The organism is Tenacibaculum amylolyticum (genome assembly GCF_964511145.1).
In the GTDB taxonomy this organism is placed as follows: Bacteria; Bacteroidota; Bacteroidia; order Flavobacteriales; family Flavobacteriaceae; genus Polaribacter; species Polaribacter amylolyticum.
Genome location: NZ_CAZEFZ010000004.1, coordinates 173,015 through 288,357 on the forward strand (window position 1 = coordinate 173,015; position 115,343 = coordinate 288,357).

Sequence of the window (115,343 nt, forward strand, 5' to 3'; positions counted from 1 at the left end):
TTTAATAAATACAATTATATTAAGAGTTATTTGTTTTCTCAGTGTTATACAAATATCAGCCCAAGAAATTATTTGGAAATCATCGAGCAATTTTACAGCTAGATCTAATAACTTAAGTACGGGTAGTGGTAGAGCTACTGGAGATGCTTATATGTTATCCCATAGTAGATTGGGGTTAAATGCTACAGGTTTGTTTAGTATAACAGGATTTCAACAGAATGGAGGGAGAATTCATTCTAGATCAGGAGTAGGAGTATTGGGTGTTTACCTAACTCCAGAATCTGAATATTCATTAACTGAAATAGAAAACAACAGTTATGCTATTGTATATGATCAAGGAAAAAGAACGGTTCAAATTACCAGTCCGAATAGGGAAATTGCAACTATTAATAGTGTTTCTTTAGTAAGCCGAGATGTATTTACTATTGAAAAGACGGATGCTAATAAAATTAAATTATCATTTAATGAACACTCTTATTTAATAACAGATAATTTTATAGAGAATTTAAATGTTGTCGTTCGTTCTCAAGCTTCAGATTTTGCATTTGAAGCTACTTCTAGAGGATTTTCTTTAGCTGCAGATCCAGATTATGTTGGAGTAACAGATACGGATAAAAATTGGGTATGGTCTCGTACGTTTGATAATACAGGAAAAGTTACAAGCACAGGAATAAACTATTTTGACAATTTAGGAAAGTCTACTCAAAGCCAAACAAGAGATTTTAAGACGAATAAAAACTGGGCTTCAGAAGTTCGCTATGATGCTCAAGGAAGACCGGCCTTACAAACGTTAAGCGCTCCTATCAACATGAATCAGAACTTTAGTTTTAAAGAAGATTTTATAAAAAAAACAAATGGAACCACTTATGCCAATTCCGATTTTGAAACCGATCCTGAATTTCCAGCAGAAGTAGGATCGCAGGAAGGAAGTTTAGGTTATTACTATAGCAATAGCAACACAAGTGAACCTTTACAGGATATTGCTGAAGGTCGCCCGTATTCCAAAACAGTATATGATGAATTAAATCCAGGAAATGTTCGTGCAGTAGTAGGAGGTAAAATCATGAATTTAAATGGACAGGGAAGTATTTTATTGAATCGATTTCCACAAGGATTTAGTTATACCATGCCAGCAGCACAAGAAATGCAATATATTTTCGGTAAGAATTATTTTCCTTCAGAACAGGATCCTTTAGGAGAAACCATAATTACAAGATTTCAAAAGACAGTTAATATAGATGTTAATGGCATAGAAACCGTAATATTTACAGATGGTCAAAAAGTATTAGCGACAGGAAGGTCTGGAGGGACAGATGAATACGAGATGGTTTCTGTTATAGGTGCTCAAGGTTATATAGATGTTCATATACCTAATGGAGTAACGCAATTCGAACTCTTTGGAAACACAAACTCTATTACAGTATATAATATTAGAACAGGTAAAGAAGTCTCACCAAATACAATAACTGGAGGAAATATATATCGTATAGAAGGAATTCCTTCCAGCGAAGTTCCAGGTTCAGATTATACTTACATAAGTGACTCTAATGAAATTGTAACAGTACCTGAAGCGACAGGAATACGTTATCAAGTAAATTATCATGAATTTGCAGTAAATTATTACGATGATGCAAATAGGCTGGTAAAAAGTACACAACCTATTGGATTTGATGATAGTGCTTTTACACTAAGTAATACTACACCAAACCATGGAATGGCTACAACCTATAATTATAATGCAGCTGGAGAATTGTTAAATACAGTTAGCCCAGATGAAGGTTTCGCAGCGTTCGCTTATAGAGAAGATGGACAAATACGTTTTTCTAAAAACGCTAAACAAACGAATCAAAATGAGTTCTCATATACGAATTATGATGATAAAGCAAGGCCAATAGAAAGTGGAGTAAGTGAAGGATCAGTTCCATATTTTCCTGTGAATTCTATTGTAGTTCCAATACTTGAAACAGATGCTAACGTAAGCGCTACTTCAGGTACCGTTGTAAAAAATAATCCAGGTTGGGCTGATGGAGGGTTTCACTCTTTAGAAAGAACAGGAAATGGAGATTTTAAAATTAGTTTTAAAAGTCCTTATGTTTTATTAGGGAATCTTATGGGACTCTCTCTGGAAGATCATGGAGATTTTTACAATACTGTAGAAAGAGGAATCTATTTTTATGGAGGTTATGTACGGGCTATGGCCTTGGGAGAGTTTACCCCGCCGTTAGTTCCACATAACCCAGAATCTGTATATAGTATAGAACGCAATAATGGTATTATTCGTTATAAAAAAGATGGAGAAACTTTTTATACGGTAAACAATAATATAGCGGCGAGTAACACAATAAATACAGATAGTTTTATCATAGATGGAGCTATGTTAGAAGAAGGACTTTCATTTACAGAAATACGCATAGAACAATTTGCAAACACTGCAGCTAGGCCAACATCAGTAGACAATTGGGAAGTAGACCCAAACCAATGCAAAGAACAAGTATTCACGTCATATGATGAAAACGATGACAAAGGCTTATGGTTAGCATTATATGGAGGAGCAACAAATCTTCCAGAAAATTATAGAAAACAAGAATTCTTAGCAGGAAATGTATCTAAAACATGGACCGAAAATCCAGTAACATCTACTACATGGTATAGTTATGATGTGTATGGTCGAGTTAGTTGGATGGTACAAAATATTGAAGGATTAGGGGTAAAAACTATCGATTATGTATACGATGATCGTACTGGACAAGTAAACCGAGTTGTATATCAAAGAGATGAAGCTAGTGAAATGTTTATCCATCGTTATGTGTACAATGAATTTGGACAATTGCTAACAGTAGAAACCTCAAGAGATGGGAATAATTATATAGAACATGCCCGTTATTCTTATTATGAAACAGGAGCATTGAAGCGTACAGAAATAGCAGAAGGATTACAAGGACTAGATTATATATATACTTTAAATGGACAGTTAAAAGCAATTAATCATCCTGGTTTATCGAATGTAGAAGATCCAGGAGAAGATCAAAACGATGCATTTGGATTGATTATAGACTACAATAGAAAAGATTATACAAGAGCCAACACAGGTATTACCAAAACATTTTCAGGAACAGACCAGTACAATGGAAATATAAAAGGCTATCGTTGGGCAACTTTAGGGTTGCAAAATGCAGCTAAAAAAGGCTATTTATTCGATTATAATGAAAAGAATTGGTTAACTCAAGCTTCTTTTAAATCGATCACACAATCAGCATTAAATACAGATGTTTACGTTGGAAATGATGCAGGAGACTACAATGTGTACAATATAAGTTACGATGCTAATGGTAATATTAGAAGATTAGACAGGAACAAAGATTCCCATAATAATACCAATGCAATGGATAAGCTAAAGTATCATTACTATAATGATGGGAATAAGTTAAGTTATGTAAACGATACTTCAGGAAATATAGATGAAGTAGGAGATATTAAAGCACAATTACCTAATAATTATATATATAACAGTATTGGTCAACTTATAGAAAATAAGCAAGACGAAATTCAGTATGAATACTATACCAATGGATTGGTAAAATCGGTGAGGACGACGCAATCAAATTCAGATAAAGGGGTTTATTTTACCTACAACGATCGTGGCCATAGAGTTTCTAAAAGATCATTGAACGGAACAGGTGGAGGAACACAAACGTATTATGTACGCGATGCTTCTGGGCAAGTAATGGGAATTTATAGTACAGAAATAGGCACGAATCCACGTTATGCTGTTCAGTATCCAGTATATGGTGCCTCTCGATTAGGAATGGCAACTCAAGCCAATACCTTTAAATACGAAATAACAGATCATTTAGGAAATGTACGAGCGGTAATTATGAAAGACGCTTCGGTACCACCAGTGGTAGATGAACAATTTACAACGAATAGTGTTCCGTCAAGTATTACTTCTAGTTCTAATGCTGTAACGAGTATTAGTTCAGTTCCTTTTGGAACCTCAGTTATTAATACCAATAAACAACTGAAAGTTGCGATAACAAATAACGCTACCAATCATGTAAAAATACCTTTTCAAACTGAAGCAGGACATACTTACGCAATTAAGTTTTATACAGGATTGCATGAAACAACGAATGCCTTACAATATTATATAGCTTCTACGCCTACAGAAACTGTACAAAAAAAGCGAACAGCAGAGCAATCAGGAATAAAAACATTTAATTATAAGGCTTCTACAACTGGACAACAATATTTAATTTTTGAACTAGCAATAAATGATTTTACAGATATTATAACCACAAATAATTACTATTTAGATACTATTAGAATAAATGATGTAACAACGGAGAATGCTCCAGTAATGTTAGCACATAAAGATTATTACCCGTTTGGAATGCCAATGCCTAATAGAAATATAGAAGGAGAATATCCATATGCATATCAAGGACAAGAAAAAGACACAGAAACAGGGATGGAAGCTTTTGAATTACGTTTATGGGATGCAAGAATAGGTAGATGGCTAAACCCTGATCCAAAAAAACAATTTAAAAACCCTTATTTGGGGATTGGAAATGATCCAGTAAACTCAATAGATCCTGATGGAGGTTTTAAAAAGAAATGGTGGGCTAATATTGTTAACATTTTAATAGGTGGTGATGGTGTTTCTTTTAATAAAAAAAGAGACGAGTTTTATGTACATAAAACTACTTATTTAGAAGGTGATTTGGATAAAAACGAACTAGGAGGGTTTATAACTCAACAATTTTACAGTAATCCAATAAAATTATATGGAAAGGTAAATCTAAAGTTAGATCATGGACTTCAAGCAGGTTTATCTTTGAAGTTTTTTGGTGTTCAAATTGACCTTACTCCTAAATATGATGTTACAAATATTTTTGATGCAAATTTAGAGTTGAACTCTAAAAATGGATTCAATGATTCGTATATATATGATTCATTAGGAGATTTATCAGGAGGGGGATATCTTAATTCTAAATATAGTAATACTTCAGGATTGGGAATAGGATTTGGAGTAGTCGGAGGAGCTTTTGAGTATGAGAATAGTAGTTTTAGATCTGAAAGAATCCTAGGAGGGGCATTAAGAGGAATTAGTCATTTAAATAGTGAAGAATTATCTTTTCCAGTTTATGGAACAATAAAGACTAATTATACTAAAGATTCTCCTGTAACTACGACAACTAGGAGTTGGTCACTTGGAGCATCTTTAATAGCTATTTTTGGTGTACATGCAAATTTAGAAGGAGGGTATGAATTATTATATCAAGTCGATAAATAAAAGAATGTTATTAAAAGAGAGAATAAAGTGAGAATAATTATACTTTTCTCCTCTAGATAACAAGAATTTGCAATCCGTGATTAATATAGAATTTAAAAATCAATACATACTTAAAGAAGATAGCTCGGAAATTATTTTCGAGCTTTTTTATGCCTATTGTTTTTATAAAAACGTAAGTGAATTAAGAACATATGTTTATGAATTAGGTATTGTTTTATTTAAGAATATAGTTAAAATTTATCCGATAGTGCGGATTTGCAATCCGTGAAATTAATATAGAACTTAAAAATCGATATATACTTAATATGATGATAGCTCGGAAAATATTTCCAAGCTATTTTTTTATATTTTCAATAGGTCTATCTATCATAGTTTTGTTTCATTTATTATAAAGGATGCATAATTTTATAATTTTTGCAGAACTTCTTCTTTATCTCATAATAATAAAGAAACGTTCACGAATTTAGAACATACGTTTATGAATTTAAGATTGCTTAACGTCTTAAAATGTATAATATTTACTTTAAACTAATATACTATAGCTAACAGACATACTTAGTAAGTGTCTTTAAATATGTTGCTAAAAGCTAATTTAAAAAATGTATAAAACGCTATAGTAAGATAGTTTATATGATATTATAGAAATAAAAGCTCGGAAATATTTTTCCGAGCTTTTTTACGTCAATTATTTTTTTACAAAGGCGTTCGTGAATTGACAAGCTACGTTCATGAATTACAGGTTGTTTCATTGAGTAGTATCACAGAGATTTGCTGTGACCTTCTTTAAAAAGAGGAATAAGCAGAATAAATGAAATAGACGTATGAAAATTAAAAATCAAATGATGAAAAATGTAAAAATTTTAGGAGTTTTATTGTTATTACAATTATGTTTTAGTGCTTGTAATAAGAATTCTGAAGAGAATGAAATACAAGATCAAGATTCTATAATTGGAGAATGGTATGTTTTTTCGGTAGATGGAATTGAGCTAACTTCTTGTGAACAAGAAGGAACAATAACGTATAAGGAAGATTTAAGTTATTCAGTTACTACATATCAACTTCTAGATCGATCGTGTGTTAGTGATGGGGAAATTAACTTTGGAAAATGGAAAAATGTGGGAAATGGAGTATATGAAATAAGAGCAGGAGTAAATGGTATGGAAAAGGTAAGGATAGAAAAATTAACTTTTAGTAATGACTATAATAGTTTTACATCAGAAAGAGAAAATGGATATACATATCTCGCTAAGAGAAGGTAAAAAAGCTCGCCATTGGCGAGCTTTTAATTTTTATAAAAATAGTTATTCTTATTTCTCTGGATTTAAAATTCCTAAAATATGTCCTTTAGAAAGGTACTTTTTCGCTAGTTTTTGAACATCTTTAGTTGTAATTGCATTTACTCTTTCTTCAAAAGTAAATACATCATCTGCATTATCTTTAGCATAATCAATTCCTTGGATTGTATTTAACCAAAACCTATTTTTCTTTACGTCTTCTTTATGATCGTTAATCATTGCTTTTTTAGCTTTCGCTAAATCTTCTTCTGAAGGCCCGTTTTTAATTAAATTATTTACTTCTTCAACAGAAATATTCTTTAACTTTTCAACATTTTCTGGTGCACAAGGAAAACTAATAGAAAAACTATAACTCCCATAAGGAATTTTACGCATGCCACTACGAGCTCCGGCAGAATAAACTCCACTTTCTTTTTCACGTAACTTTTCTGTTAATTTAATTCCTACTACTTCACCTATAAAGTCAAAAGCCAAAGCATCTTTATCATTATAGTCTGCTTCGCCTTGGTAAATTATTCTTACCATACTTTTAGGATCTTTTCCTTTTTCAACTACTTTTTTATGCATTCCAGATAAAGGACGGAAAGTACTTACTTTATAAGATTCATTCGAGTTTTTACCAGGTAAACTAGCAATATATGTTGTAGCAAATTCAGTTAGTTTAGCCTCGTCGATATTACCAACGAAATAAAAATTAAAATCTCCAGCATCTGCAAAACGTTCTTGGTATTTTTTATAAGCTAAGTTATAATCAGTTTTTTCATACTTTTCTGCAGAAGGAAAACCTGTATAACGAGGATTTCCTGCATTGGTAAAATCACTCATTTCTTTTTGGAAGAAGAAGTTTGGACTAGCCATTAAGTTTCCTAAAAAGCTTTTTTGCTTGTTAACAAACGAGTTAAAAGCTTTTTCATCTTTATTTAATGCTGTAAAATATAAGTACACCATTTGGAAAAGATCTTCTAGATATTTTGGAGCAGCAGATCCAGAAAATCCTTCACTTAGCCCTCTAATGTATGGATTTACACGTACAATTTTTCCAGACATTATTTTATTCATATCATTTAATCCAAAGCCATTTAAACCAGCTTCAGATAAACCTCTATTAGCAAAAGATGTTGCCTGTAATTCTGCATCACTATATAAAGAAGTACCACCATAACTAAATGCAGAAAATAAAACTTCATCGTTTTTAAAATCTGTCTTTTTATAAGTTACTTTAGCACCATTGCTTAATATCAGAGTTTTAGTTCCTAATTTATCGTTTTTAGTTACTTTAACTACTGTACCAGGTGTTGGCATTTTTTTCATTAAAGAAGAAGCAACTACCTTATCTTCATAAGGCTTTAAATCTTTCGTTTTTACGTCATTTAAAGCTTTTGTTACTTGTGCTTCAGTAACAACCTTTTTAGGTCCTGTAATTACAACAACTCTATTATTATCATGTAAGAAATTGTTGATTAACTTATTAACTTCCTCAAGGTTAATAGTTGGTAATAATTTTAGGTAGGCTTTGTATTGCCATTCTACACTAGGAACTGGACGATTACCTAAGTAGCCAGAAACCAATTGTCCTACAATTCGGCTCGATTCTCTTTTATCTTTATCCTTAAAAGTTTTTTCCATACGAGAAATCAAATTTTTCTTAGCTCTTTCTAGTTCGCCTTGTTGAAATCCGTATCTCTTTACACGCTCATTTTCTGTTAATAAAGCTTCCAATCCTTTTAATTGTCCATCAGCACTTGTACTAGCTACAGATTGAAATGCTTTTCTGTTTTTAGCATAGGTTCCGCCATAATAGCTATATCCATATACAAAAGGTGGTTTTTCACTATTAGCTAATTCTTCAAAACGATTATTAATCATTTGATCAAATAAAGAATTGATTAATGAATTTCTATAATCAGTAACTGTTGAATTCGGTTTTGAGTCTTCAGAGTCTTTATACATTAAACGAACATTAGAAAAAGGAGCTTCTTTATCTGCTTCAATAGCAATAAAAGTTTCGTCATGATTTTTTAATGTAAAATTCTCACGTTTTCTAGGGTTCTTTGCAGCAGGAATTTTACCGAAATGTTCTTTTACTTTTTGTTCTAAAGTAGCAACATCTACATCACCAACAGCTATTACAGCCATCAAATCTGGACGATACCAATCTTTATGGAATCTGCGAATACTTTCATGTTTAAAGTTTTCTAAATTCTCTTTTGTACCAATTGGAAGGCGCTTTGCATATTTAGAACCATAAGCAACTTTGTCAAGATATTTTTCCATCATACGAGAATTTGCATCTCTACGAGAACGATATTCTTCTAGAACAACACCACGTTCTTCGTCGATATCTTTTCCTTCTAATAAAGCACCATGTGCCCAATCTTCTAGTATTTGAAAACCTTTTTCTAATTTGGCTTCATCATCACTAGGAATAGGTAAAATATATACTGTTTGATCGAAACCAGTATATGCATTTAAATGTGCACCAAACTTAACACCGATAGATTGTAGATAATCTACCAATTCATTTTTCTTAAAGTTTTTTGTACCATTGAAATTCATGTGTTCCATAAAGTGAGCTAATCCTAATTGATCTTCATCCTCTAGAATTGAACCAGCATTAATAGCCAAACGTAATTCTACTTTATTTGCTGGCTTTGGGTTTTGCTTTACATAGTAGGTAAGACCATTGGATAATTTTCCAATTTTTACAGAGGGATCATTTGGTATATCCATAGCTTTTTGGGAATAAGCTACTTGGATAAACAAAAAGGTTAGTGTTAAGAGACTTAAAATTTTTTTCATAGTTATAGGTTTAAGTGAATAACGAATATACAGTGAAAGTGAGTCTGTAATTTCACTTTTACTGTTAATAAGTGTTAAAAAGTTAAAAAGATGCTATAGATTTTTTGTTATGAATGATAATAGATTATTCAAATAGTATAAATGTTTTTATAAAAGCGTTTACGAATTCACAAGCTGCGTTTATGAATTATAGATTGTTTCACCGAGTAGTATCACTGAAATTTGCTGTGGTCTTATTTAAAAGAAGAATAGTAAAATAAATAAAATAGATGTATGAAAATTAAAAATCATAAAAATCAAATGATGAAAAATGTAAAAATTGTTGGAATTATATTATTAATACAATTGTGTTTTAGCGCTTGTAGTAAGAATTCAGAAGAGAGTGAAATACAAGATAAAGATCCTATAATTGGAGCTTGGTATAATTTTTCAGCAGACGGAGTAGAGTTAGTTCCTTGCGAACAAAAAACAATATCAACGTATAATGAAGACTTAACATTTACGGTAGTTCCATATCAAGTTATAGATGGAAATTGTGTTAACGATGGAGGAACAATTACAGGAACATGGAGAAATAAAGGAAATGGAGTTTACGAAATACAGTATAAAGACGGTAACAACGAAACAAGAGTATGGGCTACAGAATATACTTTCAGTAATGACTTTAATAGCTTTACAGCCGGAGGAGAAGACGGTTACATATACGTTGCAAAGAGGAAATAGGTAGTATAGGCGTATGAAAATTAAAAATTAAAAATTAAATGATGAGAAATATAAAAGTTGTTGGAATTATATTATTAGTACAATTGTGTTTTAGCGCTTGTAGTAAGAATTTAGAAGAGAATGAAATACAAGATCAAGATCCTATTATTGGAACTTGGCACCTTTTTTCAGAAGAAGGAATTGAGTTAACTCTTTGTGAACAAAAAGGAACAGTAACTTATGGAGAAGATTCAATATATACATTAAATCTATATCAACTTGTAGATGGAGAATGTATTAGCGATGGAGAAATTGATCTAGGAACGTGGAGTAATAAAGGAAATGGGGAGTATGAAATAAAAACTAAAGTTCTAGATATAGAGTCAACAAGTATTCAAAAAATAATTTTTAGCGATGACTTTAATAGTTTTACAGCCGAAGAAGAAAATGGTTACACTTATGTTGTAAAGAGAAAGTAAAAAAATAAGCTCGCCATTGGCGAGCTTATTTTTTATTATATAATATCGTTAATACTTTCTGGAGGTCTACCAACGACAGCTTTTGTATTATTTACGACTATAGGTCGTTCAATTAATTTAGGGTTTTCAACCATAGCTTTTATAATTTCAGCATCTGTCAGTTCTTTACCCTTAAATTCATCTTTCCAAATCTTCTCATTTTTCCTCACCAATTCAATAGGTTTGATATTAAGTAGTTTGATAATAGCACCAAGTTCTTTTTCAGTTAAAGGAGTATCTAAATATTTCACAATTTCAAACTCTTTTCCACTTTCTTCTAAAATAGTAAGACCTTGTCTCGATTTAGAACATCTTGGGTTATGATAAATTGTAATCATTCTTTGTTATTTTTTATATTATTTATTTTGTTGATAACACGCTAAAAGCTTTCAACTTTCAATTTTTTAACTATTATCCACTTCTCACTTCTCACTTCTCACTTCTCACTTCTCACTTCTCACTTCTCACTTCTCACTCTCTTTCTGCCCCATAGTCATTAAATACGACTTTAAAAACGGGTTAATATTTCCATCCATAACAGCATCTACATTTCCAGTCTCATGCGCTGTTCTTACATCTTTCACAAGTTTATAAGGATGCATTACATAATTACGAATCTGACTTCCCCATTCATTCTTTAATTTATTAGCTTCAATATCTGCTCTGGCTGCCTGACGCTTTTGTAGTTCAATTTCATATAACTGTGATTTTAACATTTGTAAAGCTGTAGCTCTATTATCGTGTTGTGAACGAGAGTTGGAACATTGAATTTGAATCCCAGTTGGTTTATGATGTAATTGAACCTTTGTTTCAACCTTGTTTACATTTTGACCACCAGCTCCACTAGAACGAGCAGTAGTAATTTCAATATCTGCAGGATTGATTTCAATTTCAATAGAATCATCAGCTACAGGGTACACATACACAGAAGAGAAAGAAGTATGACGCTTAGCATTGCTATCAAAAGGAGAAATTCGTACCAATCTATGCACACCGTTTTCACCTTTTAACCAACCAAAAGCATAATCACCTTCTAATTCTAAAGTAATTGTTTTTATCCCAGCTACATCGCCTTCTTGCAAGTTTAAAGTTTTTACTTTAAAACCTTGTTTCTCTGCCCACATGGTATACATACGCGTTAACATTTCTGTCCAATCACAACTTTCTGTACCACCAGCACCAGCAGTAATTTGAATTACAGCACTTAAACTATCACCTTCTTCAGAAAGCATATTTTTAAACTCAATATCTTCTAAAAAACTACTAGTTTTTTCGAATTGCTCAGTAATTTCATCTTCTTCAACGTCGCCTTCTTTATAAAAATCATACAAAACATTTAAATCCTCACTTAAAGAAAGAATCTCGTTATAATCGTCTACCCATTTCTTCTTAAAACGCAACGATTTCATTAAAGCCTCAGCTTCTTTAGGATTGTTCCAAAAATCAGGATTAGCGGTCTTTTCTTCCTCATTAGAAATTTCAATTAATTTCTTGTCAATTTCTAAATAACCTTTTAACTTGGCAACGCGTTCAGCGATATTTTTTAGCTGTTCATGTGTAATCATATTTGCAAAAATACACTTTAAAAACATACTTAAAAATGGAAATAAATTTAATAAGTGATACTGTTACAAAACCTACGGAAGGAATGTTGAATGCTATGATGACGGCAAAAGTGGGAGATGATGTTTTTAAAGGAGATCCAACAGTAAATTTATTACAGGAAAAAGTAGCGGATATGTTTGGAATGGAAGACGCATTATTTTTTCCTTCTGGAACCATGGCAAATCAAGCAGCTATAAAATTACATACACAACCTGGAGACAAATTATTTTGCGATAAATGGGCGCACGTATATAATTATGAAGGTGGAGGGGCAGCCTTTAACGCAGGTGTTTCTTGTAAGTTAATTGATGGAGATAGAGGAATGTTTACTGCAGACCAATTACAATATGCTGCGGAAGGAAGATCAGATATTCATGTAGCGTATTCTAGATTGGTATGTATTGAAAATACGACAAATAAAGGAGGAGGAGCTTGTTGGGATTTTGAAGAATTACAAAAGATAGAAAGAGTAACTAGAGGATTTAATTTAGGATATCATTTAGATGGAGCAAGATTATTCAATGCATTGGTTGAAAAAAATGAAACAACAAAACAATACGGAGAATTATTCGATACTATTTCAATTTGTTTATCAAAAGGACTAGGAGCTCCAATTGGTTCTGTATTAATTGGAAGCAAGGAGCATATAGAAAAAGCTTTACGTATTCGAAAATTGTTTGGAGGAGCGATGCGACAAGCTGGATATTTAGCTGCTGCAGGAATTTATGCGCTAGATAATCATGTAGATCGCTTAGCTGAAGATCATAAGAGAGCTAAAGAAATAGGTAAGGTTTTAGAACAAGCTTCTTATGTGAAAAAAGTAGAACCTATAGATACAAATATTATAATTTTCTATGTAGAAGATCATTTAAATCCAGCGGATTTTATTGATACAATGAAAAGTAAAGGTATTTTGTTAACGCCAATGGGAGAGGGTAAAATACGTATTGTTACGCATTTGGATTATACACAAGCGATGCATGAAAAATTATTAGAAGCGTTTACTAATTTTTAAAAGAAAACTCGCACAATAGGAGAGAAGGCAGAAGCATAAATAGTTTGATTGCTATTGTATAAAACATCGTAACGAATTCCAACAGTAAAATACTCGTTTACACGATAAGCACTTCCAATATACAACGCGGGATAATTGTAACTATCTTTTATATCATTAAAAGTACTATTAACAAATAATTGTTCAAATTCAGCTGAGAGTTGAATTTCAGGGATTGGGTTGAATAAAGATAAAATTCCACCGCTATATACGTTTGAAGATATATCATTTCTTTTAGCGTACTGATAACCTAGATTGACACCTAAAGAAAATTGATCGTTAAAATCATAAATAGCAGAAGGCAAAACAGCAATATTTGTAGTGTTATTTCCAAAAGAAACACCTAAACCACCTCCGTATCTTACATTATCCCAAAATCCATTCTCGTCATTATCTTGAGAAAATGAAAAATAACTTAGAAATAATAAAGTAAGAACGAAGTATCTTTGCATTAGGCATCTAATTTAGCTAGTTCTTTGTAGTTTTTCTTTAATCTTCTTAATAAAATTCCATATAACAAATAATAGAAAACAAATAAAAAGGCAATCATAAATCCTACAACAAATGCTTGTGAAATTAAATAAATAGAGACCAGTTTAGAATGATCTGTAATCCCAATTTTTTTGGTAGAAAGTACTGTTTCAACACCATTAGGTGTATTAATAATTAAAATATTGAAGATAATCATTAATAAAATACCACCTATAATATTGTAGTACATATAATACTTAACTGTTTTTCGAGTCTTTAATATTTTTTCCATAAGACTCTTAGTATTGTCTGTGGTGCTTATAGAAGTATAGTTCTTATAAAACAGGTATAGGAAAATAACAACAACAGCTAAATTAATGTAGTAAGTATAATTTAGTAATGTTAGCATGTTCAAATCCTCATATACATCCATGTATTTGGTGTTTGAAACCATGATATTTAAAATCCCCCAAAAAGCAAACTCTAAAATTCCTATGATGAAAATCCACTTTATAATTGAAGAAGATTTTAATTTTGTCATTCTATAAATATCAACTTTAGATACTTTTTGTTCATCTTCTGGTTGATTTTCCCAAGCCTTTTTGTATTTGTCTAAAACGTCCATTCCTACTTATGGGTTAAGTATTTTCTTTAATTTATCTTTTGCTCTGTTCATCTTAACACGAGCATTTACTTCACTAATTCCTAAGGTGTCAGATATCTCTCTATACGATTTGTCTTCTAAATACAGAAAAACCAAAGCTTTGTCAATATCATTTAATCTTTGTACTGCTTTGTATAGTGCTTTTAATTGCAGTTCTTCTGTATCATCGTACTCAACAGATTTAATCTTGTATGCTACGTCTGAAATATCTTGAGTCCTTACAGCTTTTGTTGATTTTCTGTATAGAGAAATTGCTGTATTTAATGCTACACGGTACATCCATGTACTAAATTTTGCATCTCCTCTAAATTTGGAATAATTCTTCCAAACCTGTATCGTTATTTCCTGAAATAAATCATTATGATCATTTTTATTAGTAGTGTATATCCTACAAATTTTATGAACAATATTTTGATTAGATTCAAAGTCACTCAAAAACTTGTCTTCAAGACTTTCTTGCACAATTTCCTTAGGTTAGTTTTAATATAAGTAGGCCGAATATATAAAATGTTACAGCAATTATAACTAAAATTTAATTAAAGCCATTATTTTTGTATATTTGTTTAATAAAAAAGAATTAACGTTGAACAATATAAAAACAGTATTTACCATAAAAGACCTTGAAAATATTTCAGGCATTAAGGCACATACTATTCGTATTTGGGAGAAGCGTTATAACCTATTGCAACCCAATAGAACTGAAACGAACATACGCTATTATTCTGCAGAGAGCCTATTAAAGCTATTAAACGTAGCGCTTTTAAACAAACACAATTTTAAAATCTCTAAGATAGCTCAAATGTCGAGTGAGCAAATTTTAACCAATGCTAGAGAATTGGCTTTTAAATTTGCAGTTAACGATGAGGCAATCAATGCTTTTAAAATGTCAATGTTTCAGTTTGACAAAGTACTTTTCAACAATACCTACAATAAATTACTTCATAAAAAGACATTCAGACAAATATTTAAAGAAGTCTTTCTACCATTTTTAAATCATATAGGTTTATTGTGGCAAACAAATACATTAATGCCGGCACATGAGCATTTCATTTCTAATTTAATTATTCAAAAAATTCAATTGAATACAGAAAAGTTAGAATATGCTGCTACCAATACAGACTATACTTATGTATTGTTTTTACCAGATGGAGAAATTCATGAGATTGGTTTAATGTATTTAAATTACGAGTTAGTACTGAGAGGTTGTCAAACTATTTACTTAGGACAAAGTTTACCTTTAAATAATTTGAATTACTTTTTTGAAGGCGAATTAAAAGTCTGTTTTGTAACTTCTATGACGGTGCAGCCGTATGATGATAAAGTGCATGGATATTTTGATGAAATCGATTCAATATTAAAAGGTACAGATCATAAATTGATAGCGGTTGGTAAAAGAGCTATGGAAGCTTCGGAGTTAAATTACGATTCAAATATTGTTACATATCCTTCTGTAATTGAGATGCTTGATAATTTTTAAATTTTTTTGTTTAAAATTTTATTAAAATAGTTAAACAAACGATATTTTTTCCTACTTTTATAATGTAAAAAATAAAAGTTTGAAGAAACAAATTTCTATAATCGGTTCAGGTTTTTCATCATTAGCAGCAGCAGCATACATGGCTAAAGCTGGTTATGATGTAACTGTATTTGAAAAAAATGACACGCTTGGAGGAAGAGCGCGTCAATATAAAAATGAAGGATTTACTTTTGATATTGGACCAACTTGGTATTGGATGCCAGATGTTTTCGAGAAATTTTTTGCCGATTTTGGAAGAAAACCTTCAGATTATTATCAATTAGAAAAATTAACTCCTGCTTATCAAGTATATTTTGGAGAAGACGATAGTATTATAATTCCAGGAAGTTTCGAAGAGATTTGTGAAGTTTTTGAAGCTGAAGAACCAGGAAGTTCTAAGCACCTAAGAAAGTTTATTAAAGAAGCAGGAGATAACTATAAAATTGCTGTACAAGACATTGTATACAGGCCTGGTGTTTCGCCTTTAGAATTAGTTACACCACAAACAGCTGTTAGAGTAGGACAATTCTTTTCTACTATTAGAAAACAAGTAAGAAAACATATAAAAAGTAGCAAATTAATTCAAGTATTGGAGTTTCCGGTATTGTTTTTAGGAGCTAAACCAAGTAATACACCTGCATTTTACAACTTTATGAATTATGCAGATTTTGGGTTAGGAACATGGCATCCAAAAGGAGGCATGTATATGGTAATTGAAGCCATGGTAAATCTAGCAAAACAACTTGGTGTAAACTTTATTACAAATGCAGCTGTTGAACAAATTGTAACGGATGCGAATAATAAGGTTTCTGAAATAGTTGTAAATGGAGAACATATAAAAACAAGCTTAGTATTGAGTGGTGCAGATTATGCACATACAGAAACACTGTTAGCTCCAAATTTGAGGCAGTATTCAGAAAATTATTGGAATAAAAGAGTTTTTGCTCCGTCGTCGTTACTATTTTACGTTGGTTTCGATAAGAAATTAAAAAACGTAGAGCATCATACATTATTTTTCGATACAGATTTCGATGTTCATGCGAAATCGATATATGACACTATAGAATGGCCTGAAAAACCACTTTTCTATGCAAGTTTCCCAAGTATTACTGATGATAGCTTTGCTCCAGATGGAAAAGAAGCTGCAACATTTTTAATTCCGTTAGCACCTGGATTAGAAGATACTGAAACTTTAAGAGAAAAGTATTTCAACATTATAATAGAGCGATTAGAAAAATTAACAGGTCAAAATGTTAAAGAAAATATTATCTTTAAGAAGAGTTATTGTGTGAATGATTTTATAGAAGATTATAACTCTTTTAAAGGAAATGCGTACGGTTTAGCTAATATTCTAACACAAACAGCCTTTTTAAGGCCTAAAATAAAAAGCAAAAAAGTTAAAAATTTATATTTCACAGGACAATTAACGGTTCCAGGACCGGGTGTGCCTCCATCATTAATTTCGGGCAAAATAGCTTCAGACTTAATCCTTAAAACTAGCCTTTTATGAAAAATATCTTTGATAACGTATCTTTTAAATGTAGTAAACTAGTAACCAATAGTTACAGTACATCTTTTTCATTGGCAACACGAATGTTGTCTCCATCTATTCGAGAACACATTTATAATATTTATGGTTTTGTACGTTTCGCAGATGAGATTGTAGATACTTTTCATGAATATGATAAAGAAGGATTGTTGAATAAGTTTGAAAAAGATTATTACTTATCTAAACATCAAGGAATCAGTTTGAATCCAATTTTGAATTCATTTATACATACGGTAAATAAATACAATATTACAGATGATTTGGTACAAGCTTTTTTAAAAAGTATGCGAGCTGATTTATATAAAACAGAATACAAAACTCAAGAAGAGTACAACGAATATATTTATGGATCTGCAGATGTAGTTGGCTTAATGTGCTTAAAAGTATTTGTAAAAGGGGATGAAGAAAAGTATAATAAATTGAAAGCCCCAGCAATGCGTTTAGGATCGGCTTTTCAAAAAGTAAATTTCTTAAGAGATTTAAAAGATGATGTAGAATTACTAAATCGTTCATATTTTCCAAACGTTAACTTAAAACAATTAGATGCAAAGTCGAAAGAGACCATTATTAAGGAAATAGAAGCAGATTTCGAGTATGCTTTTAAAAATGGAATTTTACAACTTCCAGTTGAAGCAAAGTTTGGCGTATATATGGCGTATAGATATTATAGAAAACTATTGAAAAAATTGAGTGCTACACCTTCTTCTAAAATTATGGATACTAGAATTAGAATTTCAAATCCAATGAAAATCAACTTGTTGGCGAGGAGTTATGTTAAATATAAATTAAACTTAATTTAATGATATTTGTCATACCGAATTAGGTATTCAAGAAGTATTTTAATTGCTTTAATAACTTATTCGGATGAGTTTAAAAAATAAATTATGGTAATTTTCATTTTAGTTACTTTAGGTACTTTTATAACAATGGAAGGAGTTACTTGGTTAACTCATAAGTATGTAATGCATGGTTTTGGTTGGTATTTACACGAAGATCATCATCAGCCAGGATATCCACATGTATTTGAAAAAAATGACGCTTTTTTTGTTGTTTTTGCTATCCCTAGTATGTTGTTATTCTTCTTTGGAATTCGCCCTGAATTAAACTTCCTTTTCTTTATTGGTTTAGGAATCTTATTTTATGGATTAGCGTATTTCTTAGTACATGATGTATTAATTCACAGACGTTTTAAGTGGTTTGATAAAACGAATAATTGGTATTTTAAAGGGTTGCGTAAAGCACATAAAATTCATCATAAAAAAATGGGAAAGCAAGATGGAGAATGCTTTGGAATGTTGTTTGTTCCTTTTAAATACTTCAAAGAATACCTTACATAGTGATTTATTTATATCTACTTCTAAATTTAGGCTCAATTAGTATTCCATTATTGTATTCTTTTGAAAAGAATATGCGTTTTATAAAACATTGGAAAGCTGTTTTATTATCGCTTACAATTGTAGCTACTGTTTTTTTAATATGGGACGCCATTTTTACGAAGAATGGTGTTTGGGGATTTAATCCAGAATATCATTTACCATTTTTAGTATTGGGAATGCCTATTGAAGAATGGATGTTTTTCTTTTGTATACCCTATGCAAGTGTATTTATACATTATTCTTTAGAATATTTTAAGCCTAACTTACTATTATCAGAAAAGCTAACAATAGCAATTACAATAAGTGTAATTATAATATTAATTCCAGTTTTATTATTAAACACAGAAAAAGCATATACAACAGTGAATTACAGTTTCCTAATAGGAATTTTACTTGTTGGTTTTTTCTATGGAATACACTATTTAAGAAGGTTTTACATTGCTTTTTTAATCATTTTAATTCCCTTTTTTATAGTAAATGGAATATTAACTGGTACTGGACTTCCAGAACCTGTCGTTTGGTATAATAATAGTGAAAACTTAGGAATTCGTTTAGGAACAATTCCAGTTGAGGACATAGGTTATGCATTTACAATGTTATTTGCAAATGTGTTTTTAATTGAAAAGTTTAAGAATAGGTTTTAAACCTTCAGAAAGGTATCAATCAAATATTTACTAATTGGAGCTATATAATTCCAAAACGGATTCGATTTCATTCGAATCCGTTTCGCTTAAAGCTTCTAATTACGGTTGCATATTGTTAGACACAATATTTTATTTAAATAAGTTTTTCAAAATATGAAAATAAAGGGGTTTTGTGTGCAATTTTTATTCCTTTACCATTTTTTAAAACAATCACTGCACGTCCTGGTAAATTAGTTTCACGTTTTTTTGAGTCAAGTTTATTCAAGTCAATACTAGTTGATAAAAATCCAACATCCCATCTATCGTCTCTTTCTGAAATACAAAATGCTTTTTTATGTAGTGTGTTTTTTCGACGAGAAATAACTTTATTTTTATTTCTATCATCTAATAATTCATAACTCAGTTTAACTTTATTAGCAAATAAGTTAGTATATCCGTTATCGATTATAAACTGTTCGGCTAGTTCTATCGCTTGCTCTTTTGTCAATTCATTAGTTTGCTGAAAGGAAGAAGTAGATATCCAAATAATTCCCAAAACTATAAAAGTTAATAGATATAAACTTTTTATGTTATTGATTTGCATTTGATTGAGTTTTTATTGTGTCCAACCTAATTGTAACCTATTTAATTTCTTTTAAAGCAGATACATCTATAGTTGTTTTATAAATCTTGCTTAATCCATTAGCATAATTATTTACAAAGTCTTGAAATTCTGCTAAAGAGCTTACAGGTGTATAATTGTTATCAATTCGTTTACTAGTAAAATATAAAGTGTTTGTTTTTGTATTGTAAAAAGGACAATAGTCCATTTTGTCAGAATTGATTTGTGCTCCTAAATTTTTACGTTGTTCAAAAGCACCAGCATCGTTTTTAAAACTGATATATAAATCTCCACTTCCAAATCCATCTTTTGCTTTATAAATAGAATAGATTAAAAAACTTTCATCAGGAGAAATATATGCATTAAACTCATAACCTTTACTATTAACTGTAGTCGCCAATTGACTAGGAGCATCGTATTGTTTTCCATTCCATTTCGCAAAAAGAATATCATCTTTACGAGTTTTAGTAAATTGATCTGAGGTATAATACATATTATTATTCGCACTTACAGCAGGGTAAAATTCATTAAAAGAGGTATTTACTGGACTTCCAAGATTAATAGGTTCAGACCATTTATCCTTAGTCGTAGCACGTTCTACATACCAAATATCAAAATCGTTAGACTTCGTATTAGCTCTAGGTCTATTAGAGGAAAAATATAAGCGTAAATTATCTGGAGAAAGGAAAGGTTCTATATCTCTGTGTGTACCAGTAAAAGATACAATTTTAAAATCAGCCCATTTTCCGTTTTCTTTTTTGGTACGTACAATTACAGCACGATTTTCTATTAGATTTTGAACCGTAAAATAGGCTTCGTTTCCATCAGTAGAAACCGTAAAATCCCTACAGTTTAAAAATTGTTTAAAATCCAAATCTATAGGAGTTACAGATGAATTTTGACTAAAAATTGTTGTAAGAGTTAATAAAAAAAGGAGCGTAATTGTACGTTTCATATATAGTTTCATTTATTTACGACAAATTACATTTTTAAAGCATTAAGCACATTATTGTTAGCATAACTTTAACTAAAGTTTAGCAGCCTTAGCTTCAATTTCTTTTAAGCATAAATTATGAATACTTCCAATATGTGTGTGCTTTTTAGAAGTATCTGGGACATATGTTCCTTCTTCAATTTGTGTGCTAATTTGTTGATAGGCTTCTCTAAAAGGTTTTCCCCCTATTACTAAATTATTAATATTATCTACAGTAAATAGATACTTGTATTTTTCATCATTAATATCAATATCTTTTACAATGATTTGTTGTATACTATAATTGAAAATGTTAAGTACGGTTTTACTATTTTCAATAGTTTTAATAGTTGTTTCTTTTAATAATTGAAAGTCTCTGTGATATCCACTTGGTAAATTATTCGCAAGTAAAAGCATTTCTGTTTGTGCAGACTGAATTTGATTACACTTTCCCCTAATCAATTCAAAAACATCAGGATTCTTTTTATGTGGCATAATACTACTACCTGTAGTTAATTCATTTGGAAAAGAAATAAAACCAAAATTCTGACTCATGTACAAACAAATATCCATAGAGAATTTTGCTAAAGTATTAGCTAAATTTCCTAAAGAATTTGTAATTAAACGTTCGTTTTTACCTCTTGCCATTTGGGCTGCAATTACGTTGTATTTTAAAGTATTGAACTGAAGTTCCTTTGTAGTAAACTTTCTATCAATAGGGAAGGAGCTACCATAACCAGCAGCTGAACCTAAAGGGTTTTGATCTACTATTTTTAAAATAGCATGTAATAGCTCCATATCATCAATTAATGTTTCAGCATATCCAGAAAACCACAAACCAAAAGAAGAAGGCATGGCTACTTGTAAATGCGTATATCCTGGTAAGAGTTTTTCTTTGTATTGTCCTGCTAAAGAAATTAACGTATCGAATAAGTTTTTTACTAACTTGATAATAGATTGAATCTCATCTTTATAATATAATTGTAAAGCAACTAAAACTTGATCATTTCTAGATCGTGCCGTATGTATTTTCTTTCCAATTACTCCAAGTCTTTTAGTAAGTTCGAATTCTATTTTTGAATGTACGTCTTCAAAATCGGACTCAATAATAAAAGAGTTGTTTTCTATTTCTAGTAATAATTCGTCTAACACTACAAGTAATTTTTGAGCTTCTTCGGTAGAAATAATTCCCGTAGAAGCTAACATTTTAGCATGTGCTTTAGAAGCAATAACATCATATTTTGCAATGTAAAGATCTATTTCTCTATCGTTTCCTACGGTAAAATCTTCAATGATTTTATCAATGTCATATTGTTTTTTCCAGAGTTTCATAATTAATCTGTATTTGTATGTTGCATTTATAAAAAATACGTCATTGCGAAAAAAATAAAATGCAATGGAATTTTTTGTGGCAATCTTTTCAATAAAAGAAAGATTACTTCAGCTTCCCTTCAATTACCCTTCGACGTGATTCAGGATGCATTTAAGAAGTACTTCGTAATGACGTAATTATTCATACATGAATCTTCATGTTACTGTATAATATCTCTCACTTTAAAATTTGTGTCAATATTTTAATATAAAGATCTATTCCTTCTTTAATTTCATCTAGATAAATAAATTCATCTGCCGTATGAGATCGAGTGCTATCACCTGGACCCAGTTTAACTGATTGACAACTTAATACAGATTGATCTGAAAGAGTAGGAGAACCATAAGTAGTTCTTCCTAAAGAAATTCCAGCTTGTACTAATTCATGATTTTTATCAATAGAAGAAGAATTTAATCGTAAACTTCTTGGCATCATTTCACAAGGAGCTTCTTTAGTAAGTATCGTTGCAATTTCTTTGTTAGTGTATTGATCATTCACTCTGACATCTACCACTAAATCAACAGAAGACGGTACAGCATTGTGTTGTTTTCCTGCATTGATTTGTGTTACAGTCATTTTTACATCACCAAGAACGTCCGAAGTTTTTTCAAATTTGAAATTTTTAAACCATTCCAATACTTCAATCGTATTATAAATTGGGTTGTCATTATTAGGATGTGCTGCATGACTTGGAGTTCCGTTAACTTTTGCATCAAAAACAATCAAGCCTTTTTCAGCAATCGCCAATTGCATTTGTGTAGGTTCACCAACAATGGCTACATCAATTTTAGGAATGATACTTAACATGCTGTTCAAGCCATTTGGACCGCTACTTTCTTCTTCTGCAGAGCCTACAAATACTAAGTTATAATTTAAATTTTCTTGATGATAGAAATGCGTAAATGTTGCTAATAAAGAAACCAAGCAACCACCAGCGTCATTACTACCTAAACCGTAGAGTTTACCATCTTCTACAATAGCTTTAAATGGATCTTTAGTATAACCATTATTAGGATACACCGTATCGTGATGTGAATTCAGAAGAATAGTTGGTTTCTTTTCATCAAAATACTTATTTACAGCCCAAATATTATTCTGATTCCTATGATAATCAATAGAATGAATAGTACACCAATAGGCTAAAGCTTCTGCAGTTGTATCTTCTTCTGATGAAAATGAAGGTATTTCAATCAGTTTTTTGAGTAAATCGATAGCACTATAAGTCAATTCTTTTTGTGTCATTATTGTTGAAATGTTGTACATTTTATATTGTTGTTAAAAGGCATTTTATTATTCCCAATGTGAACCGTCGTTACTCCTTTTTCAACTGCCTGTAAGCAATTGTGTATTTTAGGGAGCATGCCTTCGTTTATAATTTTATTCTTTTTTAGCTGTTCAAATGCTGTAAAATCAATTTTTTTAATAACTGAATTATCGTCATGAACACTTTTTAAAACACCATTTTTTTCAAAACAGTAATAGAGTGAAACAGTGTATAATTTAGAAAAGGCAATTGCTAATTCGGCCGCAATCGTATCTGCATTTGTATTTAATAATTGTCCATTTTCGTTGTGTGTAATAGCGCAAAAAACAGGTGTAACATCATGTTGTAAAAGTATATTTACTACATCGGTATTTACATGTATGATATCTCCTGCAAAACCATAATCTATAGCTGTTACAGGTCTTTTCATTGCAACAATACTATTACCATCTGCTCCAGAAAAACCAATACTATTACAATTTCTAGCTTGTAATTGTGCAACAATATTTTTATTGATTTTACCACCATATACCATGGTAACAATATCTAGCGTTTCAGTATCTGTAATGCGTCTGCCTTGAATCATTTTAGGATTCAAACCCATTTTCTGAGTTAATTCAGAAGCAGCTTTCCCACCGCCATGGACTAAAATTTTAGGAGTGTCTAATGCAGCAAAATCATCTAAGAACTCTTGTAATAGTAGGTCATTATTGATAATGTTTCCTCCAATTTTTATAATTTTTAAACTTTTCATTTCGATTTCAATCTAAATTTTCAAGTATTTTTTTAAGAATAACTTGGGCTGCATAGGTTCTGTTATTGGCTTGCTCTATTACCAAAGAATTTTCTGAATCTAGTACAGCATCTTCTACAATTACATTCCTTCTAACTGGTAAACAATGCATAAACTTGGCCTTAGCTAATTTGTCTTGTGTAATCATCCAGTTAGTATCTTGAGACAGAATTTTACCATAATCGGTGTAAGCACTCCAATTTTTTACGTATACAAAATCTGCATTTTTTAAGGCTTCTACCTGATTATAATTGATTACTACATCTTTTGTAATATCTGTGTTGAGTTCATAACCTTTGGGATGCGTAATAGTAAAGTCTACCGGTAATTGCTGCATCACAGTTACAAACGAGTTTGCGACCGATTGTGGCAAAGCTTTTGGATGTGGTGCCCAAGACAACACAACTTTTGGTTTTGAGGCTTTTGAGAACTCATTAATGGTAATGGCGTCTGCTAATGCTTGTAAAGGATGTGCTGTTGAACTTTCTAAATTTACTACAGGTACATTGGCATATTTTGAAAAGCTATTGATAATAATTTCAGCATTATCCTGATTTTTATCAGTTAAGTTTGGAAAAGCTCTTACGGCTATGATATCTGCATATTGCGCAATGACTTTTGCAGCTTCTTTAATATGTTCTGAAGTCGTTAAATTCATCACTGTTCCATCTTCAAATTCTAAATTCCACGAATTGTTAATTTGCATACAAATAACATCCATTCCTAAGTTTTTAGCTGCTTTTTCAGTGCTTAATCGGGTTCTTAAACTCGCATTGAAAAAAAGCATTACTAAGGTTTTATTAGTACCTAAATGTTTGTTGTTAAAAGGAGCATTTTTAATAGTCAATGCTTCATTTATGATTTGGGAGAAATCGTGTATATCATGTATTGCTGTATATTTTTTCATAACTAAGACGTTTAGTATGATTCTAATTTTATTTAAATAACTTTTGAGTTAGAAGTAATGCCTTCTACTACTTTTACTAATGCATTTATAAATACATCTATATGTTGTTTTTGAACTGTTAAGGAAGGTAGAATTCGTAATAAATTTGGATTCTTGGAGCTTCCAGTAAAAATATGATGTTTGTAGATCAACTCTTTCCGTAGTTCAGCAATTGGAAAGTCAAATTCTAAGCCTAGCATTAACCCTCTACCTTTTACTTGTTTTACCTGAGGAATTTTAGCAATCGTATCAGTAAAATATTGAGAAATGATTTGAGCATTTTTTAAAAGCTGTTCCTTTTGAAGCACTTCTAATACAGAAAGTGATGCGACACAAGCTAAATGATTGCCTCCAAATGTAGTTCCTAATAAACCATAAGAAGCTTTTATTTTAGGATGAATTAAGATGCCACCAATTGGGAAACCATTCCCCATACCTTTAGCCATAGATATAATATCTGGTTCTATGTCATGCTTTTGAAAAGCAAAGAAATCTCCAGTTCTACCAAAACCAGATTGTACTTCATCTGCAATAAATAGTACTCCAAATTTCTGGCATAGAGCGGAAACTGTTTGATAAAACTCTGTAGTAGCTTCCTCTAAACCACCAACACCTTGAATGATTTCTGTAATTACAGCACAAACATCACCTTGGGCAAGTGTGGTAGTTAAGGTGTCAACATCTCCATATTCAATAAACACTACTTCTTGTTGTGCGTTTACGGGTGCAATAATTTTAGGATTGTCAGTTGCAGCTACTGCCGCAGAAGTTCGTCCATGAAAACCATTTTTAAAAGCAACAATTTTCTTTTTTTGAGTATGGAATGAAGCTAATTTAATAGCATTTTCATTGGCTTCTGCACCAGAATTACACAAAAAGAGTTCGTAATATTTACAATTAGAAAGTGCTGTTATTTTTTGAGCCAATTCTTCTTGTAAAGGATTTTGAATAGAATTGCTATAAAACCCAATGTTTTCTATTTGTGTTTGTAAATTTTGAACATAGGTTGGATGCGAATGCCCAATTGAAATTACAGCATGTCCTCCGTATAAATCTAGGTATTTAGTACCATTTGCATCGTACACATATACATCTTTTGCTTTTACTGGAGTAATATCGAATAGTGGATAAACATTAAATAAACTCATATCTGTTCTTTTTTAATGGTGTTAATTTTATGGAAAGAAGCAACCATTCCTTGAATTAATGAGGAACTCAAACCTTTGTGCTCCATTTCATTCAATCCTTCAATGGTACAGCCTTTAGGAGTGGTTACTTTATCAATTTCTTGTTCTGGATGATTTCCTGATTGAATTAATAAACTAGCTGCGCCTTCACTTGTAAACATAGCCAGTTCTTGTGCCTCTTTTGCATCAAATCCTAACTGAATAGCAGCTTGCGTAGAAGCTCTAATCAATCGCATCCAAAAGGCAATTCCACTTGCACAAACTACGGTAGCAGCTTGCATTAGGTTCTCTGGAATTACAAGTGTATTTCCTAATTGATTGAAAATACTCGTTGCAATGCCAATCTTTTTATCATCATCTGTATTAGCAGCAATACAAGTCATAGATTTTCCAACAGCGATAGCCGTATTTGGCATTGCTCTTATAATGGTAAGTGGTAGTTGCACTATTGCTGAAATTTTCTCAATAGAAAAGCCAGTTATTGTTGAAATGAGTGTATGATTAGGAGTTATAAACGCTTTACTTTCATGTAATATTTCTTCTAGCTGCTTTGGTTGTACAGCAAAAATGATAATGTCTGAATGTTTAACTGCTTCAACATTATTATTTGTAATATGTACATTGTCTTGAATAGGTAAATCATCTAATTCACTTACTTTACGTTTTGTTAGATATAATTGATCAAAATTTTGATTTTGAATCAATCCTTTTGCGATAGATTTTCCTAGGTTTCCTGTTCCTATAATGGCTATTTTCATGATGTGCTTTTTTAGAAAAAATTAGCTTTTAATTGTAATCCCTCCGTTTCCTCAAAACCGAATATTAGGTTCATGTTTTGTACTGCTTGTCCAGATGCTCCTTTTAACAAATTGTCTATACAACTTGTAATGAGTAATTGATTTTCATGTTTATGTACATGAATCAAACATTTATTAGTATTTACTACTTGTTTCAGATGTAAAGCCTGATCGCTTACAAACGTAAAAGTAGCATCTTTATAAAAGTCTTTAAATAGTTGAATAGCTTCCTCTTCAGTTCCTTCATAAGTAGTATATATTGTAGCAAAAATTCCACGAGAGAAATTTCCCCTGTTGGGTAAGAACAAAATGTTGTTATGAAAATCATTTTGCAATTGCTGTACTGTTTGATTAATTTCTCCTAAATGCTGATGTGTAAAAGGTTTGTAAAAAGAGAAATTATTGTCTCTCCAAGTAAAATGAGTCGTTTTAGATAGGTTTGTCCCTGCGCCAGTAGCACCCGTTACGGCATTTACATGAATATCTCCTTGAATTAATTGTTGATGTGCTAACGGAGCAATTGCTAATTGAATAGCTGTTGCAAAGCAACCTGGATTTGCAATATAATTAGCAGTTTTAATCTGTGTTATATTCACTTCAGGCAATCCATATACAAACTTTTTTCCTTGGAATATATCGTCTTCACTCAATCTGAATTCATTACTTAAATCGATAATTTTAGTAGTAACAGAAAACTGATGTTTAGAAAGAAATTTACCAGAATTTCCATGGCCTAGACATAGAAAAACAACATCCACATCTGGGTTTACTTTATTGGTAAATGATTGTGTTGTAGTTCCTACTAAATCTTGATGAATACTACTAATCTTATTTCCTGCATTGGATGTACTGAATACAAAATCGATAGTAACTTGTGTATGGTGTAATAAAATTCTTATTAATTCGCCTGCAGTGTATCCTGCGCCCCCTATAATTCCTACTTTAATCATAACCGTTTGTGTTTTGATAGATTTTTGTTTGATTTCCATAAATGTTAATGAAACCTTTTGCTTCTTCGGCAGACCAAGCATTGTTCATTTCACCATAACTTCCAAATTTAGATTGCAGTAAATCATTTTCAGATAGAATGCCATTGAGTATAAAATGATATGGTTTTAAAGTAATATAAACTTCTCCATTAACTTGTTTTTGACTACTTGCTAGCATTGCTTCTAAATCTCTCATTACAGGATCTAAATACAAACCTTCATGTAAATGTGTACCATACCAATTTGCGATATAGTCTTTGTGCTGTAGTTGCCATTTAGTGAGTGTATGCTTTTCAAGTAGATGATGTGCTTTTATTAAAATAATAGCCGCAGCAGCTTCAAAGCCAACTCTTCCTTTAATACCTAAAATAGTGTCACCTACATGAATATCTCTTCCAATAGCATATTTAGAAGCAATGGTATTGAGTTTTTCTATAAGTACTTCAGGAGTATCTTTATGATCATTTAAAGCTACAGGTTCACCATGTGTAAACGTAATTTTTATAGTTGTTTCTGAAGTTTCTTCTAATTGAGAAGGATACGCGGTTTCAGGTAGCGATAGGTGAGAGGTCAATGTTTCGTCTCCACCAACACTCGTTCCCCATAGTCCTTTATTGATAGAATATTTTGCTTTATTCCAAGTTAAATCAACACCATGAGATTGTAAATAGTCTATTTCTTCTTGTCTACTTAATTTTTGATCTCTAATAGGAGTAATAATTGCTATCTCTGGAGCAAGGGTGTTAAAAATTAAATCAAAACGAACTTGATCATTTCCAGCTCCAGTACTACCATGTGCAATGTATGATGCACCAATAGATTTCGCATAGTTGATAATTTCTATCGCTTGAATAATTCTTTCGGCACTTACTGAAAGCGGATAGGTATTATTCTTCAATACATTTCCAAAAATCAAGTATTTAATAACCTTTTCATAATAATTACCAATGGCGTTTATATTATGATAGGTTTTTACGCCTAATTGATACGCTTTCTGTTCAATTGTTGTAATTTCTTCTTTTGTAAATCCGCCTGTATTTACACTAACGGCATGCACTTCAAAGTTTTTATCTTTTGTTAAATGCACGGCACAATAGGAAGTATCTAATCCGCCGCTATATGCTAAAACTAATTTTTTCATTTTTTCTCTTTTTTTAAGAACAAATGTTGTTTTATACTTTTTAATCTTGTAAAAGTTTTCTCTTTTATAATTCTCCTTTTGGGTTGCTTTTTATCTTCTGTAACAGGATCGTATAGCATTCCTGTACACAAGCACATTTTCTGATTGGTTCTTTGTAAGACATCGTAGTTTACACAGGTTTTACAACCATTCCAAAACGTTTGATCTGTAGTGAGTTCTGAAAAAGTAACAGGTTTATAGCCTAGGTTACTGTTGAGTTTCATAACTGCTAACCCAGTTGTGATACTGAATATTTTTGCTTCTGGAAATTTTGTTCTAGAATGCTCAAAAATCTTTTGTTTAATCTTTTTAGATAATCCTAAGCCTCTAAAATCTGGATGTACTATTAATCCTGAATTAGCTACAAATTTTCCATGACTCCAAGATTCTATATAACAGAATCCAGCAAATTTTTGCTTGTTTAAAGCAATAACTGCATTGCCTTGTTCCATTTTCTTAATAATGTATTCAGGCTGTCTTTTTGCAATACCAGTGCCTCTTACTTTGGCGGCATTTTCAATAGTATTACAAATTTCTTCAGCGTAAATTATATGTGAAATATCAGCAATAATGATGTCCATTATTTTGATGTTTTAATTAAAAATGTGTGTAAAAAGTGTTGAGAGAAGAACCGGACTCACCTAAGTTCTATTGATTGGAGTAGCCCTTACGGGCGCGGGAAAAAGCGGCGTACGAAAATATTCTTATCAGTTGAGATAAGGATAATTAATGTTATAAAAAGTGAATTAAAAGTTTGCATTATGAGTTTAATAAGATGATTCCAAATTTCGAATACTCCTTAAGTAAGAATATACTAGCTACGTCGAACGGGGCGTCGGCGTCGCAAAGAAATTTGATTTGTCTTATTGTTTGTATGCATGCTGCTAAAGTATAAAAAAAATCAATACATAAAATTTATTTCTGAAAAAATACAAGGATTTGACAATTTAGATGCAAGATCATTCTACTTATAGAGGGAAGAATAAAGACAAATTGATGTTGAAAGTTTTTTGTTTGATATCTAAATAATGCAACGGTCTATTTTTCCAAAAGTATCGCAAACTTACGTAAAGAATACAATTCGTCATGAAAAAATTACAGTTCGGTAACAATTAGTTTCCAAAACTATAAAGCTAACGCATCTTTGCAGTGTAATTAACCATAAAAACAAAATATCATGAAAGTTTTAGCTGTATTATTAATTTCATTAACAACAATGCTAAGTGCATTAGCGCAGGAAACAACAACTATTACTGTTACAGTTCCGAATGCTTCTTCAGATGCAGGAACGATTAAATTTGGATTGCATAATAAAGAAACGTTTATGAAAAAGAATCCGATTCAAGTAGCAGAAAGTAAAATAGAGAAAGGAACTTGTACCATTACTTTTAAAAATGTACCAACTGGAGAATATGCAATTACTTGTTTCCATGATAAAAATAGTAATGGAATTATGGATTTTCAACCAAACGGAATGCCATTAGAAGATTATGGAGCATCTAATAATGTAATGAGCTTTGGACCACCTAGGTATAGTGATGCTAAATTCATGGTTGAAGATAAAGATGTATCTTTAGAAATCAGATTATAAATAACCATCTAAAAGTATCAAGATGAATAGTAAAAACTGGCGAGACGAGCTGAAAAACGATTTTATCGTTTGTACAAAAATAACTTTATTATTTGGTATAATCTTTATACTAATAAATCAAGCATTTAGCTTTAAAAGTGCCAGTTATGTATTCTTATTTTCAGGATTGTATTCGTTTACTCTTGGAATGGGAAATGGAATTGTAAATGAATTACTGAATAAAAAATGGGATTGGGTTACACAAACAAATACAAGAGTTTGGGCAGGTATAATAGCAACCGTAATCTATACAGTAATAGCTGTTTTAGTAATACATTACATAATGTATATTCTAATTTTTGGAAATAGTGTCACTATTTTCTTTTCCGAACAATTAATTTACAGACACTTTTTTGCAATTATATTATCCTTAGGAGTTGCTTCATTTTTTCATGCTCGCGGTTTCATGATTAACTGGAAAGCTTCCTTAAGCAGAGAAACGACTCAGCAACAAATTGTAGCGAAAACAGAAACAGCGAAGTTTGAAACATTAAAGAGTCAGATAGATCCACATTTCTTATTCAATAGTTTAAATGTATTAACCTCTTTAATAGGAGAGAATCCGTATCAAGCAGAGAAGTTCACCACAAAGCTATCTAAAGTATATAGATATGTATTAGAACAGCGTAATAAGGAACTAATTCCATTATCTGAAGAATTACAATTTGCTAAAACATACATGGAATTATTACAAATGCGTTTTGAGGATGCATTAGAATTTAATATTCCTACGACGGTAAGTAATAATGATTTAAAAATAGTGCCACTTTCTTTACAACTATTATTAGAAAATGCAGTGAAGCATAATGTGGTTTCATCTTCTAAGCCATTAAAAATTTCTATTTATGAGGAAGATGGGTATTTAAAAATTAGCAACAATATTAATCCAAAGGAAGCCATTGGAGGAAAAAGCACCAAAGTAGGATTACAAAATATAGCAGATAGATATGGATTGATCTCAGAGCAGAGCGTCCAAATAGAAAATAATCATAAAACATTTACAGTGAGTTTACCACTGTTATTAAAAACACAAAATATCATGAAGAAATTAGAAAATTACGAGAATAGTAGTTATTTAAAGGCTGTAGAGCGCGTAGAAAAAATGAAGGAGTTTTATCAAAACTTAGTTACATATATCATTTTTATTCCTGTTTTCATCTTTATAAACTTACGATTTTCACCACAGTTTCATTGGTTTTATTTTCCAATCATAGGTTGGGGAATTGGAGTACTATTCCATGGATTAGATGCATATAATTACAGTATCTTTTTAGGGAAAGATTGGGAAGAGAAGAAAATAAAAGAATTAATGGATAAAGATAGATTTTAGACAAATGGAATCAAAACCAACACTTATAGAACAAGATCGCTATATGAAAGCGATAAATAAAGTACAGAAAATAAAAGAGTTTTATAGACATTTAGCAGTGTATGTAATAGTAATGCCATTTATAATTTTACTTAATTTAAAATTAGTACCACAGTTTCACTGGTTCTGGTTTACGATGATTGGATGGGGAATAGGTTTAGGGTCACATGCATTACAAACATTCGATGGATATAAAATCTTCCTTGGGAAAAACTGGGAGGAGAAAAAAATACAAGAAATATTAAAAAAGGAACAAAGAAATGGAAGATAATTATAGAGAAGAAAAGCGTTATTTAGATGCTAAAAGAAAGGTGAAAGAATTAAAAGGTTTTTATATTCATTTTGCGCTTTATATTCTAAATACACCTTTGCTTATTGCAGTTAATTTAGTTACAGCACCATATTTTCAATGGTTTTGGTTTGTAGTATTAGGTTGGGGAGCAGCTATAGGAATACATGCATTTTTAGTATTTGGAGATAACTTTTTAGGGAAAGATTGGGAGAAGAGAAAGATTATAGAGTTAATGGAAAAATCAAATAAAGAATATAGAGATGGAAAATAAATATATAGAAGAACAACGTTATTTAAAAGCGAAGAAGAGAGTTGATAATATCAAAGGGTTTTATGTACATTTTATAGTGTATATAGTAGTAAATATTTTGATCAGCAGTATTATTATTGCAGGGATAATGAGCGATAATGGAAATAATTTTGCAAAAGCTATTGGTAATTTTGGAGTCTATTCAACTTGGATCTTTTGGGGAATAGGAGTGTTTTTCCACTGGTTAGGAGTTTTTGGGTTTGGTAATATTGTTTCAAAAGACTGGGAAGACCGAAAAATTAAAGAGTTAATGGAAAAAGAGAAACAGAAAGAACGCAAAATGTTGAATCGTTAAGAACAAATACTATAAATTAACCACCCAAATAAAATTACCAACTCAAAACAAGTTTGGATAAGTAAAGAAATAAAATAGTTAGAGAGAAATGAATGTACTTATTATAGAAGATGAGAAGCCTGCGGCAAGAAGATTAAATAGAATGCTAGCTCAATTAGGTGTAGAAGTGAACACGATGTTACACTCTGTAGAAGAAGCGTTGAATTGGTTTCAGGTAAATACACATCCAGATTTAATCTTCTTAGATATTCAATTATCAGATGGGCTTTCTTTTGAGATTTTTGAAGAAATTCCAGTAAAATCTGCTATCATCTTTACAACTGCATATGATGAATATGCATTAAAAGCATTTAAATTGAATTCTATTGATTATTTACTGAAACCAATAGATGAAGATGAATTGAAAGTTGCAGTAAATAAATATAAAGAGCAACGTCCAGAGGAAAGTGATTTACAAGTTAATATTAATGAAATAAGAAAATTGTTAATCAATCCAATAGATAGAAAGTACAAAAAACGATTTACGATAAAGATTGGTCAGCATATAAAAATTATTCATGCAGATAATATAGAATGCTTCTATTCAGAAAATAAAGCAACGTATATCCATACTAGCGAAAACAGAAATTATTTAATAGACCATTCATTGGAACATTGGAGCGACCAATTAGATCCAGAACAATTCTTTAGAGTAAACAGAACTTTTATTGTTCATATAAATGCGATACAAGATATCATATCATATACAAATTCCAGACTTAAACTTGTACTGAATTCATACAACGATCAAGAAATAATAGTTAGTAGAGATCGCGTAAAAGACTTTAAAAATTGGATAGAATAACCATTCAATAGTAAAAAGTAACGACTCAATATGATTGATTTTTATTTTAGTTAATTCTACTTCATTTTAGCTTAAAATTTAAAAGAAGTATGAATAAATTACTACAAGTATTTATAGAAGCTACAACTATTGTTATAGGAATCCATTTTCTAAGTTTTACAACATTATATTTAACAAATAATTTTACAAAACAAGATTTTCTGCACATTTTACCTGTAAGTGTAGTTATTCTTTTTGTTCCTATATTTTTAACATCATTTTATTTTAAAAGAGAGCAAAAATTAAAGACGATAACGATAGCTGCCTTATCAACTTTTCTGATTACATATCTACTTATTAAGGTTATAGATAACACTTGGCTTAAGGTCTTTGGAATCAAAAGTATTTTTAATGGCGCTATTGCTTTTTTTATTAGCGTATTATATTCTTTACTACAGCTAGTAATCAGTGAAAAAAGTTTTTTTAGCAAGGAAAAAAGTAAAGTTTCAGTTAAATATTCATTAAAGAGAATAGTACTCATTCCTTTATCTGGCGCTATTATTTACTCGGTTTATATTTATTTTGGTTCTTCATCAAGTTTTAATTTAATCCCTGTATGGTATAAGCTTTTTCCCTTAGGACTTATAATAGCGCTATTTACCATTCATTTTAATAATTATGTATATACTAAATATACAGCAACTTACAGAAATTTTCTGATTGTCACTTTATATTTGAGTGTTAATATTATAATGCCAGCTCTTATCTTTTTAACAAGAGATAGTTTCTATGTTTATGATGAAAATTATATAGATAAGTTTAAAAGTTTTATTAGACCTATTATAGCAACAATTATATTATTTGCACCTTTTTATACATATGTATTAATTTTAACTCACTTATATTTTTTGAGTTTATTACATAAGCAAGAGAAGAAAAAGTTAAAGGAACAATCATTAACTCTACAGTTGAATTATCAGCAATTAAAAAAACAATTAAGTCCACATTTTTTATTCAATAATATAAGCGTACTAACTGGGTTAATAGAGGAAAACCCTAAAAGAGCAATTAATTTTTCTCAAAAATTAGCTAATGTTTATAGATATTTTCTTGATAATGAAAAAAATGATGTAGTTAAATTAAAAGACGAACTGAGTTTTGCAAAGGATTATGTTGAACTTATTAAAATGCGCTTCGAAGAAGGAATATATTTTACAATAGATATTCCAGAAGAAAACCAAGAAAAGTATATTTTATCTAACTCATTGCAACAAATACTAGAAAATGTCATTAAACATAATGAAGTAAGTAGAGATAATCCTGTAAATATCAATATAAATGTAAATACTGATTATTTAACTATCCAAAATAACATAAACCAAAAACTAATAAATCAAAAAGAAAGTGGTAATGGAGTTAATAATATAAAAAGTAGGTATAGTTATTTTTCTGACCGAGAGGTTATAATACAAAAAACAGAAGGTATTTATACTATAGAGTTACCATTATTATCAATTTAGTATGAGAGCATTAATAATAGAGGATGAATTACCTTCTTTAAGAAGACTAGAAAGATTATTATTTGCTCATAATATTGAAATTATAGCTTCAATAAGGTCTATAAAAAAAGCAGTAACATGGCTAAGTAATAATAAACATCCAGACATAATCTTTTTAGATGTTCAACTTTCCGATGGAATCTGTTTTGAAATTTTTAAAGAAGTAGAAGTCAATTCAAAAATAATTTTTACGACAGCGTACAGTCAATATAGTATAAAAGCATTTGAGTATAACAGTATTTTTTATTTACTAAAGCCAATAAACGAATTAGACTTGAGTAATGCTATTAAAAAAGCTAGCGTTATACAAAAAGTAGAAGATGATTATAGGACTTTACAAACACTGTTTTTAGAAAGTGAGTATAGAAACTATAAAAAATCATTTACAATAAAAATCGGAGGTAAAATAAAAATAATTAAAGATACTGAAGTGCTATGCTTTTATAGTAAAGATAGTACAACTTATATACAATCTATTAACTCTAAAGGTATAATTCCGATCTCTTTAAAGAACTTAGGAGAAGAATTAGATCCTAACTTATTTTTTAGAGTTAGTAGATCTCATATTATAAGTAATTGCTTTATAGAAAGTATTAATAAACATAATAAAGCTCAGTTTTTATTACGATTAAAAAGACCATACAATCAAGAAATAATAGTTAGTAGAGATCGTGTAAAAGACTTTAAAAATTGGATAGAGTAAGTTTAGATAATCTTTTTCTTTCAGTCATTTCGATGAAGTGAAACGACTGAAAGAATCTTTATATCTAATAACAGATTACTTCGCTTCATTGCATTTCGCTCGCAATGACGTAAAAAAGAAAATGTTTATCCATTTCCATAGCATCGTTCACTATTTGTCATTCTGAACAAGGAGAAAGTGATATAAAATTACGTCATTCCGAAGAAGTGAAACAACTGAAGGAATCTTTATATCTAATAATAGATTACTTCGCTTCATTGTATTTCGCTCGTAATGACGTAAAAAGAAAATGTTTATCCATTTCCATAACATCGTTTACTATTTGTCATTCTGAACAAATGTGAAGAATCTTTCATCCTGAATCTTTGTTTTAATTCTCTAGTGAGTAGCTTTCTTATGATAGAGTGCCCATAATCCTAAAATTGGACCTACAGCAAGTATGACAAATAAATAGGTAAAATTGATATACGTATGAAGCAAGTGTAAGGTTTGTATGCTAACGATTGTTAAAGCAAAACCAATTGAATTTACAATAGTCAATGCAGTACCTTTAATTTTGGGATCAGCATTTTTAGCTACTAATGTTGAAAATAAAGGAGAATCCATAATAACAGTAAATCCCCATATAAGTAAGAAAACGATAAACAAACTTTTATTTAAAAGAAAAGAAATAGGCGATAGCAAACAGCAAATTCCAGAAATAGCTAATGCATAAGTAGCGACTTTTTTTGCTCCCCATTTTAAAGATAAATAGCCGCCAACAATACAAGCAATACTTCCTGTAGCGATAATAATAAATGCCCACAGTGAAATGGAGTAAGAAACATTTCGGTTAATTTTTTGATACGTAGTTAAGATAAGCGGAACAAAAGTCCAGAAGGTATAGAGTTCCCACATATGTCCAAAATAGCCAAAAGCAGCAGCTCTAAAATTCCAATTCTTAAAAACATGTATCGATGATGAGAGTTTAAAACCAAGACTCTTTTTTCTATAAGGTCCATCAGGTACAAATAAAAAGATCAATAAACCACCTATAATGGCAAGTATAGTTGTCACATAAATAACCAGTTTCCAAGGCAAACTTGTAGTAAACAATGCTAAGAAATGAGGAAAAGCTGTTCCTAGAACCAAAGCACCTACTAAATAGCCTAACGATTTTCCTAGTTCTTTATCAAAATGATCTGCTGCGATTTTCATTCCAACGGGGTAAATCCCAGCTAAGAAAAAACCTGTTGAAAAACGCAATAGCAGTAATGAAACTAACGAATTCCCTTGCCAGGAAATACCAAGGTTAAAAAATGCAGCTAAAATTGCACATACAAAGAAAACTTTAGAAGGAGAAAAACGATCTGCAATGCTCAGTAAAGCAAAACTTAATGTGCCAATTATAAAACCTAACTGTACAGCTGATGTTAGATTGGCTGAAGCATCATTTTTTAGTTGGAATACCAGAATAAGATCTTTCATAACTCCATTTCCAGCAAACCATAAAGATGTGCAAAAGAACTGAGCAATGACAATTAAAATTAAGATGTATCCCTTTTTTTTCAAACGCTGTAATAATCTTTAAACATGTTAGTATCAATAAAGGTGGTCATTGCGAGAAAACGAAATAAAATGGAGTTTTTGTGGCAATCTTTTACATTAAGTTAAGATTACTTCAGCCTTTCAGGCTTCGTAATGACGTAAAATAATGATTTATTGATTCTTTTATATCAAGTTATTTATTTAGAATTTTGTTTGTTATATGCTTTTATAAAATCAGTAATAAGATAACTGATAAACTTTCCTACCTGTTTTATAGCATTGGCATCGTTCATAACAGCAGGAGCACCTTCACAAATATGAATATAACTTACGTTCTTATTCTTAGCCAAAACATGAGTAAAACGTCTTACTTCCTCTGGAGTAAAACCACTCGGAGTCATAGCGCTACTAGGAAAGTACTGAATACAATCCAAATCTATTTCAATACCAAAAGGCTTTTTATCAATAAAATCTAGAGCTTTGTTTAGTTCATCGTCAAAAGAAGTGGTTTTATAAACAGCAATATCTTCAAATAAAACGTATTTTAAGTTAGCATGACTGTGCATCATATCAAAAATATACTGTGGCGTATAATTCTCATGCAAACCAAACATAAAATAACGATCTAAAAAGCCATGTTCTAAAGCATATGAAAAACCATTACCACTATGGCGTTCTTCTAATTTACGTAAATCTGTATGTGCATCTATATTCACTACATTTATAGCATCTTTTGTAGCTTCAGAAAGCCCTTTTAAATTTCCGTATGCGTTATTATGACCACCTCCAATAACAATAGGAGTTTTGCCAGCATTAATAATAGCAGTTATCCATTTTGAAAGTTCAGTGTCTATCCCTTTAACTAATTCATCACCGTTTGCTCTATCGGAAGCCTTAAAATTAGTTCGCTCTTTTAGATAATCCAAATAGCCTAGAACAAGAATATCACTTCCATTAATAAATTGATTTTCCTGTGTATTTAAAAGCGTTTTTAAAGCAGGAATAAAAGCAGTATGTGCTCCAGGATTCCCATAATTCATTTGAACACCAATATCTTCAGGAACGCCTAAAATAACAAACTTAGCGTTGTTGTTTTGTAGTGTTTCTAAGCTAGTCTCAATATTTGTGATAACAGATACACTTTCTCCAAGTTTACGTTCGCCATTTCTAAGACTAATGAACTCAGTAATGTTTTCTTCTGAAAAAACATGTAACATATTAAATCTGTTTTCCGTTAATAAATACTGAATCGATTACATTACTTCCAAAACTGTATGGTAAAAATCCATACGAAGGAATCTCTTTAGTAATAAAGAAATTAGCTTTTTTTCCTTTAGTAATAGAACCTACTTCGTTTGACAAATTCATGGCATATGCGCCGTTAATAGTTGCTGCATTGATAGCTTCTTCTGGAGTCATTTTCATTTTGATACAAGCTGTTGCTACTACAAAATTCATATTTCCAGATGGAGTAGACCCAGGATTAAAATCAGTAGCCAACGCTACAGGTAATCCAGCTTCTATAAGTTCTCTTGCTGGTGTATATGGAATACTTAAAAAATAAGAACAAGAAGGTAATGCTACAGGCATTGTTTCCGATCCTTTTAAAGCTTCAATATCTTCAGGTTTCATTATTTCTAAATGATCTACAGATAATGCACCATGTTGCACGCTAGCTTGTAAACCTCCAATACTTGTAAATTGATTGACATGAATTTTTGGTTGCAGTCCATATTGCTTAGCTGCTTCCATAATACGTTCTGTTTGTGCTACAGAAAAATAACCTGTCTCACAAAACACATCTACAAAATCAGCAAGACGCTCCTCAGCTACTTTTGGAAGCATTTCTTCAATTACAAGATTGATATATGCTTCTTGATTTTCTTTATAGGCTTTAGGAAATGCATGTGCACCTAAAAATGTTGCTTTAATAGGAATATGATAGTTTTCTTGTAAACGCTTAATTACACGAAGAATCTTCAACTCAGCTGCTACAGTTAAACCATAACCAGATTTAATCTCTACAGCTCCCGTACCTAATTGTTGTATTTCTTCTAAGCGTTTACGAGATTGCTGATATAGTTCATCTTCAGAAGTTTCTTGTAATTTTTTAGCAGAATTTAAAATTCCACCACCACGATTAGCAATTTCTTCATAGGTAAGACCATTAATTCGATCTACAAATTCCTGCTCACGGTTACCAGCATATACAATATGTGTATGACTGTCGCACCAAGTTGGAAATACCATCTTACCAGTACAATCGATTGTTTTTACAGAAGAAAAGGAAGGAATATTATCCATACTTCCGTAGCCCATAATTCGATCATTTTCAATAACTAAAAAGGCATTTTTAATAGTTGGTAATGTAGCCATGTCTTTTCCAGATACTTTTTGAATATGAGTATCTCTTACTTGAATCAATTCCTTGATATTTATCAATACGGTTGTCATATATCCTATTTAACTTTGAATAAAACAAACTTACATTAAAAAGACGAATTGATATGGTATTTTTTTTAGGTCTCGCAAGCAGCTTTATATTACTGATTATAGCATTGTTTCATTTTTATTGGGCATTTGGAGGAACGTATGGAGTCGATAAGGTAATTCCTACGAAAGACAACAAAACAAAAGCATTACATCCGCCTACTTTTATAACACTATTAGTAGCCTTAGTACTTTTATTAATGGGAATCACATACCTGCAAGGAGCAAAAGTGTATGAGCTTACTTTTTTGCCTCAGTTTCTAAAAAAGTACGGACTTATGTTTTTCTCAATAATTTTTATTGTTAGAGCAATTGGCGATTTTAAATACGTAGGTTTTTTCAAGAAAATAAAGGACACAATATTTGGAATAAACGATACACGATATTATGCACCTTTGTGTTTGTTTTTAGGAATTTCTGGAATCGTGATTTTAGTTTTAGGAAATTAACTAACTTCGTTTAGTACTTAAACTAACTAAACTAATGATTCCGTCTACAGAATACGTGCCTTATTTCAAACATTTTATAACAAAAATTAACGAAGAAAAATCTATTGTAGAGAACTTAGAAGCCACACAAAATTTTTTTAATTCTGTTCTGGAGAATATCCCTGTAGAAAAAGAAGAGTTTGCGTATGCAGCAGGAAAATGGACGATTAAAGAGATCATTCAACATTTAATAGATTCTGAACGGGTGTTTTGTTATAGAGCTTTGTGTTTTGCCAGAAACGATAAAACAGATTTACCAGGATTCGACCAAGATGCATTTGCTGTAGCTTCCCATGCAAATGAGAGAGATTACAAAACTTTACTAACAGAAATGGAATTCGTAAGACAAGGAACCATTCAATTATTTAAAAGTTTTAGGCAAGAAGATCTTTTAAAAATAGGGAAGGGGTCTGGTAATAAAATCTCTGTACGTGCTTTAGGAGCTGTTATTGCAGGACATCAAAAACATCACGTTGAGGTTATACAAGAACGATATTTATAGTAAATCGTCAACCTGAACTTGATTCAGGTTCTCATCATAACAAGTCACTATTTGATTATATAGTAGTTGTAAATACATTTTAATGAACCAACAGAAAATAAATAATATTTTGGCTCTTAGCTCAAAAGATAAATATGGTTTTATTGAGAAAAGTTACATGCCTAATACAACTTAAAAAAACTGAATTGCATATCCATTTGTATAAGTATCTCCAATTGCTAATTGTATAATACCGTCTTTCGTTACAAACTCTTGATTGGTATTTTCTAGATCAGCAGCTCCCATCCATGGTTCAAAACAAATAAAAGGAGCATCTTTTTTTGTCCAAAAAGCAAAAAACTGCCAAGCATCAAACTCAAAACTAATACCATGGGAATGTTTGTGTGATTTAAGTTTTATTTTTTTAGACTTTAAACCTTCATAGATCAAAGCATCATTAGTAAACAAATCATAATTCAATGGAATTGTTTTGCCTAATGCTTTAGTTTCGGTTTTTTTATATCGCAATCCCTTTTCAGTATTGAGTAAATGTTGTTGAGGAGTTTCTTCTGTTTCAAATTCAATAAAGTAATCAGAAAAAGTTGTATTTGGTGTAAGCGGACAAGTAAATCCAGGGTGCCCACCAATACAAAAGAAAATGTTTTTCGTGTCTTGATTAACTACGTTATAACTAACCTGTAAACGATCATTCTCTAGTTTATAACTAATACGAAGCGAAAATTTAAAAGGATAATTAACCAGCGTTTCTGGAGTATCTGTAAGTTCAAAAGTAATTGCTGTGTCACTCTGAGAAACAATTGAAAACTCGTTATTCCTAGCAAATCCATGTTGCGAAAATGTATAGGATGTATCTTCAAAAGTGTACGTATTGTCTTTAAGACGTCCTACAATAGGAAATAAAACAGGAGCATAACGATTCCAAAAACGTTCATCGATTCTCCATAAATAATCAATCTTAGTTCCTTTATGGTAGATACGTGTAAGTTCTGCACCTGAAGTTTTTAATGCAATTTGCATTTGATCATTTTCTAATACAATCATGGGAAATTAGTAGTTTATGTATAAAACAAAAACGCATAACTATTATGAAATCTCGTTATGCGCTTGTTAAAGAATTAATATTCTATTTTATCATCTTTTTCAGACCATTTTTGAAATGGCTCTAAAGCGATATCTCTTCCAACTTGCTCGAAAGGAATACTGCGTTTTTCGTATGGTAATGGAATTTCTTTGTAAATAAACTCATCATCAAAACCAATATTGGCAGCATCTACTTGATTACTTCCATAGTATACTTTATCTGGACGAGCCCAGTAAATAGCACCTAAACACATAGGGCAAGGTTCACAAGAGGTATACACAATACAACCATCTAATTGAAATGAACCTAAATTTTTACAAGCATCTCTAATAGCTGTAACTTCTGCATGCGCTGTAGGATCGTTTGTAGAGGTAACTTTATTATTACCACGACCAACAATTTCACCGTCTTTTACAATAATGCAACCAAAAGGTCCTCCTTCATTATTTGCCATTCCTTTTAAAGCTGCTTTTACAGCTTCACTCATATATTCTTCGTGTGCGTTCATAATTTTTATTTAAATATAAAAAAAGGGATGCAAATGTACTAGAATTTTAGAAGCACTTACTACGTAAAAATGCTTTTTCGTAACTAAAAAGCGTGTACTCATGACATTTTTTAGCTTTTGAGTTGTTAATTTTTTGATTTTTATGATATAAATAAAACTAAAATGTTCGAAGAAATTATATATACAATTCTGTTACTAGGCTTATTCGTAGTAGATTATTACCAGAATAATAGACCAAGTTATTAATAAGTGAATGACCTATCTATAAATATTTTGAAAATCAAGGAAGCAGCGATGGAGGGAAGATGAAAAGCTGTTTGAGCCTTAGCGAGTTCTTTTCATCAGTGGAAGGTTCCGTAGTATTTTCTTAAATATTTATTGTAAGTCTTGATTTTTGTTTCTTTTTATCAAGAAAAAGAAAGGAAGCTAATTAATATAAACAACCTATACTCTTCTTCTTTTCCAAAACGAATCCTCTTTCCATCGAGATTCAGCACCATAAAAAAGAGTTCTATGCTTTAAATAATGCGACCAAATAGTTTCAATTTGATTTGTATAGGTTTTTACAAATAAAGTTGTTTTTTCAGAAGATTCTTCCCTTATAAAGTTTACAGATTGTAAAAGTTCACTTGCTTGTATTGCAGTAGCCATCGCGTTAAACATTCCTTGAGAAGATAACGGATCAAAACTGATGGCAGCATCACCTATAGCAATCCATTGTTCACCAGCTACTTTTTCTAAACGTGTAGAATTGGCACTTACCGTTCCGTGAAAAGTAATATCGTTCATATCCGTATTTGATATAAGCTGTTGTATAATAGGACTCTTTTGTACTAATGCTAAAAAGTTTGATAAGCTTTTAAAATTACTACGCTCTAGAAGATCGGAATCTGTTTGAAATGAAAGTACTCTTTTTTGTTCAGGAATTACAGCACTATACCACCAACCAAATTGTTCAGCAACAATGGTACTCATAGTATTTACAGAAGTATTTGGAAAACTAATCCAACAAGACATTAACTTATCGAAATGTGTACGTTGAATTCCAATAGCACGAGCAAAATGACTATTTCTTCCCGTAGCATCTATTACAAATTTTGCTTTGATTGTGGTTTCCTTTCGCTCTTTTGAAGTATCAGAAACAAAAGAAACATGCCATGTTTTATCTAGAAAATTACTTTGGTATAGTTTATAGCCCCATAAACAAGAAACGCCTTTCTTTTTTGAAAACTCTCTAAGATATGATGCAAACTTTTTTCTATTGAGACTTAATGAACAGCCATCAGGGTTTCGCAAATGATCTACAAATTGTACTCGATCGCTTCCCCAATACGATTGCATTCCTGTATTCTCTTGAAAGAGTTCTTGTATATCGGTTTTAGATAATGCATCTAGAATACCTAACTTCTTCAAAATACGTTGGGCAGCAGGAGCAAGTGATTCTCCTACACGATCTACAGGAGTTACTAATTTATCTACCAGAGTTACAGAAAAATGTTCTGCTAAAGAAATGGCAGCAATGCAACCTGCAATGCCGCCACCTATAATTAATATATCTGTTTTTGTTGTATGCAACATAAATACTGCTTCAGAATTACTTAGGAGTGTATCCAGAGAAACGAGACATTTTTTCTGGAATTCCTACTTCGGCTTTTTTAGGAGCACTTTCCTGAAGTGATTTAGACTTGTTAATGTTATGAAGTTTAGAAGCTAACAAATTTCTAACTTGTACTACATTCGGAGTCGCATCAAAATCGTCCGTTACTTCATCTTTTATAAGTGTTACCAATTCACTTTGAGCACTTTCTAATAAGAATTCTTCATTCAGTAAGTTTTCATGTGATAGCTTCTCAACAGCTGTATGCAATATTTCTTTTGTGCCTTGACGTAACTTATTATTACTATTCAACTCAGAACGTAATTCCTGTAAAGTAGCAGTTAGTAAAGCTGCTTCTTGCGCTGGAGTAGGTGTCATTCCTACTTGCATTTCTGCTGGTAAATTAGGATCGTTAGGCACACCTGTTTGTGGTTGTACAATGGCAAGTTTATCAAAATAGTCTACCATACTATTAATTTGATTGGTATATGTGGCAGGTTTTCCATCTAATGGTAAATCGTCTAACCAATCTGCTCTATAATGAAAGGCTTGAATTCTAGTTTCTTCTGCTAAATTAGGATCAATAGCTTGTTCGTAACGTTCTTCATTTAACACATTATTAGGAACTCTAGCTGGCCAGAAGGTTGGTAAATACGGATCGTACGAACTTGTATAACCATCTCTACAACTTGCCGTATCTGTTTGCCAAGGAATTGCCATCCAACGTGTAATTCCACCAGCAACTTGTCCGCCAAGTAATGGACCTCTAGAGAGTTCTAACACACTCATATTCATAATTGGACCGTAATACACTGTATTTGCAGGTGGTGTTTTTGGTGCGTGTTTTATACGAAAAGCAGACATGTACATTCCAGAAGAACGCATTGGCCACGTCATTTCACATCCAGGATGAAACGCATCTGCCAAACAAAATTCCATAGCAGCTTTGGTCATCATATCTGGTTGTTCTTCAATAGGCAATTCATCTAAGGTTGGTATTTTAGGAATATGAGGACATCCTGTCATGTCTACATAATCTGCATCAAAATCTCCTTCTACCCATTGATCTAAAAACTCTAATTGTAAATCTGATAAAGTAGCATGCTGACGTTTTGAGTTTGGATTGGCTAAATCAATAGCATCTCCATACAACCAAGGCCATAATTGTGGCGCTTCTGCTCCAGGAACATCAATTCTACGGAAGTTATTAGATAAAGTTCTACGCATTTCCATATAGGCAGGAGAAGGATTTCCTAAACGTTTAATCCATTCATTTGTGGTATAATTAAACTGACCATTAAAACCAAAAGCACCAGCAAATCCAGCATTTACCCATTGTAAATCTGTCATACGTTGAAAAATAGGTAAAATATCTTTGGTAAATGACGGACGCGTAGGACGTACTAACATTCCTGCTTTTACAGCCACATCGCGCATTAAATCCCACATGGTACGTACCGATTTCTGCATTGGCGCGTAATCTGGCGGCGCACAGATTACCCAAGCAGGATCCACATCTAATTCTGTTCCTTCAAAAGTAACTTTAGCCGTTACAGGACCGTCAGAAATATCGTCGTACCAACCTTCGTTGTTAGCAAAAGTAATGGCAATATCGCCGTCAATATTTTTCGATTTTCCATGTCCACCTAACATTACCAAACGTCCTTTGTCATCTGTACGCATTTCTCCTAGGTATACCGATTCAGACATAAAAGTTCCTTCAAATACTTTTCCTTCGGTTACATTAGGTTCGTTTACAGAATGTTTTCCTCCGTCAATTAATAAATCATTTCGATTGGGAACGTTTATATTACGAAGCATTGATGGCGGATATTCTTTGGCTTCTGGAATGTCTAAAGCAATATTAAACTGATACCAAGAAGATTTTTGATTGGCTAAATGTGCGTGCCATGTAATGTCTGCATTTTCTAGAGTAAGCTCTTTTACAGCTCTTCCAGCAGCATTCAATCCATAAATTCTAAATTGTGCTGCTTGTCGTTTAATAGCTCCAGTTTCGTCTCTATAGGCATACGGATCTGATTGTGGAATAGGAGTATCAATTAACGGACCAATAAAATATTCGTCTTTGCTATTTCCTACACGCATTACACCAATAGGAGGGTAGATAGCTGCTTTTACAATACAGGTATCTTTTTCATCGGTATTGGGTTCAAATTGAGGATTCAATCCTTTAGGCTCTGTGTTAGGTTGCCCATTGGCTTGATGTCTAGTTTGAGCGCTTGCTTTGTATACTTCTCTTCGCACTTTGGCAATAGAACCTAAAGGTTCGTGTACTGGTAAGGTACGCCAGATATTAAAAGCCAAATTACTTCCAAATTCTGCTTGACCAATACTTGTTACGTCTTGCTTTGGTAAGTACAGTGTGGCAATAGGAATGTATGGACTTTCTTCTGTACTCCAAACCACTTGCGCATCGTCTAACGGCATAGTTTCCGGATTAGTTCGTAATTGAATTTCAAAACGGAAGCTTGAGGAGTTTTGTAACAAGCGTTGCTGTAAATCGAGCGCTAAATAATTATTATCGTCAAAAGGAGTACCTTCATAAGTGTCTTCTGGAACCAAACGGTATTTTACAATTTGAGATTCTCCTAATTTAAAAGGAAGAATTGCCCAGTAACTAGCACTTAGCACACTGGCTTCTTCTTTAGTCATAGCCTTAAGAATTTCTGCCAATTCTGGATGTTCTGCAATGTAGGGCGTATAATCTCCATCAATTACACCAGCCGTAGTAAAACTACACATTTGTTGTGCATCTCTGGCAAAAAAACGATCGATGTTTTGGAAAATAAAATCGGCATTGGTACCACTATTCTCTAAGAGTTTTGGTCCTTCTACGCCAAAGAGTTTTAATCCTACACCTAAAGTAGAATGTAAATCAGGACCAGTAGGAGTAGTGTCGCTAGAAAAACGAACAGCACAATCGTAGTTTGTACCCGCAAAGATTCCAATTTTAAACTTTTCGTCGATATTTTTATCGATGATAAATTTACCGTAAGCAATACCGTGTTGTTTTCTAAAAACAGCTCTTTCTGCAGGTTGTTGTCCGTTTTCAATTCGAGTTTTTTGTCCCATTTCTACAAACATCTCTTTTAGACGTTGTGTAACAATAGTAATGTCACCATCACAGCTCCAGCATGATGATGACTTTTCATTCAAAGGTTTCGTCATTGGTTGTTAGTTTTTATTTTTATGTATTGAGATTGGTATTAAAAATAAAATTTCAACAGTGATTTTCCTCAGGGTTTATCCCTAAACGTATTTTTTTTAGGAATAAATGTTGCTTTTTTGGAGCTAAGAGTTGATGACTTTGAATGAGAGATAAAAAACGTTTTGTTTTACGGAAAACCACAATTGTATTTATACCATATTTTGTATATTCAACCCTCGAAAAACTGAAAAAGAGTAGTCCCCCTAGCTGTTCCTTTTATTTTTCATAAAGCAGATATTAAAAAACTTAAAAGTGTATTTATACACTTGATTTTGTAATATAAGCACAACAAAAAAGAATATATAAATAAGTTAGCTGCAACCTGAGAAGAAGAGCAACATACAATAAAATGAAACAAATTTAAAGATGAGTATCAGTAATAAAACACGAAAAACATTATGGGCAAAATCTGGAAACCGATGTTGTTTATGCAGGATAGAGCTGATACAGGATTCTGATTCAATGCATGATGATTTGATTATTGGGGAAGAATGTCACATTATATCATCAAAAAAGGATGGACCAAGAGGAGAGTTAAAATGTGATAGTGATTTTGACCACTATGATAATTTATTATTGTTATGCGCAAATGACCATAAAAGGATTGACGAGTTAACGGATATTTATACACCTGAGAAACTTAAACAGATAAAGAACATACATGAAACTTGGGTAAAAACCACTCTTGAAAAAGACGTACTAGCTTTTACGAATGATAAATACAATATAAAAAGTTTATCACGTATTAAAACTGGGAAACAAGTTGTTGATTTAATTAATGGGGCTCATATGTTTCAATTTGACCATGATGAGCTTCATACTGCAGAAGAGGCAGAGCTAGTTGGTGGATTTTTAGGAGAGTTAAGAGATTATGGAGATATTTTATCTGATATGGAATTTATGCAAGTTTCAAAACTTGGTGTTGAGTTCAATGAAATCATAAATGAAATTGAACACAAGGGATTTTTACTATTTGGCTTACGTCGAAAACTTCGATTAAGAAATAGTAAAAAGGAAGATATGGGGCTATTTGATACAACAACATTAGTAGCAATTAGAAAAGATAATCCATCGATTATTGGTGACTTTTTAATTGCAAAACTGGAATCTACTGATTTAAACCTAAATATTTAGAGAGACTATTAACTATGCAACAATTTGACAGATACAATCCTTTGCACCATAGAGGTTATTTGCCCGTCCGAGTATTAAATCATAATTACATGGATTGGTTTTTAAATGTTACCCCAGACTTTAAAGATGAATTTGACTTTGAGGTAGATTCTAATGATTTGAGAGAAAGAATCCAGTTGCACCTTGAACAAAAACCTATTAGAGAAATAGCTCAAATAGATAAACGAACAGGCATAGAGATTTATGAGAACTTTAATCAGTTTTTATGGTGTTGTTCATATGCAATGTTTGTTGTGTTTGACGAAGGAATTCAAAAACCATCACTGAACGGTGTCTATAAGGGAGAGTTGGATATGAGTAATCCTTTTGTAAGACGTGCAATGGAATTATTTGGTCGAGCTATTTCATTATTTGAAACTTATGACAAAGCACCTTTTTACAACTTGCCAAATCCTGAGAAATACCATGAATTTGAACAATTCTACATTGAGAGAACAAGTGGTGTATACTGTGCAGCAATGACATTTATATTACTTCATGAGTTTGGACATCAGTATTTTGGACATTTAGATTACTACCCTTCAGATACTGAATCAAAACAGGATGAACTAACTGCTGACGAATTTGCTTTTGATAAAATGGCTACTCACTTTGAAACAGAGCGTTCAACAACCTATAAATTTGGAATTATTGTTGGATTAAGTTCATTAATATTTGTAGATAAGACCTTACAAGGTGGAGATAGGCACCCAGACCCTGACCAAAGATTGGTTAGTTTAATAGAAAAGATGAATCTTAACGAACTGGATAATTTGTGGGGTGTAGCAAGTTTAGCTTTTAAATTATGGGGGCTACACTTTAATAAATCAATCTTGAAACCTTCCATTACGGAACACTATAAACAAATGTTTTATGATACATTAAATGATATAAATGGCATTAAAGGCAGCAGCTAACAATGTGTCATACGTAATGGCGGGAAAAGTGCTAAATTTATAGGTTTGTGGCACGCATTAACGCCATCTCGGTTTGATAATGAGGAGCTACGAAATCCGCCACTACGCATACACTCACCGTTAGGCACAATTGAAAAAATGGATAAGAAACCGACATTCAAAGAATTTATTGAGCACATATGTAAGCGGCCCAGGATGTTTACGCTTGGAGGTACTTTCAATGAGATTGCTGCATTCATAATGGGATATTCATCGGGAAATACTACTCCAATAAGTGATAGAACTTTCGACCAATTTGTTTGCTTAAAAAACTCCTTTCCAACAAATTATGTTTGGACTTATGTTATCAAAGAATCTACGAAAGATGATGATGAGGCTATCTCTTTAATGGAAAAGACAATCATTGAATTCATTACTCTGAAAAAAACAATGACTGATGAAGAATTATTTCAACACGTAATGAAAAACTCCTTGGTTGAAGAAGGAGAAGCCGAAAGAATATTTAGAGCGTTTGACCAAGCATTGTTAACCGGAGACAAGGAGACTATCGAATCATTAATTACTGAATGTAATGGAGCTGAAATTCTCTGGTCAGATTCATATCCAAAAGATGTAGCAGCTAAGCTGAATGAGATTTCCTCAAATCAACCAATAAAACGGATTCCAATATCTGAAGATGGTGATAGAATAAAAATCATTGCGCAGGGCTGGCCTTTCGGGATTGAAATGAGGCTTGTAAATGGATGCTGGAAAGTAAATCCAGATAAAATAGTAGAATTGAGAAAAACCAATAAAAGTGCCTAACAACACCTAAACTGCATTAAAACGCAGCTTAGCCAAACCGTTACCAGCAATTAGACCAACCAACAATGATTCTAACTAAAATTAAAATACATCAATTCAAAGGAATTTTTGATGAAAAAGAAATAACAATAGATGATTTCAACCTTATCGTAGGACAGAATGATGCGGGAAAATCAACAATTCTTAAATCATTAGATTGTTTTCTAAATTCCAATAATCCTTCACCTGATGATTTAAACAATAAGTCGGGGAATAACTTAATAACTATTACACTTCACTTCAATCCCTCAAATCAAAGTATAATTATTGACCAAAATATTGAGACTACTTTTGAAGAAGAAGAGTTAGTTAATGACGATAATGAATTAGTAATTAAAAAAGTTTGGGATGTTTCTAAATCAAGAATAACAGCGAACACATTTATTGAGCGAAAACAATATGTTGAAAATGATTTCATTTCTTTGACAGAGGCTCAATTAATGACAGCTTGCGGGAATTTAGGTATTGACACACAAAAGGCAAATGGAGAGGATTTTAATAATAAAGAAAAGAGACAAAAAATAAGACAACATAACATTGACTCTGGAATTGACTTCACTTTTGTGGTTGAAAAACTTCCAACTTCTGGAAGTAATCGCTTCAAAATAATTCACGACAGAATAAAAGGGATTTTACCAAGATTTGAATATTTCAAAGCAGACACTTCTTTATCTGAAACAGATACAGCAATTCAAAAATTCTTTAAAACCTTAGCAATAAAAACCTTAGAAGAAGAAATAGACACTTCCGATGTTGAGGATACTATACAATCCAAACTTGGAGAAGTTTTAGAAAAAATTACAACCAAAATAAATGATGTTGTTCCAAGTGAGGAAAATGTCGAACCAGTAATAGATTTTGACTGGACAAAACTGGTATCTACAAAATTCAAAAGTACAGCTGATGGAACAGAAGTTCCTTTGAGTTCTAGAGGAGATGGATTCAGAAGAATTACAATAATGGCTTACTTTGAATATCTTGCTGAACAACAAAAATCTGAACATCAAAAAATAATTTTTGGCTTAGAAGAACCTGAAACTTTTCTTCATCCATCGGCACAAGAAAGTTTGTTCCATAAACTAATTGCTTTATGTGAAAATGACTACCAAGTTATTGTGTCAACTCATTCACCTATAATTGTATCAAATACCAAAAAGGATAAAATAACTCATATACACAAAACAGGAGGAACATATAACGTTGAACAGCAAATTGCAGATATAACATCAATAGCATTTGACTTAGGAATAAAGGTTGACAATCAGTTTATTTCTTTATTTGACAGTGCAAAAGTTTTATTATTGGTCGAAGGAATAGATGATGCAAATGCTCTAAATCATCTTTGTCAATTATATAAAGTTAATGGAGTTATAACTCAAGATTTTGCAGAACTTGAAATTGCTATAATACCTATTGGAGGCTGCGACAGTATTAAGCATTGGGTTTCATTAAATCTTTTATCTACTTTAAACAAACCCTTTTTAATATTCCAAGATAGCGACAAAACAAATGCAGCTGAACAATCACCAACAAAGACCGCATTAGAAAATTTAGGTTTTGTTGATGGAACAGACTTTATTATTTCTAAGAAAAGAAATTTAGAAAATTACATCTCACCTGCTGCCTTAAACAGATTAGTACCAAATTCAAATTTACATTACGATGATTGGAGTAACGTAAAACAATTGTGTGGCAAACACCAATTAGCTGGTAGACTTGGAGGTCGTGGTGTTGCTGACAGGCATTTTAAAAATTTAACTTTTGATGAATTGAGAAGTACGTTTTTTGATGGAAACGAAGATGAATTTTTAAATATATATACACTAGCAAACTCAAAATTATAAGAAATAACTGCTGGTAACAATGGCTATAAGTAATTGCTTGTTCTCGCTGATTTTTAGTTTATTGTGTACTAGTAAAGTTAAGTACATGCAACAAAATCATACACAAACAGACTGAAAACAATTTAAAAAATTAAATGGGACAATATTTTAAGATAGTAAACGTATCAAAAAAGCAATTTATTGATATTGGTGATTTAGGTGAAAATAATAAGTTAGGTTTTATAGGTAAAGGATTAAATGGAATTGTATTAGGACGTCTTCTTACATCTAGTGGAAAAGTTTGGGGAAATGACTTTTATAAAGTTTTTGGAGACCCAAATTCTGATAAAATTTACATAGGAGTTTGGGCAGGAGATAAAATTGTTATTGCAGGAGATTATGATGATGCTGACACAAACGGTGTTAAGACTTCTACTTTTGACGATAGTAATCGGAATTTATATGATATGGTAGAATCTGAATATGAAAATATTACAGATGATATAATCAAGTGGCTAGCGAATGACGAAGAAACAGCTGAAATGCTAGCCAAAAGAGCAGAAAGAAATTCTAAACTCTTACAAAAACTATCTAACCTTGTTTTTATTGATAAGAATAGTCAAATGAAAGAAAGTTTAGAGAAAATTCTTGGTTCTGATTGGACTAAACAACTGAAAAAATAAAAATAGACCTAACAATAGAGTAGGTATAATCCAAAAGTTAGTATCTTCCTCACATTATATTTTTATTTATAACTATTAAAAAATACACAATGAAGAAGTATATGGTTGTTGAAAAATTCAAGCCTAATTGTTTAGAAAAGAATAACGAGTTATGGAATAAGAAAGGAAGAATGCTTCCCGAAGGACTTTACTATTTAAACTCTTGGGTAAATAAAGAGAAAAATATTTGCTTCCAACTTATGGAAACGAATCAGCCAGAACTTTTTGAAGAATGGACAGATAAGTGGAAAGAGTATACAGATTTTGAAGTTTTCCCAATTGATTAAATACTATTTATCTAACTAGATTTACAGATAGTTAGCTTAATTTTATCTCAGAGGCTTCCTGCCATACGGTTGGCGGTTCTGTTTTACCTCAGAGGCTTCCTGCCATACGGCTGACGGTTCTGTTTTATCTCAGAGGCTTCCTGACGCACGGCTGATGGTTCTGTTTTATCTCAGAGGCTTCCTGACGCACGGCTGACGGTTCTGTTTTATCTCAGAGGCCTCCTGACGTACGGCTGATGATTCTGTTTTTATTTTGTAAGAATAAATCATTTAATATAAAATATATGATATTACTATAAATTCTAAATGCTTGTATAGTATTTTGTATATTTAGCATTCGAAAAAAAAATGAAAAAGGGTAGTCCTTCTAACTGTTCCTTTTATTTTTCATAAAACAAATTATTAAAAACTTTTAAAGTGTATATATACTACTGTTTCAGTTGTATAAACACAACAAAAGTCTATATATAAAGAAGTTGGCATTCATTGCGAGAAAAAATGAACGAAATAGAAAAACCAATAAATAGAAATCGAATAAGACAAATACTCGGAAAAGAGTATTTCATTATGAAGCGCAAATTTGACTGGTTATTCGGTGCAAAAAAATGGTCTAAAGTAAAACAGCTTGAATCTTTAAACAATTCAGTTTTTAAACACAAATCAATGATTTTAAGACCTCTTAAAGACGTTGATATGTATTTACAGGAAAATAAACGGACAAATTTAAAAATTGCCATATCTAAAATTGATAATATTTTAATTAAACCAGGAGAAACATTTTCTATTTGGAAACTTGTTGGTCGACCAACAAAAAGAAAAGGTTATTTAGATGGACTTGTTCTGAATCAAGGAAAAATTGGGAAAGATACTGGAGGTGGACTTTGTCAACTTGGAAATCTTCTATTTTGGATTTTTGCCCATTCACCTCTAAACATAACTGAAAGATATAGACACGGATTTGACGTTTTTCCTGATGTAAATAGAAAAGTTCCATTTGGAGCTGGTGCTACTCTTTCATACAACTATATCGATTTACAAGTTAAAAACGAAACAGAAAACACATTTCAACTAAAATTATGGCTAGACAAAACACATCTAAACGGAGAATTATTGAGTAAAAATATTATTCCAGAAGAATTCAAGATTGAGGAAAGAAACCATATGATTAAACAGCAATTTTGGGGTGGTTATTCGAGACATAATCAAATTTTTCAAATTGAACGAAATGATGAATCTGAATCTGAAAAAATTCTTGTGGAAAACCACGCAATTATGATGTATAATCCGTTTCTTGAAAATAAACAACGAAATGCCAACATTGTATAAGCGTAATGCGGGCTAAAGTTCTAAATTTAAACGAATTGAATATTAACAGACATATCGATAAACTGAAAGTATAGTACTTCTAATCCCGCACTACGCTTACACTAGACCGTTAGTACAAATTGAAAAAATGAAATTTGAGAAAGACAGTTTAACACTATTTATTAGAATAATTTTAATTTTTATTCTATTTGTTCTTATCAATTTACTATTCCTGACTTTTATCTCAACAAATAAAGAGAAAATTATAAATTGGATTTCCATTTTAATCTATTCAGGGTTGCTGACTATTTTCTTTTTACTCTTTTTAACTCAAAATGTACTGATTTCAAACGAGAAACTCATACTCAAGAATATCTTCGGAATGACTATCAATAAACTAGACCTAAAAAAGCAGTATTTAAGAAAAATCAAAAAAAGAAATGCTGCATTCGAAGGAGAAGTAATAATTGGACTATTTAGAAAAAAATATGGACCTATTACAACTATTTATTTTAAGTCAGAATATCAAAAGAAAAAAATCTGGATAAATGGACATATTTTGACCGATAAAGGAATAGATAATTTGATTAAATCAACCAAAAAAAGAAACTTGTGCTAACACCGTGTATAATTAATTGCGGCTGAATTTCCTCAACGGAAATTCAATCTTATTAATTATCTTTCCGCAACAATGGAAAACGACTTACTTCCTTTTCCCGCAACTAATCTTATACAAAACCGTTAGCTGTAATTAACGCGAAACCAAAAAATGAGAGAAGAAATTTCAGTAAATAAAGCTATAAACAGAGGACATTTAATTGTAAACATACCTGTTTTCTTATCAATGTTTGGAATTCCTTCTTTGGCATTTTATTTATCCCATAAAAGTCTAATACCAAATTGGGGAATTGGAATTAGTTTTATAATTGGATTTATCGTTGCTTGGTTAATTTGGAGTTTTATGATAACAAAATGGAGAATTTGGGCTTTTGAAAATGTTAGAAATGTTCACGAATTAAAAAAAAGAGCTATTGCTGAAAAACTTATTTGGAATGATGGAAAGATTTTTGAAAAAACAGAAATAAGAAGTTCAAAGCAAAAGAGAAAATTGAAACTCCTCGAAAAGAAATTTGAGAAAAAAGACGTTTTTAAAGAAGATTATTCAGTTCCAAAATCAAAAAAAATTTTTTACTCTAAAACATCGAACCTTATTCAGATGTTCATAATGCTAGCTTGTTCAGTTTTTGGAATTTTTCTAATATTAGATTCAGAAAGTTACATAATTGGTGGTTTATTCATAGTTGCCGGAATTTATTTCGCTTTTGAACATTTTAAAAAGTCTACTATTTCAGAACCTCAAATAAAAATAGATGACAAAGGAATTGAAACAGTCAACGTGAATTTTAAAAATTGGAATGAAATTAAAAATGAAGAGGTAATATTTATAAATAACGGAAAGACCTCGAATGCTTATTTAAATTTTGATTTTAAAGAAGGTTTTGAAAGTTTAGAAATTACCGACTTTAACATAACTCCTAAAGAAATGGAAAATTTATTGAGAACATATAGAATTAGAAACGACAAAAACTACAGCTAACACCGTATAACCGCAATTACGGCGGATTTGACTACGTCCGAATCCACTCGGAATTGCTAAAGTCAGTGTCAAACCGAAAATTAACACATATAAACCCGTAACTGACGGTTATACGAGACCGTTAGCAATAATTAAAAACAAACTAATTTAAAAAGTGAATTTACTTTCAAAACTACGAGCTTACTTTCAAAAAACATCTAAAAATTCAACTAATTCTGAAATTGATAAGACAGATTATTTATCTGATTTTAAAGAAAAAAGAAAAGAGATGAGAGATAAAGAATTAGGTAAAGATTATGTTTCCGAAAAAATAAATGAATTAGCTCAAAAATTGCTTGAAGATAAAAAAGAGGAAGTTGATTGCGAAGCAGAAATGATTGGTCAAAAACTCAAATTGGATGAAATGAAAAGAGCAGTAGATATTTATTTACATAATGCAGTAGATATGTACCCAGAGCCAATTAATTTCAAACGAAAAGGAGTTGTTATTAGGTATTGTGTTGCATTTGGTGAAGGTATTTGTGAATACATTGACAAAATTGCTTTTGGAGAATATGACTGGACCCAATATGAAGCAATTGATTTATTATGTAGAATGGCTTTAATTAAGGACATAAGAAAAAAAACGACATTAGAGTTAATTGATAAAAACATTGATAACTTTAGATATACGTCATTAATGAATTCACTACAGTCAATGCAATACTTTAAGGATGAACCAATAGTTCAAAAAATTTATGAAAGACAACTTGATGAGGCAAAAGATGATTACCAAGAATTTATTAATATTTTAGAAATGTATTATTATTCTAATCAAAATCGTTTTGAACAGTATTTGCCAAATCTAAAGAAGATTATTATTGAAAGTGGAAATAGTGATTATTCTGTATTAGCTATGTCCCATATAATGAAAAGTGAGAATGGTGGAGAGATGATTACTTATAACGAAGATGGCAGTATTTTTAACGAAGAAGAAGGAATTGAAGCTATAAAACTAAAAGCTGGAATAATGTATTATTTAACTAATAAAACAGATACTGAAGTAAATAATTATCTCAAATACATTAAATCACATTCGAAGTTTGAAAACCATAAAGAATACTTAATGAACTCTATTGAAATATAACTATTGCCAACATTATATAAAATAATAGCGATTTAAGTGCTAAATCCAAAGTTAGTAAAATAAAAAGGCCTGTGTTTAACCGAAAAGTTAGTCCCTAACAATCCGCTACTATTCTTATATAAGACTGCTGCCACACATTTGAAAAACATCATGACAGAAAAAGATAAAATGCTAAATGGAGAATACTATGATTCCAGAGATTCGGAATTATTAAAAATGTACCATAAAGCAAGGAAACTCTTAAAAGAATACAATAACCTTGATTCCGAACTAATTCAGGAACGAGAGCGGATTCTAAGTGAACTTTTTGAATTCAAAGCTTCGGGTGTTTGGATTGAGACCCCATTTTTCTGTGATTACGGAGAAAATATTTCAATTGGAGAAAATACATTCATCAATACGAATTGTATGTTTTTAGATAATAATAAAATTACCATTGGAAAAAATGGGCTGATTGCACCTTATGTTCAAATATATACTGCGACGCATCCATTAAAAGCATCGGAACGAATGATTGGAAACGGAAACGAATCTCGTTATCTGACTTCTACAAAACCAGTTTTAATTGGTGACAATGTTTGGATTGGTGGGAATTCGGTAATTTTCCCAGGCGTTATCATTGGTAACAATGTGACAATTGGAGCAGGAAGTGTTGTAACGAAAGATATTCCTGACAACGTTTTAGCCTTTGGAAATCCTTGTGAAGTAAAAAAAGAACTAAAATAAAAACGTTTGGCAACAACGTATATAAAAAATAGCGGTTAGTCGCTTAAACAAAATAAAATGAATAAATTAAAGGTCAGCTATAATCTGAAAAGTTAGTGTATAAAAATTAGCTACTATTCATATACAAGACTGTTAGTAACAAGCAAAATAAAATTATGAGCTTTTTAAAGAAACTATTTGGCAAGCATAAATTAGAAGAGAATGAATCTTCAGGGAATTTTATAGTGGCAACTTTGAATGATAAGGTAATGCCGATTGACCGAGGTGAGATTTATGAAGACCCTTTAAATGAGTTCCTTAAAAATAAGAACATTGGAGAAGTGACAGGAGGAGGAACCATGCAATTGAAATCAGGAGAATTAGAATATTGTGATGTTGAAATTAAACTTGATACAGATGAAATTGACGACAATAAGATTCGATTGGTAATTGAAAAACTGGAAGAACTTGGAGCCCCAAAAGGCTCTAAACTGATAATAGAGAAGACCGAGCAAAAAATTGAATTCGGAAAGAAAGAAGGATTAGGGATTTATCTTGACGGAGTGAATTTGGACGAAGAAGTTTATAAGAATAGTGATTCAAATTTTGTTGTTTCAGAAATTAAAAGGCTTACAGGAGACACAACTGAAACGGTAAGGTTCTGGGAAAACAACGAAGAAACAGCTCTATATTTTTATTCTGACTCTTTCGATAATATGAATGAATCGATTAAAGAATTTATAAATGAATATCCTTTATGCAAAGGGGCAAGAATTGAACAAATAGCGTAAAAGCTAGCGTACAACAAGATGTATACTACATACCCTTCAGGATACGCACCACACACAGAACGATGTAAACAATTTAAGAAATAGAGAAACTATGAGTTATGATTTAATGGTTTTTAACCCAAAAAAAGCACCAAAATCTGAACCTGAATTTTTGGAATGGTATAACCAACAAACCAAATGGGAAGAAAATCACTCTTATGACGACCCAAAAGTTTCTTCGATTGAATTGAGGAATTGGTTTATGGAAATGATAACAGAATTTCCTGCAATGAATGGACCTCACTCACCTGCTGACTTTGATGATCGAATTGACGATGAAGAAATAACTGATTATAGCGTTGGAAAAGATGTAATTTATTCTGCCTTTAGATGGTCGATGGCAGAAAGAGCTTATCTAAAAATGCTTGAATTGGCAAAAAAACATAAAGTTGGATTTTATAATGCAAGTGGAGATGGGAATATTATGTTTCCAAATGAAAATGGAATATTAGAATCAATTAATAAAAAAATGGAATCGAAACCTTGGTGGAAATTCTGGTAAAAAACTGTTTACAATAATTTGTTATCTTTCGGTTACGGAGTAATGGTTCTACGAACAATTCCGCAACAAAGCCATACACAAATACGTTATGTGTAAGCATAACAAACACTCGAAATTTTAAAAATCAATGAAAAAAGAAATATCAAAATCTGAACAAATAGCGATTATTTATCACAAGGCTATAACATCGGGAGACTTTGAGAAGGTTCGGGAAGTTTCATCCCCTGATTTAGTATTTGAAGACCCTACAGCACCTCAGGGATTGATACCTGCAAGGATAGAGGGACAAGACGCTGTAATAGCGTTTTATAAAGAAGCTCTTCCTAAAGTTGAAAAGGAAATACAAATCACCCATAGTTTTGAATCCAATAATTATGTAGTACTTCATCAAAATATAAAGGGAATAACAGACGTATCCGATTTTGGACAAGAAGGAGGGAAAATTGAATTTCAGCTTCCGGGTATTGCTGTATTATATATTGTTGACGGGTTGGTTACTCATTATATAGATTACTTAGACTATACAGATATAATGTCAAAAATGTAGATAAAAAAATGAAAGTTACACAAAACAATGGCTATAAACAATTAGGGCGAAAGTTATAAAACATCATATAAGTTAAATACAAAAGAGCTTATAATTCAAAACTTAAAAAGAATAAAGCCAGTGCTAGAGTATGGGTAAATACTATTGATTTGACTTTGTAATAGGCTTCATTTAGTTACTGTAAATTCTATGTATTTGTATAGTATTTCGTATATTCAGCATCCGAAAAAATGAAAAAGAGTAGTCCCCCTAACTGTTCCTTTTGTTTTTCATATAACAATTATTTTAGAAGTTAAAAATTGTGTTTACGCTATTTAAAATTTTAGCATAAATACAGTTAAGACTTATATAGTTTCTAAATAAGAATTTATAAGACTAAAAGAAAAAAATTAGATAAACTAACATAATTTTATGGGAGAAGATAAAATAAAACACTTAGAGTTTATTCAAAATATAATAGCAAGACATAATGCAAACTCTTTTCAAATTAAAGGATTAACCATTACTATTATGTCGGCAATACTAGCCGTTTATGCTTCCAATAATAATATCAACTTTTTTTGGATTGGAAACTTACCAATACTGATGCTTTGGTTTTTAGATGCTTATTACTTACAACAAGAAAGAAAGCTTAGAGGGCTTTATAATGATGTTGCTGGAATAACAGATGAGCCTAAGAGAATTAAAAATATGGAAATAAGACCTGATCTTTATATTGGAGGTACATATAATTATTTTAATGTGCTATTTTCATATACAATCTGGCCTCTATATGTTATTATATTATTAGGATTAACAACGACATATTTTTATTTGATTTATAACTAGTTATAAATACAACTTAAGTACAAGTAAAAAGTCTTATTAGAAAATAACAAAACAGTATAAAAATAGTATGAAATCAATTTTTGTCAGCCATGTTTATGAAGACCAAAGTTACGTGTCTAAAATGCAGAAATGGGAAAAGAAAGGTTTATTAGAAGGATATACTTTTACCTTTGAAACAGAAGATAAACGGCATGAAGGAAAACAAGCTATACGTAATTATTTAAAAAAGATAATAGAAGGCTGTGCAGTTATAGTAGTATTAATTGGGAATGATACTCATAATCATGATTGGATAAGAGCTGAAGTTGAACTAGCCAATAGTTTTCACAAAAGAATACTATGTATGAGAATACCAGAAACAACAGGAGGAAAGCCAGTGATATTGAAAAATTATAAAGAGATTATTTTTCATCCAAACCAAATCATAAAAGAATTGAGTACTTAACTTGCTAAGTCTTTTGAAAAACATATCGAGAACAAGATTCTGTAATAGAAGTACTAATTCTCGATAGTTTTGCTAAGTACAGTAGAAGTACAATTTTTATTAATTTCAATTGTAAAATTCACTTGAGTTCATAAAGTTCTTTAAGTAAGAATCATGTTAACTAGCGTTTTCATAAATACCAGTCATTCTACCTTGATTAAACTGAAATACTTGATCTTTTGCTTCTTTAATCTTACCAGTATGCGCATTTACTGTACCAATTAAATGTGTATTTGTATTTCCTGGATAGCAATAACAACCAAAAACGTATGATTCATCGCTACCGTCTTTTTTACCTAATAATTTATATACAAAAGGTGGATTTATGGGAACTAAATAATTGTCTGCAATTGCATGAAAAGATATATCTCCAAAAGTAGTTTGCTCGTACTTAAATTTAACATTTGGATCTGATCCTTTATATGGAGGAACTGATTGACCATTAACTTTTAAATCTTTCCATTCAAATTTATCTAAAGTAATTGTAACGAGTCCTTTATCGTTAACACTAACATTTATTGATGCCATGATACTGTAATTTTATATTTTTTCCTACTCTATTAAATAAGCTTTTCAGATTCCGCTCTTATAATTAAAAAATGATAGGTAGCTACTCAATCGAATTATTTTGTTGTTAATAACACTACTAAATTCATGAAATAATAAGCTGAATTCTAAAAAAATGGAACAAGAGCTTGATTCTTAGCTATAAAAAATGAGTTTTAGGTATTAAAAGAAAATGAAAGAATTAAGAAACAGTGTAATAGTGCCTTTTACTAAAGTGAATAGCACTATTTATTTTTAATTCATTAACTTCAAGATGAATTAATAATGTAATAATGACAAAAGAACTTGTACATCAATGGTTTTCTCTGTGGGAAAAAGGAGATTTTTCAAGTTTGCCCATTTCAGAAAACTTCTTACATGAAAGTCCGTTCGGAACTATTAAAGGAAAGGAAGCTTATATAGCAGTAGTAGCACAAAATAAAGACAAGTTTTTAGGCTACACATTTAAAATTCATGATGGTATTTATGAAGTAGACAAAGCCTGTGTACGATATACAGCTACTCAAGGAACGAATTTTAGTTTAGATGTAAGCGAATGGTATTACATAAAAGACAATCTAATAGAAAAGATTGTAGCCTATTATCATATAGGTGAAATTCGCGAAGAACGAAACATAGAAAATTACAATACCGATACTCACAAAAAATAAGTAATTATGAAAGTCAAAGGTTTTATAGAAATAAATAAGCCTAGAGCAGAAGTAGTAAACTATTTTGCGGATCCTGCTTACCTTGGAAAATATCAAGATGGATTTTTAAGAAAAGAACTTGTTAGTGGTGTACAAGGAAAAGAAGGAACCATTTCTAAAATGTATTACCAACAAGGAAAAGGAGAAATGGAACTCACAGAAACGATTACAAATAATCAATTACCAGATGTATTTGAAGCAAGCTACCATCATAAGCATATGGACAATACCATGAAATGTGAGTTTATTGAAGTAGATATGAATACAACCAAGTATGCATACGAATTTGAATACACACGTATAAACTGGGTATTACCAAAACTAATAGCCATATTATTCCCAAGTATGTATAGAAAACCTGCTGAAAAGTGGATGCGTCAGTTTAAAGAATTTGTAGAAAAACAATAGTATTTTTACAAACCAATCCACAAAAGAATATAATGACTCAAGAATTATATCAAGAAGCTATGAAGTTTGCTGGAGAAAAGCACAGCGAACAAAAAGTACCCGGAACTACTGCAAATTACTTATTGCATATTTCTAATGTTGCTATGGAAGTATTGACGGCTTATAATTACGAATCCTCTTTTGATGTAGATACAGCCATTCAAGTAGCTATATTACACGATACCATTGAAGATACAGCAACTAATTTTGAAGAAATAGCAGCAAAGTTTGGAACCTCTGTTGCTGAAGGTGTTCAAGCATTAACAAAAAATGAAACGTTGACATCTAAAAAAGAAATGATGTTAGATAGCTTAGAAAGGATTAATTCATTATCAAAAGAAATAGGATTGGTTAAAATTGCAGATAGAATTACCAACTTACAAAAACCACCAAAACATTGGAGCCGAGAAAAAGTAGCTAACTATTGTGAAGAAGCAAAACTAATAGCAAAACATCTTACCAATAAAAATGAGTATTTGAATAAGCGTCTTAATGATAAAATAATGACGTATGAAACCATGTACGTTAAGAGTTGAAAACTCTAAAAATTTTATTAAAAATTGAGAGTATTTTAACAAATTATGTTAATGCAACTTCGTGTTAATTTGTAGCTTCGCGTTTTCTGAAAACAAAACAGTAATTAGTTCTTATTAGAAATTTGTTAGTTTATAGTTACACAAACGTAATTATATGTTTAATAATAAAATAAGAGAAGTAATTACTGTTTTTTTTATGTAATAATCAATCAAAAAATTAATAATGAAACGAGTAGTATTCGTAGCCTTATCATTCTTACTATCGCTACAAATAGCCGCGCAAACTTTAAAAGGAACTGTAGTAAATACACAAGAACAACCTTTACAAGAAGTAAACATCTTAAACAAAAAAACAGATGCCCATACACACTCAGATGAATTTGGGAAATTTATGTTAGAAAATGTATCGAAAGGAGATACCTTACATTTTTCTCATATAGGATATGAAAGTAAAATCTTTATTGTAAAAAATAATGAACCATTAACCATAACATTACAATCTAAATCTATTGCCTTAGATGAAGTAATTTTAGCACCAACGGTAAATGCATTAAATGTTATTACTGCAATAGACATTCAAACAGATCCTGTAAACTCTTCACAAGATATTCTAAGAAAAGTTCCAGGGCTTTTTATAGGACAACACGCTGGAGGAGGAAAAGCTGAACAAATATTTTTACGAGGTTTCGATATCGATCATGGAACAGATATTAATATTACAGTAGATGATTTACCAGTAAACATGGTATCGCACGCACACGGACAAGGATATGCAGATTTACACTTTGTAATACCAGAAACTGTAGAGAAAATTGATTTTGGAAAAGGAGCCTATTATGCAGATCAAGGAAATTTTGCCACTGCAGGGTATGTAAATTTTGTAACTAAAGAAAGATTAGATCATAGTACTATTAAATTAGAAGGAGGACAGTTCGATACTTTCCGTTTATTAAGTATGTTTAATCTGTTAAACGAAGCAAAACATAATGCCTACGTAGCATCAGAGTTCTTAGCTACAGATGGACCTTTTGAAAGTCCACAAAACTTTAATAGAATTAATGTATTTGGGAAATATACAGGATATATAAACGCTACAGACAAAGTTGGAGTTACGGTATCGCATTTTACAAGTAAATGGGATGCTTCTGGTCAAGTTCCGCAACGCGCAATAGATAATGGACTAATTACTCGATTTGGAGCTATAGACGACACAGAAGGAGGAAATACTTCACGTACCAATATTTTATTGAATCACGATAAAATGATTAGTGACAGCGAGTCTTTAAAAAGTGCGGCTTACATGAGTAAGTATGATTTTGAATTATTTTCAAATTTCACCTTCTTTTTAGAAGATCCTGTAAATGGAGATCAAATTAAGCAGAAAGAAAACCGTACTATTTTTGGCTTTAATAGCGAGTATAAAAAAGTATTTTACGGAGATAAGATAAACGGACATTGGGTAGCAGGAATTAGTCTTAGAAACGATAGAAGTAGAGATAATGAATTATCGCGTACTTTAAATCGTAGTCAGGTTTTACAACGTATTCAGTTAGGAAATATTAATGAAACAAATGTAGGAGGATATGTAGGAACTACATTACAAATTGGGAAGTGGATGTTAAATCCATCTGTACGTTTAGATTATTTCAATTTTCAGTACAACGATGCTTTGGTTACACAATACCAAACGCAGAAAGAAACAAATGCAATCGTTAGTCCTAAGTTCAATGTATTTTACAATACCTCAGACAAATTACAATTATATGTAAAAACAGGAAAAGGATTTCACTCTAACGATACTAGAGTAGTAGTGGCAGAACAAGGAAGAGAAATATTACCAGCAACCTATGGTTTCGATACAGGTTTTATTTGGAAACCTACGCCTAAAATGTTTTTCAACTTAGCTTATTGGTATTTATATGTAGAGCAAGAATTTGTGTATGTAGGAGATGCAGGAATCGTAGAACCAAGTGGAGAAACAAGACGCCAAGGAATTGACTTAAGTTACCGTTATCAACCTTTATCTTGGTTATATTGGAGCGTAGACGCAAACTATACACATGCACGTTCTATTAACGATCCAGCAGGTCAAAACTTTATTCCATTAGCTCCAGATTTTACATTGGTAAGTGGATTAAACGTATTGTTTGATTCAGGATTTTACGGAGGAATTAATGTACGTCATTTAGATAATCGTCCTGCAAACGAAGATAATTCTATTGTTGCAGAAGGATATACAGTAGCCGATTTAAACATGGGATACAGATGGAAAGATGTAAGTTTAGGAATTCAAATTCAAAACTTATTTGATACAGATTGGAACGAAACACAATTTGCAACAGAATCAAGATTACAAAACGAATTAGCTCCTGTTGAGGAAATTCATTTTACACCAGGAACTCCTTTTTTCTTAAAAGCATCGCTTCAATATAACTTTTAATAAATGTTATCATTACGATTGAGATGTCTTAACTATAGGTAGAAACGAAGTAGTTTTTATATAATCATTACAAGCTGTTTTAAACAGCTTGTAATGATTATATAAAAACAAGAAACCACAACATTGATGTTGTGGTTTTTATATTATAGCTTACAACATACTACTATTTACTATAGCTATAAAAACGGAAAGTATTGTCTTAGAGTAATTAAGAAATAACTATAAAATAATGTCTTTTTTTTAGTAAATTTTGATAGCCGTTTTAATTAAATTAGCCTTAAAAATGCAATTAATTATACATAATTCCCTTTTGTAATTTATCTGTATGAAGTAATGGAAGACAGGAATTATACACTCTATAATTAAAGCTATAATAAACCATTAGAATTTAAAAATGAAATACCTAATTGAAACAAAACAAGATGGTGGAAACCATGTACAAGTATTAAAAAAACGAAAAGAAAATCATTACACATTAGCGTGGACATTCGCACTAAAAGGAGATAGTGAACCTATTGTATTGGCTGAAATGTATAATGATGATTGTTTTGTTATTGGGAATTGGAATGGTTGGATTCGTATGTACAGTATTTCTAAAAAAGAACTAATTTTTGAAAAGAATTATGAAAATAGAGTAAATGCTAGAGCGCAAATTTCTGAAGATAAAACAAAGTTATATGTCTCTTTAGGTCGAAAAAAGGCTGTGGAAATTATTTCTTTAATCGATTTTTCGATATTGAAAACTATTAAGTTATCAGAACGTGTTAAATCGAAATATGCTAGCTTAATAAATGAAGAAAAGATTATATACTATCACTGTAAACGATCTCATGATACTCATGGTTTTTATGTATTGAATCCTGTATCGGAGGAACTAAAATATTTTCCTATGAAATATCCTCAGTGGGATAGTATTGAAATTTTTAAACCTACAATTAACGTTAAGAAAAATGTAGGAGTAATGCCATTTACAGATGATATAGAAATAAAGAAAAACGAAGAAGGTGTTCCTGTATTTGTATTAAAAATTATGGTTTTTGATCTTGATACTTTTGAAATTACCAAAATTATTCCAATAAGAGAGCTTTCCGTTGAGCATTTAGGCTATGACGAAAGTGATAATGAAGAAAAAGCTGAACAATTAAAAACTAAAGACGATGAAGAAGCGTATAAAGATGCCGTAGCAAGCTTAATTAACGATCATATATACTCAATAGTGTTTGATGTTGATCATTCTATATGGGTGTCTTTTAGAGGAGGTATTGTACGAAATGTAACTTTAGAAGGAACTTTATCTCCATTATTAGCCACTGCAAGTTTAAATGATAATACCCCTGGAGTTTTTAAACTCCCATATTTTCATAGTAGAATTCATAAAGTTAAAGAAAATGCTATTATTTTAGAAGAACATCCAGATATATACGAAATGCCTTATAACAAGGAGGAATTAAAATCTACTCAAAAAGTAATTCCTAAAAAGGTAATGAGTACAAAACTGTATGAAGTTGATATTTCTACAGAGGAACAACAAGCAATAGAAGAGTTGAAAATGGTAGTTGTTGATGTATCTGGTATTGATTTAGAGTTTTCATATATAGTTGCATTAGATGAGATGGTAAAGTTAACAACAGCAATTGACGATATTAGGAGTGGACACTTGTTACAGTTTAGAGTAAAAAATAATAATGGGGTAGAAGATGATGAGGTATTTTTTAATAATGCAATTCAAGTTAAAGGAGGTGAAGATAGAATGGTTAAAATTATAAAAAACTTTGTAGCATATGAAGATGCAGGTAGTTTATATAATGATTGTGAAATAACGGCTCTGGGACATGCCATGTATATTTTAGCAGATAAAAGTGAAAAACATATAGATTTGACAATTCAGTATCTTGGAGCTATCGATTTTGATCATGATGTTTTTAACAGAGAATCATTATTACCATTGCTAAAAGAAAAATATCATAAAGAACATGGCGATCAAATTGTAGAAAAACTATCTCAATTAGAATTTGGTGAATATTGGGTAGAAGATTACACAGAGAATTGCTTGGTATAATCGAACTAGCGTTTCAATAATATAAAAAACCATAACACTATGTTGTGTTTTTTTATATTATAAGCTTAAACATACTACTATTTGCTGTGGCTATAAAAGTGGAAAGTATTGTCTAAGAGTCGCTAAGAAATAACTATAAAATGATAACTTTTTTTAGTAAACTTTGAAGCTTATTTTAATTAAATTAGCCTTAAAAATGCAACCAATTATACATAATTCCCTTCCGTAATTTATCTGCAAAAAATGCGTGTGAATAAGAATTATGTATCCTATAATTAAAACATAATAAACCATTAGATTTTAAAAATGAAATACCTAATTGAAACAAAACGTGATGGTGGAAACCATGTACAAGTACTAAAAAAACATAAAGAAAATCATTACACATTAGCATGGACATTTGCACTAAAAGGAGATAGCGCGCCTATTGTATTGGCTGAAATGTATAACGATGATTGTTTTGTTATCGGGAATTGGAATGGTTGGATTCGTATATACAGTATTTCTAAAAAAGAGCTGATTTTCGAAAAGAATTATGAAGGTAAAATCAATACTAGAGCACAAATTTCAGAAGATAAAACAAAGTTATATGTCTCAGTAGGTAGAACAATGACTATGGAAATTATTTCTTTAATTGATTTTTCGATATTGAAAACTATTGAGTTATCAGAATATGTTGAATCTCAATTTTTTACTTTAATTAATGAAGAGAAAATTATATACTATGAACCTGATTCTTATGATGATACTCATGGATTTTATGTATTGAACCCTGTATCAGAGGAGTTAAAATTTTTTCCTGTGAAATATCCTCAATGGGACGATTTAGAACCTTTTAATCCTGTAATTAATGTTCAACAGAATGTAGGAGTAATGCCACTTACAGATGATATAGAAATAAAGAAAAATGAAGAAGGAGTTTCTGTATTTGTATTAAAAATTATGGTTTTTGATCTTGATACTTTTGAAATTACTAATATTATTCCAATAAGAGAGCTTTCTGTTGAGCATTTAGGTTATAAGGAAAATGATAATGAAAAAATAGCCGAGGAATTAAAAACTAAAGAAGACGAAGAGGAGTATCAAGAAGCAGTAGCAAAGCTAATTAATGATCATATATACTCAATAGTGTTTGATGATAACGGATCTCTATGGATATCTTTTAGAGGAGGTATTGTACGAAATGTAACTTTAGAAGGAACCTTATCTCCATTATTAGCCACTGAGAGTTTAAATGATAATGACTCTGGAGTTTTTAAACATCCATATTTTCATAGTAGAATTTATAAGGTTAAAGAAGACACAATTATTTTAAGAGAACATTCAGAGACATATAAAATGCCTTATAGTAAAGAGGAACTAAAATCTACTCAAAAAGTAATTGCTAAAAAGGTAATGAGTACAAAACCTTATGAAATTATTATCTCTACTGAGGAAGAACAAGTAATAGAAGAGCATAAAATGGTAGTTGTTGATGTATCTGATGTTGATTTAGAGTTATCATATATAGCTGCATTAGACGAGATCATAAAGCTAACAACAGCAATTGATGATATTAGAAGTGGACATGTGTTACAGTTTAGAGTAAAAAATAGTAATGGGGTAGAAGATGATGAGGTGTTCTTTAATAAAGCAATTCAAGTTAAAGGAGGTGAGGAGAGAATAGTAAAAATTATAGAAAACTTTGTAGCATATAAAGATTCAGCTAGGTTATACAGTGATTATGAAGTAACGGCTTTAGCACATGCAATGTATGCTTTAGCAGATACAAGTGAAAAACATATTGATTTAGCAATTCAATATCTTGGAGCTATCGATTTTGATCATGATGTTTTTAACAGAGAATCATTGTTGCAACTACTAAAAGAAAAATATCATAAAGAATATGGCGATCAAATTGTAGAAAAACTATCTCAATTAGAATTTGGAGAATCTTGGGTAGAAGATTATACAGAGAATTGTTTGGTATAATAAAACAAGTGTTTTAATACTATAAAAAACCACAACATGGCGTTGTGGTTTTTTAAATATATTTAACTATGCAAGAAGCGTATTATTTTAAACTTCCTGTCATATCTTCAGGTTTTACCCATTCGTCATACTGTTCTGCAGTAACATATCCTAAATTAATAGCTTCTTCTTTTAATGTAGTTCCGTTTGCATGTGCAGTATTTGCAATCTCAGCAGCTTTATAATATCCTATTTTGGTATTTAATGCAGTTACTAACATTAAAGAATTGTTTACTAATTCAGTAATTCTTCCGTGATTAGGCTCTATACCAGCAGCACAATTTACATCAAAAGATACACAAGCATCTCCAATTAATTGTGCAGATTGTAAAACGTTTGCAGCCATCATAGGTTTAAATACGTTCAATTCATAATGTCCTTGAGTACCACCAACAGTAACAGCCACATCGTTACCCATTACCTGAGTACACACCATTGTCATAGCTTCTGCTTGTGTTGGGTTTACTTTTCCTGGCATAATAGAAGAACCAGGCTCGTTTGCAGGAATAATTAATTCTCCAATACCAGAACGAGGTCCAGAAGCCATTAAACGAATATCGTTTGCTATTTTATTTAAAGAAACAGCTAATTGCTTTAAAGCTCCGTGCGTTTCAACTAAAGCATCATGAGCAGCTAACGCTTCAAATTTATTTTCAGCAGTTACAAAAGGTAATCCTGTAAAATCTGCAATATATTTTGCAACTAACACATCATATCCTTTAGGAGTATTTAATCCTGTACCAACAGCAGTTCCTCCTAAAGCTAATTGTGCTAAGTGTGCTAATGTATTTTTTAAAGCTTTTAACCCGAAGTTTAATTGTGCTACATAACCAGAAAATTCTTGTCCTAAAGTTAAAGGAGTAGCGTCCATTAAGTGCGTACGACCAATTTTTACTACATCTTTAAAAGCTTCAGATTTTGCTTGTAAAGTATCACGTAATTGCTCTATACCTGGAATAGTTACTTCTACAATCTTTTTGTAAGCTGCAATATGCATCCCAGTGGGGAAAGTATCATTAGACGATTGTGATTTGTTTACATCGTCGTTTGGTTGAATAGTTTTTTCTCCTTCACCAATTTTCTTACCAGCTATTTCATGTGCTCTGTTAGCAACAACTTCATTTACATTCATGTTACTTTGAGTACCAGAACCTGTTTGCCAGATTACTAATGGAAATTGATCGTCGTGCTTACCATCTAAGATTTCGTCACATACCTGTGCTATTAAATCACGTTTTTCTTCTGCTAATACACCTAATTCACAGTTTGTATAAGCAGCAGCCTTTTTTAAATAAGCAAATCCATATACAACTTCTAACGGCATGGTAGCAGCAGGACCAATTTTAAAATTGTTTCTAGAGCGTTCTGTTTGTGCTCCCCAATATTTATCGGCAGGTACTTTTACCTCGCCCATAGTGTCTTTTTCAATTCTATATTCCATTATTATGTAGTATTAATTTTAAAGAGTTTTCAAAGTTAAGAAAACTGGTAGAATAGATTGTTTAAATAGCTATTGAAATATTTTAAGAAATGATAGAAAAAAAAGAAAATATATTTTATTTTTGTACCCAGTAATTTTTCAAAAGAAACAAATGTTAGATTTTTCAGAGTTTTCAGGATTAGTATTATTTATGTTCATCTTCACAACTGGATTTTGGTTGTTAATTTTCTTATTAACGTTTGTGGTTCCTTACTGGATTGGTGGAACTATCTGGGAGAATTTGAAATTAAAAAGAGAAGCAAAGAAGGCTGCAGAAGGAAAATAATCTTCTATAGTTATAAAATATTATATAAAGCTCGCAATACTGCGGGCTTTTATTTTTTACTCTTTTAATCTATAAATTACTTCATTATAAACGAAATGGAGTTTGATAAGCTATTCTTAATAAAAGAATATGTTCCATTATACATAGATCTTTCGTTTCACTCAAGATGACATTCTCGTTATTTTAGTCTTTACTCTTAATATCATACTCACAGGTATATCATTCTAAGCTTCTACCAGAGAAGGTAGTGAAGCATCTATTCTTAGAAGAAGGAATAGACTTTAATTAATAAATCTTTTGTTTCACTCAAGATGATATTTTCCTCTTAATTCCTGTGATAGGTTTCTATCGTATTTGTAATTGTTATTTACTTTATTGAATCCTAAACTATTAGTAACTACATATTGAATACTATATAGTTAAAACCGCTATTTTTCATACAAAAATCACTAACCTTTGATTTTTATACTTTTTTATTTGATTTTATAATTCTCTCAGAGATAAGTTGTTGCAACTTTGTAGTATCAAATTTTTATGCTAATTCATTGATAATTATTTGTATAAAATGATAAAATATAGCTAGTAAAATTTGTGATCATCAAAAACACTAATTAAAAACCACGAACAATGAGAAATATATTTTTAAGTCTATTAACAGTAGTAACAATAGTTAGCTGTTCAGGAAACAAAAAGAAATCAGAATCAGAAATCAAAACAACAAGTGCAATAACAAATAAAAAAGTAGATAAAAAAATGGAAAAAATAAATTTTGAAAGCAACGGCGTAAAATTAGTAGGGGACGTTTTTTATCCAGAAAATTATGAAGAAGGAAAAAAATATCCAGCACTTATCGTAACTGGAGCATGGACTACAGTAAAAGAGCAAATGCCAAAATTGTATGCGCAAAAATTAGCAAACAAAGGATTTTTAACGCTAGTATTTGATTTTAGAGGTTGGGGAGAATCTGAAGGAAAAGATCGTTATTTAGAAGACCCAAAGCGTAAAACTGCTGATATTGTAGCTGCAGCAGCGTATTTAAAAACACGTTCAGATGTAGCTACTACAGAAGTTGGTGGAGTAGGAGTATGTGCAAGTTCTGGATATATGGTAGAAGCGTATGCAGAAAATGCATTAAATGCAGTAGCATTAGTTGCTCCTTGGTTACATAATGAAGAAATTGCTACACAAGTTTATGGCGGAGAAGAGTCTGTGAAAAACTTATTAGCATTATCAGACAAAGCACAGAAAAACTTTGAAGAAAATGGAGAGTTACAGTTAATTACTGCAGCAAGTACTACAGATGAAAGTTCATTAATGTACCAAGCGCCTTATTATACAGAAGAAGATAGAGGTTTAATAACTGCATACGATAATAAATTTAACGTAGCTTCTTGGAGACCTTGGTTAACTTTTGATGCGATTCAATATGCTGATAAAATTCCTGGAAAGATCTTATTTGTAGAGTCTGAAGCAATGGCATTGCCGCAAGGAAGTAAAGCTTTTAAAGCAATTGCTGGAGACAAAGTAGAATCAGTAAACTTACCAAATGTAACTCAGTTCGATTTTTACGATAAAGAAGGACCAGTAGCAGAAGCAGTAAGTAGTGTAGCTTCATATATGAACAAAGAATTAAAGTAATTTCATAATCATAGTGTAGTCTAGTTTCGATAAATAGTTGGAGGTTTTAAAGGATTGGTGAGCTTCTAATGAATTTATCGGAACTATTTTTTATAAAATAGTTAAGCATAATTTAAAAAGATGAAAGTATTACAGTTATTATTAATCATATTATTTACCAGTAGTACATATGCTAATGTAAATAGTAAATACGTTACTAGTAAGCTAGATAAGAATATTGTAGGTTCTTGGACATTAGTACAGTTTAGTTTAAAAAACTCAAAAACAGGCAAAGTAATTTACCCTTATGGAGAAACTCCACAGGGACAATTGATTTATACAGAAGATGGTTTTATGAGTGTTAATTTGCATAATAAAGAGAGGGAAAATTTTGAAACGGATGATATTTTATCAGGAACGCCAACAGAGTTTACTAATGCAATGAAAACGTATGGAACGTATTCTGGTAGAGTTGAGACTAAAGAACCAGGAGTATTGTACCATCTTATAGAGAATTCTCTTTTTCCAAACTGGGTAGGACATTCTGAAAAGAGATTTTACACTGTAAATAAAGATACATTAACGCTTACAACACTTCCTTTTATTATTGCAGGAAGCGAACATGTAGGAACAGTTGTATTTAAAAAGCAAGGAAAGAAAACAATAAAAGAAGACTCGAAACAAATTATAGTAGCAGTAGCAGGAAAAGTAAAACCAGAATTTAGAAAGAAATTTCTAAAGCATATGGAAGAATTAGCACCTATAGTAAGAGCAGAAGAAGGTTGTATTAAATATGAGCAGAATATATCAGCAACAGATAAAAATATATTGTTTTTATATGAGATATGGGAAAGTAAAGAGTTATGGTTAAAACATCTTGCATCAAAACATATGAAAGAGCATTTAAAAGAAGCACGTCCTTGGTTTGATTGGGTAGATATGAAAAGTTACGAAGCTGCTGAGTTTAAGTTGTAACAGGTTAAAAATAAAATAAAAAAACTGTACCCATAAGAGTACAGTTTTGGATTATATAAACGTATATAGACTTTTAAAAAGCCTCTCCACCGCCATCAAAATTACCTTGAGGGCGTTCTCTTTTTTTCTTTTGATTAAATCTGTAAGTGAAGTTAAGTGTAATTTGACGTTCTCTCCACTGAAATTCTTGATATGCTATCGTAGTAGGATTCTCTATATTTGGATTATAAGTAGTTCCTTCGCGTCTTCTGTCATTGAATAAATCGCTTACATTTAAAACAATTGTTGCTTTTTCATTAAACAAATCTTTACTAAAAGCTAAATTGGTTACAAACATATCTTCTCTGTTTCCTTGAGCATTTTCTTGAGGACCTCGGTACATAATTCTCGTTTGCCATTGGATTTTTGCAGGCAAAGTGATTCTTGAATTAAAACGAGCAAACCAACTATCGTTATCTACTTCAGGTAAAAAGGTACTTGCTTGTGTTCCATCTGGTGCTGTAAATACATAAGTAAAAGCATCTGTTTTAAATCTGAAATAGTTAAAAGTAGCAGATAAACGGGCCCATTTAAAAGGATTGTAATTAGTAGTTAGCTCAAAACCATATCGACTTTCATCATTTAAATTAACAGGTTGACGCACAAATACATTTGTATCAACACCATTTACATCACGTTCTTCTATAATAGAAACACGTCTAATTAAGTCAGTTGAAAATTGGTAATAGATAGAAGAGTTCAATGTTAATTTACCTATTCGAGTAGTATATCCGAAATCGTATGAATTAGTATACGTAGGATTTAAATCTGGATTTCCTTTAAATACAGTAGTAGCTGAACTTCTAGTTTCAAATGGATTCAAAAACCAAAAACGAGGTCTACGTAATCTTCTACTATATCCTAATGTTAAATTATCAGTATCGTTTAATTCATATCCTAAGTTAATTGTAGGGAATAACTGCGTAAAGTTTTTCTTAGATTCTTCACCTGTATTCAATAGTAATAAATCTATATCTGTAATTTCTAAACGTAGTCCTAATAAATAAGAAAACTTATCGAATTTACTTCCAAATTGAGCGTAATGTGCATAAATATTTTGTTTAAAATCTATGGCATTTGAAGGATCTGGACTTAAAGGTAATCCATTAGCATCTCTTACTCTAAAATCTGAATTTAAATTCTGAAACTCCGATTTATGTCCTAATTCTAATTGATGATTTTTACCGAAAGGAAGCACATAATCTATTTGAAATAATGTATTTGTAGAAGTTGTTAACTGACTGTTTAATTCTGAAAGTGTATTGTTGTCTGTAATATTAGCTAACTCTTCTTCATTATTATCGCTAAATTGAAAATCTACAGTTAATTTCTGACCATCGTTTTTAAAGTTGTTGGTATAGTTTAATGAAAACTGCTTGTCATTTCCGTCTTCAGTTTCATTTTCTACTCTGTTTATTACATCTGTAAGTACTCTATTACTATCAAAAAGATTCGTCAAGTTTGTTGCTAAATCATCTCCAGTATTATCACGATAGAAAAATGTACCTGTAATAGAACTTTGTTTGTTTAGATAATATTCTAAACCTAAAGAACCGTTGTAGTTGTTATTCTTTCTTTCATAATTCCTTGTTTCAGTTCTAAACCCTGTAATGGTTCCATTGTTAAGATTGGTAAAATCACTAAATGCATTTCCAGGACCTTTTCTATAAGAATACCCTAAGTTTGAAAATAAATTGAATTTTTTTGTTCTGTAGTTAATATTTCCATTCAGTCTAAACAAATCTGGATTACCTAAAGACAAATTTGTAGAACCGTTAAAACCAGTAATTTTTCCCTTTCGCAGAACAATATTCAAAATACCTGCGGTTCCTTCTGCATCATATCTTGCAGAAGGTGAAGTAATCACTTCTACTTTTTCAATGGCATCTGCAGGTAAATTTCTTAAGGCATCTGTACCACTTAATCCAACTAAAGCAGAAGGTTTACCATCTATTAAAATTCGTACATTCTCATTACCACGTAAACTAACGGCGCCTTCAGCATCTACGTTTACAGAGGGAACGTTATCTAAAACGTCAGAAGCAGTTCCTCCTTTTATGGTCATGTCTTTTCCTACATTATATATTTTTTTGTCTAAACGTATTTCTACGGTAGATTTTTCTGCAATAATTTCTACTTCATCTAAAGCTTCAGCATCTTCAGAAAGAGTTATAGTACCTAAATTAGTGCTTTCTGTAAGTTTCTTTTGTGGAAGTTGTTTGGTTTTAAAACCAATAAATTCAACTTTCATATTGTAAAGTCCTTTAGGTATTTCTATAGAAAAGTTTCCTTTTCCATCTGTAACACCACCAGTAACTCTTTTGGTTTTTACACTTGTTAAAATAAGTGTAGCATATTCTAATGGTTGATTTGTAGTAGCTTCAATTATTTTACCGCTTACAGTAACTTTTGGGCGCTTTTGAGCAAAAAGTGAAATACTTAGCAGTAAAAAAATAGTTGTAATTTTCTTCATTGTGAATGATTAATAAATAGATAATTCTATTTAGACAGCGAAGTTCTATAATGGTTTAATGACTTGTTGTTAAAAGTCTGTTAAAGAAAAAAACCACATCGTTAAAGATAACAGATGTGGTTTTTTTGTTTGAAATTTTAATGTATTTCTACTATTTCTTTTTTTTCTGAGCGGCTCTTTTTTGAGCTTCTTGTTGTTCTTGAGCTTGTTTCATTGCAGCATCTAAACGCTCTCTAAACTTACTCTTTTTAACAGGTTTCTTTTTGTTTTCCTCTATTTGTGCATGAATCTTAGCTTCATCTATTACATAGTTTTTAATAACAAACATAATAGCAATTGTAAGTAAGTTAGATATGAAATAGTATAAACTTAATCCACTCGCATAATTGTTAAAGAAGAATAACATCATAATAGGAGAGAAGTAGATCATGTATTTCATAATCTTACTCATATCTGGCATTCCTTCTTGAGTTGGTGCTTGCATATTTGCTTGCTGACTCTGATTCATTTTCATGTAGAAGAAAATAGCAATAGAGGCTAAGATTGGGAATAAACTAATATGATCTCCATAGAAAGGAATATCTAACCATGAAGGAAGTTTATAAATCACATCATATGAAGATAAATCGTATGCCCATAAGAATGACTTTTGACGGAATCCTATATTTGTTGGGAAAAACTTAAATAAGGCAAAGAATACAGGCATTTGCAATAATGCAGGAATACAACCGGACATCATACTTACTCCAGCTTTTCGCTGTACAGCCATAATTTCTTGCTGACGCTTCATTGCGTTTTCTTGACCTGGATATTTTTTATTGATTTCTTCCATTTCTGGACGAATCACTTTCATTTTTGCGCTAGACAAGTATGATTTGTATAATACAGGTGACAAGATAATTCTGGTAACTAATGTCATTAAAATAATGATCAATCCATAGTTTCCAATAAATCCTTTTAAAAAGTTGAAAACAGGATAGAAAATTGTTCGGTTTAAGAATCCGAAAATTCCCCAACCTAAATCTGAAATTTCTGCTAAATCTGTTCCTTTATATGTTTTTAATAAATTATAATCGGTAGGTCCGTAATACCATTCCATATTATAATTTAACTCTCCACTTTTTAAAGCTAAAGGAGTTTTTAATTTAAAAGATTTAATAAAAGTGCTATCCTTTTCTTCTCCTACGTAATCTATAGATTCTAAGTTAGCATTATTAAAAGGAGTTTCAGTTAATAAAACAGCAGAGAAGAAATGTTGTTTGTAAGCAACCCAATCAACATTATTTACAGTTTCAGTATCTGACATTTGTAAATATTCTACATCACCATCTTCTTTATAGTAGTAATATGAGTACATGTTTTCTGTACGCATACTTCTTTCTCTACGAAAAGCTTTTAAATCCCAATTTAAATCGATTTGTTGCGAACTGTTTAAAACAGTACCTAATCCTTGAGAACGAACAGCAAAACCAACTCTATAATCGTTTGGCTTTATTTCGTAACGGTATTCTAAAAATTGAGCATCCGATACTTTCAATTTCATAGAAAGTACTGTGTTTTCTCCATTTTTAGTTAACTCAGGAATAAATAGTAAGTCTTGCGTGTTTAAGATTCTATTATCTGTAGTACCAAAATTAATATTGAAAGATGCATTTTTATCTTTTACAATATAAAGCGGTAAAGAATCGTATGTTTTATAATTCTTAACAAGTGCTTTTGTAATTTGACCACCTTTATTATCAATAGTCAATTTTACTAAATCATTTTCTAAAACAGTTTCTCCTTCTTTTCCATGAATAGCGCTATATGCGAATGCACCTAGTTTATTTTTTAGAGCTACTTGCTTTAAAGAATCATTTGTAACAACAGGCGTTGTGGTAGCTGGAGCATTTGTGTTAACTGTTTGCTCGGTTTGAGTTGTTTTTGTTTGTTCTTGCTCAACTTCTGGCTTATTAGTGCTCATGTACCACAATAGGATACCACCTAATAATAACATTCCAATAAACGAGTTGAAATCAAATTTTTTTTCTTCCATTGATATACTTTAAATGTCAATTTGTCATTACCTCAGTAAAACTGATTTATAAAAACGCGACAAATGTAGCAAAACTACACTTGATTTTGGTTGTTTCGTTGTAATTAATTTCTATTATATATGTAGCGCAAATGGTATTCCGTTTTATATTTTTGTTGAAGATAATTTTTATAGCAATGAAAAAATATACCATTCAGAAATCTCCATTTGTTGTTCCAACTACAGATGGTAAACTAATTGAAGAGCATTTTGGCAATGCTACAGATAAGAATTCTCAAATAAGTATAGCTCATATGGTCGCTCCAGCAGGTTGGAGTGAACCATTTCAAACTCCAGAATTTGATGAGTATACTTATATAATTAAAGGAAAAAAACAGTTTGTTATAGATGGAGAAACAGTTGTTTTAGAGGCTGGACAATCTATTAAAATTGAAAAGAATGTAAGAATACAATATTCCAATCCTTTTGAAGAAGCTTGTGAATATATAGCTATTTGTTTGCCAGCTTTTTCTATAGATTTAGTGAATAGGGAAAAGGAATAAAAAATTAAGATATAAAAATGAGACTCTCTAAAAAGTTGTCATTCCTAGTGAAATGTAGTAATCTTCTCAATTCGAGTTATGAATTATGAGGTTACTTCAAAATTAAATTTTTTCGTAATTACATTAGAAAATTACTTTTTAGAAAGTCTCTCTTATTTTAAAACTTATTCATCTTTACAGCAAATACAATGTCCTTGCGGGTGCATATGGTAGCCGTCTGCACAAGTTTGTCCAAAGTCAATTAAGTAAGGAGCTAAACATATTACTGGTCGTAATGTTTTGCCTCCCCCTTTAATTTGTTGTTGTGCTCTTTTATTTAAAGCTTTTCCTATAATTTTTAATTGTTTCATAATAAATAAGATTTAAGTTATTTTTCTTATTCAATGTATCTAGTTTAAACAATTATTTCAATAGACTTTACAAATCTGTATTTAGTAAATTGATAATTGTAGGTAAAACTTTCATTTTTGTTATAAAGCTATTATTGCTCTAGAAAATCAGTAAAATCAATGCCTGGATATTCTTTATATGAACAAGGATCTGTAATAGGTAATATCATATTAGGTCTATAAGGTCTAGCAACTACAACAATATCATTTAAGAACTTATTAAATACATATGCTGGTGTAACAGTTACATACATAGTATTAATAGTACCATTAGAATCTAGAGAATGTTTAATTCCTTCATTATAATTAGCAGTAGTTAACGGATGTGATGTAGATGTCATACTCGTAAATTTAGTAACTAAACCTTCAGGAAAATACAATTCAATACAATTGTCATTTACAATTAAATCTATAAACATGTCATAAATTTCTCGTCCAGTACAAGAAGTACAGCTAGTTATTGGTCTTGGTGGCGTTTGCATTCCATGAATAGGACCTTCAGGCTTTAGTTGAATACTATTTAATAATTGGTTTGTAAATGCTTGCTTGAACGAATCATTATCTGGAATACCATCGCTAATTAAATCTTTTATAAGAATTGTATTATTACCATTTAGTTTAGATATCAGCGTTGCTTGAGCATTAGTATTTGACATAACTGTTTTTACTACTAAAAAAGACAACCATTGCAATGATTTTTCAAAACGATCATGGGTTACAGGAGTTGTAATAATTAATCCTTTTTTACTAGATATAGTTATTATATCTGAAGCTTTTTCTTGTGTTATAATTTCATCGCTATCTTGAGTGCAAGACATTGTAAATACGAAAAAAATTAGTAGCGTACTTTTTAAAAATTTCATATGATTTCAATTTTAATATTTGTTGTCATATAAGATAGCTTGTATTTATAAAGAAAAAACCTTTAATGTAAATTTGATAGCTAATTCATGAAATTTGATAAGAACTATTTCAAATTCGTATTCTTTAGAATATTTTATTTAGTGTATAATCTTTACGCCTGCTAGAAACTGGTACCTTAATTTCAGAGATTAAAGTTAGTGTACCTTGTTTGTTATATTTGGAAACATATTTTTTATTTACAATATAGGATTGATGACATCTGATAAAGGTTCCTTCAGAGAGAATTTCTTCCACTTTTTTTATTGATTTTGAAACGACTATTCTTTCTGGAAGTTTGGTATAAAAAGTAGTATAATTACCATCTGATTTACAATAAATAATATCATCTTCATAAACAGCATATACATTTTCTGTAGTTTTAAGTATCACTCGTTTATTTTGAATGCCATTAAAATATTCTGTAGAAATTTCTATGAGTTTATCTAAATGATTTTCTTGACCTTTATTTTTGTTAGCTATTGCTTTGTTTACAGCAGTAATAAATTCATCTTCTGCAATGGGTTTCAAGATATAATCTAAGGCGCCTACTTTTATAGCCTTTATAGCGTGTGTATCAAAGCCTGTGATAAAAATGGTTTCAAATTCCTTGATTTTCAAAGTATTTAAAATGTCAAAACTAGTACCACTGCCTAAATGAACATCTAAAAATAATAAATCGGGTTGTAGTTCTTCAATAATAGTTATTCCTTTAGAAACAGTATCAGCTTCTCCAATTACTTGAATTTCTGAAGAAAAGTTGGTAGCTATTTTATTTGCAATGTCCAATCGTACATGTGCCTCATCATCAATTATTATCGCTTTAATCATTATCGGTTAATTTATAAGGGATTTCTAGTGTTACTTTTACTCCTGTTTGTGCAGAATTAATAGTGGATTTATTTATAATGGTAATTCCTTTTTTTGTTGTTTTTTTGAGATAATCGTTTATTAATTTTATAGAGGTAGATTTTTTGTGTTCATTTTTAACTCTCATTCCTTTTCCATTATCTTCAATTATACATGTTAAAAAGTGTTCTTTTCGAATAAGTGTTATCTGTATTTCTCCTAGATAATTAATACCAGCAAAACCATGTTCAATACTATTTTCTATCATGGGTTGAAGTAGCATTGGAGGAATGAATATAAAATCGTCTCTGTCTAGATTTTCTAGTTTAATATCAACAGTAAATTTATTTGGAAACCTGAGTAATTGCAAATCGATGTATTTTTCTAAAATTTCTAATTCATCATTTAACAATACATAGTTCTGCGTTGAATTTTCTAAAATAATACGCAATAGCCTTGAAAATTTAAGTAGATAATTAGAAGCATTTTTTGGATGGGCTGTTATTTGATTTTGAATCGCGTATAATGTATTAAATGTAAAATGAGGATTCATTTGAGATCGTAACAAGCGTTGTTGCATCTGAATACTCAATTTTTCGAAACGATACTGACGTTGTTTATATAGAAGTATTCCTACTACCAGTACTATTAAAGCTATGATTGAGAGTGTAAAAAGTCTTTTTAAACTTGTAACTTCTAATTCGTTTTTTTCTGCAATGACTTTTTTCTCATTATCGAGAGATTTTTTAAGCGCTAGCAAGTCACTATTATATTTATTAGAAAACTCTGTTCTCTGATAGTTATACAATGAATCTAAATGAACTGAAATTTTTGAGATATCTTTATTAGTTAAGGAAGCTAAACGAAGTTCATATTGTAAGGTAATTCTTTGCAGATTTGTACTAATATTACGAAATCCTAAACTAGCTACTGAGTCTAAATATAACTCAGCATCTTTATGGTTTTTCAAATCCATATATACTTCAGAAATATTCAAGTAACTAATAGCCAATTGATCATTTTTAAAGTCATTATTAGGAATTTTATGAAGGTTTTCTAAAGCAAATAAATAATTTTTTAAAGCATTTTTGTAATTATTATCATAATATTGATAGGCGCCATATTCATTGTATAATGTATACTTAGTACTAGGAGTTAATATTTTCTTTAATCTAATTAAACTATCTAAGATTTTAAAAGCTCTTTTTTTTTGCCCTAAATTATATCGATAATAGATTTGTTGGATTAAAGATTCTCTAATAAGGTATTTTGTACTATCAGCTTTTTTATAGTTTTCAATTTGAAGTTTATTGTATTCTAGAGCTTTTTTAAAATTTCTATCAGCCTTATATACATTTTCATATTGATAATTAAGATAAATAAGATTTGCAAAATCATTTGAAGCCAATAGCTTTTGTAATTTATTACTTAAAGAAATACAATCGCCATATTTTCCTTTATTAAAATAAACATTCCAAGCCTTAACAAAATAATCCACGGATCTATCTTTTGTTATACGTTTTGTAACATAATCAGTCGCATTATGAAAAAAAATAGCAGCACTATCTAATTTTCCTTTAGACTCAAAATATTTACCTAGTAAGTAGTTATTTTCACTTTTTAAAGAATCAGGAATGCTACTGTTTTTTTCTATTAAGTCAGAACTTTTTAATAAAAGGTTATATGAAGAGTTAATATTTTTAACAGCTTTTTGCTGAAGTTTATATACCTGATCTATTACATTTTTATTAGTGTTTTCTTGCTGACAGGAAAGGAGTAAAGCACAAAAAAAAGTATAAAAGAAAAGTTTTTGCATTTGCAATTTATTTAAGGATTACTAATTTAATAATTAATCTCCTTATTTTTTGCGATACTTTTATTAAAAAAGTTAAGTATTTACTCCAAAAAACGGTATTTCTTTTCAATAGCATATTTAACTAATTCGTTACCACTATTTAAATCTAATTTTCGAATCATGTTTTTTCTATGGGTATCTACTGTAGTTTTAGCAATAAATAATTCCTCCGCAATTTCTTTAGAAGTTTTTCCATTAGCAATTAGGTGTAGTATTTCTTTTTCTCTATTAGATAATACTACTTTTTCAGATTTTCCAATTTTAGCTTTGCTATCTATATAATTGTTCATAAAGTTGAAAGCAACGTTTGGATCAAAAAAAGTATCTCCATTAGCAATAGTCATTATTGCTTTTGAAAGCATTTTAATACCAGAATTTTTTAATATATAACCAGAAGCACCAGCATCTATCATTTGTTTAAATAGCATCAGGTTGATCGAACATAGTGAGTGCTAATACACGAATATGAGGAAATTCAGATTTAATGATTTTAGTTGCTTCTATACCATCCATTTTTGGCATTCGAATATCAGTAACAACAAGTTTAGGCTGTTTTAACTTCACTAATTTTACGAGCTCTTCACCATTATTTACAGTACCAATAATGTGAATATCTTCGTCGTATTCGAAGAAAGATCGTACGCCATCTATCAGCATTTGATGATCTTCTGCAATGATTATAGTTATCATGGGTGGTAGTCTTTATTTCCAAATATACAAATATGGTCTGCGTTTTTTTTACTTATGAATAGGTATTATATAGGTAAATTAATAATGATAGAAGTACCTCTGTGTAATGTAGAATCAACTAAAAAGGATCCTTCTAAATGCTCAATTCGTTTTTGAATAGAATTTAACCCCATGCCATTAATTAATTTTACTTTTTCAATATCAAAGCCTTTACCATTGTCTTCAATAATTAAGTTTAATGTATTATCAAACAAAGAAATATTTATAGTTGCTTTGGTTGCTTCTGCATGTTTAATTATGTTGGTAATAAGCTCCTGAACTATTCTAAAAACGGTTATTTCTGTATTCGAGTCTAATCGATGTTCTAAACCAAAACTAACTACTTCTATTGCGAGTTTATTTGAAGCGGATATTTTTTCTGTCATTAATTTAATAGCAACTAATAATCCTTGATTGGCAATAACACCAGCGTTTTTTGCGTGTGCTAAACTACGCACCTTTAAATATGTTTCATATATTAATTTCTCAGTTTTTTCATACAACTCTTCTTGATTAAAGTGTTTTTTCTCCCGATTCAATTTTAAATTTTCAAAATGCAGTTTTAATGTAGCTAAAACACTTCCTATATTATCATGTAAATCTTCTGCAATTCGTATTCGTTCTTTTTCTTGTCCGGCTACCATCGCATTAATTGTATTGATTTCTTGTTCTTTTAGAAGTGTAAGGTTTTTTTGTTTTTCTAACTCTTTTTGTTGCTCAGCAAGCATACGTTTTCGCCTAGAGTTTTTAAGAGTTAAGGAAGTTACTAGTAGTCCAAGTACTAAAAAAAGAGTACTAACTAATAATATGGTTTTTAATTGTAAGTTTTCTTTTTCTTTCTTTTCTGTTTCGTATTTAGCTTCAATATCTCTAATAGCTCTAAGATGGTTTTCCTGATTAAAAGAGAACTGACTTCTTCTACTAGTTTTAAGATGTTGATAGGCTTTTTTGTAATTTTTTAATCTCTCATAAGTTAATGATAACCAATAGTCGTAATATATTTTTTTTCTATCTATTAATTTTCCTTCTAGGTTGTTAATAGTAGAAAAATATTCTATAGCCTTTTCAAAGTTTTCATCGTAATAATGAAAAACTCCTAAATTCATTTTACAATGAATATTCATAAGAATATTAGAGCCCGTGGAATCTTTATTTGTTTGATTTAGTGCACTGTAATAATATTTTAAAGCTTCAGTATTTTGTCCATTTTCTTCTAAGTAATTTCCTGAGATTACTTTTAGTTTGGTATTGTAAGAATTGATTTTAAGTTTTTCTGAGAGCTTTTTCGCTATTAAGAAATCGTCAAATTTTAAATCAGATTCCGTATTCTTAATTCCAATACTTAGTTTGTAAAAATCGGTTATGGCAATATCTATATCGTCTACAGCCGAGTTAAGATATAGATCTATATACTTATTAAAAGAGTGATCTTCTAATACAAAAATATTATTATGGTATTCTAATATTCTTCTAAGAATTAAGCCTTTTAAAGTGTCATAATTTGTATCTGAAATTTCATTAAGTGCTTTTGTATAAACTGAATGAACAGATATATCTGAATTTATAACAAAATAATAATTATAGAGTGCAAGGTTTATGTTAGAAATTACATTTACAATCTTATTTTTAGAGCAGTTTAAAGGTATGTATGTTCTTTTCAATGGGTTATTATTATAACTCACTCCTTTATGCTCTAAAAGTTCAATTAAGAAATAGAATTCTTGGGCTTCATCGCATTCACTAGTATTTAAATTTAATTTAGGAACGATAGATTTTGCAAGATTGAAATTTTCGTTTCTTAAACTAATAAAGAATTCATCTAGTACTTTCTTTTGAGCAAAGAGCATACTAGATGAACTAATACATAATATGGTTATAATAATCCTATAAATCATTAGGTTAGAAAAAACGAACGTATGTATCTCTACATGGTCTACTTACTATTGACGAAATTATTTCTTTACTACCAGTGGAACTAACCTCACTTGTTACTACTGGCGTATGAGGATCAAAAAGCTCAATATCAAAAAGACTTTCATTATCTTTATTTAACTGTGAATTATACGGTTTATCTAAATACCTTCTGGTTCTAATGCGGTCACCGTCTCTTACATAGTAATTTTCATCAATAAACTGCAATACATTTGCGTCATTTGCTTCAGGATCAATTCCTCCGTGGAAATCTTCATACTCTAAATTTACAAAAAGTAAATGATCATTTGAAAACCCATTGGGAAGTTTATTTATTTTTTTTAATTGATCGTTATTATAATGTTTAATTGTAAGTGGAGAAGAAGTTTTTTCTACACAAACATGAAGAGGCTTTAATTTTATAGTAAGTAAAAAAACATAGTCTTTTATTCCTTCTGTTTTGTCAAAAATGAATTTTAATTCAGGATCAATTTCACTAATTCCATAGGTAACACTTCCTCTGTAGTTTTGAATTTTAACTTCACAAGAAGTAGGAGTGAAGCCATCGTTATCATATGTAAACTTTGCATAGACACTAAAAAAAGTATTATTTGCAATATCTGAAGTAATTCGTTGCCATTCTGCGTTTTGCTTCTGTAATTTAAAAGAAGATCGTAATGTTTCGTGCATTGTTAATGTTTTAAAGTTAGTAAAAATATTAGTGTAAAAATATGCTTATGAAAGTTGGTGTAATAATGAATTTAAAAAATCGGATTCTACAGCCCAGTTATATTTTCTATAGGTACCAGCAAAATGTAAACCTATTACTTTTCCAGTTTTAAGATTAATTACTGGAGAGCCTGAGTTTCCGCCTAAAGTAGAGCAGTTATGCTGGAAAAGGTGAGGCTGAGTAATATTATTAGCTGTACCTGGCGCTAATCTTTTAACATTGTACACACCTTTAAAAATACGTTCCATTAAAGAAGAATCTACAATACGAGAATCTTTTGCCGGATAGCCAATAGTATATACAAAATCATCGTTAATAATAGGAGTGTCTGAAATTTCTAAACCAACAGGAAGCACATCATTATCATAATTATTAGAGTTTACTTCTAAAATAGCCACATCAGGTTCATTTTCTTTACTTATATATACTACTTTCTCTAATCTAAAAGTAGCTTCATCTGGTTCTCTATATTCTTCTTTAAAATCGATAAAAGGTTGAACTTTCTTTCCATCCAAATTATATCTGAACCTAAAATGATTGCTTGTTCCTAATTGAGAAAAAACTCTCGCAACATGTCTATTAGTAACGATAAAATTTGTGTCTTTAATTAGCCATCCAGTTCCACACCAATCGTAATGCGAATGATTTATAAGCTCTATTCTTCCTACATTAGGAATATTTTGTTCAATACTAAATATGTGCGTGTTTAAACGTTTTTTCCAAACTTCACTTTCAGGAATTTCAACTTTATCTTTTTTTATGAGTAAGGAAGGTCTTCCAAATTTTAATACAATTGTTTCAGCTGCAATTGTATAAATTTCTTCATCATCTAAATTTTCGACTATAGTTCTATTAAAAATAGATGATTTATCAATGTTACTTACATAGTTTTCCTTGAAACTTTCTATAAAACTATTGTTGTTAGAAAAGTTATAAATAGACTTTATTTCATCTAAAACTTCGGGATCGTTTACTTTATTAAAAACTTCATTATAAATTTTTTCAGGATCTATTCTTTGTTCTTGCCTAAAAAAATTATTGTCTGTTCTTAATTTGTTGTTTTTGAAGTTAAATGTTTGATTTTCTGTAGTGGGAAATTGAGGTTTAATATCAATTTTCTCCCTCTTAGAATCCCCTTTTTTTAATTGCATGATATATATATTTGAGTTTACACTTTCAAAATTATATAACAAACACAGCTAGTACATTACCCATAACTAGGTAATTTAAACTACTCAAATATAAGGATGTAAAAAGTTAATGTAAAGTAACTATACTTAAGATAATACCTAATAGAATAGCAGTAAACTTTTGAATGTTGAATTTGTGATTTTCTGAACTTTCAAATAAAATAACAGTTGAGATGTGTAGAAAAACACCAATAATAAAGGCAGTAATTTCTTTATGATGCTCCATAAAAAAAGGCAGCGTTTCACCTAAAAAATAACCTAACGGACTCATTAAACTAAAAATAAAAAGCAATGAAAACGTCTGGAATTTAGTAAACTTAGCCTGTAAAAAGAAGGAAGTTAATACTATTGCTATCGGAATTTTATGTACTATAATAGCCCATAGTAAATTATCGTTAGCATTGTGTATAGGTAATCCTTCTGAAAATGCATGCAAGCACAAACTAATAAAAAGGAGCCAAGGAAATTCATTTGAATTACTATGTAAGTGTACATGACCGTGTTCTGCTCCTTTAGAAAAAGATTCTAAAATAGATTGCACCAGAATTCCAGCTAAGATTAAAATACCTAACATATGAAATTGCTCATGGTCATGCGAATGCGCATATACTTCAGGCAATAAATGTAAAACAGTAACCGCTAATAAATAAGAACCACTAAAAGCTAATAACAAACGATTGTAGCGTTTGTTAGGTTTTGTATATAAAACGATAGCACCTCCTAGTAAAACAGCACCTATTAAGAGTAAGTAACTCATTTAGCAATTAAAATTAGTCTATTAGAATTTTGTTCGTTAAAATCGTTTAGATTATAATCTCCAAAAGTATTTATAATTGTTAAACCAGCTTTGTTAAAATAGGAACTCATTTTGTTAAAGTCTAGAAACTTTACCTTTTCTGTATAAGAATGATCATTACCATCTGCATGAAAAGAGATATGCTTTAATATGAATCCATCTTTAATTTCTCTACGAATATTAAAAACAATACCATCAATCTCTTTTGTTTCATTTGCTACTAGATTTTCTTTTGTTTTTATAACATTTAAAAAATCTAATACTAAAACAGCTGAGTCTTTTAAACCGCTTTTCATACCTTTCAGTACCTGTAGGTCTTCATTATCATCTTCAAAGTAGCCAAAACTAGTAAACAAGTTAAAAACAGCATCGTACTTATTTTGCAACGATTTTCTCATATCCCAAACTTCAAAATGCAATTGATCATTTTCAAATTGTTTGGCATAATCAATACTATTTTTACTTAAATCACCTCCGGTAACTTTATAACCTAACGAATTTAAATAAATAGAATGCCTTCCTTTTCCACAAGGTAAATCTGCTATATGAGCAGTTTTAGGCAACTGTAAAAAAGAAGTAATGTTTTGCATAAATAACTGAGCATCTGCATCATTTCTATGCTTGTATAAAATATGATAGTAAGGTGTATCGAACCAAGAACTAAACCAATCTTTTGTCTTCATAGGATTCTATTGGACGCAAAAGTAATGAAAACTTACATTTTAAAAATTAAAAGTTATGAAAGCTTATATTTTATGATGAATCCCCATGATTTATTTTGCTTGAAAAGTAATTTACTACCTCAATTTTCTAACATCTCTAATCTAACTTCTCTCTTCCAACATTAAAATGTATTTTTGCAGTCTTAAATAGAGTAGATGGACAAAGATTTTAAAATGGTAGCAACTACCATTTCTGGTTTAGAAGGTGTTTTAGCTGAAGAGTTAAAAAAACTTGGAGCTAGAGATGTTAAAGAAGGAATACGAAGTGTATATTTTAGAGGAGATAAGGGCTTTTTGTATAAAGCTAATATTGCATTAAGAACCGCTATTCGTATTTTAAAACCTATTAAAAGAAGTAAAATTTTTGATGAAGAAGATTTATATGAAGCGATTCAACGAGTAAAGTGGGAGCGAATGTTAGACGTTGATGGAACTTTTGCGATAGATGCTGTAGTTCATTCAAGAAACTTTACCTCAAATTCACATTATATAGCTTTAAAATCTAAAGACGCTATTGCCGATTATTTTGTGCATAAATATAAAAAGCGTCCAAATGTAGATTTAAAAAATCCTGATATAAAAATCCACGTACATATTCATAAAGAATGGTTAACTATTTCTTTAGATAGCTCTGGAGATTCATTACATAAAAGAGGATATAGAAGTGCTACGAATATTGCACCGATTAATGAAGTTTTAGCAGCTGGTTTGGTATTGCTTTCAGGATATAGAGGAGAAGAGAATTTTATTGATCCTATGTGTGGTTCTGGAACTATTTTAATTGAAGCAGCAATGATTGCAAATAATATTCCTGCTAATATTAATAGAAAACATTTTGCTTTTGAGAATTGGAACGATTATGATGAAGATTTATACTTCATTATCCAAGATTCATTACTAAAGAAAATTCGTAATTCTCATTTTAAAATTATGGGATTCGATAAGGCTCCTTCTGCAGTAAGAAAGGCAAAACAAAATATAATTAATGCAAATTTAGAAGAGTTTATAGGAGTACACCATGTAAATTTCTTTAACTCTAAAAAAGAAGTATTTGGAAAAACAACTATTCTATTTAATCCTCCATATGGAGAACGATTAAATATAGACGTAGCTGAGTTCTATAGAAAGATAGGAGATACCTTAAAACATGGTTATCCGAATTCTACAGCATGGTTAATTACATCAGATTTTAATGCATTAAAGTTTGTGGGCTTAAGAACTTCTAAACGCTTACCAATAAAGAATGGTGATTTAGACTGTAGATTTGTACGGTACGAGTTATATGAAGGAAGTAAAAAACTAAAAAAAGAGGAAGTGTAAACTTCCTCTTTTTTTTATAATACATGAAGTTATTTCTACCTATTGAGTAAATACTTATTAAAGCTTTTTCCATTGATATCAGTATACTTAGAGTCAATATCATAAGCTACTTTCATATTTTTAATATCAAATTCACCATCTACTTCTGTATACTTTATGTTTAAATCTTCTTCAAATTGCGTACTGTTAAAAGACACTCCATCTTTAAATTTAGTATATTTAAAAGTAGCAGTTTCCTTAAAAACAGCATTCGCAAAGCTTATAAAACGATTAAATTCAGAATATTTAAAGGTTGCAGGTTCATTAAATTGAGTGTTTTTAAAAGAAATATCTCTGTAAAACTTAGCATATTTAAACGTACTATCGTCTAAAAATTTTGAACCACTAAAATCAGCATTTCTGTCAAAATCAGAATATTTAAACATTGCTTTTCTTTCAAATGTACAATCTTTAAAGATAGCATCATCTTCAAAATCTGCAGTAAAGGTATATCCACTGTCTTCGTCTGGAATATAAGCCAATACATCGTCTTTAAAAGTACAGTTTACAAAAGAAATTTTGCTAACAATTTCTTTTTCAATTGTATTAGATCCACCATTGTTCCACCATCTATTACGTCTTTTAGGTAATTTAGGTAAAGCTTCATCCATATAAGTTAAATCTAAAACTCCTTCAATAGTAGCATTACTAATATTAATTGTTTTTCCTTTTTTAATGTCTTGTAAGATATCTTCTGCATTTACTCTTTGTTGCGCAAAGAAACTAGCAGAGATTAAAAGTGCTAATGATGTAATAATATATTTCATGGTCTTAGGTTGTTTTTTATAATATTTACCTTAAAGACAAACGGAATTTTCTTTTGTTACAAAAAAAACGCTCGATATAACATCGAGCGTTTTATTATTATTTGTTTTAAACGAATTTCTTAGTTTACTGAATCGCTTAAACCAGCTCCTGCTTTAAACTTAACAACGTTCTTAGCAGCAATCTGAATTTCCTTACCAGTTTGAGGATTTCTTCCGCTTCTTGCAGCTCTTTTAGATACTGACCAAGTTCCCCATCCAACTAAAGCAACCTTATCACCTTTTTTTAAAGCGCTAGTTACGTTGTTAGTTAAAGAATCTAAAGCAGCTTTAGCAGCAGCTTTTGAAATTCCTGCGTCAGCAGCCATTGCGTCGATTAAATCAGACTTGTTCATAATTTATTAGATTTTAAAATTAATTAATGTTTTTTTGCATTAATGCTCAACAAATATAGATTTAATGCGGTATTGCGCAAGTTTGACCCCCAAAAATCAAAGAATTTGTTAATAAGTTGTAGGGATTTGTTAATAACCCTAGCCAAAAAATAACAAAAAAGCTTAATCCCACGTCCTTAAAGGGCTACACGACCATAGCTCCTTCTTCGAAGGTAAAACCATTAAGCAAGCTAACTGCATCGAGCATTTTCTTACCAGAAAGCTTAATTTCTTTAATTATAAGGTAACCACCTTTAACAGCGATTTTTATCTCTTTTTTTGAAGTAATTATTGTTCCAGTTTGAAGATCATGAAGGATTTCTTCTTTAGCGACACCATAAATTTTAGCAGTAATTTCCTCTTCACCATTTTGTATGGTTGTCCAAGCTGCTGGATATGGATTTAAACCTCTAATATGATTATAAATGTCAGAAAGTGGTTTAGACCAATCTATTTTACAATTATGAGGAAACAATTTAGGAGCTGGTTTTTGCTCCAATTCAGGTTGCTTAGTAGTGTTTACTTTGCCAGCAGCAATTAAATCTACAGTTTCTACAACTAAATCGGCGCCTACGTGCATTAATCTGTCATGTAACTCCCCAACAATCTCGTCTGGGTCTATAGCTACTTCTTTACGAAGTATCATAGCTCCTGTGTCTATTTTATCATCTATAAAGAAAGTAGTTACTCCAGTAGTTGTTTCTCCATTTATAATGGCCCAATTAATTGGAGCTGCACCTCTATATTCTGGTAGGAGAGAAGCGTGTAAGTTAAAAGTCCCATAAGCAGGCATTTTCCATACGACTGTAGGCAACATTCTAAATGCGACAACAATTTGCAAATTGGCATTTAATGCTTGTAACTCTTCTAAAAAGTCTTCACTTTTTAAATTCTTAGGCTGTAAAACAGGTAAGTTTTGTGTTAAAGCATATTTTTTAACAGCCGATTGATTTAACTTTCGCCCTCTACCAGCAGGTTTGTCTGGAGCAGTAATTACTCCAACAATATTATATTTATGTTCGATTAGTTTTTTTAAAATGGTAACCGCAAAATCTGGAGTTCCCATAAAAACAATTCGTAAGTCTCTCATATTTATTTAATAAAGTATTTATTAACGTTTGTTAGTTCAATAACTTCTTCAGCAAGTAATTTTCGCAAATGTATTAAAATGTCAGATTCTTGATAAGGAAGTAAAGCATATATTTCTTTTGCAGATAGAGGTGTTTTTTTTAACATTCCTAAAATCTCATCAGCAATATTTTTATAAACTGTTTTCTTTTTCAAACAAACATCGCAAATTCCACATTCTGTCGCATTATCCTCTCCAAAATAGGTTAATAATTGTACACTTCTACATATACTATCATTAGAAATATAACGAATTATATCGTCTATTTTTTTATTCTTATGCTGTAAAAGCTTGCTAATATCTTTTCCAATTCTATTAATTGTTTTATCGTCTTCTCTAGGTTGTAAAAAGCGTATAGCACTATCGGCTACAGCTTTATTGTAAGTAATAATACCATCTGAATGTAGCTTTTCTAGAATTTCAATAGCTTTTACAGAGGTTACACCAGCATTTTTAGCAATAACAAACTCATCTATTTTAATGGCTCTTTCAAAAATTCCGCCATACATTCTTAAGATAACATCTAAAAATTTTTGTCGTGCTTTATGAATGCTTTTGTATTGTAAAATATGAGAAGTACTTACAAGGAACTGGATATTAGACTTTTTATGTTGATGATCGTTTAGAGAAATGATACCATAATTGTGTAAAATTTGTAAAGCATTAAATGTTTTACTAGGAATAAATTGATATTTCTGACAGAATTTTAAAATATTAAAATCATAATATTCATCAGAAAGTTCTCCCATTGGAATTTGAAAGTGTTGATATAACTTTTTATGAATTTGCTTTATGTCTACTAGGGTAGGACTCGATTTTTCATGTAATTCCTTTGTAAGTGCTATATCACTATTATTAGTAAGCGTTACTGCAAAAGCTTTTTCTTGGTTTCTTCCTGCTCTTCCAGATTCTTGAACATAATTTTCTACGGAAGAAGGTATGTTAAAATGAATTACAATTTTGACGTTGGATTTGTCAATTCCCATACCAAAAGCGTTGGTAGCCACCATAATTGGCGTTTTTTCATCCATCCAATTTTCAAAAGCAATTTTTTTTTCTACACTTGATAATCCACCATGATAATAGCTGCTCTTAAAACCTTTTGAATTTAGATAATTTGAAATTTCACGAGTTCTACTTCTAGAGTTGACATATATAATAGAAGGAACAAAATTCTTAGTAAAGATTCGGTCTAATTTTGATAATTTATCTTCAGTATAAAATACTTGATAGGCTAAATTATCTTTATAGAATGAATTTTTAAATACTGTAGGCTCTTCTAAATTAAGTATACTAACAATATCATGAATTACTCTTTTTGTAGCAGTGGCCGTTAAAGCAATAATTGAAGTTTCTGGTTGTATATTCTTTAAAATGTCTAGTTGTAGATAAGAAGGACGAAAGTCATGTCCCCATTCAGAAATACAATGTGCTTCATCTATAACAAAAAAAGAAACTTTTAATTGAGCAATCTTATCTTGAATGAATTTAGACTGCATTCTTTCTGGAGAAATATATAGAAATTTATAATTACCAAATTTTAAATTGTCAAAAAGCGTAATTATTTCATCTTGTGTACTTCCAGAAGGGATTTGTAAGGCTTTTATACCTTTATCTTTTAAATTCTGAACTTGATCTTCAATAAGAGCTATTAAAGGAGAAATAACCACACAAACACCTTCTTCAATTAGTGCGGGAACTTGAAAACAAATTGATTTTCCTCCACCAGTAGGAAGTAAAGCAACAGTATCTTTTTTAGCTAAAACAGCTGTAATAATATCTAGCTGTTTTGGCCTAAAAGAAGTATATCCCCAATATGTTTGTAATATTTCTCTTGGATTTGACATGCTACAAATGACTCAATACGAAATTACAACGATTTCTTACCGAATCAAAAGGTACGTTTATAATTTCATAACCAAGCTCTGCGTAGGCATTATATAGAAAATCACTAATAACTTCAGATTGTTCAAAAGTTTCATATCTCTCGTTATCAGATTTATAAATTTCTTTCCAAGGCAAAAACTGAAAAACTTTTGTATATCTATATTCCTTGCTTTTTTCCATGAAAATAGATGGAAACTCTGTTTTGAAATAGCGCATATAAGCATGAACACTAGGAATTCCTCTATCAAAAAAAATAACTCTATCATTTGAGTTTTGAGCATCTATAAATTGTTGCTCTCTACCTTCTAATAGTTTTGTACTGAATAAAATAGGGTCTGTTAAAAACAATTGATCAATTCCCTCTTTTTGTGCAGCTCTAGTTACTTCTCTTGAAATCTCAGGCATACATTTAAATCCTTGACGATCTAAATATCTTAGAACAGAAGACTTTCCTGTACCTGGCCCACCAATAAATACAATTTTTTGTTGCATGACGCAAAAATAAAAGTTTCAATAATTATATGTAATAAATAGTGTAATTTTGTTTTCCGTTTATTTTTTTAGATTGAAAAAGAGAATAACGAAACAATTTTACCCATAAAAAAGAACCATATGTCAGATTCAGATAAGGAAGCCTTTTACGAAAAATTAAAAACCCAATTAGAAGAAACAACAACCTTTCCCACAAAATACTTATATAAATTTATCGTTCCTACTACAGGAAATCAAGTAAATGAAGTACAAGATTTGTTCGATCAAGGAGGTGCGGTTATTAATACACGCAAATCCAGGTCTGGTAAATACGTTAGTGTTTCAATTCACTTAGATGTGGAAAATGCTGAAGAAGTAATATCATATTACCAAAAAGCAGAAAAAATAGAAGGAATCATTTCATTGTAATTTTTATGAAAAAAAGTATTTTAATTAGTGTCTTTTTATTAGGAGCAATTTCATGTTTTGCTCAGAAAGATGAAGTATTGTTAACGATAGATGAAGCACCAGTATACGCTTCGGAGTTTAAAAGAATTTATGAGAAAAATCTAGATCAGATTAGTGAAGATGAGAAGAATGTTGAGAAGAATTTAGATTTATTCATTAATTACAAATTAAAGCTATTAGAGGCCTATAAGCTAAAGTTAGATACTTCTAAAAATTATAAAAGCGAATTAAATACTTATAAAAATCAATTAATTGTACCGTATTTACAGGACGAAGAGTTCAAACAAAAGCTGATAAAAGAAGCTTATGACAGAACGGTTGAAGAAGTTAGAGCAAGTCATATTTTAATTGGAACTCCTCAAAAATTAGTTAAAGTAGATACAACACAGTTAGTTCAAAGATTAGATTCTATAAAAAAGAGAATAGAAAATGGAGAGTCTTTTGAAAGTCTAGCTATAAAATTTTCAGAAGACCCATCTGCTAAAATAAACGGAGGAGATTTAGGGTATTTTTCTGCATTTAGAATGGTATACCCATTCGAAGAAGCGGCATATAATACACCTGTAGGAAAAGTATCAAAACCTTTCAAAACGAGATTTGGATATCATATTTTAAAAGTTACAGATAAAAGAAAGTCTAGAGGAACGTTCAAAGTAGCGCACATTTTAGCAAAAGATAGAAGTATAGCTGGAAAAGTTAAAATAGATTCATTATATCAGAAAATACAAAAAGGAACAGCTTTTGGTGAAGTAGCTAAACAATATTCAGAGGATAAACCTTCTGCAGTAAATGGAGGTGTATTACCAAAATTTACGACAGGTAGAATGGTTCCTCCTTTTGAAAAAGCTGTATTAGCACTACAAAAAAATGGAGATGTTAGTAAGCCTTTTAAAACTAGATTTGGATGGCATATAGTGCAATTGATAGAAAACGATCCTGTAAAACCTTTTGAAGAGTTAAAAGGAGAATTAGAGGGCAGAGTAAGAGGTAGCAATAGAGGGAATTTATCTATACAAAAACTAATAAAAGACCTTAAAAAGAAATATAAGCCTGTTACAAATAATGTTGTTTTAGAGTTAATAAAAGGAAAAGACGATTTCAACAAAGAGTTTACAGAAAAACAAGAAAACGAAACAGTTATTACAATTGGTAAGAAAAAGCTATTATTCAAAGATTTTTTAACCTTTGCAAAAGGCAAAAACTATATACCAGTAAATGATTTATGGAAGAAATTTATAAATCAGGAGGTTTTAAATTATTATAAAGAAGATTTAGTAAACATTTATCCAGAATATAAATATACTTTACAGGAGTATAAAGATGGTTTATTATTGTTCGATTTAATGAAGTTAAAGATATGGGACTCATCGCAAAAAGATGCTGACGCATTAACTTCATTTTTTGAAAAAAACAAAAGTAAATATGGATCTGATGATCTTTCAAAAGTTAGAGGAGAAGTAATAAACGATTATCAAAAGTTTTTAGAAGAATCTTGGGTAGCTTCATTACGAAAAGAACATAAGATAAAAGTTAAGAAGAAAGTACTTAAAAATATTAAAAAAATATACAACCAATAATATAAAAGTGAAAAAAATAGTTGTACTACTTTTGGGGGTAATAGTAGTGAGCTCATGTGATAAAATTAAACTACCTTTTTTTAAAGGAGATGATAAAGAGCAACGCAACGAACCCGTTATTGCTTCAGTGGGAGAAGCTAAATTATATCTTTCAGATGTAAAGGATGTAGTTCCTAAGGGGATTTCAGAGAAAGATAGCATTGTATTGGTAAAAAGTTATATCAATACGTGGGCAAAACAACAATTATTATTAAAAAGAGCATTAGAGAATATCTCTGAAGTAAATAATAATAAAATAGATGAATTAGTAAGAATTTATGAGGAAAGCTTATATATAAATGGATATAAAGAAAGTTTAATAAAACAGCAATTAGATACCATTATAAGTGAAGAATCTATAAAAAAATACTACGAAAATAATAAGGAGAACTTCAAATTGAATGAAGAATTACTACAGATTAAATACATCTATTTTGGTAAAGATTTTTTAGATAAAAAAGAAGCAATTGAAAAGTTTAAATCTACGAAAGAAGAAGATTTAGAAGACCTTGAAAATTTAACAATTAATTTTAAAGATTACTTATTAAGAGATTCTACATGGATTACATACGATAAAGTAATTCAGAAAATTCCACCTTTTCGATACGAATCGAAAGAAAAATTGTTAAAAAAATCAAAATTCATAAAAAGAGAAGATAGTTTAGGAGTATATTTGGTCGCTGTGAACGATGTTCTAATACGAAACAGCATCGCTCCGTTGAGTTATATCAAAAACAATATAAAACAATTAATCTTACACAAACGTAAGATAGAATTAGTAAGAGAGATAGAAAAAACGTTGATTAATGATGCAATTAAAAACAATGAATTTAAAGAATATTAGTTTATCTGTAGTGTTAATGTTAAGCGTAATGAGCGTAACAGCACAAAAAGTTAAAATCGATGGAGTTGCAGTAGTAGTAGGGAAAAATATTGTATTAGATTCTGATATTGATAAATTTAAACAAGAAGTTGAAATACGTAGTGAGGGAAAAGTTAAAATCTCTAATTGCGAAATGTTAGAAGAGTTAATGCAACAGAAATTATTATCGCATCATGCAGTTATAGACAGTGTAACTGTTTCTCAAGCAGAAATAGATTCTAGAGTAGACAGAAGTATCAGTTTCTTTACACAAGAGTATGGAAGCATAGATAAAGTTGTAGCTGCCTATGGTTTTAACGACTTAGAAGATTTAAAGAAAGAATTAGCTCGTGTACAAAAAGAGAATGTACTTATAGAAAAAGAGCAGAAAAAAGTTACAGACGATGTAGATGTAACACCAGAAGAAGTAAGATTATACTTTAATGGTTTAAAAGAGAAAAATGAATTACCAGAATTTCCTGCAGAAGTAGAATTGGCACAAATTGTTATGAATGCAGAGTCTACAGAAGCTGAAAATAAAAGAGTTGTAGAAAAACTTAGCAAAATTAAAAAGGAAATAGAGGAAGATGGTGCTAGCTTCAGATTAAAAGCAATTATTAACTCAGACGATCCAAGTGTAGGAGGAAATGGAGGTAATTTAGGAGCAATTACTAAAGATACACCTTTTATTAAAGAGTTTAAAGAAGTTGCTTTCTCTTTAGATGAAGGTCAAATATCTGAACCTTTTAAAACAGATTTCGGTTATCACATTATATTATTACACAAAATTAAAGGTAAATCTAGAGAAGTATCTCATATTTTAATGAAACCTGAAATTGATGATGCAAAATTAAAAGAGACAAAAGAGGCGCTAGAGAAGTTAAAGAAAGACTTAAAAGAAGGTAAAATTACATTTGAAGAAGCTGTAAAAAAATATTCTGAAGATAAGGATACTAAGAATAATGGAGGAATCATTGTTAACCCTTATACAAGTGAAGCTACTTTCGAATTAACTAGAATGGACCCTGCATTATATGGTCGTATAAATGAATTACAAAAAGGAGAATATTCTGATGTATTTTATGACGAAACTCCTGGAGGAGAGAAGATGTACAAGTTAATTTTAATGAAAGAAAGAACGAATACACATACAGCAGATTTAGTTGGTGATTATGTAAAAGTTCAGCAATTAGCATTAGCAAAAAAGAAAGAAGAAACCATTGAAAAATGGTCAAAAGATAAAATTTTAGAAACCTACGTTAAACTTGGAGACGATTATAAAAAATGTAACTTTAAGTCTAATTGGAAAAAAGAAAACTAAAAAATGTCAGAAGTTACAGCTGTAGATAATCTGGTTCAAAAATACGCCCAGTTACAACAAGAAATAGGTAAAGTTATTATTGGACAAAAAGAAGCAATTGATTTTACATTACTATCTGTTTTTTGTGGTGGACATTCATTGTTGATTGGTGTTCCAGGGTTAGCAAAAACCTTATTAGTAAATACTATTTCAAGTGCTTTAGGGCTAAAGTTTAATAGAATTCAGTTTACTCCAGATTTAATGCCTTCTGATATATTAGGAAGTGAGATTTTAGATGAAACAAGGAAGTTTAAGTTTTTAAAAGGGCCTATTTTTTCAAATATAATTCTTGCAGATGAGATTAATAGAACGCCGCCAAAAACACAGGCAGCATTATTAGAAGCTATGCAAGAGCGTTCTGTAACAATAGCAGGACATCATTATAAATTAGATTTACCATTTTTTGTATTAGCAACCCAAAATCCAATTGAGCAAGAAGGTACGTATCCATTACCAGAAGCACAATTAGACCGTTTTATGTTTTCTATTAATTTAGATTATCCAACTTTTGAAGAAGAAGTGCAGGTTGTTAAAAATACAACTTCTTTAAATGAAGAAACTGTAAATCCGCTTTTTAATGCAAATGAAATTGTTGAAATTCAGAAGCTAATTCGTAAAATACCAGTTGCAGACAATGTAGTAGAGTATGCAGTTTCTTTGGTAGGCAAAACTAGGCCAAATTCTGAAAAAGCTACAGATTTAGTTAAGAAATATATAGATTGGGGAGCTGGACCACGTGCATCTCAAAATTTAATTTTGGCTGCAAAAGCACATGCTGCAGTTAATGGAAAATATTCTCCGGATATAGAAAATGTACAAGCCATTGCTGTTCCAATATTATCACATAGAGTTGTGAAAAACTATAAAGCAGAGGCAGAAGGAATTACTATTAATGAAATTATTACTTCTTTATTTTAAAGTGTAACTTAATAGATTATAAAATAAAAAAACTCGGAATCTAAATTCCGAGTTTTTTCTTTATAAGAATATTTTGTTTTATTTCTTAACTAGTTTTTTGGAAATTCTACGTTGACCATCATTTACTTCAACGATATAAACACCAGCTTCTAATTCGCTAATATCAACATTTCTATCAGCAGTTCCTGTAATTAAAGTTTGTCCTAAATAATTTGCAATTGTAAAAGAAGCATCTCTACCATCTTTCATTGCTAAATTAACAAAGTTAATTGCAGGGTTAGGATACATGATTAAATCAAAAATTGGTTCTTCATTACCTAATTCAGCATCAGCAATAATATCTGAAGCATTTGTAGTTCTAGCTGCAGAACCAATATTAACAGTATAGTCTTCAACTTCACCATAAGAAATAGTTTCACATGGAGTTGGTGCAGCATCCCATTTCATTGATACACGCATTCTAGTAGCACCAGTTTTAGCAGTTGTTGGCACTGTAAAAGTATAAGACAAGTTAGAAGAACTTGAAGATGAACCAGTAACTACTTTTTCATTAGATTCAAAAGTACCATTTTGGTTGTAATCAATCCAAACAGCCCAATGTTCTGTATATGAAGTCCCAGCAAATCCTGCACTTAGAATAATATTATTAGTACCAAAACTAATATTTCCTGTTAAGTTAGTAAAATCACCGTAACCTCCATTAGCACTTGTAGCATTAGAAATACCTCCAATAGCCACATTATCAATATACTCATAAGCTACATTAGTACCTCTTGATGAACAATAGGTAACAGTATTTGGTAATGTTGTGATAGAAACACTTCTTGAAGCTGAAACATTACCAGCAGCATCTTTTGCTCTAACAGAGAAACTATATGTTGTATTTGCATTTAAATTACCTGCATTATAATTTGTATTAGTAACTGTTGCTAATTTAGTGTTACCTTGATATACATCGTATCCAGTTACAGCTACATTATCAGTAGAGGCACTCCAAGTTAAGTTAACACTAGTTTGAGTAATATTTGAAGTTACTAAGTTAGATGGAGTGGTAGGAGCTTGTGTATCAACAACTGGTGTACTTCCACCATCTATTGTATGAGATCCTAAACCTGAAGATGTATTATTAGCTAAAGTATTCCACTCAGCAGTAGTATAAGAAGTGTTAGGAGAAGTAACAGCAGACTTACGTTGTAATGTTACATCTTTTCCAAAATTAGCACTGCTACTTGGATTTCCAACTACATCTATAATAGTATTATTTTTAAATAAACTTACAGCATCATTACCATTAAAGGTCATAATACTATTATTTGTAGTTACATCAGCTTCATTTTTAATAGCTGTACTAGCGCTACTGTGTGCAATAACATATACTGCACCATTAGCTAATTGTCCAGATAAATTGTAAGTTCCGCTCCAAGAATTACTACCATTAGTAGCTTTTCTTAATGAATAAGAAGATAAGTTTACAGTAGCACCTGTAAAATTAGCAATCTCAATAGCTTTATTATAGGAAGAACCTTCAATATATTCAGAAATAATTAATTCAGTAGTACTTCCTCCAGAATTTCCATCTGGAGTAGTTGTAACATTTGCAGCATTACTATTTCCAGATGTATTACCAGCAGCATCAAAAGCTTTTACATAAAAAGTATATGAAGTTCCAGCTGTTAAACCAGTTACTGAATAATTAGTTGTAGTAGTTGTCGCAATTTGCGTAGTACCGTTAAATACAGCATAACCAGTTACTGCCACATTATCTGATGAAGCTGACCAACCTAAATTAACTGAGTTTTGAGTTGTTCCTGAAGCTACTAAACCACTTGGATTTGAAGGAGCTTGTGTGTCATTTGAATTACCGTTTCCAAATAAATCTTCAGCTTGAGGTCCACCCCAAATCTGGGTAGCAAAAGCAGGATTATCTATAAAAGGATTTCTATTTCCTTGTAATTGTTCTAATATTGGATTTCGTTGCTTTTCTAGATCAGATACAGGATCTTCTGCATTCCATTGTAATAAAAGTTCTACCATATTAACATCTGTAGCTACAGTAGAACCAACTGTAACTCCTGTAGGTAATGTTTGATTTCCATAACGTAAATACATATACATCATCATACGAGCAACATCTCCTTTCCACTCATCTCCAGGATACCAATGTCCTTGAGCTGTAATATAAGAAGCTGTACCACTACCAGCAGCAAATTTTCGGTTACTTCTAGAAGAGTTTCTTTGCGCATCAGCGGGTCTTAAATTATGTGCATCTGCTCCAGCTCCGCTAGTTCCTAAATTAGGACTTGCTAAAGATTTAGAGTACACATGTTCGCGATTCCATACTCCAGAACCACCACCATGATTATCTTTACCTCTTGTACGATCATTAGTAATATCTGAATCTGTATCATTCCAACCATAAATTAATAATACCTTAGAAGTATCAGTTGGATCTAGGTCTGTTTGTTTTAAAGCATCCCATACACCAGGTGTATAACTTAAAAAAGTATGATGCGAGCTAATTATTTTAGTAGCCAATGCATCTTTTAATGCAGTACCACTTAAATTGACATTAAGGTCATTGTAATAATTAGGAATTTGAGCACTTACTGATAAAGAAAGTATCAGTAAGTAGAAGGGTAATAGTTTTCTCATTATGTAGTTTTGTTTTTTAAACCGAGCAAAAATGCCATTACAATATTAACAAATTATTAAGAAAACGTTATGAATTAAGAAGTTATGAACAATTAAGGGATTTGATTGCTCATATAAAACTAGTATAAGACATAAAATATGTACATATTTTAGTTATAAAAGTGTAAATTTGCACCCCAAATAAAGACGCAGAATGAAGATATCATATAACTGGTTACAACAATTTTTACAATTCGATTGGGCTCCAGAAAATATAGGAGAGCTCTTAACAGATCTTGGATTAGAAGTAGAGGGAATTGAATTGAAAGAAAGTATTAAAGGTAGTTTAAAAGGTGTAGTAGTAGGAGAAGTTTTAACGTGTGTTCAACATCCTAATGCAGATAAGTTAAAAGTTACCACAGTTAATTTAGGAAATGATGAGCCTGTACAAATAGTATGTGGTGCACCAAATGTAGCTGCAGGTCAGAAAGTACCAGTAGCAACAATTGGTACTATTTTATATGATGATAAAGGAGAAGGCTTTAAAATAAAGAAAGGAAAAATAAGAGGAGAAGAAAGTTATGGAATGATTTGCGCTGAAGATGAATTAGGTCTTGGTAGTGGACATGATGGAATTATGGTCTTAGATGAATCATTAGTTCCTGGTACTCCTTGTGCAGAAGTTTTTAAAATTGAAACTGATCATGTTTTCGAAATTGGTTTAACACCCAATAGAGCTGATGCTATGAGTCATTATGGTGTTGCTAGAGATTTAAGAGCTGGATTATTACAAAAAGATGTAAATCTTGAATTAATTTCACCTTCAGTTTCAGATTTTCACGTAGATGAAAGAAGATTAAAAATTGATGTTGAAGTTGAAAATAAAGAATTAGTACCAAGATATTGTGGTATTACAATTACCGATGTTGAAGTTAAAGATTCACCAGAATGGATTAAGAATAGGTTAAAAGCAATAGGTATTGTTCCAAAAAATAATATTGTAGATATTACAAATTATGTTTTACATGAGTTAGGACAGCCATTACATGCTTTTGATGCTTCAAAAATTAGAGGAAATAAAGTCGTTGTTAAAACATTAGAAGAAGGAACTAAGTTTACAACATTAGATGAAGTAGAAAGAGAGTTGTCTTCTGAAGATATCATGATTTGCGACGCAGAAGGAAATCCTTTGTGTATTGGTGGAGTGTTTGGTGGAATTAAATCTGGAGTAACAGAAAATACAACAACAATCTTCTTAGAAAGTGCTTATTTCAATCCTGTTTCTGTACGTAAAACAGCAAAAAGACATGGATTAAATACAGATGCTTCTTTCCGTTTTGAAAGAGGTATAGATATCAACCAAACTAAATATGCTTTAAAAAGAGCAGCATTATTAATTGAAGAGTATGCAGGAGGAAAAATGTCTTCGGACATTATGGATTTTTATCCTGAAAAAGTAAAAGATTTTGAAGTATTCTTATCGTTTGATAGTGTATATAAGCTAATTGGACAAGAAATTCCAAAAGAAACGATTAAGAATATTCTAGCTTCATTAGAAATTAAGATTAATAGTGTTACAGAAGCTGGTTTAGGATTGGTAATCCCTTCATATAGAGTAGATGTTCAAAGAGAAGCAGATATTATTGAAGAAATCTTACGTGTATACGGTTATAATAATATTGAGTTCTCACACAAATTAAATACGTCAATATCTTTTGATAATGACACTCAAGTAAAAGTAGAGAATATCGTAGCGAACCAATTAGTTTCTTTAGGTTTTAATGAAACAATGGCTAATTCGCTTACAAAAGCAGACTACATTGCTTTATCGGAGAATTTGAAAGAGGACTTTAATGTTGAGATGCTAAACCCATTAAGTAATGATTTAAAAGTAATGCGTCAATCATTATTGTTTAGTGGATTAGAGAGTGTAAGTTATAATATCAACCGTAAAAACAATTCCTTAAAGTTTTTCGAATTTGGAAAGACATACCACAAATACGAAAGTGGGTATGAAGAAAACAAACACTTAACATTATTTGTAACCGGTAATAGAGCAAAAGATAGTTGGAAAATAGCTGCACAATCTTCAGATTTCTTCTACATGAAAGGAATTGTTAGCAATTTACTAGCTAGATTAGGAATTACTAAATTAAAAGTAACACCAGTTAAATCTGATATCTATTCAGAAGGACTGACGTTAAGCTTAGGAAAAACGAAATTAGTAGATTTTGGTGTTGTAAAGCGTTCTATTTTAAAAGAGTTTTCTATTAAACAAGAAGTATTATTTGCTGATTTTAATTGGGATACAATACTAACATTAGTTGGAAATAAAAAAGTTAAAGTATCAGATTTACCTAAATTCCCAGCAGTAAAACGCGATTTAGCATTATTACTAGATGAGAAGATTGAATTTAAGGAGATTTATAATTTAGCTTTTCAATCGGAACGTAAATTATTAAAAGAAGTAGATTTGTTTGATGTATATGAGGGCGATAATTTACCAGAAGGAAAGAAATCGTATGCAGTAAGTTTTGTATTGCAAGATGCAAACAAAACATTAAACGATAAGCAGATCGATAAAATAATGCAAAAACTGCAACAAACATTCGAAAAGAATGTTGGTGCAACATTAAGATAAACAAATATATAGGCTCCTTTATTGGGAGCCTTTTTTATAACTTTGTGATACTTTTAGCGGAGTAAAAAGTCATAAAGAAACTATAAATCAAAAAGGTATCGACTCCGCTCGACCTAACGAGTAACTTATGTATAAATTACTAATTCGACCTATATTTTTTCTTTTCGATCCAGAGAAAATTCATCATTTTACGTTTTCGCTGATTAAGTTTATGACTAAAATTCCATTCGTTTCTTCAATCTTTAGAAGTATGTATCAAGTAAACGATAAACGCTTAGAAAGAAATTTATTTGGATTGACGTTTAAAAATCCTGTTGGTTTGGCTGCTGGTTTTGACAAAAATGCAGTTTTATATAATGAATTAGCTGATTTTGGTTTTGGATTCATAGAAATTGGTACAGTTACTCCTAAAGGTCAGGTAGGAAATCCTAAAAAAAGATTATTCCGTTTACAAGACGATAAAGGAATAATTAACAGAATGGGGTTCAATAATGATGGATTAGAAGCTGCTATTACACAATTAAAGAAAAATAAAGAAAAAGTAATTATAGGAGGAAACATCGGAAAAAACACTGCAACAAAGCCAGAAGATTATACAGCGGATTATACAGTTTGTTTTAAGGAGTTACATCCTTATGTAGATTATTTTGTCTTAAATGTAAGTTGTCCAAATGTTTCTAGTCATGCAAAACTTGAGGATGCAGATTATTTAAAAGAGCTAATTATTGAAGTTCAGAAAATTAATAATACTCATGAGCAACAGAAACCAATTTTGTTAAAAATTGCTCCAGATTTAAATACAACACAATTAGATGAAATTATAGCTCTTGTTGCAGCAACTAAAATTGATGGTGTAATTGCATCTAACACTTCTGTTAATAGAGAAGGACTAAAAGCTTCAGAAGCGCGTTTAGCAGAAATAGGAAATGGAGGTTTAAGCGGTCAACCTATAAAAGAAAGGAGCACAAAAGTAATTCAGTACCTATCTAAAAACTCAAATAAAGCTTTTCCAATTATTGGAGTAGGAGGTATTCATTCAGAAGAAGACGCGTTGGAAAAACTAGCAGCAGGAGCTGATTTAGTTCAAATTTATACTGGGTTTATTTATGAAGGACCTTCTTTGATAAAGAGAATAAACAAAGCTGTTTTAGCAAGTACCAAATAAAAACTTATTTATTATAGGAAGTTTTAATTTTATCTTAAATAAGCTAATGATTAAATCATTTTTGTGAAGTTTATAAGCCTGTAAAACATCTATTTACAGGTTTTTTTCATTCCTTTCTTAAATTTATTTATTTTAATTTAGATTAAATATAAATAGTTTGTTATTTTCGTAGAAATAATATAAAGCTATAAATTTTATGAAAAAAATTGTAATCTTAGTACTAAGTCTAATTGTATTTAACTCATGTAATTCTAATGAATCTCAAGAAGTAATTCAAGAAAACATGATAGTAACTAAAAAGTTAGAAATACAAAATTTTAAAAAATTAACGCCTAATGAAAAACTTTTTGTAATCAATAAAGTTGCGAATGCTCCATTAGAGTACGGTTTTCAAAAATATGATGCATCTTCAAAATCAAATAATAATTTTACAGATATTCCAAATGCTGCAGATAAGAATATTTATTATAAAGGAGATTGGGTTTTTATAGAAAAGAAAAACTTAACTAAAAAAAGTAGTAGTAACTGGGAGTATGATTGGTTTTTCGATGGAGATGTAAATATATCTTCAGGCTTAGTTGAAGATTCACAAGTTTGTGGAGTTGTAACAGATTTATGTGAAGATTCAATGTTTTATGGAGTAGATCTTGACTACGTAAACAGATCTGCAATATACAAAGGACAAGGCTATGGACATTGTGGAAAGTATACTACAGCCAATTATATTTTTGCAGATAATGATTCTTGTGAAGATATTCAAAGAGCTGCTGATGCAGACCCAGTTACAGGAATTTATTATTGTCCAGGTACTTGCGATACTCCTTAATTTTAATGAATAGTTTTTAGAATATACTATAAAGAAAATTCATCGTTAATAAAGCGATGAATTTTGTTTTTTCTTATAATGTATTAGTAAATTTAAAGCTTATTAAATGAAGTCTAGTCTTTATCTCTAGATGAAAGAATATATATTTGATAAATGAAATTATTTTAAATGATGATTGAAACTTTACTCTCTTTTATATTATCTACTGCTGCATTAGCGGTATCTCCAGGGCCAGATAATATTTTTGTATTAACACAAAGTATTGTAAATGGTAAAAAATATGGATTAGCAACTGTGTTAGGATTAATGACAGGTTGTATTATTCATACAACTTTGGTGGCATTTGGCGTATCAGAAATAATAAAAGCAAATGATCATTTATTTTTTATAATTAAACTAGCTGGAGCAGTATATCTATTATATCTTGCTTATCAAGTATATAAAAGTGATGCTAAAATTGCTTTTTCTACAGAAAATGTTGAGAAAAAATCAACGAAACAATTATTTAAAACAGGGTTTTGGATGAATGTTTTAAATCCGAAAGTGACTATCTTTTTCTTGGCATTCTTTCCTCAGTTTTTATTCTCAAAAACAATAAGTACTGTATATCAGTTTTATGTATTAGGAGGTTTATTTATTCTAGTTTCGTTTGTTATTTTTTCTACAATAGCAATATTAGCAGGCGCTATTTCTGATGCAATAAAGAAAAATGAAAAAATTGGTATTTACTTAAAATGGCTACAAATAATTGTTTTTACAGCTATTGCAGGGTTAATTTTAATTTAAATCCAATTTTTATGTAGTAATAAATGCTCAATATGTGCATAATGATGATTACAATGCCAAGCATAAATTCCAATATTTTCTTTTAGCGAAACTTTTTCATTTCCATCGGGGTGTATAAAAATAGTATCTAAATCAGTTTCATTTAAGCCTTTTAAAAAGTATGTCCATTTGGCATGTAATGCATATAAAGAGCTTAAAGAAAGATGAATAGGTCCAGTTGTAGAGTCATGTAATTCTGCCCAACGGTCTTCATAATAAGCTTTAATAACAGGTTTATCTTCTGTTAAAGCCCATTTAAAGCGGGTATAAGAGTTATGATGACTATCTGCACAATGATGAATTACTTGTCTAATAGTCCAACCTCCAGACCTGTAAGGAGTATCCAATTGCTCATCAGACAAATGTTTAACTAAATTCTCTAATTTTTTAGGAAATAACTCTAAAGTAGAAATCCAATCCGTAAGATGAGTAGCTAATATTTTTGAAGGAATTTGTGGTTGTCCAATAGGGTATCTTAAATCCTTATTCATTTGTTTTTGCTTTCGTTAAACGCTCTAAATTTCTTTTAGAACTTCTATTTTCAGGATTAATGCCTAAAGCTTTTTTATAATTTTCAATGGCTTTGATAGTATCTTTTGCTTTGCGATAAGCATCTCCAAGACTATCATAAGTATTAGAGCTTTTAGGATATAATTGAGTATTTATTTTAAAAACAAGAATCGCTTTTTCAGTTTCATCATTGGCTAACAATCTATAACCTGTTCTATTCAAACTCCTTTGTCTTATTACAGGACTTAAGCTATCTCTTTTTTTAATGGCTAAATACCCTTTTAAAGCCATTTCATAATTGTTTTCAGCTAAATATTCGCTAGGTGTTTTTTCCCTTTCTTTTAACTTTAAAAAAGTAAATTTTTCTCCCTCATGTTCGCGTTTTTCAGCCAATTTAATTTTCTTTTCAGATGGAATAAAAATTAGTTTCTCATTTAATTCCTTGGCATAAAAGGTACTATCGTTAACTTTCAAAGGTTTTAAATCAGAATTACGCCATCGTAAAAATAATTCAGCATTTTTAAAATGAACTTCAATTACTTCATCTGCATTAAAAAAATACCGACCAGAGGTTTCATTTATAAATTCTTTACTATTTTTATTTGAAGTGCAACTGCTTAGTAGTAATAGAGTGCTAAAGAAAAGAAGAAGTTTAGTTTTCATAGTTGTTGTTTAATATCAATATTAAAATTAAGACGATTTTTTTTAAAATATGTTACAGTATTTAAGTATTTAAGAAAATTACTTGGCATAACTATTGACTATTATTAGTATAGTAACAATGTGATTTTAAATTATTTTACTGAAAAACAGTGTTTTAACTTTGGTTTGTTGTTGCTTCCCTAAAAAGAAATTAAGATATTAATGTCATATTGACAGCTATTTAAAATATGAGTAAATCTAAAATAATACATTTAGACAATTTGTCTTTACAGGATATGATAAATGAAGATTCAGAATTAATTCCTTTATTAACACCTGAAGATGAAGAAATAATAAATAAAGAGGAGATTCCTGAAGAATTACCAATTTTGCCGTTGCGTAATACTGTATTATTTCCTGGAGTAGTAATTCCAATAACAGCTGGAAGAGATAAATCAATTCAATTGATTAAAGATGCGAACAAAGGAAATAAAACAATTGGTGTTGTAGCGCAGAGAGATAGTGAAGTTGAAGATCCTGGAGCAGACGATATTTTCCATACAGGAGTAGTAGCACAGATTTTACGTGTGTTAAAAATGCCAGATGGGAATACAACAGTTATTATTCAAGGAAAAAAGCGTTTTGAGATTGATGAGATTATTCAAGAAACTCCTTATATCAGAGCTAAAGTTTCTGAAGCTGTAGAAGAAAGAACAATTGATGATAAAAAGGAATTCGATGCAATTATAGAATCAATAAAAGAATTAGCATTAGAGGTTATTAAAGAAAACCCAATGTTACCTTCTGAAGCTTCTTTTGCGATTAAAAACATACAATCGAATTCATTTTTAGTGAATTTCATTTCTTCTAATATGGATTTAAGTGTTTCTCAAAAGCAAGTATTATTAGAGAAAGACAATGTAAAAGAACGCGCATTGTTAACACTTAAAAATTTAGATAGAGAACTTCAGAAATTACAATTACGTAATGATATTCAATCTAAAACAAGATCTGATTTAGACAAGCAACAACGCGAATATTATTTACATCAGCAATTAAAAACAATTCAAGAAGAATTAGGTGGTGTTTCTCATGACCAAGAGTTAGAAGAAATGAAAGCTAAGGCCAAAGATAAAAAATGGTCTAAAGAAGTTGCTGAAGTATTTGATAAGGAAGTAAACAGACTGCGAAGAATGAATCCGCAAATGGCTGAATATGGTGTGCAACGTAATTATTTAGAGTTGTTACTAGAGCTACCATGGGGAGAATATTCAAAGGATAAATTTGACTTAAAAAAGGCGCAAAAAATACTTGATAGAGATCATTTTGGACTTGAAAAAGTAAAAGAACGTATTATAGAACATTTGGCTGTTTTAAAGTTAAGAGGAGATATGAAATCGCCTATTATCTGTTTATATGGACCTCCGGGTGTTGGTAAAACATCTCTTGGTAAATCTGTAGCTGAAGCTTTAGGAAGAAAATATGTTCGTATGTCTTTAGGTGGTTTAAGAGATGAAGCAGAGATTAGAGGACATAGAAAGACATATATTGGAGCAATGCCAGGTCGTTTAATTCAGAATATTAAAAAGGCAGGAACTTCAAATCCTGTATTTGTATTAGATGAAATAGATAAATTAGGTCAAAGTCATCAAGGAGATCCTTCTTCTGCAATGTTAGAAGTGCTAGATCCTGAGCAAAATACTGAGTTTTACGATAATTATTTAGAAGTAGGTTACGATTTATCTAAAGTATTATTCATAGCTACGGCAAATAATATCAATCAGATTCCATGGGCGTTACGTGATCGTATGGAGATTATTAATGTAACTGGATATACGATTGAAGAGAAGGTAGAAATCGCTAAGAAATATTTATTACCTAAACAATTAAAAGAGCACGGCTTAAAAGAAGAGCACTTAAAATTAGGTAAAGAACAGATAGAAAAAATTGTAGAAGGATATACAAGAGAATCTGGAGTTCGTGGACTAGAAAAACAAGTGGCTAAAGTTGTTCGTTTTGCTGCAAAATCAATAGCGATGGAGGAGGAGTACAATATTGCATTAACAAATGAAGATATTGAAAAAATACTAGGACCTGCTCGTTTAGAACGTGATAAATATGAGAACAATGACACTGCTGGAGTAGTAACAGGTTTAGCTTGGACAAGTGTTGGTGGAGATATCTTATTTATAGAATCTATTTTATCTAAAGGAAAAGGAAACTTGTCTATTACAGGTAATTTAGGAACTGTAATGAAAGAATCTTCTACAATTGCAATGAAATACATAAAGTCTAATGCAGAAGATTTTGGAATTAAACCAGAGGTTTTAGACAATTATGATGTACATATTCACGTGCCAGAAGGAGCAACTCCAAAAGATGGACCTAGTGCAGGTATTACAATGCTTACATCGTTAGTTTCTGTATTTACACAACGAAAAGTAAAAAATAAACTAGCAATGACAGGCGAAATTACTTTACGAGGAAAAGTATTGCCAGTTGGTGGAATTAAAGAAAAGATTTTAGCTGCGAAGCGTGCTAATATCAAAGAAATTATTTTATGTGCAGATAATAAAAAAGATATAGAGGAAATTAAAACCAGCTATTTAAAAGGTTTAAAATTTCATTATGTAACAGAAATGCATGAGGTAATAGACATTGCACTTACAAAGCAGAAAGTAAAAAACGCTAAAAAATTAGCGTAAGGATAAAATAAAAAAAGCTCCCTGATTAAGGGAGCTTTTTTATGCTATAATATTTTGATTATTGTGTTTTAGATGAATAAAATTGTTCGTTATTCATTTTATGAAAAGTATCAGCAATAATGTCTAGTTCAGGTGTAGTTAATTTTGAAGTGTTACGTATAACAGTTACAAAACTTTCTACTTTTTCTTTTGTAGAAGGATAACTCATATTCTCTTTAGTATCTCTATAGGAATCACTAATACAATACCCAGAATCATCTAATACATACCAGAAAGGAAATACTATTTTTTCACAATTACTTTCGCTAAATGATTTGAAAGGATTTGAGCAATTTACATATTCATCTGCTTCTTCTTTTGAAACCACAATAGTTACGACAACATAATTTGAATTGTATAAAGGCTTACAAGCTTCATTGTTCATTTGCTGTTGCATTTTTTTACTTAATTCGCCATTATCAGCTATGTAATTTACAAATACATGTTTATTTTCAGATTTAGCCTTTATTAAAGCATCATTAATAAGTTGATCTGTATTGCTCTGAGCATTGATAAAATAAGACGACATGAATAGTGCGAGTAAATAGAAATATTTACGCATGATGTTTGGGGATTAGGGATTAATGTCTCTAAATATAATTAAAAATCTGGTTGAAAGAAAGTTACTGTTAAAGGAAGTTATTAACAATTTACTCTAATATTAGAAAAGCCCTCTAATTACTTAGAGAGCCTATATAAAAAGTGTTTTGATTTTTTATTAGAATAAAACTCTTAACTATTCTATATGAAGAAAAGAGTTAGCAATTGTATTAAGATTTACTTCGGTAAGTGCAGATGTATTTCGTAATGTATCTATAAAACTATCTACATCTTCTTTTGTAGAAGGATAACCAATATTTTTATCCTCATCTTTAAATGAAGTACCTACAAAATTTCCTGAATCATCTATAATATACCAAAAAGGAAATTCAATTTTATTACAATTATCATTGTCAAAAGATTTAAAAGGATTTGAGCAATTAACATATTGGTTTGTTTCTTCTTCCGATACTTCAATAGTAACAACTATATAACTTGAATTGAGTATAGGCTTTAAAGCCTCATCCTTTATTTGCTCTTTCATTTTTTTACTGGTATCACCAGTTGATAAATAATTTACGAAAACATGTTTGTTTTCCTTTTTTGCTTTTATTAAAGCACGATCTATTTGAGCTGTAATATTATCTTGAGCGTACGAGAAGTTCAAAAAAACAGCGAAAAACATGATACTAAAAAAATTGCGCATGATATTTAAATTGGGGATTGAATAGTGAAGCTAATTTAAATAAGAGGTTTAATTTTAGCAAGTTAACTCATCTATAGATATGTGCATTTGAACGTAACTTTTCTTCATAAAGATGAAAAAGTACGGCTAATGAATGCTATGAAATGTAAAAAATGTAGGTGTTATTTATAAATAATGTTAAAAAACAGCTATTTATATAGTATAAAAAATGTTATTTCCATTTAATATTACAACCAATACTAGGTTTTTGAATTTCAAGGATAGTGTTATTCTCTAATAAAGTATCTAAGGCATTTCTAAAATCTTTTCCCGTTACAGGAATTTCATTCCCTGGCCTAGAATCATCTAATTGACCATGATATACAGCCTTCAAATCTTTATCAAAAAGATACAAGTCTGGTGTACAAGCAGCATTATACGCTTTTGCTACTTCTTGAGTTTCATCGTATAAATATGGGAAAGGATATCCTATCTTTTGAGCCTGTTGTTGCATTAATTCTGGACGATCTTGTGGATAATTTTCTACATCGTTACTACTAATGGCAATAAAATTTATTCCTTTATCCTTATAATCATTAGCAAGTTTTATTAATTCGTCATTTACATGAATAACAAAAGGGCAGTGGTTACAGATAAAAAAGATTGCAGTTCCGTTTTTACCTTTTTTTTCAATAAGAGAAACTTTTTTCTGATCAATGGTATTTATCAATTCAAAATCAGGAGCAATTTTACCTATTGGAAATGTATTAGAAGGAGTTAAAGCCATATTATTTTATTTAAACTTCTCTTAAATCTATTGTGGTACCGTTTTGCAGCTTTTCATTTGTATCTAAATAGAAAATACGTTCAGCAACAAACTTAGGAGTATAAAGCTCGTTATTATTTTTTAAATCAATAAA

At 30.6% G+C, this 115,343-nt stretch carries 108 protein-coding genes (2 of these 108 running past the window's edge); 57 read left to right on the forward strand and 51 right to left on the reverse strand.

The features are described from left to right. Together ACKTTC_RS02245 and ACKTTC_RS02250 are read left to right on the forward strand one after the other, a co-directional pair. A protein-coding gene (locus ACKTTC_RS02245; protein ID WP_408037883.1) for an RHS repeat-associated core domain-containing protein crosses the window boundary here: on the forward strand, positions 1–5,293 show its 3' portion. 8 nt of this gene lie to the left of the window's left edge; 5,293 of the gene's 5,301 nt are visible here — the last part of the coding sequence; its start codon lies off the left edge, out of view; it ends in the stop codon at positions 5,291–5,293. Between the two features lie 821 nt (positions 5,294–6,114). After that, a complete protein-coding gene (locus ACKTTC_RS02250) occupies positions 6,115–6,552 on the forward strand; it encodes a hypothetical protein (protein WP_408037885.1) in 438 nt (145 codons plus the stop codon). A 48-nt stretch (positions 6,553–6,600) separates the two neighbouring features. Here the strand turns inward: ACKTTC_RS02250 and ACKTTC_RS02255 are convergent, their stop codons facing one another. Next, positions 6,601–9,387, reverse strand: a complete 2,787-nt coding sequence (locus ACKTTC_RS02255) for a M16 family metallopeptidase (protein WP_408037887.1) — start codon at positions 9,385–9,387, stop codon at positions 6,601–6,603. Between the two features lie 273 nt (positions 9,388–9,660). Between ACKTTC_RS02255 and ACKTTC_RS02260 the strand changes: the two genes are divergently transcribed. Together ACKTTC_RS02260 and ACKTTC_RS02265 are read left to right on the forward strand one after the other, a co-directional pair. Next, entirely contained in the window at positions 9,661–10,110 is a 450-nt protein-coding gene (locus ACKTTC_RS02260) for a hypothetical protein (RefSeq protein ID WP_408037889.1), read from the forward strand. Between the two features lie 38 nt (positions 10,111–10,148). Continuing rightward, complete coding sequence (locus ACKTTC_RS02265; protein WP_408037891.1) at positions 10,149–10,568, forward strand: lipocalin family protein; 420 nt, start codon at positions 10,149–10,151, stop codon at positions 10,566–10,568. Between the two features lie 35 nt (positions 10,569–10,603). On the opposite strand, the gene arsC is transcribed toward ACKTTC_RS02265, so the two are convergent. Then, on the reverse strand, positions 10,604–10,945 hold the full coding sequence (gene arsC / locus ACKTTC_RS02270) for an arsenate reductase (glutaredoxin) (RefSeq protein WP_408037893.1): 342 nt from the start codon (positions 10,943–10,945) through the stop codon (positions 10,604–10,606). A 126-nt stretch (positions 10,946–11,071) separates the two neighbouring features. After that, positions 11,072–12,172 carry a peptide chain release factor 2 gene (prfB, locus tag ACKTTC_RS02275; RefSeq protein ID WP_408037895.1) on the reverse strand — a complete coding sequence of 367 codons (1,101 nt, stop codon included), beginning with the start codon at positions 12,170–12,172 and terminating at the stop codon, positions 11,072–11,074. A 35-nt stretch (positions 12,173–12,207) separates the two neighbouring features. On the opposite strand from prfB, the gene ACKTTC_RS02280 reads away from it, so the two are divergent. Beyond that, positions 12,208–13,227 carry a threonine aldolase family protein gene (locus ACKTTC_RS02280; protein ID WP_408037897.1) on the forward strand — a complete coding sequence of 340 codons (1,020 nt, stop codon included), beginning with the start codon at positions 12,208–12,210 and terminating at the stop codon, positions 13,225–13,227. Here the strand turns inward: ACKTTC_RS02280 and ACKTTC_RS02285 are convergent. The 3 genes from ACKTTC_RS02285 to ACKTTC_RS02295 are packed head-to-tail and all read right to left on the reverse strand — an operon-like array spanning position 13,224 to position 14,863. Further along, on the reverse strand, positions 13,224–13,718 hold the full coding sequence (locus ACKTTC_RS02285) for a hypothetical protein (RefSeq protein ID WP_408037899.1): 495 nt from the start codon (positions 13,716–13,718) through the stop codon (positions 13,224–13,226). The genes ACKTTC_RS02280 and ACKTTC_RS02285 overlap by 4 nt on opposite strands. Then, a complete protein-coding gene (locus ACKTTC_RS02290) occupies positions 13,718–14,362 on the reverse strand; it encodes a hypothetical protein (RefSeq protein ID WP_408037901.1) in 645 nt (214 codons plus the stop codon). The genes ACKTTC_RS02285 and ACKTTC_RS02290 overlap by 1 nt, the downstream gene beginning before the upstream one ends. 6 nt (positions 14,363–14,368) lie before the next feature. Then, positions 14,369–14,863 carry an RNA polymerase sigma factor gene (locus tag ACKTTC_RS02295; RefSeq protein ID WP_408037903.1) on the reverse strand — a complete coding sequence of 165 codons (495 nt, stop codon included), beginning with the start codon at positions 14,861–14,863 and terminating at the stop codon, positions 14,369–14,371. A gap of 121 nt (positions 14,864–14,984) precedes the next feature. Here ACKTTC_RS02295 and ACKTTC_RS02300 point away from each other — a divergent pair, with 121 nt between their 5' ends. The 5 genes from ACKTTC_RS02300 (at position 14,985) to ACKTTC_RS02320 (ending at position 19,486) form a co-directional block, all read left to right on the forward strand. After that, complete coding sequence (locus tag ACKTTC_RS02300) at positions 14,985–15,878, forward strand: MerR family transcriptional regulator (protein WP_408037905.1); 894 nt, start codon at positions 14,985–14,987, stop codon at positions 15,876–15,878. Positions 15,879–15,957: 79 nt separating this feature from the next. Continuing rightward, the gene (locus tag ACKTTC_RS02305; RefSeq protein WP_408037906.1) at positions 15,958–17,427 is read left to right on the forward strand and encodes a phytoene desaturase family protein; all 1,470 of its coding nucleotides are present in this window, start codon (positions 15,958–15,960) and stop codon (positions 17,425–17,427) included. After that, positions 17,424–18,266, forward strand: a complete 843-nt coding sequence (locus ACKTTC_RS02310; RefSeq protein ID WP_408037908.1) for a phytoene/squalene synthase family protein — start codon at positions 17,424–17,426, stop codon at positions 18,264–18,266. Before ACKTTC_RS02305 ends, ACKTTC_RS02310 begins: the two co-directional genes overlap by 4 nt. An 84-nt stretch (positions 18,267–18,350) precedes the next feature. Continuing rightward, the gene (locus ACKTTC_RS02315; RefSeq protein ID WP_408037910.1) at positions 18,351–18,803 is read left to right on the forward strand and encodes a sterol desaturase family protein; all 453 of its coding nucleotides are present in this window, start codon (positions 18,351–18,353) and stop codon (positions 18,801–18,803) included. Continuing rightward, positions 18,803–19,486: a lycopene cyclase domain-containing protein gene (locus tag ACKTTC_RS02320; protein ID WP_408037912.1), complete on the forward strand. Its 684-nt coding sequence runs from the start codon at positions 18,803–18,805 to the stop codon at positions 19,484–19,486. The genes ACKTTC_RS02315 and ACKTTC_RS02320 overlap by 1 nt, the downstream gene beginning before the upstream one ends. 133 nt (positions 19,487–19,619) lie before the next feature. On the opposite strand, the gene ACKTTC_RS02325 is transcribed toward ACKTTC_RS02320, so the two are convergent. From ACKTTC_RS02325 to ACKTTC_RS02375, 11 genes are all read right to left on the reverse strand, one after another. Further along, positions 19,620–20,069 (reverse strand): hypothetical protein, encoded by a 450-nt coding sequence (locus tag ACKTTC_RS02325; RefSeq protein WP_408037914.1) that lies wholly within the window; start codon positions 20,067–20,069, stop codon positions 19,620–19,622. A gap of 37 nt (positions 20,070–20,106) precedes the next feature. Beyond that, positions 20,107–21,042: a TolB-like translocation protein gene (locus ACKTTC_RS02330; protein WP_408037916.1), complete on the reverse strand. Its 936-nt coding sequence runs from the start codon at positions 21,040–21,042 to the stop codon at positions 20,107–20,109. A gap of 72 nt (positions 21,043–21,114) precedes the next feature. Next, positions 21,115–22,392 (reverse strand): argininosuccinate lyase, encoded by a 1,278-nt coding sequence (argH, locus tag ACKTTC_RS02335; protein ID WP_408037918.1) that lies wholly within the window; start codon positions 22,390–22,392, stop codon positions 21,115–21,117. Positions 22,393–22,609: 217 nt separating this feature from the next. Next, entirely contained in the window at positions 22,610–23,695 is a 1,086-nt protein-coding gene (locus tag ACKTTC_RS02340; RefSeq protein WP_408037920.1) for a M20 family metallo-hydrolase, read from the reverse strand. After that, complete coding sequence (gene argB / locus ACKTTC_RS02345) at positions 23,674–24,450, reverse strand: acetylglutamate kinase (RefSeq protein ID WP_408037922.1); 777 nt, start codon at positions 24,448–24,450, stop codon at positions 23,674–23,676. Before argB ends, ACKTTC_RS02340 begins: the two co-directional genes overlap by 22 nt. A 7-nt stretch (positions 24,451–24,457) precedes the next feature. Then, complete coding sequence (locus ACKTTC_RS02350; RefSeq protein ID WP_408037924.1) at positions 24,458–25,396, reverse strand: Rossmann-fold NAD(P)-binding domain-containing protein; 939 nt, start codon at positions 25,394–25,396, stop codon at positions 24,458–24,460. A 32-nt stretch (positions 25,397–25,428) separates the two neighbouring features. Continuing rightward, positions 25,429–26,583, reverse strand: a complete 1,155-nt coding sequence (locus ACKTTC_RS02355; protein ID WP_408037926.1) for an aspartate aminotransferase family protein — start codon at positions 26,581–26,583, stop codon at positions 25,429–25,431. Then, positions 26,580–27,380, reverse strand: coding sequence for a pyrroline-5-carboxylate reductase (gene proC, locus ACKTTC_RS02360; protein ID WP_408037927.1), 801 nt, complete (start codon positions 27,378–27,380; stop codon positions 26,580–26,582). The genes ACKTTC_RS02355 and proC overlap by 4 nt, the downstream gene beginning before the upstream one ends. Before the next feature lie 11 nt (positions 27,381–27,391). Next, positions 27,392–28,369, reverse strand: coding sequence for an N-acetyl-gamma-glutamyl-phosphate reductase (gene argC, locus ACKTTC_RS02365; protein WP_408037929.1), 978 nt, complete (start codon positions 28,367–28,369; stop codon positions 27,392–27,394). Next, a complete protein-coding gene (argG, locus tag ACKTTC_RS02370) occupies positions 28,362–29,549 on the reverse strand; it encodes an argininosuccinate synthase (protein ID WP_408037931.1) in 1,188 nt (395 codons plus the stop codon). The genes argC and argG overlap by 8 nt, the downstream gene beginning before the upstream one ends. Continuing rightward, positions 29,546–30,169, reverse strand: coding sequence for a GNAT family N-acetyltransferase (locus tag ACKTTC_RS02375; protein ID WP_408037933.1), 624 nt, complete (start codon positions 30,167–30,169; stop codon positions 29,546–29,548). The genes argG and ACKTTC_RS02375 overlap by 4 nt, the downstream gene beginning before the upstream one ends. Before the next feature lie 596 nt (positions 30,170–30,765). Between ACKTTC_RS02375 and ACKTTC_RS02380 the strand changes: the two genes are divergently transcribed. The 8 genes from ACKTTC_RS02380 (at position 30,766) to ACKTTC_RS02415 (ending at position 36,569) form a co-directional block, all read left to right on the forward strand. Continuing rightward, positions 30,766–31,179 (forward strand): DUF2141 domain-containing protein, encoded by a 414-nt coding sequence (locus ACKTTC_RS02380; RefSeq protein ID WP_408037935.1) that lies wholly within the window; start codon positions 30,766–30,768, stop codon positions 31,177–31,179. A 22-nt stretch (positions 31,180–31,201) separates the two neighbouring features. Further along, positions 31,202–32,548 (forward strand): 2TM domain-containing protein, encoded by a 1,347-nt coding sequence (locus ACKTTC_RS02385; RefSeq protein ID WP_408037937.1) that lies wholly within the window; start codon positions 31,202–31,204, stop codon positions 32,546–32,548. Positions 32,549–32,552: 4 nt separating this feature from the next. Then, positions 32,553–32,858 (forward strand): 2TM domain-containing protein, encoded by a 306-nt coding sequence (locus tag ACKTTC_RS02390; RefSeq protein ID WP_408037938.1) that lies wholly within the window; start codon positions 32,553–32,555, stop codon positions 32,856–32,858. Beyond that, positions 32,848–33,150: a 2TM domain-containing protein gene (locus ACKTTC_RS02395; RefSeq protein ID WP_408037940.1), complete on the forward strand. Its 303-nt coding sequence runs from the start codon at positions 32,848–32,850 to the stop codon at positions 33,148–33,150. The genes ACKTTC_RS02390 and ACKTTC_RS02395 overlap by 11 nt, the downstream gene beginning before the upstream one ends. Next, positions 33,140–33,484 (forward strand): 2TM domain-containing protein, encoded by a 345-nt coding sequence (locus tag ACKTTC_RS02400; protein ID WP_408037942.1) that lies wholly within the window; start codon positions 33,140–33,142, stop codon positions 33,482–33,484. Before ACKTTC_RS02395 ends, ACKTTC_RS02400 begins: the two co-directional genes overlap by 11 nt. 88 nt (positions 33,485–33,572) lie before the next feature. Beyond that, a complete protein-coding gene (locus ACKTTC_RS02405) occupies positions 33,573–34,328 on the forward strand; it encodes a LytR/AlgR family response regulator transcription factor (RefSeq protein ID WP_408037944.1) in 756 nt (251 codons plus the stop codon). A gap of 89 nt (positions 34,329–34,417) precedes the next feature. Beyond that, positions 34,418–35,827 carry a sensor histidine kinase gene (locus ACKTTC_RS02410; RefSeq protein WP_408037946.1) on the forward strand — a complete coding sequence of 470 codons (1,410 nt, stop codon included), beginning with the start codon at positions 34,418–34,420 and terminating at the stop codon, positions 35,825–35,827. 1 nt (position 35,828) lies between these two features. Next, on the forward strand, positions 35,829–36,569 hold the full coding sequence (locus tag ACKTTC_RS02415; RefSeq protein WP_408037948.1) for a LytR/AlgR family response regulator transcription factor: 741 nt from the start codon (positions 35,829–35,831) through the stop codon (positions 36,567–36,569). Between the two features lie 378 nt (positions 36,570–36,947). Here the strand turns inward: ACKTTC_RS02415 and ACKTTC_RS02420 are convergent, their stop codons facing one another. The 3 genes from ACKTTC_RS02420 to hutI all read right to left on the reverse strand — a co-directional run bounded on the left by ACKTTC_RS02420 (position 36,948) and on the right by hutI (position 40,550). Beyond that, entirely contained in the window at positions 36,948–38,120 is a 1,173-nt protein-coding gene (locus ACKTTC_RS02420) for an MFS transporter (protein WP_408037950.1), read from the reverse strand. Between the two features lie 173 nt (positions 38,121–38,293). Further along, positions 38,294–39,313, reverse strand: a complete 1,020-nt coding sequence (locus ACKTTC_RS02425) for a formimidoylglutamase (protein ID WP_408037952.1) — start codon at positions 39,311–39,313, stop codon at positions 38,294–38,296. Between the two features lies 1 nt (position 39,314). Further along, on the reverse strand, positions 39,315–40,550 hold the full coding sequence (gene hutI / locus ACKTTC_RS02430; RefSeq protein ID WP_408037954.1) for an imidazolonepropionase: 1,236 nt from the start codon (positions 40,548–40,550) through the stop codon (positions 39,315–39,317). A gap of 53 nt (positions 40,551–40,603) precedes the next feature. On the opposite strand from hutI, the gene ACKTTC_RS02435 reads away from it, so the two are divergent. Continuing rightward, a complete protein-coding gene (locus ACKTTC_RS02435) occupies positions 40,604–41,035 on the forward strand; it encodes a DUF3995 domain-containing protein (RefSeq protein ID WP_408037956.1) in 432 nt (143 codons plus the stop codon). A 34-nt stretch (positions 41,036–41,069) separates the two neighbouring features. Continuing rightward, complete coding sequence (locus tag ACKTTC_RS02440; RefSeq protein ID WP_408037958.1) at positions 41,070–41,576, forward strand: DinB family protein; 507 nt, start codon at positions 41,070–41,072, stop codon at positions 41,574–41,576. A gap of 171 nt (positions 41,577–41,747) precedes the next feature. Here ACKTTC_RS02440 and ACKTTC_RS02445 read toward each other — a convergent pair whose 3' ends face one another. The 4 genes from ACKTTC_RS02445 to ACKTTC_RS02460 all read right to left on the reverse strand — a co-directional run bounded on the left by ACKTTC_RS02445 (position 41,748) and on the right by ACKTTC_RS02460 (position 47,951). Further along, on the reverse strand, positions 41,748–42,617 hold the full coding sequence (locus ACKTTC_RS02445; RefSeq protein WP_408037960.1) for an aldose 1-epimerase family protein: 870 nt from the start codon (positions 42,615–42,617) through the stop codon (positions 41,748–41,750). Between the two features lie 74 nt (positions 42,618–42,691). Further along, entirely contained in the window at positions 42,692–43,165 is a 474-nt protein-coding gene (locus tag ACKTTC_RS02450; protein ID WP_408037962.1) for a nucleoside deaminase, read from the reverse strand. A 444-nt stretch (positions 43,166–43,609) separates the two neighbouring features. Further along, positions 43,610–44,743: a tryptophan 7-halogenase gene (locus ACKTTC_RS02455; protein ID WP_408037964.1), complete on the reverse strand. Its 1,134-nt coding sequence runs from the start codon at positions 44,741–44,743 to the stop codon at positions 43,610–43,612. Between the two features lie 16 nt (positions 44,744–44,759). Next, positions 44,760–47,951: a LodA/GoxA family CTQ-dependent oxidase gene (locus ACKTTC_RS02460; protein ID WP_408037966.1), complete on the reverse strand. Its 3,192-nt coding sequence runs from the start codon at positions 47,949–47,951 to the stop codon at positions 44,760–44,762. 406 nt (positions 47,952–48,357) lie between these two features. Here ACKTTC_RS02460 and ACKTTC_RS02465 point away from each other — a divergent pair, with 406 nt between their 5' ends. The 16 genes from ACKTTC_RS02465 to ACKTTC_RS02540 all read left to right on the forward strand — a co-directional run bounded on the left by ACKTTC_RS02465 (position 48,358) and on the right by ACKTTC_RS02540 (position 61,641). After that, positions 48,358–49,125 (forward strand): HNH endonuclease, encoded by a 768-nt coding sequence (locus ACKTTC_RS02465; protein WP_408037968.1) that lies wholly within the window; start codon positions 48,358–48,360, stop codon positions 49,123–49,125. 89 nt (positions 49,126–49,214) lie between these two features. Further along, positions 49,215–50,081, forward strand: coding sequence for a phage exclusion protein Lit family protein (locus ACKTTC_RS02470; protein WP_408037970.1), 867 nt, complete (start codon positions 49,215–49,217; stop codon positions 50,079–50,081). A 138-nt stretch (positions 50,082–50,219) separates the two neighbouring features. Next, positions 50,220–50,885, forward strand: a complete 666-nt coding sequence (locus tag ACKTTC_RS02475; protein WP_408037971.1) for a hypothetical protein — start codon at positions 50,220–50,222, stop codon at positions 50,883–50,885. A 65-nt stretch (positions 50,886–50,950) separates the two neighbouring features. Further along, positions 50,951–52,768, forward strand: a complete 1,818-nt coding sequence (locus tag ACKTTC_RS02480; protein WP_408037973.1) for an ATP-dependent nuclease — start codon at positions 50,951–50,953, stop codon at positions 52,766–52,768. A gap of 134 nt (positions 52,769–52,902) precedes the next feature. Continuing rightward, positions 52,903–53,430: a hypothetical protein gene (locus tag ACKTTC_RS02485; protein ID WP_408037974.1), complete on the forward strand. Its 528-nt coding sequence runs from the start codon at positions 52,903–52,905 to the stop codon at positions 53,428–53,430. Between the two features lie 89 nt (positions 53,431–53,519). Next, complete coding sequence (locus ACKTTC_RS02490; protein ID WP_408037975.1) at positions 53,520–53,756, forward strand: DUF3303 domain-containing protein; 237 nt, start codon at positions 53,520–53,522, stop codon at positions 53,754–53,756. A gap of 498 nt (positions 53,757–54,254) precedes the next feature. Further along, on the forward strand, positions 54,255–55,082 hold the full coding sequence (locus ACKTTC_RS02495) for a VanW family protein (RefSeq protein ID WP_408037976.1): 828 nt from the start codon (positions 54,255–54,257) through the stop codon (positions 55,080–55,082). 127 nt (positions 55,083–55,209) lie between these two features. Next, a complete protein-coding gene (locus tag ACKTTC_RS02500; RefSeq protein WP_408037977.1) occupies positions 55,210–55,680 on the forward strand; it encodes a hypothetical protein in 471 nt (156 codons plus the stop codon). 150 nt (positions 55,681–55,830) lie between these two features. Further along, positions 55,831–56,658, forward strand: coding sequence for a hypothetical protein (locus ACKTTC_RS02505; protein WP_408037978.1), 828 nt, complete (start codon positions 55,831–55,833; stop codon positions 56,656–56,658). Positions 56,659–56,812: 154 nt separating this feature from the next. Further along, entirely contained in the window at positions 56,813–57,784 is a 972-nt protein-coding gene (locus ACKTTC_RS02510; RefSeq protein WP_408037979.1) for a hypothetical protein, read from the forward strand. A gap of 150 nt (positions 57,785–57,934) precedes the next feature. Next, positions 57,935–58,510 carry a sugar O-acetyltransferase gene (locus tag ACKTTC_RS02515; RefSeq protein ID WP_408037981.1) on the forward strand — a complete coding sequence of 192 codons (576 nt, stop codon included), beginning with the start codon at positions 57,935–57,937 and terminating at the stop codon, positions 58,508–58,510. A gap of 155 nt (positions 58,511–58,665) precedes the next feature. Then, positions 58,666–59,280: a hypothetical protein gene (locus ACKTTC_RS02520; RefSeq protein ID WP_408037982.1), complete on the forward strand. Its 615-nt coding sequence runs from the start codon at positions 58,666–58,668 to the stop codon at positions 59,278–59,280. Between the two features lie 91 nt (positions 59,281–59,371). After that, positions 59,372–59,821, forward strand: a complete 450-nt coding sequence (locus tag ACKTTC_RS02525; RefSeq protein WP_408037983.1) for a hypothetical protein — start codon at positions 59,372–59,374, stop codon at positions 59,819–59,821. 127 nt (positions 59,822–59,948) lie between these two features. Continuing rightward, positions 59,949–60,368, forward strand: a complete 420-nt coding sequence (locus tag ACKTTC_RS02530) for a nuclear transport factor 2 family protein (RefSeq protein ID WP_408037984.1) — start codon at positions 59,949–59,951, stop codon at positions 60,366–60,368. A gap of 411 nt (positions 60,369–60,779) precedes the next feature. After that, a complete protein-coding gene (locus ACKTTC_RS02535) occupies positions 60,780–61,196 on the forward strand; it encodes a hypothetical protein (RefSeq protein WP_408037985.1) in 417 nt (138 codons plus the stop codon). Between the two features lie 67 nt (positions 61,197–61,263). Further along, complete coding sequence (locus tag ACKTTC_RS02540; RefSeq protein ID WP_408037987.1) at positions 61,264–61,641, forward strand: TIR domain-containing protein; 378 nt, start codon at positions 61,264–61,266, stop codon at positions 61,639–61,641. A 156-nt stretch (positions 61,642–61,797) separates the two neighbouring features. Here ACKTTC_RS02540 and ACKTTC_RS02545 read toward each other — a convergent pair whose 3' ends face one another. Further along, positions 61,798–62,208 (reverse strand): hypothetical protein, encoded by a 411-nt coding sequence (locus ACKTTC_RS02545; protein WP_408037989.1) that lies wholly within the window; start codon positions 62,206–62,208, stop codon positions 61,798–61,800. A gap of 311 nt (positions 62,209–62,519) precedes the next feature. Between ACKTTC_RS02545 and ACKTTC_RS02550 the strand changes: the two genes are divergently transcribed. From ACKTTC_RS02550 to ACKTTC_RS02575, 6 genes are all read left to right on the forward strand, one after another. Further along, a complete protein-coding gene (locus ACKTTC_RS02550; protein ID WP_408037991.1) occupies positions 62,520–62,897 on the forward strand; it encodes a nuclear transport factor 2 family protein in 378 nt (125 codons plus the stop codon). Between the two features lie 6 nt (positions 62,898–62,903). Then, positions 62,904–63,344, forward strand: coding sequence for an SRPBCC family protein (locus ACKTTC_RS02555; protein WP_408037992.1), 441 nt, complete (start codon positions 62,904–62,906; stop codon positions 63,342–63,344). Positions 63,345–63,376: 32 nt separating this feature from the next. Continuing rightward, positions 63,377–63,919, forward strand: a complete 543-nt coding sequence (locus ACKTTC_RS02560) for an HD domain-containing protein (RefSeq protein WP_408037994.1) — start codon at positions 63,377–63,379, stop codon at positions 63,917–63,919. Positions 63,920–64,142: 223 nt separating this feature from the next. Continuing rightward, on the forward strand, positions 64,143–66,359 hold the full coding sequence (locus ACKTTC_RS02565; RefSeq protein ID WP_408037995.1) for a TonB-dependent receptor: 2,217 nt from the start codon (positions 64,143–64,145) through the stop codon (positions 66,357–66,359). A 394-nt stretch (positions 66,360–66,753) separates the two neighbouring features. Next, positions 66,754–68,418, forward strand: a complete 1,665-nt coding sequence (locus ACKTTC_RS02570) for a hypothetical protein (protein ID WP_408037997.1) — start codon at positions 66,754–66,756, stop codon at positions 68,416–68,418. A 306-nt stretch (positions 68,419–68,724) separates the two neighbouring features. Further along, positions 68,725–70,389, forward strand: a complete 1,665-nt coding sequence (locus ACKTTC_RS02575; protein ID WP_408037999.1) for a hypothetical protein — start codon at positions 68,725–68,727, stop codon at positions 70,387–70,389. A gap of 82 nt (positions 70,390–70,471) precedes the next feature. On the opposite strand, the gene fumC is transcribed toward ACKTTC_RS02575, so the two are convergent. After that, positions 70,472–71,869: a class II fumarate hydratase gene (gene fumC / locus ACKTTC_RS02580; RefSeq protein WP_408038000.1), complete on the reverse strand. Its 1,398-nt coding sequence runs from the start codon at positions 71,867–71,869 to the stop codon at positions 70,472–70,474. A 151-nt stretch (positions 71,870–72,020) separates the two neighbouring features. On the opposite strand from fumC, the gene ACKTTC_RS02585 reads away from it, so the two are divergent. The 3 genes from ACKTTC_RS02585 to ACKTTC_RS02595 all read left to right on the forward strand — a co-directional run bounded on the left by ACKTTC_RS02585 (position 72,021) and on the right by ACKTTC_RS02595 (position 74,786). Further along, complete coding sequence (locus ACKTTC_RS02585; protein WP_167850394.1) at positions 72,021–72,194, forward strand: hypothetical protein; 174 nt, start codon at positions 72,021–72,023, stop codon at positions 72,192–72,194. 627 nt (positions 72,195–72,821) lie between these two features. Then, complete coding sequence (locus ACKTTC_RS02590) at positions 72,822–73,832, forward strand: alpha/beta hydrolase (RefSeq protein WP_408038001.1); 1,011 nt, start codon at positions 72,822–72,824, stop codon at positions 73,830–73,832. Positions 73,833–73,952: 120 nt separating this feature from the next. Further along, a complete protein-coding gene (locus ACKTTC_RS02595) occupies positions 73,953–74,786 on the forward strand; it encodes a lipocalin-like domain-containing protein (RefSeq protein WP_408038003.1) in 834 nt (277 codons plus the stop codon). Between the two features lie 73 nt (positions 74,787–74,859). Here the strand turns inward: ACKTTC_RS02595 and ACKTTC_RS02600 are convergent, their stop codons facing one another. Both ACKTTC_RS02600 and yidC read right to left on the reverse strand, forming a co-directional pair. After that, positions 74,860–77,298, reverse strand: a complete 2,439-nt coding sequence (locus tag ACKTTC_RS02600) for a TonB-dependent receptor domain-containing protein (protein WP_408038005.1) — start codon at positions 77,296–77,298, stop codon at positions 74,860–74,862. A 151-nt stretch (positions 77,299–77,449) separates the two neighbouring features. Continuing rightward, on the reverse strand, positions 77,450–79,333 hold the full coding sequence (gene yidC / locus ACKTTC_RS02605) for a membrane protein insertase YidC (RefSeq protein WP_408038006.1): 1,884 nt from the start codon (positions 79,331–79,333) through the stop codon (positions 77,450–77,452). 176 nt (positions 79,334–79,509) lie between these two features. Here yidC and ACKTTC_RS02610 point away from each other — a divergent pair, with 176 nt between their 5' ends. After that, the gene (locus tag ACKTTC_RS02610) at positions 79,510–79,875 is read left to right on the forward strand and encodes a cupin domain-containing protein (protein ID WP_408038008.1); all 366 of its coding nucleotides are present in this window, start codon (positions 79,510–79,512) and stop codon (positions 79,873–79,875) included. Positions 79,876–80,039: 164 nt separating this feature from the next. Here the strand turns inward: ACKTTC_RS02610 and ACKTTC_RS02615 are convergent, their stop codons facing one another. The 11 genes from ACKTTC_RS02615 to ACKTTC_RS02665 all read right to left on the reverse strand — a co-directional run bounded on the left by ACKTTC_RS02615 (position 80,040) and on the right by ACKTTC_RS02665 (position 89,907). After that, positions 80,040–80,225 carry a hypothetical protein gene (locus ACKTTC_RS02615; RefSeq protein ID WP_408038010.1) on the reverse strand — a complete coding sequence of 62 codons (186 nt, stop codon included), beginning with the start codon at positions 80,223–80,225 and terminating at the stop codon, positions 80,040–80,042. Between the two features lie 131 nt (positions 80,226–80,356). Beyond that, positions 80,357–81,127 carry a hypothetical protein gene (locus tag ACKTTC_RS02620; protein WP_408038011.1) on the reverse strand — a complete coding sequence of 257 codons (771 nt, stop codon included), beginning with the start codon at positions 81,125–81,127 and terminating at the stop codon, positions 80,357–80,359. 124 nt (positions 81,128–81,251) lie between these two features. Next, entirely contained in the window at positions 81,252–81,995 is a 744-nt protein-coding gene (locus ACKTTC_RS02625) for a LytR/AlgR family response regulator transcription factor (RefSeq protein ID WP_408038013.1), read from the reverse strand. Continuing rightward, a complete protein-coding gene (locus tag ACKTTC_RS02630; protein ID WP_408038015.1) occupies positions 81,988–83,829 on the reverse strand; it encodes a tetratricopeptide repeat-containing sensor histidine kinase in 1,842 nt (613 codons plus the stop codon). Before ACKTTC_RS02630 ends, ACKTTC_RS02625 begins: the two co-directional genes overlap by 8 nt. A gap of 80 nt (positions 83,830–83,909) precedes the next feature. After that, positions 83,910–84,296 carry a LuxR C-terminal-related transcriptional regulator gene (locus ACKTTC_RS02635; RefSeq protein ID WP_408038017.1) on the reverse strand — a complete coding sequence of 129 codons (387 nt, stop codon included), beginning with the start codon at positions 84,294–84,296 and terminating at the stop codon, positions 83,910–83,912. Beyond that, on the reverse strand, positions 84,286–84,558 hold the full coding sequence (locus ACKTTC_RS02640; protein WP_408038019.1) for a response regulator: 273 nt from the start codon (positions 84,556–84,558) through the stop codon (positions 84,286–84,288). The genes ACKTTC_RS02635 and ACKTTC_RS02640 overlap by 11 nt, the downstream gene beginning before the upstream one ends. 65 nt (positions 84,559–84,623) lie before the next feature. Then, positions 84,624–86,492 (reverse strand): sensor histidine kinase, encoded by a 1,869-nt coding sequence (locus ACKTTC_RS02645; protein ID WP_408038021.1) that lies wholly within the window; start codon positions 86,490–86,492, stop codon positions 84,624–84,626. Positions 86,493–86,496: 4 nt separating this feature from the next. Further along, positions 86,497–87,198, reverse strand: a complete 702-nt coding sequence (locus ACKTTC_RS02650; protein ID WP_408038023.1) for a hypothetical protein — start codon at positions 87,196–87,198, stop codon at positions 86,497–86,499. Between the two features lie 45 nt (positions 87,199–87,243). Further along, positions 87,244–88,389, reverse strand: coding sequence for a trypsin-like serine peptidase (locus ACKTTC_RS02655; protein ID WP_408038025.1), 1,146 nt, complete (start codon positions 88,387–88,389; stop codon positions 87,244–87,246). Positions 88,390–88,495: 106 nt separating this feature from the next. Then, positions 88,496–89,185, reverse strand: coding sequence for a ZIP family metal transporter (locus tag ACKTTC_RS02660; protein ID WP_408038026.1), 690 nt, complete (start codon positions 89,183–89,185; stop codon positions 88,496–88,498). Then, entirely contained in the window at positions 89,182–89,907 is a 726-nt protein-coding gene (locus ACKTTC_RS02665) for an SAM-dependent methyltransferase (protein ID WP_408038028.1), read from the reverse strand. Before ACKTTC_RS02665 ends, ACKTTC_RS02660 begins: the two co-directional genes overlap by 4 nt. Before the next feature lie 195 nt (positions 89,908–90,102). On the opposite strand from ACKTTC_RS02665, the gene ACKTTC_RS02670 reads away from it, so the two are divergent. Then, positions 90,103–91,266: a THUMP domain-containing class I SAM-dependent RNA methyltransferase gene (locus tag ACKTTC_RS02670; RefSeq protein WP_408038029.1), complete on the forward strand. Its 1,164-nt coding sequence runs from the start codon at positions 90,103–90,105 to the stop codon at positions 91,264–91,266. Positions 91,267–91,301: 35 nt separating this feature from the next. On the opposite strand, the gene ACKTTC_RS02675 is transcribed toward ACKTTC_RS02670, so the two are convergent. The 5 genes from ACKTTC_RS02675 to ACKTTC_RS02695 form a co-directional block, all read right to left on the reverse strand. Beyond that, positions 91,302–92,072, reverse strand: coding sequence for a pentapeptide repeat-containing protein (locus ACKTTC_RS02675; RefSeq protein ID WP_408038031.1), 771 nt, complete (start codon positions 92,070–92,072; stop codon positions 91,302–91,304). Positions 92,073–92,191: 119 nt separating this feature from the next. Beyond that, on the reverse strand, positions 92,192–92,464 hold the full coding sequence (locus tag ACKTTC_RS02680) for an HU family DNA-binding protein (RefSeq protein ID WP_408038032.1): 273 nt from the start codon (positions 92,462–92,464) through the stop codon (positions 92,192–92,194). A gap of 184 nt (positions 92,465–92,648) precedes the next feature. Continuing rightward, positions 92,649–93,593 carry a methionyl-tRNA formyltransferase gene (gene fmt / locus ACKTTC_RS02685; RefSeq protein WP_408038033.1) on the reverse strand — a complete coding sequence of 315 codons (945 nt, stop codon included), beginning with the start codon at positions 93,591–93,593 and terminating at the stop codon, positions 92,649–92,651. 2 nt (positions 93,594–93,595) lie between these two features. Continuing rightward, positions 93,596–95,479, reverse strand: coding sequence for a RecQ family ATP-dependent DNA helicase (locus tag ACKTTC_RS02690; RefSeq protein WP_408038034.1), 1,884 nt, complete (start codon positions 95,477–95,479; stop codon positions 93,596–93,598). A 1-nt stretch (position 95,480) separates the two neighbouring features. Next, positions 95,481–96,011: an AAA family ATPase gene (locus tag ACKTTC_RS02695; RefSeq protein ID WP_408038036.1), complete on the reverse strand. Its 531-nt coding sequence runs from the start codon at positions 96,009–96,011 to the stop codon at positions 95,481–95,483. A gap of 120 nt (positions 96,012–96,131) precedes the next feature. Between ACKTTC_RS02695 and ACKTTC_RS02700 the strand changes: the two genes are divergently transcribed. The 5 genes from ACKTTC_RS02700 to ACKTTC_RS02720 are packed head-to-tail and all read left to right on the forward strand — an operon-like array spanning position 96,132 to position 101,214. Beyond that, positions 96,132–96,419 (forward strand): DUF493 family protein, encoded by a 288-nt coding sequence (locus ACKTTC_RS02700; protein WP_408038038.1) that lies wholly within the window; start codon positions 96,132–96,134, stop codon positions 96,417–96,419. Between the two features lie 5 nt (positions 96,420–96,424). Next, positions 96,425–98,035 (forward strand): peptidylprolyl isomerase, encoded by a 1,611-nt coding sequence (locus ACKTTC_RS02705; RefSeq protein ID WP_408038040.1) that lies wholly within the window; start codon positions 96,425–96,427, stop codon positions 98,033–98,035. 7 nt (positions 98,036–98,042) lie between these two features. Beyond that, positions 98,043–98,918, forward strand: coding sequence for a hypothetical protein (locus ACKTTC_RS02710; RefSeq protein WP_408038042.1), 876 nt, complete (start codon positions 98,043–98,045; stop codon positions 98,916–98,918). Beyond that, positions 98,881–100,257 carry a peptidylprolyl isomerase gene (locus ACKTTC_RS02715; RefSeq protein ID WP_408038044.1) on the forward strand — a complete coding sequence of 459 codons (1,377 nt, stop codon included), beginning with the start codon at positions 98,881–98,883 and terminating at the stop codon, positions 100,255–100,257. Before ACKTTC_RS02710 ends, ACKTTC_RS02715 begins: the two co-directional genes overlap by 38 nt. Positions 100,258–100,260: 3 nt before the next feature. Beyond that, on the forward strand, positions 100,261–101,214 hold the full coding sequence (locus ACKTTC_RS02720; RefSeq protein WP_408038046.1) for an AAA family ATPase: 954 nt from the start codon (positions 100,261–100,263) through the stop codon (positions 101,212–101,214). A 78-nt stretch (positions 101,215–101,292) separates the two neighbouring features. Here ACKTTC_RS02720 and ACKTTC_RS02725 read toward each other — a convergent pair whose 3' ends face one another. Beyond that, positions 101,293–103,866 (reverse strand): endonuclease, encoded by a 2,574-nt coding sequence (locus ACKTTC_RS02725; protein WP_408038048.1) that lies wholly within the window; start codon positions 103,864–103,866, stop codon positions 101,293–101,295. Between the two features lie 193 nt (positions 103,867–104,059). Between ACKTTC_RS02725 and pheT the strand changes: the two genes are divergently transcribed. The 4 genes from pheT (at position 104,060) to ACKTTC_RS02745 (ending at position 109,263) form a co-directional block, all read left to right on the forward strand. Further along, complete coding sequence (pheT, locus tag ACKTTC_RS02730; protein WP_408038050.1) at positions 104,060–106,486, forward strand: phenylalanine--tRNA ligase subunit beta; 2,427 nt, start codon at positions 104,060–104,062, stop codon at positions 106,484–106,486. A gap of 127 nt (positions 106,487–106,613) precedes the next feature. Next, on the forward strand, positions 106,614–107,651 hold the full coding sequence (locus tag ACKTTC_RS02735; RefSeq protein WP_408038052.1) for a quinone-dependent dihydroorotate dehydrogenase: 1,038 nt from the start codon (positions 106,614–106,616) through the stop codon (positions 107,649–107,651). 196 nt (positions 107,652–107,847) lie between these two features. Further along, positions 107,848–108,477, forward strand: a complete 630-nt coding sequence (locus ACKTTC_RS02740) for a hypothetical protein (RefSeq protein ID WP_408038054.1) — start codon at positions 107,848–107,850, stop codon at positions 108,475–108,477. A 168-nt stretch (positions 108,478–108,645) separates the two neighbouring features. Next, a complete protein-coding gene (locus ACKTTC_RS02745; RefSeq protein ID WP_408038056.1) occupies positions 108,646–109,263 on the forward strand; it encodes a LysE family translocator in 618 nt (205 codons plus the stop codon). On the opposite strand, the gene ACKTTC_RS02750 is transcribed toward ACKTTC_RS02745, so the two are convergent. Together ACKTTC_RS02750 and ACKTTC_RS02755 are read right to left on the reverse strand one after the other, a co-directional pair. Continuing rightward, positions 109,260–109,793, reverse strand: a complete 534-nt coding sequence (locus tag ACKTTC_RS02750; RefSeq protein WP_408038058.1) for a YfiT family bacillithiol transferase — start codon at positions 109,791–109,793, stop codon at positions 109,260–109,262. The genes ACKTTC_RS02745 and ACKTTC_RS02750 overlap by 4 nt on opposite strands. Then, the gene (locus tag ACKTTC_RS02755; RefSeq protein WP_408038060.1) at positions 109,786–110,475 is read right to left on the reverse strand and encodes a tetratricopeptide repeat protein; all 690 of its coding nucleotides are present in this window, start codon (positions 110,473–110,475) and stop codon (positions 109,786–109,788) included. Before ACKTTC_RS02755 ends, ACKTTC_RS02750 begins: the two co-directional genes overlap by 8 nt. A gap of 227 nt (positions 110,476–110,702) precedes the next feature. Here ACKTTC_RS02755 and lon point away from each other — a divergent pair, with 227 nt between their 5' ends. Continuing rightward, positions 110,703–113,159 carry an endopeptidase La gene (lon, locus tag ACKTTC_RS02760; RefSeq protein ID WP_408038062.1) on the forward strand — a complete coding sequence of 819 codons (2,457 nt, stop codon included), beginning with the start codon at positions 110,703–110,705 and terminating at the stop codon, positions 113,157–113,159. A 58-nt stretch (positions 113,160–113,217) separates the two neighbouring features. Here lon and ACKTTC_RS02765 read toward each other — a convergent pair whose 3' ends face one another. The 4 genes from ACKTTC_RS02765 to ACKTTC_RS02780 all read right to left on the reverse strand — a co-directional run. Next, positions 113,218–113,760 carry a hypothetical protein gene (locus ACKTTC_RS02765; RefSeq protein WP_408038064.1) on the reverse strand — a complete coding sequence of 181 codons (543 nt, stop codon included), beginning with the start codon at positions 113,758–113,760 and terminating at the stop codon, positions 113,218–113,220. Positions 113,761–113,934: 174 nt separating this feature from the next. Continuing rightward, a complete protein-coding gene (locus tag ACKTTC_RS02770) occupies positions 113,935–114,444 on the reverse strand; it encodes a hypothetical protein (protein WP_408038066.1) in 510 nt (169 codons plus the stop codon). A gap of 211 nt (positions 114,445–114,655) precedes the next feature. Next, positions 114,656–115,210, reverse strand: a complete 555-nt coding sequence (locus ACKTTC_RS02775) for a thioredoxin family protein (RefSeq protein ID WP_408038068.1) — start codon at positions 115,208–115,210, stop codon at positions 114,656–114,658. Between the two features lie 10 nt (positions 115,211–115,220). Continuing rightward, positions 115,221–115,343, reverse strand: the final stretch of a protein-coding gene (locus tag ACKTTC_RS02780; RefSeq protein WP_408038070.1) for an SDR family NAD(P)-dependent oxidoreductase. Its footprint extends 606 nt past the window's final position; 123 of the gene's 729 nt are visible here — the last part of the coding sequence; its start codon lies beyond the right edge, outside the window; it ends in the stop codon at positions 115,221–115,223.

Coding starts and splice junctions, on each gene's coding strand:
- ACKTTC_RS02250 (WP_408037885.1), top strand. CDS start 6,115: ATGAAAATTAAAAATCAAATGATGAAAAATGTAAAAATTTTAGGAGTT.
- ACKTTC_RS02255 (WP_408037887.1), bottom strand. CDS start 9,387: ATGAAAAAAATTTTAAGTCTCTTAACACTAACCTTTTTGTTTATCCAA.
- ACKTTC_RS02260 (WP_408037889.1), top strand. CDS start 9,661: ATGAAAATTAAAAATCATAAAAATCAAATGATGAAAAATGTAAAAATT.
- ACKTTC_RS02265 (WP_408037891.1), top strand. CDS start 10,149: ATGATGAGAAATATAAAAGTTGTTGGAATTATATTATTAGTACAATTG.
- arsC (WP_408037893.1), bottom strand. CDS start 10,945: ATGATTACAATTTATCATAACCCAAGATGTTCTAAATCGAGACAAGGT.
- prfB (WP_408037895.1), bottom strand. CDS start 12,172: ATGATTACACATGAACAGCTAAAAAATATCGCTGAACGCGTTGCCAAG.
- ACKTTC_RS02280 (WP_408037897.1), top strand. CDS start 12,208: ATGGAAATAAATTTAATAAGTGATACTGTTACAAAACCTACGGAAGGA.
- ACKTTC_RS02285 (WP_408037899.1), bottom strand. CDS start 13,718: ATGCAAAGATACTTCGTTCTTACTTTATTATTTCTAAGTTATTTTTCA.
- ACKTTC_RS02290 (WP_408037901.1), bottom strand. CDS start 14,362: ATGGACGTTTTAGACAAATACAAAAAGGCTTGGGAAAATCAACCAGAA.
- ACKTTC_RS02310 (WP_408037908.1), top strand. CDS start 17,424: ATGAAAAATATCTTTGATAACGTATCTTTTAAATGTAGTAAACTAGTA.
- ACKTTC_RS02315 (WP_408037910.1), top strand. CDS start 18,351: ATGGTAATTTTCATTTTAGTTACTTTAGGTACTTTTATAACAATGGAA.
- ACKTTC_RS02325 (WP_408037914.1), bottom strand. CDS start 20,069: ATGCAAATCAATAACATAAAAAGTTTATATCTATTAACTTTTATAGTT.
- ACKTTC_RS02330 (WP_408037916.1), bottom strand. CDS start 21,042: ATGAAACGTACAATTACGCTCCTTTTTTTATTAACTCTTACAACAATT.
- argH (WP_408037918.1), bottom strand. CDS start 22,392: ATGAAACTCTGGAAAAAACAATATGACATTGATAAAATCATTGAAGAT.
- ACKTTC_RS02340 (WP_408037920.1), bottom strand. CDS start 23,695: ATGTACAACATTTCAACAATAATGACACAAAAAGAATTGACTTATAGT.
- argB (WP_408037922.1), bottom strand. CDS start 24,450: ATGAAAAGTTTAAAAATTATAAAAATTGGAGGAAACATTATCAATAAT.
- ACKTTC_RS02350 (WP_408037924.1), bottom strand. CDS start 25,396: ATGAAAAAATATACAGCAATACATGATATACACGATTTCTCCCAAATC.
- ACKTTC_RS02355 (WP_408037926.1), bottom strand. CDS start 26,583: ATGAGTTTATTTAATGTTTATCCACTATTCGATATTACTCCAGTAAAA.
- proC (WP_408037927.1), bottom strand. CDS start 27,380: ATGAAAATAGCCATTATAGGAACAGGAAACCTAGGAAAATCTATCGCA.
- argC (WP_408037929.1), bottom strand. CDS start 28,369: ATGATTAAAGTAGGAATTATAGGGGGCGCAGGATACACTGCAGGCGAA.
- argG (WP_408037931.1), bottom strand. CDS start 29,549: ATGAAAAAATTAGTTTTAGCATATAGCGGCGGATTAGATACTTCCTAT.
- ACKTTC_RS02375 (WP_408037933.1), bottom strand. CDS start 30,169: ATGGACATCATTATTGCTGATATTTCACATATAATTTACGCTGAAGAA.
- ACKTTC_RS02380 (WP_408037935.1), top strand. CDS start 30,766: ATGAAAGTTTTAGCTGTATTATTAATTTCATTAACAACAATGCTAAGT.
- ACKTTC_RS02385 (WP_408037937.1), top strand. CDS start 31,202: ATGAATAGTAAAAACTGGCGAGACGAGCTGAAAAACGATTTTATCGTT.
- ACKTTC_RS02390 (WP_408037938.1), top strand. CDS start 32,553: ATGGAATCAAAACCAACACTTATAGAACAAGATCGCTATATGAAAGCG.
- ACKTTC_RS02395 (WP_408037940.1), top strand. CDS start 32,848: ATGGAAGATAATTATAGAGAAGAAAAGCGTTATTTAGATGCTAAAAGA.
- ACKTTC_RS02400 (WP_408037942.1), top strand. CDS start 33,140: ATGGAAAATAAATATATAGAAGAACAACGTTATTTAAAAGCGAAGAAG.
- ACKTTC_RS02405 (WP_408037944.1), top strand. CDS start 33,573: ATGAATGTACTTATTATAGAAGATGAGAAGCCTGCGGCAAGAAGATTA.
- ACKTTC_RS02410 (WP_408037946.1), top strand. CDS start 34,418: ATGAATAAATTACTACAAGTATTTATAGAAGCTACAACTATTGTTATA.
- ACKTTC_RS02415 (WP_408037948.1), top strand. CDS start 35,829: ATGAGAGCATTAATAATAGAGGATGAATTACCTTCTTTAAGAAGACTA.
- ACKTTC_RS02425 (WP_408037952.1), bottom strand. CDS start 39,313: ATGTTACATGTTTTTTCAGAAGAAAACATTACTGAGTTCATTAGTCTT.
- hutI (WP_408037954.1), bottom strand. CDS start 40,550: ATGACAACCGTATTGATAAATATCAAGGAATTGATTCAAGTAAGAGAT.
- ACKTTC_RS02435 (WP_408037956.1), top strand. CDS start 40,604: ATGGTATTTTTTTTAGGTCTCGCAAGCAGCTTTATATTACTGATTATA.
- ACKTTC_RS02440 (WP_408037958.1), top strand. CDS start 41,070: ATGATTCCGTCTACAGAATACGTGCCTTATTTCAAACATTTTATAACA.
- ACKTTC_RS02445 (WP_408037960.1), bottom strand. CDS start 42,617: ATGATTGTATTAGAAAATGATCAAATGCAAATTGCATTAAAAACTTCA.
- ACKTTC_RS02450 (WP_408037962.1), bottom strand. CDS start 43,165: ATGAACGCACACGAAGAATATATGAGTGAAGCTGTAAAAGCAGCTTTA.
- ACKTTC_RS02455 (WP_408037964.1), bottom strand. CDS start 44,743: ATGTTGCATACAACAAAAACAGATATATTAATTATAGGTGGCGGCATT.
- ACKTTC_RS02460 (WP_408037966.1), bottom strand. CDS start 47,951: ATGACGAAACCTTTGAATGAAAAGTCATCATCATGCTGGAGCTGTGAT.
- ACKTTC_RS02465 (WP_408037968.1), top strand. CDS start 48,358: ATGAGTATCAGTAATAAAACACGAAAAACATTATGGGCAAAATCTGGA.
- ACKTTC_RS02470 (WP_408037970.1), top strand. CDS start 49,215: ATGGATTGGTTTTTAAATGTTACCCCAGACTTTAAAGATGAATTTGAC.
- ACKTTC_RS02475 (WP_408037971.1), top strand. CDS start 50,220: ATGGATAAGAAACCGACATTCAAAGAATTTATTGAGCACATATGTAAG.
- ACKTTC_RS02480 (WP_408037973.1), top strand. CDS start 50,951: ATGATTCTAACTAAAATTAAAATACATCAATTCAAAGGAATTTTTGAT.
- ACKTTC_RS02485 (WP_408037974.1), top strand. CDS start 52,903: ATGGGACAATATTTTAAGATAGTAAACGTATCAAAAAAGCAATTTATT.
- ACKTTC_RS02490 (WP_408037975.1), top strand. CDS start 53,520: ATGAAGAAGTATATGGTTGTTGAAAAATTCAAGCCTAATTGTTTAGAA.
- ACKTTC_RS02495 (WP_408037976.1), top strand. CDS start 54,255: ATGAACGAAATAGAAAAACCAATAAATAGAAATCGAATAAGACAAATA.
- ACKTTC_RS02500 (WP_408037977.1), top strand. CDS start 55,210: ATGAAATTTGAGAAAGACAGTTTAACACTATTTATTAGAATAATTTTA.
- ACKTTC_RS02505 (WP_408037978.1), top strand. CDS start 55,831: ATGAGAGAAGAAATTTCAGTAAATAAAGCTATAAACAGAGGACATTTA.
- ACKTTC_RS02515 (WP_408037981.1), top strand. CDS start 57,935: ATGACAGAAAAAGATAAAATGCTAAATGGAGAATACTATGATTCCAGA.
- ACKTTC_RS02520 (WP_408037982.1), top strand. CDS start 58,666: ATGAGCTTTTTAAAGAAACTATTTGGCAAGCATAAATTAGAAGAGAAT.
- ACKTTC_RS02525 (WP_408037983.1), top strand. CDS start 59,372: ATGAGTTATGATTTAATGGTTTTTAACCCAAAAAAAGCACCAAAATCT.
- ACKTTC_RS02530 (WP_408037984.1), top strand. CDS start 59,949: ATGAAAAAAGAAATATCAAAATCTGAACAAATAGCGATTATTTATCAC.
- ACKTTC_RS02535 (WP_408037985.1), top strand. CDS start 60,780: ATGGGAGAAGATAAAATAAAACACTTAGAGTTTATTCAAAATATAATA.
- ACKTTC_RS02540 (WP_408037987.1), top strand. CDS start 61,264: ATGAAATCAATTTTTGTCAGCCATGTTTATGAAGACCAAAGTTACGTG.
- ACKTTC_RS02545 (WP_408037989.1), bottom strand. CDS start 62,208: ATGGCATCAATAAATGTTAGTGTTAACGATAAAGGACTCGTTACAATT.
- ACKTTC_RS02550 (WP_408037991.1), top strand. CDS start 62,520: ATGACAAAAGAACTTGTACATCAATGGTTTTCTCTGTGGGAAAAAGGA.
- ACKTTC_RS02555 (WP_408037992.1), top strand. CDS start 62,904: ATGAAAGTCAAAGGTTTTATAGAAATAAATAAGCCTAGAGCAGAAGTA.
- ACKTTC_RS02560 (WP_408037994.1), top strand. CDS start 63,377: ATGACTCAAGAATTATATCAAGAAGCTATGAAGTTTGCTGGAGAAAAG.
- ACKTTC_RS02565 (WP_408037995.1), top strand. CDS start 64,143: ATGAAACGAGTAGTATTCGTAGCCTTATCATTCTTACTATCGCTACAA.
- ACKTTC_RS02570 (WP_408037997.1), top strand. CDS start 66,754: ATGAAATACCTAATTGAAACAAAACAAGATGGTGGAAACCATGTACAA.
- ACKTTC_RS02575 (WP_408037999.1), top strand. CDS start 68,725: ATGAAATACCTAATTGAAACAAAACGTGATGGTGGAAACCATGTACAA.
- fumC (WP_408038000.1), bottom strand. CDS start 71,869: ATGGAATATAGAATTGAAAAAGACACTATGGGCGAGGTAAAAGTACCT.
- ACKTTC_RS02585 (WP_167850394.1), top strand. CDS start 72,021: ATGTTAGATTTTTCAGAGTTTTCAGGATTAGTATTATTTATGTTCATC.
- ACKTTC_RS02590 (WP_408038001.1), top strand. CDS start 72,822: ATGAGAAATATATTTTTAAGTCTATTAACAGTAGTAACAATAGTTAGC.
- ACKTTC_RS02595 (WP_408038003.1), top strand. CDS start 73,953: ATGAAAGTATTACAGTTATTATTAATCATATTATTTACCAGTAGTACA.
- ACKTTC_RS02600 (WP_408038005.1), bottom strand. CDS start 77,298: ATGAAGAAAATTACAACTATTTTTTTACTGCTAAGTATTTCACTTTTT.
- yidC (WP_408038006.1), bottom strand. CDS start 79,333: ATGGAAGAAAAAAAATTTGATTTCAACTCGTTTATTGGAATGTTATTA.
- ACKTTC_RS02610 (WP_408038008.1), top strand. CDS start 79,510: ATGAAAAAATATACCATTCAGAAATCTCCATTTGTTGTTCCAACTACA.
- ACKTTC_RS02615 (WP_408038010.1), bottom strand. CDS start 80,225: ATGAAACAATTAAAAATTATAGGAAAAGCTTTAAATAAAAGAGCACAA.
- ACKTTC_RS02620 (WP_408038011.1), bottom strand. CDS start 81,127: ATGAAATTTTTAAAAAGTACGCTACTAATTTTTTTCGTATTTACAATG.
- ACKTTC_RS02625 (WP_408038013.1), bottom strand. CDS start 81,995: ATGATTAAAGCGATAATAATTGATGATGAGGCACATGTACGATTGGAC.
- ACKTTC_RS02630 (WP_408038015.1), bottom strand. CDS start 83,829: ATGCAAAAACTTTTCTTTTATACTTTTTTTTGTGCTTTACTCCTTTCC.
- ACKTTC_RS02635 (WP_408038017.1), bottom strand. CDS start 84,296: ATGCTATTTAAACAAATGATAGATGCTGGTGCTTCTGGTTATATATTA.
- ACKTTC_RS02640 (WP_408038019.1), bottom strand. CDS start 84,558: ATGATAACTATAATCATTGCAGAAGATCATCAAATGCTGATAGATGGC.
- ACKTTC_RS02645 (WP_408038021.1), bottom strand. CDS start 86,492: ATGATTTATAGGATTATTATAACCATATTATGTATTAGTTCATCTAGT.
- ACKTTC_RS02650 (WP_408038023.1), bottom strand. CDS start 87,198: ATGCACGAAACATTACGATCTTCTTTTAAATTACAGAAGCAAAACGCA.
- ACKTTC_RS02655 (WP_408038025.1), bottom strand. CDS start 88,389: ATGCAATTAAAAAAAGGGGATTCTAAGAGGGAGAAAATTGATATTAAA.
- ACKTTC_RS02660 (WP_408038026.1), bottom strand. CDS start 89,185: ATGAGTTACTTACTCTTAATAGGTGCTGTTTTACTAGGAGGTGCTATC.
- ACKTTC_RS02665 (WP_408038028.1), bottom strand. CDS start 89,907: ATGAAGACAAAAGATTGGTTTAGTTCTTGGTTCGATACACCTTACTAT.
- ACKTTC_RS02670 (WP_408038029.1), top strand. CDS start 90,103: ATGGACAAAGATTTTAAAATGGTAGCAACTACCATTTCTGGTTTAGAA.
- ACKTTC_RS02675 (WP_408038031.1), bottom strand. CDS start 92,072: ATGAAATATATTATTACATCATTAGCACTTTTAATCTCTGCTAGTTTC.
- ACKTTC_RS02680 (WP_408038032.1), bottom strand. CDS start 92,464: ATGAACAAGTCTGATTTAATCGACGCAATGGCTGCTGACGCAGGAATT.
- fmt (WP_408038033.1), bottom strand. CDS start 93,593: ATGAGAGACTTACGAATTGTTTTTATGGGAACTCCAGATTTTGCGGTT.
- ACKTTC_RS02690 (WP_408038034.1), bottom strand. CDS start 95,479: ATGTCAAATCCAAGAGAAATATTACAAACATATTGGGGATATACTTCT.
- ACKTTC_RS02695 (WP_408038036.1), bottom strand. CDS start 96,011: ATGCAACAAAAAATTGTATTTATTGGTGGGCCAGGTACAGGAAAGTCT.
- ACKTTC_RS02700 (WP_408038038.1), top strand. CDS start 96,132: ATGTCAGATTCAGATAAGGAAGCCTTTTACGAAAAATTAAAAACCCAA.
- ACKTTC_RS02705 (WP_408038040.1), top strand. CDS start 96,425: ATGAAAAAAAGTATTTTAATTAGTGTCTTTTTATTAGGAGCAATTTCA.
- ACKTTC_RS02715 (WP_408038044.1), top strand. CDS start 98,881: ATGATGCAATTAAAAACAATGAATTTAAAGAATATTAGTTTATCTGTA.
- ACKTTC_RS02720 (WP_408038046.1), top strand. CDS start 100,261: ATGTCAGAAGTTACAGCTGTAGATAATCTGGTTCAAAAATACGCCCAG.
- ACKTTC_RS02725 (WP_408038048.1), bottom strand. CDS start 103,866: ATGAGAAAACTATTACCCTTCTACTTACTGATACTTTCTTTATCAGTA.
- pheT (WP_408038050.1), top strand. CDS start 104,060: ATGAAGATATCATATAACTGGTTACAACAATTTTTACAATTCGATTGG.
- ACKTTC_RS02735 (WP_408038052.1), top strand. CDS start 106,614: ATGTATAAATTACTAATTCGACCTATATTTTTTCTTTTCGATCCAGAG.
- ACKTTC_RS02740 (WP_408038054.1), top strand. CDS start 107,848: ATGAAAAAAATTGTAATCTTAGTACTAAGTCTAATTGTATTTAACTCA.
- ACKTTC_RS02745 (WP_408038056.1), top strand. CDS start 108,646: ATGATGATTGAAACTTTACTCTCTTTTATATTATCTACTGCTGCATTA.
- ACKTTC_RS02750 (WP_408038058.1), bottom strand. CDS start 109,793: ATGAATAAGGATTTAAGATACCCTATTGGACAACCACAAATTCCTTCA.
- ACKTTC_RS02755 (WP_408038060.1), bottom strand. CDS start 110,475: ATGAAAACTAAACTTCTTCTTTTCTTTAGCACTCTATTACTACTAAGC.
- lon (WP_408038062.1), top strand. CDS start 110,703: ATGAGTAAATCTAAAATAATACATTTAGACAATTTGTCTTTACAGGAT.
- ACKTTC_RS02765 (WP_408038064.1), bottom strand. CDS start 113,760: ATGCGTAAATATTTCTATTTACTCGCACTATTCATGTCGTCTTATTTT.
- ACKTTC_RS02770 (WP_408038066.1), bottom strand. CDS start 114,444: ATGCGCAATTTTTTTAGTATCATGTTTTTCGCTGTTTTTTTGAACTTC.
- ACKTTC_RS02775 (WP_408038068.1), bottom strand. CDS start 115,210: ATGGCTTTAACTCCTTCTAATACATTTCCAATAGGTAAAATTGCTCCT.